This window comes from Micromonospora sp. NPDC047738, assembly GCF_040642675.1.
Taxonomy (GTDB): domain Bacteria; phylum Actinomycetota; class Actinomycetes; order Mycobacteriales; family Micromonosporaceae; genus Micromonospora.
On record NZ_JBEYSO010000003.1, the window covers coordinates 114,057 to 225,424 of the forward strand.

The window sequence follows — 111,368 nt, forward strand, 5'->3', positions numbered from 1 at the left end:
GTGGTCGCTTTCGGACGGTGGGCGGTGGGCGGCGGGACGGTGGGTGCCGACGGGCACCCCGGGCCGCCGGGTACGCAGCGGTACGGGACTCCGTACACACTGGAAGGCCTTCGCTCGGTGACGCTAGGGACCGGCGCGGCGGCTCGTCAATGCTGTGCAAGATCTTTCTTAATTTGCGGAAGAAAGTAATTCGCCGCCATGGGCGCTCTGGATCTTGCTCCACTCCGGGAAGTGTCGGCCGGTTCGTCGACATTTCCGCTGCTCATCACGGTCGCGTCGGACGGCCGAGACCCATTCGTTACTTGACTCAATAATTCGTTCGCCGTAGGAAGGAAGTGTGACTGACGTGGTGACGCCACCGACGAGCCCGGTGAGCCGGGAGCGGTCGAAGGAGATCAAGCGGCTCTCCGTGATCTCCGCCGCCCGCCAGGTGCGGGTGCTCTCCCGCGCCGAGCTGACCGAGCTCACCGGATTGAGCCCGGCCACGCTCACCCCGCTGGTCCGCGACCTGATCGCCGAGGGCTATCTGATCGAGCGCGGACCGGGCGCGTCCCGGGCCGGCCGGCCGCGGGCCATGCTGGAGTTCAACCCCCGCGCCGAGCTGGTCGCCGCCGTCTCGCTGGAGCCGTCCCGGATCAGCTGCGAGATCGCCGACAGCGACGGCGGCGTGGTGGCGCACCGGACCGTGCGGCTCATCGGCGACATCGTCGACCTGATCTGCACGGCGGTGCCCGACCTGGCCGGCGACGGCCTGCCCGCGCTGCGCGGGGTGGCCATCGCCGCTCCCGGCGTCTCCTCCGGCGGTGCGGTCCGGCTCGCTCCCTCGGTCGGCCTGGTGGAGGGGCGGCCGATAGGGGAGTCGGTGCGGCAGCGGCTCGGGGTGCCGGTGGTGGTCGACAACGACGTGAACCTGATGGCCGCCGGCGAGCACGCGGCCGGTGCCGGCACGGACGTGGCCGACCTGCTCCTGCTGCACGTCGCTGACGGCATCGGGGCCGGCCTGGTGCTGGACGGCCAGGTCCGCCGCGGCTCCGGCGGGGCGGCCGGCGAGGTGGGCTTCCTGCCCCTCGACCCGGCCGACCGTGGGCACGACGGGATCGGCCCGTTCGAGGCCCGCTGGTCGGAGAGCGCCATCGCCGAGAAGGTGGTGTCCCTGGCCCCGGGCCGCCGGCCCGAGTCGCCGGTCCGGGCCCTGGTGGACCTGGCCGCCGCCGACGACCTGGCCGCCGCGTACCTGGACGAGGTGCTGGCCGCCTGGTCCCGCCTCATCGTCTCCTGCGCCTGCGTCGTCGACCCCGGCCGGGTCCTGCTCAGCGGGGCCGCCGCCGAGCTGGACGACGCCGCGGTCGACCGGCTCCAGGCCCTGGTGTCGGCCGCCGCACCCAGCCCGACCGAGGTCCGCCGGGCGGTCCTCGGCGACCGGGCCGTGCTGCACGGCGCGGTCAGCTACGCCCTCTCCGCCGCCGCCGCGGGCCTGTCCACCCTGCTACCCGCCCCCTAGACCTTTCCCTTCAGAACAACGTAGTTCCCCCACATCCCTCGGAGGTACCCCATGAGACGCCGACTTCTTCTCGCCGGAGCGCTCGCCGCCGTCCTCGCCGCCGGCACCGCCTGCGGTGGCGGCTCGACCGACAAGGCCGCCGGCGAAACCGAGAAGCTGACGATCTACACGGCCCGCGACAAGAAGGTCGCCACCTTCGTCGTCGACAAGTTCACCGCCAAGTACCCCGAGTACAAGGGCAAGGTCGAGGTCCTCAACCTCGGCGCGCAGGAGATCCTGGAGCGGGTCCGGGCCGAGAAGGCCAACCCGCAGGCCGACGTCTGGTGGGGCGGCACCCAGCAGGGGCTGGCCGCCGGGGCCACCGAGGGCCTGCTCAACCCCTGGCAGCCGTCGTTCGCCGGCAAGATGGACGCCAAGTACAAGGACCCCGAGGGCCGCTGGTTCGGCGAGATCCTGCTGCCCGAGGTCATCATGTACAACAACAAGGCCCTCACCCCGGAGCAGGCCCCGAAGGACTGGGACGACCTGCTGAAGCCGGAGTGGAAGGACAAGATCATCATCCGGGACGTGGCCGCCTCCGGCACGATGCGGTCGATCTACGCCTCGATGATCCAGCGGCAGTCGCCGGACGGCAGCAACCCGCAGCCGGGCTACGACTGGCTGAAGAAGCTCGACGCCAACACCGGCACGTACGCGGCCAACCCGACCGACCTCTACCTGAAGATGTCCCGCCAGCAGGGCGTCCTCAGCGCCTGGAACCTGCAGGACATCCTGCTCCAGGCCAACCAGTCCAACATGCCCTTCGGGTACGTGATGCCGGCCTCCGGCGCCCCGGTCCTGGTCGACGGCCTGGCCGCGGTCAAGGGCGGCAACACCACCGGCGCGCAGAAGTTCATCGAGTTCCTCTTCGACGACTCGCTCCGCGCCGACCTGGCCAAGGACTACTTCCAGATCCCGGCCGTGGACATCGCCGAGAAGCCGGAGTGGCTGAACCAGCTCAACCTCAAGCCGCTGGACGTCGACTGGGACGTGATCGGCAAGAACGAGACCGAGTGGATCAACCACTGGAACAGCCAGATCAAGAACAAGGGCTGATCACCGGGGTGCCGGGTGCGACCTCGCGCCCGGCACCCCGCCCCCGTCACGCACGCCGCCAGACCGGGTCTGGCCCCACCCCACCACCGGTCAGACCCGGTAACCGGACGCAAGGAGAGACATCATGATCGATGTCACGCTGGAGTCGGTGAGCAAGCGATTCGCGCGCGCCGGCGACACTGCGGCCGTCGACGACGTCGACATCAGGATCGCCGCGGGTGAGTTCTTCACCCTGCTGGGCCCGAGCGGCTGCGGCAAGACCACCACCTTGCGCATGGTGGCCGGCTTCTACTTCCCCACCTCGGGCCGGATCCGCTTCGGCGAGGAGGACGTCACCCACCGGCCGCCGAACAAGCGCGACACCGGCATGGTCTTCCAGAACTACGCGCTCTTTCCGCACATGACCGTGGCGCAGAACGTCGCGTACGGCCTGAAGATCCGCAAGGTCGGCCGGGCCGAGTCGAAGCGACGGGTCGAGGAGGCGCTGGGCCAGGTGCACCTCGCCGGCTACGGCGGCCGCCGGATCGACCAGCTCTCCGGCGGCCAGCAGCAGCGGGTCGCGCTGGCCCGCGCCCTGGTGATCCGCCCCCGCACCCTGCTGCTCGACGAGCCGCTGTCCAACCTCGACGCCAAGCTGCGCGAGGAGACTCGGGTGGAGATCCGCCGGATCCAGCGGGAGGCCGGCACCACCTCCATCTACGTGACCCACGACCAGGCCGAGGCGATGGCGATGTCCGACCGGATCGCCGTCATGGAGTCCGGCCGGGTCCAGCAGATCGGTGCGCCGCAGGAGATCTACCACCGGCCGGCGAACGCGTTCGTGGCCCGGTTCATCGGCCGCAGCAACGTGCTCAGCCTGCCGGTGGCCACCGCCGGCCCGCAGACCGTCACCGTCGCGCTGCCCGGCGGCGACCAGGTGACCGTGGCCGCGCCGGCCGAGCACGGCCTGCGCGAGAACGCCACCGCGCTGGTCTCCGTCCGGCCCGAGCACATCGGGCTCGCCTCGGCCACCGAGGCCGGCGCGCTGTCCGGCCGGGTGACCGAGCTGGAGTTCACCGGCATGTCCACCAACCTCCTGGTCGACGTGGCCGGCGAGCCGGTGCAGGTCACCGCCATCGACGTACCCGCCGGCCTGGCGGTCGGCGACCAGGTCGGGCTGCGGCTGCCCCGGGAGCGGATGTGGGTGGTGCGACCGTGAGCGCGAGGAGTGAGCCGGTCCTGCGAGCCCCGCAGTCGCGAACTGAGGTGACGCCGTGAGCACCATCCCCGCCACCCCCGGCGCGGCCACTGTCCCGCCGGTCACCAAGGAGCCGACGCCGCCGCGGGCCCGCCGGTCCCGGCGGTTCGCCGGCGGCGCCAACTCACCCTGGTTCCCGTACGTCCTGGTCTTCCCGCTGGCGCTGATCCTCTTCGGGTACGTGGTCCAGCCGATGTTCGCCACCTTCGCGGAGAGCGTCGGGGTGGACGGCCTGGCGAACTACACCATCTTCCTCACCGGCGACGGGGTGGCCCGCTCCTCGCTGGTCACCTCGCTGGTGATCTCGGCGGCCAGCGTGGTGCTCTGCGGCATCGTCGGCGTGGCGATGGCGTTCCTGCTCAAGCGCTTCTCGTTCCCGGGGCGTCGGCTGATCGAGGCGATCATCCTGGTGCCGGCCGCGCTGCCGCCGCTGATCGGGGCGATCTCGTTCCAGCTGCTCTACAGCGAGACCGGCATCCTGCCGCGGGGCCTGCAGCACCTGTTCGGCACCGAGAGCCCGGTGCTGCCGTTCACCGGCATCGCCGGCGTGCTGGTGGTGCACACGTTCACCATGTACCCGTTCTTCTACCTGGCCACCTCGGCCGCGCTGGTCGGGATGGACCCGTCGGTGGAGGAGGCCGCGTACAACCTGGGTGCCGGCCGGCTCCGGGTCTGGCGCACCGTGCTGCTGCCGATGCTCACCCCGGCGCTGGTCTCCGCCTCGCTGCTGGTCTTCATGACCTCGCTGGCGTCGTACACCGCTCCACTGCTGTTCGGGGTGGACCAGACGATGACCATGCAGATCTACATCAACCGCACCAACGGCGACCTGCCGATGGCCTCCACGTACGCCTCGGTGCTCGGCGTGGTGTCGGTGCTGTTCCTGCTCGGCATGCGCTGGTACGAGGGGCGGCGCAGCTATCGCTCCCAGTCCAAGGGCGTCGCCGCGCACCGCCGTGAGCTCACCAACCCGTTCGGTCGGTGGCTGGCCCTGCTCGCCTCGCTGCTCGGCACCCTGGTGCTGCTCGCCCCGGTGGGCACGATCGCGCTGGTGGCGTTCTCGCAGGACGGCTCGTGGACGACCGAGGTGATCCCCTCGGCGTACACGATGCAGAACTTCGTCACGATCTTCACGGACGCCGGGGCGTACCGGCCGATCGTCAACTCGCTGCAGATGAGCCTGATCGCCACGGTCGCCTGCGTGGTGGTCGGCGTGCTCATCGCGTACGCGGTGCGCCGGCTGGACTTCCGCGGCCGCGGCCTGCTCGACGTGGCGGTCATGCTGGCCTGGGCGCTGCCCGGCACGGTGGTGGCGATCAACCTGATCTCGGCGTTCAGCACCGGCAACGCGTTCAGCTTCGGCCAGGTCCTCATCGGAACCTTCTGGATCATGCCGCTGGCGTACTTCGTGCGGTTCCTGCCGCTGGTGTTCCGTTCCAGCTCGGCGACGCTGGCCCAGCTCGACCCGTCGCTGGAGGAGGCCGCCCGCAACCTCGGCGCGTCCTGGTGGCGGGCGTTCGGCACGGTCACCCTGCGGCTGATGCTGCCGGGCGTGCTGGCCGGCGCGCTGCTCGCCTTCGTGCACGGGGTCGGCGAGTTCGTCGCCTCGGTGCTCATCTACACCTCCGAGACCGCGCCGATCTCCGTCGAGATCAACAACCGGATGTACTCGTTCGAGGTGGGCACCGCCGCCGCGTACGGCATGCTCCAGGTCGTGCTGATCTTCGTGGTGATGGTGGTCTCCGGCCGGCTGGAGAGCGGCCCGAAGGCCAGCCGGGAGGCGACGCAGTGGACGGCGTGACGGACCGCTGGCCGGCGGGCGGCGGACTGCTTCCCGCCGCCCGGGTCCCCGGCGGGGAACTCGCCGCGGTCGCCGCGGCGGCGGACTTCGCGGTGCTCCCGGTCGGCGCGGTCGAGTGGCACGGTCCGCACCTGCCGCTCGGCACCGACCTGATCCTCGCCGAGGGCTTCGCCGGCGAGTCCGCCCGCGACGAGCCGGGGCCACGCGGCGTGCTCTTCCCCGCCGTCGCCTACGCCGCCTGCCCGGGGCAGACCCGGCCCTGGCCGGGGACGGTGGCGATCCGGCCGGAGATCGCGGTCGGCTACCTCGCCGACGTGATCGAGGGCATCGTCGCCGCCGGCTTCCCCCGGCTGCTGGTGGTCAACGGCCACGACGCGAACATGTCCACGGTCCGGGCCGCCATGGAATGGGTTTCCGGCCGGCGGACCGCCAGCCTGCTGCTGGTCAACTGGTTCCAGCTGGTCAACCCGGTGGAGACCACGGAGATCTACGGCGCGCCGCCGGCCCGGGGGCACGGCGGGGCGTACGAGACCTCCGGGGTGCTCGGCTTCGACCCCGGCGCGGTACGCCTCGACGCCGCCACCGACCTGCCGCCGCGGCCGAAACTGCCGGTGCCCCACCCGTACGTGCTCGTGGAATCCCGCCCCGAGCCCTGGCAGGGCTGGTCCGGGCACGTCTCACTGGCCAGCGAGGAGGCCGGCCGGCAGGTCCGCGCGCTGGCCGGGGAGCGACTGCGGGAGGTCGTCGCCGCCTGGGTGGCCGCCCCACCGCCGGCGCCGCCCACCGCCGACCCACTGCCGACCGAGGGGACGTCATGACCGTCGATCGAGGACTGGACGTCGTCGACTTCCACCTGCACTTCCGGATCGGCGCGGACGAGACGATCCACGCCTGCGAGCAGGCGGCCGGCATGCACCCCGGCGGGGAGCACGAGCGGGCGGTCCGGGCCGCCGGCTCCGCGCCGTACGCCCGGCAGTGGCGGCAGGCGTGGGGCTTCCCCGACCCGGAGCCGCCCGCCGAGCGCTGGCAGGACGAGGCCGACCGCTGGGCCGACGAACTGCGCGCGGCCAACATCCGCAAGGCCGTCTTCGTGACCGGCGGCGGCAACGACACCCTCGCCGACGTGGTCGACCGCCACCCGGACCTGCTGCTCGGCTTCGCCCACCACGACCCGTACGGCCCGGACGCCGCGCGGGAACTGGAACGCACGGTGACCGAGCGCGGCCTGCGCGGGCTGAAGCTGTTCGCCCCGCTGCTGCGCGGCCCGCTCGACCACGAGGACCTGGACCCGCTCTGGGGCACCGCCCAGCGACTCGGCGTGTCCGTCCTGATCCACATCGGGCACTACGGCAGCGCCGGCGGCCTCAGCTTCGGCCGGTACGGCGGCCCGGACGAGCTGGCCCGGATGGCCCGGCGCTTCCCGGAACTGGCCGTGGTGGTGCCGCACTTCGGCGTCCAGCACGTGCAGGAGCTCCTCTTCGCCGCCTGGGGCTGCCCCAACATCCACGTCGACACGTCCGGCTCCAACCAGTGGGTGCGGTGGATGCCGTACAAGCTGACCCTGGAGGACCTGTTCCGCCGCTGCTACGAGACGATCGGCCCGCACCGGATCGTCTTCGGCAGCGACTCGTCCTGGTTCCCGCGCGGCTACGTCACCCGCTACCTCGACGACCAGCTCCGGGTCTGCCGGGAGCTGGGCCTGCCCGACGACCACCTACGCGCGATCTTCGCCGGCAACGCCGAACGGCTGCTCGGCCTGACCGACTGACCGGCCGAACCCGCACCGGGGCGGCCCACCGCCCGCCCGCGGACTGGAAGGAACCGTCATGAGCACATCCCCGCTGACCACCTACCAGCGGCACCACCTGGCGCCCACCTACGACCACCATGTGGGCCACCTGTATCCGGCGATGGTCCGGGCCAGCCAGGCGCACGTGGTGATGCTGACCGAGCAGGGGCTGATCCCCGCCGAGCGGGGTGCCCGGCTGCTGCGCGGGCTGGCCGTCCTGCGCGCCGACACCACCCCGCCGCCGGCGTACGACGGCAGCTTCGAGGACACCTACTACCTGCTGGAGAAGCGGCTCGCCGAGGCGTGCGGCATCCCCACCGCCGAACTCGACGTGCAGCTGGCCCGGAGCCGGAACGACCTGGACGCCGGGGTGTTCCGGATGCTGCTGCGGGACCAGCTCCTCGGGGTGCTGGACCGGGTGCTGGCCACCGGCCGGACCGCCCTGGACCGCGCCGACCGGTACGCGGACGTGGTCATCACCGGCTACACCCATCGCCGGCCGGCCCAGCCCACCACCATCGGCCATGCGCTCGCCGGGTACGCCGAGGCGCTCGCCGGCGAGGCGGCCGCCTACGCCGACGTGATCGACCAGCTCAACGTCTCACCGCTGGGCTCCTGCGCGTTCGCCGGCACCGACCTGGACATCGCCCCGGCCCGGGTGGCGGAGCTGCTCGGGTTCGCCGGCCTGGTGACCAACTCGTACGAGGCCGTGGCCGGCGCCGACCACCTGGTCCGCGTCGGCACCCTCAACGCGCAGGCGCTGGCCACCGGGGCCCGGCTGGCCCGCACCCTGATGGACTGGCTGAGCTGGCAGTGGGTCGCCACGCCGGGCGACTTCACCCAGGGCAGCAGCATCATGCCGCAGAAGCGCAACCCGGTGGTGCTGGAGCACCTGGTCTCGTACGCCGGCGCGGCCGCGGCGGACGCCGCCTCGGTGCTGAACAACGTCGGCGCCGCCTGGTGGGAGGACTCCAACAACGCCACCACCGACGTGCAGGTCCGGCTCTGGGAGAGCAACGACCGGGCGGAGCGCTTCTTCGCCCTGGTCGGCGGCTTCCTGGCCGAGGTGGAGCCGCTGTCGCCGCCGAGCCGGGAGGAGATCGTCGCCTCCGGCGCCACCACCACCGCCGCGGCCGATGCGCTGACCCGGCACGGGGTGCCGTTCCGGGCCGCCCACTCGGTGGTCGGCCGGCTGGTCCGGGCCGGTGGCCCGGACACCTGGACCGCCGAGGGCGTCCGGGCCGCGGCCGAGGGGCTGACCGGCCCGCTCGACGACGCCGCGGTCGCCGACCTGATCGCCGCCGCCGTCCGTCCCGACCTGGTGCTGAACCGGGCTCAGGTGGACGGGCCGGGCGCCGCCGCGGTCCGCGCCCAGGTGGGTACGCTGCGCGTCGCGTTTGAGGGGGTCGCTGACCGCCTGGCGGCGGTGCGCGACCGGCTCCGCCGGGCGGACGACGCGCTGGACGCCGTCGCCGCCGAGCTGGTGGCCCGGTGAGCGTGGGGCTGGCGGGGTCCACCCGGACCGGTGGACTGCTGCTCGGCATCGACTTCGGTGGCACCAAGATGGCCGTCGGGGTGGCCGACGCCGAGGGGCAACTGCTGGCCCACCGCCGGGTCCCCACCCATGCCGAGCAGGGCGCGCCGCAGGCGCTGGAGCGCGCCCTGCACCTCGCCGCGGAGCTGGTCGCCGAGGTTGGTGGGCCGCTCGTCGCGGCCGGGGTGGCCTCGCCCGGGGTGGTCCGTCCGGACGGCATCGACCTGGCCCCCAACGTGCCCGGGTGGGAGCGGCTGCGGCTGGCCGACGCGGTCCGGGACGCGCTCGGCGTGGCCCGGGTGGCGGTGGACAACGACCTGAACGCCGCCGCCCTGGCCGAGCTGCGGCTGGGCGCGCTGCGGGACGCCGACCCCGGCCTGGTGGTGGGCATCGGCACCGGCGTGGCGGCCGCCGTGACGGTCGGGGGGACCGTCCTGGCCGGACACCGCGGGGCGGCCGGCGAGATCGGGTACGCCGTGGCCGGCGGCCCGTGGCCGGGCACCATGCTGGAGCTGGACTTCTCCGGCCGGGCGCTGGACCGGCTCGCCGAGGACCTCGGCGTGCCGGGCGGGGCGGCCGGGCTCGCCGACGCGGCGGAGCGGCCCGGGGCGGCGCGCGACGCGCTGACCGCCCGGGTCGACGAGGTGGCCCGGCACCTGGTCACCTGCTGCCTGCTGCTCGACCCGCAACGGGTGGTGCTGGTGGGCGGGGTGGCCCGCAGCGCGCTGATCCGCGGGCTGCTGGTCGACCGGCTCAACGAGGTGCTGCCGCACCGGCCCGACGTGGTGCTCTCCCGGTTCGCCGACGACGCCGCGCTGCTCGGCGCGCTCACCCTGGCCCGCGAGGCGGTGCCCGCGCCCCGCTGACCCGGTGCTCCGGGCGGTCAGGCCGGGCGGTGGGCGCGCAGCATCAGCGAGACGCCGGGCAGCGACCGCACCGGCAGGTACCGCTCGGCGGTGATGATCGCGCGCAGTCCGAGGTTGACCGCGGGGCGCAGGTGGTCCAGGTCGCTGCCGGTGGATCGGCGTCGCCGCCAGGCCGCGACCGGCCGGAGCAGCACGTTCCAGCTCCACAACTCGTCCACCGCCAGCCCGGCCTTCGCCACCACCGCCCGCAGCCCGGCCCGGTCGTAGCGGCGGACGTGCCCGACGGCCACGTCGTGCGCCGACCAGAGCCGCATGTCGGCCGGCACCGCGATCAGCGCGGTCCCGCCCGGCCGTAGCGCCCGGCGGATCTCGGCGGCGGCCAGGTGGTCCTCGTCGAAGTGCTCCAGGATGTCGAAGGCGACCACCAGACCCAGGCTGGCCGAGGGGACCGGCAGGTGCCGGGCGTCGGCCCGGATCACGGCCAGGCCCCGCTCGCGGGCCAGCCCGGCGCCCGCCGCGCTGTATTCCAGGGCGAGCGGCCGCCAGCCGTACGCCCGCAGCACCCGGGTGTTGCCGCCGCCGGCCGCGCCGATGTCCAGCGCCCGCTCCGGGCGCACCCCGGCCGCCGCCAGCCGCCGCAGCGCCCGACCCAGCAGGGCCCGCCGCTCCCGGTACCACCAGTGGGTGTCCTCGAGCGCGGCGAGCTTGCGGATCTCGGTTGCGTCCACGGCGTGCTCCTCGACACGTCTCGGCCGCCCTCACCCTAGTCGCCCTGCCGGCCGGGGCGGTCGCAAAACCGGGTGCGGCGCCGCGCTGGGCGCTGGCAGGCTGGGTGGCCATGGGACAGCAGGCGCAGGGTTTCCGCTACCTCGAGCGGGCCGACGGCTCCGTCGTGGTCACGCACCACGGCCGGGTGGCCGCCACGCTGCGCGGCGGCCGCGCGGCGGAGTTCCTGGCCGAGGTCGAGGACGACCCGCAGCTGGTGATGGCCCGGTGGACCGGCAACTACCGCCGGGGCAACGAGCGGACCGCCCGCCAGCACCCCCGCAACCGGACCTGAGAAACGTCAGGGCCCGCGCCCGGGTTAAGCGCGGACCCTGACGGTACGACCGGTGGTTACAGCGGAATGTTGCCGTGCGCGCCCCGGGCGGCCGGCGCCGCGGCGAGGGCCTCCGCGATCCGCCGCCGGGTCTCCGCCGGCTTGATCACCTCGTCCACCACGCCGATCTCCAGCGCCCGGTTGACGCCACCGGCGACCCGGATCTGCTCCTCGATCAGCTGGGCGCGCAGCGCCTCCCGCTCCTCGACCGGAGCGGCGGCCAGCTTCTTGCGGTGCAGGACGTTCACCGCCGCGCTCGCGCCCATCACCGCGACCTCCGCGTTCGGCCAGGCGAACACCGCGGTCGCCCCCAGCGAGCGGGAGTTCATCGCGATGTACGCCCCGCCGTACGCCTTGCGGGTCACCAGCGTCACCCGCGGCACCACCGCCTCGGCGAAGGCGTGCAGCAGCTTCGCCCCGCGCCGGACCACGCCGTCCCACTCCTGGCCCAGGCCGGGCAGGTAGCCGGGGACGTCGACCAGCACGATCAGCGGCACCCCGAGCGAGTCGCACATCCGCACGAAGCGGGCGGCCTTCTCGGCGCTGGACGCGTCGAGGCAGCCACCCAGCCGCAGCGGGTTGTTGGCGATCACGCCGACCGTGCGACCGGCGAAGCGGCCGAGCGTGGTGACGATGTTCGGCGCCCACTTGGCGTGCAGCTCCACGCCCGGAGCGTCGAGCAGCGCCTTGACCACCGGCCGCACGTCGTACGCCCGGCTGGCCTCGGCCGGCATCTTCGCGGCGAGGTCGTGCCCCTCGTCGCCGGTGGCCACGTCGTCCGGCGAGAGCCGCCCCTGGCGGCCGAGGAGCGCGGCGAGCCGGCGCGACTCGGCCAGCGCCTCCTCGTCGTCCTGGCAGGTCACGTGCACCACACCGGAGCGCCGGCCGTGCGGCTCGGGACCGCCCAGCCGCGCCATGTCGACCTGCTCACCGGTGACGCTGCGGACCACCTCGGGGCCGGTGACGAAGATCCGGCCGGCCCCGCTCATCACCACGACGTCGGTCAGCGCCGGACCGTACGCGGCGCCACCCGCGGCCGGCCCGAGCACCACGGAGATCTGCGGCACCCGGCCGGACGCCCGGACCATGGCCGCGAAGACCTGGCCGACGGCGTCGAGGGCGACCACACCCTCGGCCAGCCGGGCTCCGCCGGAGTGCCAGAGGCCGAGCACCGGCACCCGTTCCCGGACGGCGGTGTCGATGGCGTCCACGATGTGCCGGCACCCGTCGGCACCCATCGCGCCGCCCATCTTCGTGGCGTCGGTGGCGTACGCGATGGCCGGCGTACCGTCGATCTCGCCCCGCGCGTAGCGCACGCCGGAGCTGTCCCGCGGCGCCAGCAGGCGCAGCGAGCCGGCGTCGAACAGCGCCCGAAGGCGGACCTCCGGATCCCGGTGGTCCACCGTCGAGCTGTCCGCGCTGACGGCGGTCGTGGTCACTGGTGCCTCCCAGGCAGAGGGGTCAGGCCCGCGTGAAGACGAGAGCCACGTTGTGCCCGCCGAAACCGAACGCGTTGTTCAGCGCGGCGGGGATCTCCATGTGCCGTGCCTTGTGGGCGGCCACCTCCAGGGTGAGGCCGTCGTCCGGGTCGTCGAGGTTGATCGTCGGCGGCACGACCCCGTCGCGGATGGCCAGGATGGTGGCGATGGACTCCAGCGCCCCGGCCGCGCCGAGCAGGTGCCCGGTCATCGACTTGGTGGCTGACAGCACGGGATGGTCGCCCAGCGCCGTGCGCAGCGCGCCGATCTCCAGCATGTCGCCCACCGGCGTGGAGGTGGCGTGCGCGTTGACGTGCACGATATCCATCTTGGCGACATCCGAGTCCGCGATCGCCTTCCCGATTGCGCGGATCGCGCCCTCGCCCTCGGCGTGCGGCTGCACGATGTCGTACGCGTCCGAGGTGATGCCGGCGCCGGCGAGCCGGGCGTACACCCGGGCGCCGCGGGCGGCGGCGTGGTCGGCGCGCTCCAGGACCACCACGCCCGCGCCCTCGCCGAGCACGAAGCCGTCGCGGCCCTTGTCCCACGGCCGGGAGGCCTTCTCCGGCTCGTCGTTGCGGGTCGACATGGCCCGCATCGAGGCGAAACCGGCGATCGGCAGCGGGTGGATGACCGCCTCGGTGCCGCCGGCCACCACCACGTCGGCCCGGCCGGAGCGGATGATGTCCAGGCCGAGCGCGATCGCCTCCGCGCCGGTCGCGCACGCGCTGGCCACCGAGTGCACCCCGGCCTTGGCGCCCAGCTCCAGCCCCACCCAGGCGGCCGGGCCGTTCGGCATCAGCATCGGCACGGTGTGCGGGGAGACCCGCCGCGGGCCGGACGCCTCCAGGATGTCGTCCTGGGCGAGCAGGGTGGTGGCCCCGCCGATGCCGGAGCCGACGCTGACCGCCAGCCGCTCCGGGTCGAGCCCGGAATCGGCCAGCCCGGCGTCGGCCCAGGCCTGCTGGGCCGCGATGAGCGCGATCGCCTCGGACCGGTCCAGCCGGCGCAGCTTGACCCGGTCGAGCACCTCGGTGGGCTCCACGGCGAGTTGCGCCGCGATCCGGACCGTCAGTTGCGCCGCCCACTCCTGGGTGAGCGCACTCACCCCGGAGCGGCCGGCGAGCATGGCGTCCCAGGTCGACGCGACGTCCCCGCCGAGCGGGGTCGTCGCGCCGAGCCCGGTGACGACGACGTCGGGGCGACTCATGATCAGGACTGCGCCTCGATGTAGCTGACGGCGTCCCCGACGGTCTTGAGGTTCTGCACCTCGTTGTCCGGGATCTTGACGCCGAACTTCTCCTCGGCCGCCACCACGACCTCCACCATGGAGAGCGAGTCGACGTCGAGGTCGTCGGTGAAGGACTTCCCCTCGGCCACGTCGTCCGGGTTCACCCCGGCAACCTCTTCGAGGATCTCGGCGAGGCCGGCGGTGATCTCGTCACGGGTCATTGCGGTTGGTTCCTCTCATCGGGGGTTCACTCGACGGCCGGCGACGCCGGTCGTCACTCCTCGCGGCGCGCTCGCGCCGGAGGGGGTCTTCAGGGGCAGCGGACGACCTGACCGGCGTAGGTCAGACCGCCGCCGAAGCCGAACAGCAGCACCGGCGCACCCGCCGGCACCTCACGCCGCTCGACCAGCTTGGACAGGGCCAGCGGGACGCTCGCCGCCGAGGTGTTGCCGGACTCGACGATGTCCTTGGCGATGACCGCGTCGGGGATGTTCAGCCGCTTGGCGATGCCGTCGATGATCCGGGCGTTGGCCTGGTGCGGCACGAACGCGGCCAGCTCGGACGGGGCCACCCCGGCCTTCTCGCAGGCCTCCAGCGCGAGCGGGGCCAGCGCGGTGGTGGCCCAGCGGAACACCGCCTGCCCCTCCTGCGCGATGTACGGCCGCCAGCCCTCGATCCGGACCGCGTCGCTCTTCTCCGGCACCGAGCCCCAGACCACCGGCCCGACCCCGGCCGGCTCGCCCTCGGCGGTCGCGGTGACCACCGCGGCCCCGGCGCCGTCGCCGAAGATGATGCAGGTCGAGCGGTCGGTCCAGTCGGTGAAGTCGGAGAGCTTCTCCGCGCCGATGACGAGGGCGTTGCGCGCCGCCCCGGCCCGGATCGCGTGGTCCGCGGTGCCCAGCGCGTACCCGAAGCCCGAGCAGGCGGTGTTGACGTCGAACGCGGCCGGGGCGGCGATGCCCAGCTTCGCGGCGACCCGGCAGGCCACGTTCGGGCTGCGGTCGATCGAGGTGCAGGTGGCGACCACGACGAGGTCGATGTCGGCGGCGCTGAGGCCGGAGTTGGCCAGTGCCTTGCCGGCCGCGGCCGTGGCCATGTCGGCCACCGTCTCGTCACCGGCGATCCGCCGGGTGACGATGCCGACGCGGTCCCGGATCCACTCGTCGTTGGTGTCGACCAACTGCGCGATGTCGTCGTTGGTCACCACGCGGGCGGGCTGGTAGTGCCCCATCGCGACGATCCTGCTGCCGGTCATGCCTGTCCTCCGATGCGGGCGAGGGGCTGGCCCGGGGCGACCGGGTCGTCGTGGTGGGCGAGCCACTCGGTGAGCAGCCCGCTGTGGTGCGCGGTCACCTCGACCGGCCCCTGCCGGGTGGCGACGTGGCCGATGACCTGGCCGGCGCGCAGGTCGGTGCCCTCGGCCAGGCCGGTCAGCGGCTCGAAGGTCCCGGCGGCGGGGGCGACCACCACCCGGAACTGGATCGCCGGCTCGTGGCCGCTCAGGCCGCTGTGCCGGGCGATCAGGTCCCGCGCGGCGGGCAGGTCGGCGGGGGTGTTCAGGGTGACGATCTCGGGCGCCCCCTCGCCCTTGAGCTCGCGCTTGACCAGGCCGGCCAGGGTGCCGGCCGGCGGCAGCTCGATCACGCCGGTGACCCCGAGGTCGGCCAGGGTCCGCATGCACAGGTCCCAGCGGACCGGGGCGGTGACCTGCCGGACCAGCCGCTGCACCATCTCCCGGCCGTGGTTGACGGCGGCGCCGTCCCGGTTGGAGAGCAGGATCCGGGCCGGGTCGCCCGGCACGATGCCGCCGGCCACGGTGGCCAGGGCGGCCTCGGCCGGGGCCATGTACGGGGTGTGGAAGGCGCCGGCGACCTGGAGCCGGATGACCCGGGCCTTCGCCGGCGGCTCGGCGGCCAGCTTCTCCAGGCCGGCCACCGCGCCCGCGGCGACAACCTGGCCGGTGCCGTTGCGGTTGGCCGGGTGCAGCCCGTGCGCCTCGATGGCGGCGAGCACCTCGTCCGGGTCGCCGCCGAGCACGGCGGCCATCCCGGTGGGCTCCAGCGCGCAGGCGGCGGCCATCTCCCGGCCGCGTACGCCGGCGAGGGTGACGGCCGCCTCGGCGGGCAGCACCCCGGCCAGGGCGGCGGCACTCAGCTCGCCCACGCTGTGGCCGGCGACCAGCGCGACGTCGTACATCGGCAGGTGCTCCGCGGCGAGCAGCGCGGCCGCGACGAGCAGCGGCTGCGTGCGGGCGGTGTCCTTGATCTCGTCCGCGTCCGCCTGGGTGCCGAGGTGCACCAGATCGACTCCCGCCAGCGCGGACCACCAGCGCAGGCGCGCCTCGGCGCCGGGCAGGTCGAGCCAGGGAGTCAGGAAGCCGGGTTTCTGGGAACCCTGTCCGGGTGAGAGAACGGCGAGCACGTCTACGACTCTGACGGATACTCGCGGGTCGCGCTGTAACGCACGGCACCAAACCGCACTAGGAGCGTTGGAGGAACCCTACAAAAATCGGCGACGATCATCACCTGTCTGTGCTGCTTTCCGGGCACCTGGGGCCAATGCCTGGTTCGGGACCGGAGCGACGGCCGGGACGACCGGGTCGAGCCGCCCCACGGTCAGCGCCACCTGCAGGGCGAACGCGTCCCGCGGCGCGAACGGCGAGAAGCCGGTCACCTCGGCGACCCGCTTGAGTCGGTAACGCACCGTGTTGGGGTGCACGAAGAGCGCCCGGGCGGCGCTCTCCAACGTGCCGCCGGCGGCGAAGAAGGCGTCCAGGGTCTCCAGCAGTTCACCCCCGGCGCGGACCAGCGCCGCGTACACGTCGTGGCGCAGCCGGCGGCGGGCCTCGGCGTCACCCGCCAGGGCCCGCTCGGGCAGCAGGTCGGCGGCGGCCACCGGGCAGGGGGCGGTCGGCCAGGCCGGCGCCGCGCGGAACCCGGCCAGCGCGGCCCGCGCCGAGTCCGTCGCCTCGTCCAGGCTGGGTACGGCCGGACCCACCACCACCGGCCCCTCCCCGAACGCGGTCAGCAGCTTCTCCGTCGCCGTCACCGGGTCCGCCGCCCCGCCGAGCACGATGACCAGCCGGTCGCCGTGCACGCCGCCGATCACCTCGACCCCGATCCGGCGGGCCTGCCGGTAGACGGTGTGCAGCACGGCGGCCACCTCGCCGCCGGGGGAGCGCCCGACCGCCACCGCCACCGGGGGCGCGTCCGTCCAGCCCAGCGCCGCCGCCCGGCTGGCCAGCACGTCCGGCGAGTCGCCGCGCAGCAGCGCGTCCACCAGCAACGCCTGCAGCCGGGCGTCCCACGAGCCGCGCGACTCGGCGGCGCGGGCGTACACCCGGGCGGCGGCGAAGGCGATCTCGCGGGAGAAGCGCAGCACCGCCTCCCGCAGCGGCTGCTCCTCGCCCTCGGCGGCCAGGTGCGCCACCTGCTCCTCGACCACCTCGATGGTCACCTTGATCAGCGCGACGGTCTGTTGGAGGCTGATCGAGCGGGCCAGGGCCTGGGGTGCGGCGGCGAAGACCTCGTCCGACACCTCCTGGGTGCTGTCGGTCGCGCCGCCGCCCTGGCGCAGCCACTGCACCAGCGACCGGACGCCGGCCTGGGCGACCAGCATGACCCAGGACCGCTGGTCCGCCGGCAGTTCCCGGAACCAGGGCAGCGCCTCGTCCATCCGGGCCACGCTGGCGGTGGCCAGGGCCCCCGCCGCCCGTTCGATCCGGCGCAGCGTGGCCGGCAGTTCGGTGCCGCCCGGTTCGCTCACCGGTCCAGCCTGACATGCCCTGACCAGGGCCGGCACATCGAGGGTGGGCGGCGGCCGGGCTGGCCCGGCCGGTCCCGCCCGGCACCGAGGTGCTGGCCGGCCTGGAACTGGGCGGCATCCGGTGGCCGCCACGCCGACCGCCGGCCCGATCCCGGGTCGCAGCGGATCTCCACGGGTACGCGCTGTTCAGTCCGTCGGGCCCGGCCAGTACGGTGTCAGGGCACGCCCGGGGTGACCGCCGGGCGGGCGATGGCGAACGTGAGGAGACCGGGATGGCGCACGGGGAGGCCGAGAACGGCTGCGCCCAGGGTGAGCCCTGCCGGCCGGGGCCCCACGACCAGCCGGTGTCCGCCAAGCACCCGCGCCGGGCCGGCCTGACCCATCCGGCGGAGACGCCCGCCGGCTGGGGGCCGGAGCGCGGGGACGACGACCCGCCCGCGCCACGGCAGCGGGCCGCCGAGCAGGTGTTGCCGGCCCTGCCCGAGCCGGTGCCGAGCCAGGGCTGCTGCAGCGACCTGCCCGGCTGGGCTGGGGCGCACCAGCACGGCGCGGTGCGGCCCCGCAACCGTATGGTCCGTCGGGAGCGGCCACCGCGCCGCTGGTGCTGATCACTCGCCGACTCGCCTTGCTACGACAATTTGGCCGCCCGGCAAGCCCGGCCATTGTTCGGCGCTAGCGTGGGCAGCGTGAAGGCGATCGCGATCGACGCGTACGGCTCGGCGGACCAGCTCACCCTGCGCGAGCTGCCCACCCCGCCGGTCGGGCCGGACACGGTCCTGGTCCGGGTGCGCGTCGCCGGGGTGAACCCGGTCGACTGGAAGGTCCGCGAGGGCCACCTGGCCGGCGGCATGCCGGCGCACTTCCCGCTGGTGCCCGGCTGGGACGCGGCTGGGGTGGTCGAGGCGGTCGGCCCGGCGGTGACCGGCTTCGCGGTGGGCGACGAGGTGATCGGGTACGTCCGACGCGACGACGTCCAGCACGGCACGTACGCGGAGCTGGTGCCCGCCCCGGAGCGCTGTCTCGCCGACAAGCCGGTCCAGGCGTCCTGGCCGGAGGCGGGTGGCCTGCCGCTGGCCGGGCTGACGGCGTACCAGGCGTTGCAGCTGGCCCGGACGGGCGCCAACGACACGGTCCTGGTGCACGGCGCGTCCGGCGGGGTGGGGCACCTGGCGGTGCAGTTGGCCCGGGCGCTCGGCGCCGGCAAGGTGATCGGCACGACCAGCGAGGCCAACCACGACTTCGTCCGGTCGTTGGGTGCCGAACCGGTCAGCTACGGCGCCGGCCTGCTGGACCGGATCCGCGCGGTCGCGCCCGACGGGGTGGACGTGGCGCTGGACCTCTTCGGCGGCGAGGCGCTGGACGTCTCGGCCGAGCTGCTCGCCCGGCCGGCCCGGCTGGTCTCCACCGCCGACCCGGAGCATGTCACCCGGCTCGGCGGCAGCTACCTCTTCGTGAAGCCGTCCACCGCCGACCTGAGTGTGCTGGCCGGGCTGGTCGACGCCGACCGGCTCACCGTGCACGTGGCCCGGACCTTCCCGCTGGCCGAGGCCGCCGAGGCGCAGCGCCTGGTGGCGGCGGGGCACGTCCGGGGCAAGGTGGTGCTGGAGGTCTGAGCCGGGCGCCGGGGCGACCGGCTCAGCGGGTGCGGCGGCGGACCAGCAGCGCGATCCCGGCGAGCCCGGCGGTGATGACCACCACCACCCCGACGTTGAGCAGCAGCAGTCGCTGGAGTTCGGTCATCGCCGCGTCGATGTCCTGCACCGGGTTCAGCGTGTCCTCCGGGAGGACCCGCTCGCCGCCGCCGAGACCGCCGCTGAGCGTGTCGAACTGCCGCTCCAGCGGCACACCGACGGAGCGCAGCGTCTCGGACATGTTCAGCCGGCCGAAGAACCAGCCGGCCCGGGCCTTGCTCAGGTCGGGCTGCTTGGCCGGCCGGTAGATCCGGGGCCCACCCTTGGCGAGCGGGTAGAGGTCGTAGGTCTTCACCGGCACTCCGGCGGTCAGCACCACGACGGTGTACTTCGGACCGAGGTCCTGCGCGGCCGGGCCGCGCTGCTGCCCGGTCCGGGCCAGCCAGCTCACCTGGTCGATGACCGCGTTCACCTGGGCGGGTTGGGTGTCGGCGCGCAGCTGCAGCGGCTGGTCCAGTTGGTCGCCGGTGATGTCCACCCCGGCCGGTGCGAGCTTGGGCCCGGGCCCGGCCGCCCGGGCCGCCGGCGGGCCGCTCAGGAGCAGCGTGCACGTGGTCGCGAGCACCACGCCCGTCACGGCCACCAGCAGTCGCGACACCCTTCGGATCATCGCCGCCTCCTCGCCCCGTTCGATGGCTGGCTTCCGCTGCAGGTCACGCTGTATCGGCTGACGGTGGTGGCTGCCCGGCGAGAACCGGGTGCCCACCTCAAAGACTCCGCAGAACGTCATTCGGTTGCAGCTGCTGGAAGAGTATTTGGAACTATCTGTGATCTGTGGCCGACTAATGTGAGCGGCCGTTGATCAGCGGCCGGATCGTACCCGGACGGAGGGGCTCATGGGGGGCACGATGGCCCGTGCGGCGCGTACCTGGCTGGTGGTTCTCGGGGTGGCGGTGGGGGCCGTGCTGCTGCCGGCCAGCCCCGCCGCCGCGCACAACTCGTTGACCGGCAGCGATCCGAAAAACGGGGCCCGGGTGGCGACCGCGCCGAAGCGGATCGAGCTCCGCTTCCTGGCCACCCTGTCGCCCGGTACGACGAAGATCACAGTGACCGGGCCGGATGACGCCCCCGCCTCCGGCGGCGATCCGACCTTCTCCGGCAAGCGGGTGAGCGTGCCGTTCACCCCCGGGCCGGCCGGCGTCTACACCGTCGCCTACCAGGTCGGCTCGACCGACGGGCACCCGATCAAGGGACAGGTCAGCTTCACCCTGACCACCGGTGTGGCCCCGGCCACCCCCTCGGCCAGTGCGTCGCCGACCACCCCGGCGCCCTCGACCCCGGTGGCCGAGGCGACCTCGGCGAACCCCGCCCCGGTTTCGTCGCGCTCCGACGACGGCGGCGGCACCGGCCTGTGGTGGGCGCTCGCGGCGGTGGTGGCGCTCGTCGCGCTGGGCGGCGGGCTGCTGCTGCGCCGGCGCTCCGCCCGCCGCTGAACCGCCCGGCAGCTCTCCACCGCCGTACGACGAAGGGGCCCGCCGGACGACCGGCGGGCCCCTTCGCGATGCGAGGTCAGACCAGGCGCACCCGGGCGGCGCGCAGCCGGGTCAGGGCGCGCTCGCGGCCCAGCACCTCGAGGGACTCGAAGAGCGGCAGGCCGACCGTACGGCCGGTGACCGCCACCCGGACCGGTGCCTGCGCCTTGCCCAGCTTCAGGCCCCGCTCCGCGCCGACCGCCTCCAGCGTGGACTTCAGCGACTCGGCGTCCCAGGACTCCAGCGCCTCGAACGCGGCGATCGCCGCCTCCAGCAGCTCGGCCGCGCCCTCCTTCATCGCCTTCGCCCAGGCCGCCTCGTCGATCAGCGGGTCGGCCAGGAAGAGAAAGTCGACGTTCGGCACGATCTCGCTGAGCACCGCGATCCGGGTCTGCGCCAGCGGCGCCACCGCGGCGAACGCGGCCGGGTCGAACTCCTCCGGCTGCCACGGGGGCGGGGCGATGGTCCCGGTCCCGGTCAGCCACGGCTGGCAGGCGCCGATGAAGTCCTCCACCGGCAGCGCGCGGATGTATTCGCCGTTGAACGCGCGCAGCTTCTTCTCGTCGAAGAACGCCGGGGAGGGGTTCACCTCATCCAGCCGGAACTCCTCCTCGATCACCGACCAGGGCACGATCTCCCGGTCGCCGGAGGGAGCCCAGCCGAGCAGCATCAGGTAGTTGCGCATCGCCTCGGCGAGGTAGCCCTCGTCCCGGTACGCCTCCAGGGCGACCTTGTCCCGCCGCTTGGACAGCTTCTGCCGCTTCTCGTTCACCACCACGGGCACGTGCGCCCAGACCGGCGGCTTGACCCCGAGGGCGTCCCAGAGCAGCTGCTGCTTCGGGGTGTTGGGCAGGTGCTCCTCGGCCCGGATCACGTGGGTGATCCCCATGGTCATGTCGTCGACCACGTTGGCGAGCAGGAACACCGGCGAGCCGTCACCGCGGGCGATGACGAAGTCCTCGATCAGCTTGTTCTCGAAGGTCGGCTCGCCGCGGATCAGGTCGACCACCACGGTCTCGCCCTCGTCGGGGGTACGGAAGCGCAGGGCCCGCCCCGCGCCGGGCCCGAGCCCGCGGTCCCGGCAGAAGCCGTCGTACCCGGCGTACTGGGAGCCGGTACGCGCCTGCACGTCCTCACGGGTGCAGTCGCAGTAGTACGCCCGGCCGCTCTCGTACAGCCGCTGGGCCGCGGCGCGGTGCTCACCGGCGTACGACGACTGGAAGTACGGGCCCTCGTAGCTGCCCCGCTCGATGCCGATCCAGTCGAGCGCCGACAGGATGCCCTCGGTCCACTCCGGCTTGTTGCGGGCCGCGTCGGTGTCCTCGATGCGGAGCACGAACACCCCGCCCTGCTGCTTGGCGTAGATCCAGTTCTGCAGGGCCGAGCGGGCGCCGCCGACGTGGAACATACCGGTCGGGGAAGGGGCGAAGCGTACACGTACCGTCACGTCCCCAGCCTACGGCGGGCGGCGAGCCGATTTGAGCGAGGGGGCGGTCAGGGTACCGATCTGATCTTCAGCACCAGGGCGCTGCCGAGCAGGGTGACCGCCGCGGTGACCGCGTACAGGGTGGGGTAGCCGCCCAGGTGGACGACGATCGGGGCGGAGAGGGCCGGGCCGAGCACCTGCGGCGCGGAGTTGGCGATGTTGATCACTCCGAGGTCCTTGGCCCGGTCGGTGGCGGCCGGCAGCACCTGGGTGATCAGCGCCGCGTCCACCGCCAGGTAGACGCCGTAGCCGGCGCCGAGCAGCAGCGCGGCGGTGACCGCCATCGGCCAGACCGGTGCCACGGCCAGCAGCAGGGCCGCCACTGCCATGATCAGCCCGGAGACGATCACGAAGACCTTGCGCCGGCCGGACCGGTCCGACAGGCGCCCGGCCACCACGGCGGTCAGCATCATGCCGAGCGTGTAGAGCAGGATCAGCACCAGCAGCGCGCCCTCGGGGTCGGGCACGCGCACCCCGTCGGCGAGGAAGTAGAGCAGGTAGAGCGTGCCCAGCGCGTTGCCGGTCTGGACCAGGAACCGGGTGAACCAGGCCCAGGCGAAGTCGGGGTGCCGGCGCGGGCTGATCCACATCGAGGCGAGCAGCCCGCGCAACCGCAGCGCCGGGCGGTGCTCCCGGGGCAGCGGGTCGTCCTCGGTGAGCAGCGCGAACGGCAGCGACAGCAGCAGCACGGCGAGGGCGACGGCGGCGTACCCGGCGGCGTTGCCGGTGACCACGGCGGTGACCAGCACCGCCCCGAGCACCAGGCCGAGCGCCTGCGGGATGCCCACCCAGCCGGAGACGCCACCGCGCTGGGCGACCGGCACCCGGTCCGGGATGGCGGCGGTGAGGCTGGCCAGCATCGCGTTGAAGCACACCTGCGCGGCCACCCAGCCGATCGCCACCCCGGCGATGCTGTCCTGCCGGGCCAGCAGCACCAGGGCGAGCGCGCCGAGCACCGCGCCGGACGCGGTCCACACGTGCCGCCGGCCGAGGTGCCGGCCCGCCAGCCGGAGCACGGTCCGGTCGGACAGCGCGCCGGCGAGCGGATTGGCCAGCACCGCGGCGAGCGCGCCGAGTCCGGTGACGACCGCGAGCATGGCCTCCTTGTCGCCCGGCGCGATCCGCTCCACCTGCTGCGGCAGCAGCACCTGGATCGGGGTGAAGAACGCCATCCAGACGCCGAGGTTGGCCGCGAAGATCAGCGCGATCCAGCTCCGCCGCACCGGCACGGTCGGCTCGGCGAGCGCCGCCGGCAGTGCGGCCGGCGTCGGGTCGACCGTGGTCATCGTCGCACCAGATCGCGGAACCAGACGTACGAGGACTTCGGGGTACGCCGTTGGGTGGCGTAGTCGACGTGCACCAGGCCGAACCGCTTGGTGAAGCCCTCCGCCCACTCCCAGTTGTCGAGCAGGGACCAGACGAAGTACCCGGTCACCTCGACCCCGGCGTCGATCGCCTCGCGGACCGCCCGCACGTGCCCGGCCAGGTACGCGATCCGCTCCGGGTCGTGCACCCGGCCGTCGGCGTCCGGCCCATCGTCGTACGCGCAGCCGCTCTCGGTGACCTGGATCGGCGGCAGCCGGTCCCCGTACCGGTCGCGGAGCTGGAGCAGCAGGTCGCGGAGCCCGTCCGGGGCCACCGGCCAGTCGAACGCGGTCCGGGGGTAGCCGGTCAGCGGCACGATCTCGAACGGCAGCGGCGAGTCCTCCTCGGCGGCCCGGATGCCGGTCGGGTTGTAGTAGTTCACCCCGAGCACGTCGACCGGGGCGGCGATCACGTCGAGGTCCCCGGCGCGGACCAGCGCGGGGTCGAGGCCTGGCACCTCCGGATAACCCTGGGCGAGCAGCGGGTCGGTGAAGAGCCGGTTGTGCAGCGCGTCGTACGCCACCCCGGCGGCCCGGTCGGCGTCGGTGTGCCCGGCCAGCCGCACCGGGGAGTAGTTGTTCGCGATGGCGACCGGGCTGGTGCTGCGGGCGCGCAGCGCGGCGACCGCGAGGCCGTGCCCGAGGAGCTGGTGGTGGGCCACCGGAAAGGCGTCGAAGAGCAGCATCCGGCCGGGTGCGTGCACGCCCATGCCGTGCCCGAGGCTCATGTGGATGAACGGTTCGTTGAGGGTGATCCAGAGCTTCACCCGGTCGCCGAGGCGGGCGGCGACCAGGTCGGCGTACTCGGCGAAGCGGTGGGCGGTGTCGCGGTTGAGCCAGCCGCCGGCGTCCTCCAGGGCCTGCGGCAGGTCCCAGTGGAAGAGGGTGGCCACCGGGTCCACGCCCCGGTCGAGCAGCCCGTCCACCAGCCGCTCGTAGAAGTCCAGCCCGGCCGGGTTGGCCGCGCCCGTGCCGGTGGGCCGCACCCGGGGCCAGGCGATGGAGAACCGGTAGGCGGACACCCCGAGCCCGGCGAGCAGCGTGAGGTCCTCAGCGTACCGGTGGTAGTGGTCGCACGCCTCGTCGCCGGTGCTGCCGTCGACGATCCGGCCCGGGGAGTGGGCGAAGGTGTCCCAGATGGACGGTCCCCGGCTGTCGGCGCCGGCCGCGCCCTCGATCTGGTAGGCGGAGGTGGACACTCCCCATCGGAAACCGCTGGGGAACTCGGGCATCGGCGCGGTCGTCATTCGCCCTCCCGGAAACACGAATCGTGTTCGGGACTCTAGGACGCGGACCGGTGATGCGCCATAGGCCGGGGAGGCCGGCTAGTGCAAGGGTTTTCGGCGTGTCTTTTCCGAACCCGTCCGGGTAAGTCCGTTTTTGCGCATACAGTGCGTAATATCGCGGATGTCCTTAGTGGGGGAAGACGACATGATCCTCGTGGAACGCAGTGCGCACGTGATGGCGCCGGTGGAAGCGGTCTGGGGCGTCGTGCAGCGGGCCGAGCAGTTGCCGGCATGGCTGGCGGGGGTTCGCGCGGCCGAGGTCCTCTCGGGGGAGGGCTTCGGCCGGCGACAACTGGTCCAGGCCGGGCGCGGCGCGGCGCACGAGGCCGAGGTGATCGCCTACCAGGAGCCGACCCTGATCGGGTGGCGCGAACGGGCCAGGGGCGCCGGCGCCCGGGCCGAGGCGCGCACCGAGATCTACGTGCAGCTGACCCCGGACGAGGAGGAGGGCGGGACGGTCGTGCGGCTCATCGTCGTACGGTGGCCCGCCGGGCCGGTCAAGGCCGCCCTGCTCCGGCTCGGCCTGCGTCGGGTCGGCGCCGACCTGGAGGACTCGCTGGCCCGGCTGACCGACCTGGCCGCCGTCGGTTGACCCAGCCGGTCCCGGCGTCGCCCGCGATGGTGATGGTCCGGCGTCCCCGCCAGGGACGCCGGACCATCGTCCACTGTGCCGCCAGTCGGTCGGCGCTCGGTTCCGGCGCCGAGGCGGGCGACCGCCTCCGGGCCGCCCAAGGTCGTGCTGCTTCCTGGATCCAGTGGCATCCAAGCCACGCCGAGGCCACTACATCCTGGATCGTGCACGATCACCGACGGCCGAGGAGCACCGCCAGAGACGACGAAAGGCCCGGCGCGGGTGCGCCGGGCCCTTCGTACCGGATGGGTCAGCTGTCGCCGCCGGTCTCGCCGACCGGGGCGGCGTTGACGTCCTCCAGCGCGTACTTCCGGGCGGCCTCGGCCGGCACGTGGGCCGGCACCGCGCCGCGGAGGGCGAGCTGGCGCAGCGTCGCGACGGTCACCGACTCGGCGTCCACGTGGAAGTGCCGGCGCAGCGCGTGCCGGGTGTCCGACATGCCGAAGCCGTCGGTGCCGAGCGAGGTGTAGTCGCCGGGTACCCAGCGGGCGATCAGGTCCGGTACCGCGCGCATCCAGTCGCTGACCGCGACCTTCGGCCCCTCGGCGTCGGCCAGTTTCCGCTGGATGTACGGCACTCGCTGCTCGGCGCCCGGGTTGAGAAGGTTGTGCTCCTCGCACTCCACCGCGTCCCGGCGCAGCTCGGTCCAGGAGGTCACCGACCAGACGTCGGCGGCCACGCCCCAGTCCTCGGCGAGCAGTTGCTGCGCCTTGAGCGCCCACTGCATGCCGGTGCCGGAGGCGAGGATGTTCGCCTTCGGCGCGTCCCCGCCGACCTGCGGCGCGGGGGAGTAGCGGTAGATGCCCTTGACGATGCCCTCGACGTCCACGCCCTGCGGCTCGGCCGGCTGGAAGATCGGCTCGTTGTAGACGGTGAGGTAGTAGAAGATGTTCTCCTGCGCCTCGCCGTACATCCGGTGCAGGCCGTTCTCCATGATGTGCGCGATCTCGTACGCGAACGCCGGGTCGTAGGCGACCACCGCCGGGTTGGTGGCGGCGATCAGCAGCGAGTGACCGTCCTCGTGCTGGAGGCCCTCACCGTTGAGCGTGGTCCGGCCGGCGGTCGCGCCGAGCAGGAAGCCCCGCGCCATCTGGTCGGCCGCGGCCCACAGCCCGTCGGCGGTCCGCTGGAACCCGAACATCGAGTAGAAGATGTACATCGGGATCATCGGCTCGCCGTGGGTGGCGTACGAGGTGCCGGCCGCGGTGAACGAGGCGACCGAGCCGGCCTCGTTGATCCCCTCGTGCAGGATCTGGCCGCCGGTGGCCTCCTTGTAGGACAGGAACAGGTCCCGGTCCACCGAGGTGTACCGCTGGCCGTGCGGCGAGTAGATCTTCGCGGTCGGGAAGAGCGAGTCCATGCCGAAGGTGCGCGCCTCGTCCGGGATGATCGGCACCCACCGCTTGCCGAACTCCTTGTCCTTCATCACGTCCTTGAGCAGGCGGACGAAGGCCATGGTGGTGGCCACCTTCTGCTTGCCCGAGCCCCGCTTGACGTCGGAGAAGCGCTCGCTGCCCGGGATCTGGAGGACCTTGCCGGTGGTCCGCCGGGTCGGCAGGTAGCCGCCGAGCTGCTTCCGCCGCTCGTGCAGGTACTCGATCTCCTCGGACTTCTCACCCGGGTGGTAGTACGGCGGGAGGTAAGGGTTCTCCTCCAGCTGCTTGTCCGGGATGTCCAGGTAGAGCCGGTCGCGGAAGAGCTTCAAGTCCTCCAGCGTCAGCTTCTTCATCTGGTGGGTGGCGTTGCGGGCCTCGAAGTGCGAACCGAGCGTCCAGCCCTTGATGGTCTTGGCCAGGATCACCGTCGGCTGGCCGGTGTGCTCCATCGCCGCCTTGTAGGCCGCGTAGAGCTTGCGGTAGTCGTGGCCACCCCGCTTGAGGTTCCAGATCTCGTCGTCGCTGAGGTGCTCGACCATCTTGCGAGTGCGCGGGTCGCGGCCGAAGAAGTGCTCCCGGACGTACGCCCCGGACTCCGCCTTGTAGGTCTGGTAGTCGCCGTCGGGCGTGGTGTTCATCAGGTTGACCAGGGCACCGTCGGTGTCCGCCGCGAGCAGCGGGTCCCACTCGCGGCCCCAGACCACCTTGATCACGTTCCAGCCGGCGCCCCGGAAGAACGCCTCCAGCTCCTGCATGACCTTGCCGTTGCCCCGGACCGGGCCGTCCAGCCGCTGCAGGTTGCAGTTGATCACGAAGGTGAGGTTGTCCAGCTCCTCGCGGGCGGCCACGCCGATCGCGCCGAGCGACTCCACCTCGTCCATCTCGCCGTCGCCGAGGAAGGCCCAGACGTGCTGCTGCGAGGTGTCCTTGATGCCCCGGTGGTGCAGGTACCGGTTGAACCGGGCCTGGTAGACCGCGTTGATCGGCCCGAGGCCCATCGAGACGGTGGGGAACTCCCAGAAGTCCGGCATCAGCCGCGGGTGCGGGTACGACGGCAGCCCACCGCCCGGGTGCGACAGCTCCTGGCGGAAGCCGTCGAGCTGGTCCTCGCTGAGCCGCCCCTCCATGAAGGCCCGCGCGTACATGCCGGGGGAGGCGTGGCCCTGGTAGAAGATGTGGTCGCCGCCGCCCGGATGGTCCTTGCCCCGGAAGAAGTGGTTGAAGCCGACCTCGTAGAGCGACGCCGAGCTGGCGAAGGTGGAGATGTGGCCGCCCACGCCGATCTCGGGACGCTGCGCCCGGTGCACCAGCATGGCGGCGTTCCACCGGATGTAGGCCCGGATCCGCCGCTCGATGTGCTCGTCGCCCGGGAACCACGGCTCGCGCTCCGGCGGGATGGTGTTGATGTAGTCGGTGGTGGTCAGGGACGGCACCCCGACCTGGCGCTCGCGGGCCCGCTCCAGCAGGCGCAGCATGACGTAGCGGGCGCGCTTTGTCCCGCGCTCGTCGATGACACCGTCGAGCGACTCGACCCATTCGCTGGTCTCTTCAGGGTCGATGTCCGGAAGCTGGCTCGGCAGACCAGCGGTGATCACCGGGCGCTTGCGTTCCGTAGCCACAGGCGTTCCCTCGGTTCTGTGTGGGATAGGTCTCTAGCGCCATCCTGCCCCCTCGTGGCGCATGCCGTCACGTCTCCCTGCCCCAGACGCGACGCTGAACACAGGTACCCGCCGGTAACTTAGGGCGTTCCAGGGATGCGCTAGCAGCGTGCCCGCCGCCGCGCCCGGTTCGCGGCGCGCTCCGGCCGGCTGCGGCAGAATGCGCCCTATGCGTAGTGAGGAGATCAGCGTCCAGACCGGGTCCCGGCCGGCCGTCCGGGACATCACCGCCGAGGCCGAGCGGTTCGTCTCCGGGCAGGGCGACGGCCTGCTGCACGTGTTCGTGCCGCACGCCACCGCCGGGCTGGCCCTCATCGAGACGGGCTCCGGCTCCGACGACGACCTGCTGCGCGCGCTCGACGACCTGCTGCCCACCGACGACCGTTGGCGGCACCGGCACGGCTCGCGCGGGCACGGCCGGGACCACGTGCTGCCCGCCTTCGTCCCCCCGTACGCGACGCTGCCGGTGCTGGGTGGGCGGCTGGCGCTGGGCACCTGGCAGTCCCTCTGCCTGGTCGACACCAACGGAGACAACCCCACCCGCAAGGTCCGCTTCTCCTTCCTCCCCGCCTGACCGCGTCCCGCCCGCCCGCGCCCCCGGATGGGCGCGCATTCGCGGAAAGAGTGGCCATCCCGCGTCACGCGTCGGATGACCACTCTTTCCGGGGATCTGCACGCCCGGCGGCGGCTCGCGGTCAGGCGGCGGTGGCGGCCAGGTGGGTGACGCGGATCTTGGTGGCCAGGGCGTCGAGGAGGGTGCGGAGGAGGGTCTCCGTCGTCTCGTCCTTGACCGTGCCGTCCTGGCCGAGCTTCTCGTGGGCGTTGGTCACGATGATCTCCGGCTTGGTGACCACGGCGGAGTCGGTCCAGAGGAAGAGCTGGCGGAGCTGGAGCTGGGCCCGGACGGTGCCCATCCCGGTCGGGGCGGCGCCGACGATGGCGATCGGCTTGTGGGCGAGCGGGGAGACCCACGAGGTGATCGGGAAGCTCGGCCGGGAGGCCCAGTCGAGGGCGTTCTTGAGTACGCCGGGAACGCCGTAGTTGTACTCCGGAGTGGCGATGAGCAGGGCGTCCGCGGCGGCGATCCGCTCCCGCAGGTCCATCACAGCGGCCGGCGGCGCCGGCTCGACGTCCTCGTTGAAGGGCGGGACGGCGCCGAGGTCGCGGTACCGCTCGATGGTCATGCCTGCCGGCGCGAGCCGCTGCGCCGCCCGGATGAGGGCGGAGTTGAACGACGCCTCGCGCAGGCTGCCGGAGAGGGCCAGGACGGAGAATTCGGACATGGTGCGCCTCCAGTGACGATGCTCGACGCACTTGCGTGAGCCCATCAACAGTTGAGCAGTTCAACCATTGGTTGGCAAGTACGATGTGAGGTATGGCGCAACCCTTCGTCTCCACCGCCGGCCCGGTCGCGGCCGACCGCTCCGGCCTGGCCGGGGACACCGTGCGCCGGATCTTGCACATCGCCTCGGCGATCCGGCACTACCAGGACGAGGAGATCGCCGCGCTGGGGCTCACCCCGGCCGCCGCCCGGGCCCTGCACGAGCTCGACCCCGACCGGCCGCTGCCCGGCCGGGACCTGGCCGAGCAGTTGCGCTGCGACCGGTCCAACGTCACCGCCCTGGTCGACAAGCTGGAGCAGGCCGGGCTGGTGGAGCGCCGGGTCGACCCGGCCGACCGGCGGCAGAAGACGCTGGTGGTGACCGAGGCCGGCCGGCGCGTCCGAGACCAGGTGCGCCAGGTGATGTCGGACTCCCGACTCCTCGGCGGGCTCAGCACCGAGGAGTTGGCCACCCTGCGTGAGCTGGTCTGGAAGGTCTCCGACGGCGGCTGCCCGGAGCAGTGCGGCGAGGCCTGATCCCCGGTAGGCGGAACGTGTCCGGGTGGGCGAGCTGACCCTTCGTCGGTAATGCTGTCCGACGTGACCACCCCGCAAGATCTCGACGACCGGTTCCGGGCGGCCCTGGCCGCGTTCGAGGCGCCCGCCCAGCGGCGTGACCTGGGTGAACCGCTGCCCGACGGCGCGTCGTTGACCGGAGCGCAGGCGCTGGCCCTCTTCGACGCCCAGCTGACCAGCCGCCTGCTGGACCTCGCCGGGCGGTGGCTGCGCAGCTTCGGCGAGGGCTACTACACCATCGGCTCGGCGGGCCACGAGGGCAACGCCGCGGTGGCCGCCGCCCTGCGGCCGACCGATCCCGCCCTGCTGCACTACCGGTCCGGGGCCTTCTACTGCCTGCGCGCCGCCCAGGCGGCGGGCGGCTTCCCGGTCGCCCCCACCGACGCCGAGCCGGCCGGCGACGACGACCCCGCGGACGCCGAACCCGGTGCGCGGGCCACCGCCACGGCGCGGATACCCGATCCCCGGCGCGCCGTCGAGAGCTTCCCGGCCGGGCCGTCGGATGCCGGGTCCGCCCTCGGCGCGCCCATCGACCGGCCGCAGGGCGACCGCGAAGGCGGCCGGGCGGCGGCCGACCCCCGACCCGACCCCGGGCCGCGCGGCCTGGACCGCTCGCCGGACGAGGCGCCCGGCGTTGACGCCGCGGCCGACTCGGCGGTGTCGGGCGGCGACTCCGCCGAGCCCACGGCCGGCGGCGCCGAGACGACCGCGGATGGCGTGCCGGCCGAGCGGCCGGCGACCCCGCCCGTCGCCGTCCGGCCGGAGCCGGCCACCAGCCCACCCACCCGATCGGGCGACCACCCGGACCATCACCCTGCGCTGGCCGAGGCCGGGGTGGCCGTGGCCGCCGCCCGGCCGGCGCTGCCCGCGCCGGACCCCGCGGACGCGTACGCGGAGGCGGCTCGGGACGTGCTGCGCGGGATGGTCGCCTCGGCGCAGGAACCGATCGCCGGGGGCCGGCACAAGGTGTTCGGCCGGGCGGACCTCGCGGTCATCCCGACCACCTCGACGATCGCGTCCCACCTCCCGCGGGCGGTCGGCATGGGGCTCGCCCTCGAGCGGCTGCGCCGGGTCGGCAGCCGGCGGGTGCCGGGGAGGACGGCCGAGGCCGGCGGGGACCCCGCCACCGGCTCGCCGTGGCCGCCGGACGCGATCGTGGTCTGCTCGTTCGGCGACGCCTCGGTCAACCACGCCACCGCGACGGCCGCGTTCAACACCGCCGGTTGGTACGACCACACCGGACTGCGCATCCCGGTGCTCTTCGTCTGCGAGGACAACGGGCTGGGCATCAGCGTCCGCTCCCCGACGGGCTGGGTGGCCGCCACGCTGCGCGCCAAGCCGGGGATCCGCTACTTCGCCGCCGACGGTAGCGATCCGGCCGAGGCGTACCGGGTGGCGGGGGAGGCGGCGGCCTGGGTGCGCCGGCACCGGCGGCCGGCGGTGCTGCACCTGATTACCGTACGGCTGATGGGGCACGCCGGGGCCGACGCGGAGACCGCGTACCGGAGCCCGGCCGAGATCGCCGCGGACGTCGCGCGGGACCCGCTGCTGGCCACCGCCCGGCTGCTGGTGGCGGCGGGCTACGCCACCAGCGAGGAACTGCTGGCCCGGTACGACGAGCGCGGCTGGCAGATCCGCCGGATCGCCGAGGAGGTGCTCGACGAGCCGAAGCTGGCGTCCCCGGCCGAGGTGGTGGCGGAGCTGGCCCCGCGCCGGCCGGTACGGATCTTCCGCGCGGTGGCTGACGCGGCGGACCGGGCGGCCGGGCCGAACGCGGGCGCCCGGGCCGAGGCATTCGGCGGCAAGCCGCCGGAGCTGGCCGGTCCGCTCACCCTCGCGCAGAGCATCAACGCGGCGCTCGCCGACGGGATGCTGGACCACCCGGGGATGGCCGTCTTCGGCGAGGACGTCGCCGCCAAGGGCGGGGTGTACGGGGTGACCAAGGGACTGCGGGACCGGTTCGGTGGGGCCCGGGTTTTCGACACGCTGCTCGACGAGACCTCGATCCTCGGGCTCGGGCTGGGCGCCGGCGTCGCCGGGATGCTGCCGGTGCCGGAGATCCAGTACCTGGCGTACCTGCACAACGCCGAGGACCAGCTGCGGGGCGAGGCGGCCACCATGCGGTTCTTCTCCCGGGGGGCGTTCCGCAACCCGATGGTGGTCCGGGTGGCCGGGCTGGCCTACCAGGAGGGGTTCGGCGGGCACTTCCACAACGACAACTCGGTGGCCGTACTCCGGGACGTGCCGGGGCTGGTGGTCGCGGTGCCGGCGCGGCCGGACGACGCCGCGCCCATGCTCCGGACCTGCCTGGCCGCGGCGGCGGTGGACGGCAGCGTCTGCGCCTTCCTGGAGCCGATCGCGCTCTACCACACCCGCGACCTCTACGCCGACGGCGACGGCGAATGGCTGGCCGAGTACGCCCCGCCGGGCGCCTGGGCCGCCGGGCACGTGCCGATCGGCCGGGCCCGGGTGTACGGGGTCGGCTCCGCCGAGGACATCACGATCATCACTTTCGGCAACGGCGTACGGATGTCGCTGCGGGCGGCGGCCGTTCTGGCCGACGAGGGGGTCGGGATCCGGGTGGTGGACCTGCGGTGGCTCGCCCCGCTGCCGGTGGCGGACATCGTCCGGGAAGCGTCGGCTACCGGCCGGGTGCTGGTGGTCGACGAGACGCGCCGGTCGGGCGGGGTGGGCGAGGGCGTGCTCGCCGCCCTGGTGGACGGCGGATACGTGGGTGCGGCGCGACGAGTTGCCGGACTTGACTCGTTTGTACCATTGGGTCCGGCAGCGCGTCAGGTTCTGGTCTCAGCGGAAGCCATTACCCAGGGTGCCCGTACGCTGCTGGCACGGTAAATTCCGTTCCACCCGGTGCGCCACTTGCGCGGCGAGCCACAACTGTGTGGACTGGGCGGAACGGCGTCGGACGACGCCGCGAGCAGGGATGAGATGAGGAGGCACGCGACAGTGAGCGCGACCGCTGGTCAGGCCGCCGACGGGGTACGCAGCCTGGCGGACCGGTTCGGGATCGAGCCGGGGATGGTCGTCATGGAGATCGGCTACGACGACGACGTCGACCAGGATCTCCGAGACGCCCTGACCGACCGCTGTGGGGAGCTGGTCGACGAGGACACCGACGAGGTGGTCGACTCGGTTCTCGTCTGGTACCGCGACGGCGACGGTGACCTCTTCGAGCTCCTCGTCGACGCCCTCGGACCGCTGGCCGACAACGGCGTGGTCTGGCTCCTGACGCCCAAGGCCGGCCGGGACGGTCACGTCGAGCCGAGCGAGGTGGCCGAGAGCGCCCAGACCGCCGGCCTCCAGCAGACCTCCACGATCAACGCGGGTCGGGACTGGAGCGGGGCCCGCCTCGTGCTCCGACGCGGGTCCAAGGGCAAGAAGTAGGCGACCGTACGCACCCGGCGGCCGGTGCCGCCGGGTGTGGCAGGCTGACCACCTCCAGACTCGACCCAAGGAGCTCGCATGCCCATCGAGGTTGGCGCCGAGGCGCCGGACTTCGTACTCAAGGACCAGAACAACCAGGAGGTCCGGCTCGCCGACTTCCGTGGCAGGCGCACCGTGCTGCTGGTCTTCTACCCGCTCGCCTTCACCGGCATCTGCCAGGGTGAGCTCTGCGAGGTGCGGGACAACCTCGACGAGTACGTCAACGACGACGTCCAGGTGCTGACCGTCAGCGTCGACTCCGTCTACAGCCACAAGATCTGGGCCGACCGGGAGGGCTACCAGTTCCCGATGCTGGCCGACTTCTGGCCGCACGGCGCGGTGGCTCAGGCGTACGGCGTCTTCAACGACGTGGCGGGCATCGCCAACCGCGGCACGTTCGTGATCGACAAGGCCGGCGTGGTCCGGTTCGCCGAGATGAACATGCCCGGGGAGGCCCGTGACCAGCAGGGCTGGCGCAAGGCCCTGGCTGAGGCCGTCGCCGCCTGATCCCACCCCAGGTACGCCGTTCGACCGGGTCGGAGGCCGGCAGGTAAGCTTGCCGAACTCCGGCCCGCCGTACGGGCGTTCCGGGCGCGTAGCTCAGTGGGAGAGCACTCGCCTTACAAGCGAGGGGTCGCAGGTTCGAAACCTGCCGCGCCCACCACGTACGACCAGCGCCGGCGCTGCCTCACGCCGGCAGCGGCAGCGGTTCGCTGATCGCCAGGCCCGCGTCGAGTGCCGCGAGGAACTGATCAGCCTGCTGCGGCGCGACCTCGTTGGCCCAGATGCGCGTCACGTCGAGGAAGCCGACCAGGTCGCGCTGTGCCGACCGCAGCAGGTCGGACAAGGCCGCCCGGTCGACATCGACACAGGCGCGGTCCGCCGGGGGTGTTGCCTCGTCCCCGCCCTCGGCCCACACGCGCACCACCTCGCCGTGATACTCCACCTCGGGAGCCGGGCTGTGCCCGAGGTCGACCAGCAGTCCGTTCAGAGTGCCCAGCCAGTCGCGCCATTCGAAGAGATCGCAGCAGCAACCGGGTTCCACCAGTACGCCGGTAGTCGAATCCGTGAGCAGCAGTCCGCCCGGAGCGTAGACGGTGTCGAGCCCGGCCAGCAGGCGGAGCGCTTCGGCGGGCGTGTCCGGAACTGCGAGTGCGTCGCCGATCGGGCCGCTGTGGAACAGGAGCGACCAGACCGCCATACCGACCTCGGCGGGCCGCATCGCCCCGTGCAGCCGTAGCCATCCGGCGTCATCGGCGGTGACCGGCCAGAGGCCGAACGGCACAACGTCCGCACCTACTCGACTCACCACCGGTTCCAGGGTTGGCACTACGCCACGATAGCGGCGATGTAGGCATCGCGATTGATCGTTTTGCCACACGGCGGTCCCGAGCGGAGTGCCTCGCCGCGCTCGCCGATTGGCGCCTGCCGACGGAGTTCCTGGTCCGGGAGGTGCTGTTCATCGAGGTCACCGCCGGTGCTTAAACGGTGCTGCGCCGATTGCCGCTGGCCGCACCCGACGCGGGACGTGACGCGACGAGTGGCCGGGCCTGAGCGGACCAGGTCAGGCGAACGGGCCGTCCGGGAACAGTAACCGGTAGATCACGAGCGGCCCCATGCACACCAGGAAGAGCAGGGCGAGCAGCGCCACGATGCCGGCCAGCACGGAGATCAGGACCGTCACGTGGGCGCGGACGGGTCCGGGAGGAGCGGGTGCCCGGCGGCCGGTCTCGCGGACCAACCAGTCTGCCGCCGACGCGGCGGCGGGGACCGGCTCGACGTGATCGAGCCGCAGCCCGTGACGGGAAGCCGAGTCGAGCAGGGCGTCCGGCGTAGCCTCGCTCTCCCAGGCCGGCGAGACGGCGCTCCACCCGCCGCGGAGCCGCCGTCCGTCGTACGTCAGCACGGGGTGGGTCCCGGCCCGGTCGCCGTCGCCAGGAAGGTACGAGACCGTAACCCGGGGAGCCCAGTCAGCATCCTGCCCGAACCAGAGTTCGAACCCGTCGACCCGCTGGCACAGCTCATCGACGAAGAGGCGCTCGGCGGCGGTCGGCTCCCGGTCGGTCACGGCGTGATCATGCCAGTGGCGATCAGGCGGGCCGCAGACCGGCGAGCGGAGCAGCCGGCCACCGGTCGGGAGTGACCTTGCCCACCCCGCTGCGCGGCGCCGCGTAGGGGCAGGTCACCTGCCGTTACCCGGCGGTTAAGCTGGGGGTGCGAAGTCGCTCCCCGACCGGGGTGCGGCTTCGTAGTGCTTCACGGGGATCCGTGGAGCCCAGCCGTCCCGACGTTCTCCGGGCCAACCGAATCGGGACGACTGCACCCCCACCGCCCGACCGGCGCGTCCGGCGGGCCAACCCGGAACGGAGTAAGGCCACGCCATGAGCGTGACTACGCAGGATCCTGCTGCCCCGGTCGAGTCGGCGGAACCCGCCGAGCGCGGCCGCCTCGACCGCTTCTTCGAGATCACCCGCCGTGGCTCGACCGTCAAGCGCGAGGTGCTCGCCGGGATCACCACCTTCGCGACGATGGCCTACATCGTCGTGCTCAACCCGCTGATCATCGGTACCGCCCCGGACAAGGACGGCAACCTGCTCGGCATCGCGCCGGTCGCCGGGGTCACCTGCCTCGTCGCGGCGGTCATGACGATCATGATGGGCATCGTCGGCCGGGTGCCGTTCGCCGTGGCGACCGGCCTGGGCTTGAACGCGTTCGTCGCGTACGCCGTCGCCTCCCAGATGACCTGGGCCGAGGCGATGGGCCTGGTGGTGATCGAGGGTCTGATCATCACCGTGCTGGTGCTGACCGGCTTCCGGAAGGCCGTCTTCCGGGCCATCCCGGCCTCGCTGAAGGCGGCCATCGCCGCCGGTATCGGTCTGTTCATCGCCATGATCGGCTTCGTCGACGGCGGTCTGGTCCGGCGGGTGCCGGACGCGGCCGGCACCACCGTCCCGGTGCAGCTCGGCGGCGACGGCACGCTGCGCGGCTGGACCACGGTCGTCTTCCTGGTCGGCCTGCTGGTCACCGGCATCCTGGTGGCCCGCAAGGTGAAGGCCGGCGTCCTGATCGGCATCGTGGCGACCACCGTCGTCGCGGTGATCGTCAACGCCCTCGCCAAGCCTGGGGCGGCGTTCGTCGACGGCAAGCCCAACCCGGCGGGCTGGCGGCTCAACGTGCCGACCCTGCCCGATCCGCTGATCAAGGCGCCCGACCTGCACCTGGTGGGCAACGTGTCGTTCAGCTCGTTCGCCCACGTCGGCGTGATGACCGCGCTGCTGCTGGTGTTCACCCTGGTGCTCGCCGACTTCTTCGACGTGATGGGCACGACCGTGGGCCTGGCCAAGCAGGCCGGCCTGACGACCAAGGACGGCACCGACATGCCCCGACTGGGCAAGGTGCTCTTCGTCGACGGCGTCGCCGCGGTCGCCGGTGGCGCGGGCAGCGCCTCCTCGGCCACCACGTACGTCGAGTCCTCCTCGGGCATCGCGGATGGTGGGCGTACCGGCCTGACCAGCGTGGTCACCGGCGTGCTCTTCCTCGGCGCGCTGCTGCTCACCCCGCTGGTGTCGCTGGTGCCGAGCGAGGCCGCCGGCCCGGCGCTGGTGATCGTCGGCGCGCTGATGATCCGCCAGGTCAAGGAGATCGACTTCACGGACGTGGGCGTCGCGGTTCCGGCCTTCCTCACCATGACCCTGATGCCGTTCACCTACTCGATCACCAACGGCATCGGCGCCGGCTTCGTGAGCTGGGTGGCGATTCGGGTGGCCCAGGGCAAGGCGCGCCAGATCCACCCGCTGATGTGGGCGGTCTCCGCCGCGTTCGTGGTCTATTTCGGCATCAACCTGGTCAAGGCCGTCACCGGCGTCAGCTGACCGGTCCACGCCGCGCCCCCGTCGCCCCCGGCCCGAGGCGGCGGGGGCGCGGCGTATCCGGATCATGGGTTAGAGTGCCGTCGCGCGGAACACGCGACCGTCGTGGGCGCAGGGAGATGAGGCCATGGATCGCCATGAGCTTCCTTCCTCGTACCCTCTTCCGGGTCGCGTGCGCTGACCGACCGCGACCCGGGTCGCTCCACGACCTTGGAGAATCGCGTTGTCCTTTTCCGACCTGACCACCGACCGACTCGTGCTGCGCCCGTGGCCCGCCGAGGAGGCCGCCGTCGCCGCCGCCGGTGAGCGCTGCCCGCACTGGGCGGCGGACTTTCCCAGCGAGGCCGACCGCATGATCGCCGGCCGGCTCACCCGCGAGCCGGAACGGCCGCACGGGCACTATCTGATGATCGAACGGGAAACCGGCCTGACCGTCGGCGCCATCGGCCTGTTCTGGCCGCCCACCGACGGTGCCGTCGAGTTCGGCTACGGCGTCGCCCCGTCCCGGCGCCGCCGCGGCTACACCACGGAGGCGGCCCGAGCCCTCGTCGCGTTCGCCCTCGCCCTGCCCGGGGTGTCCCAGGTGTACGCCAACGTGGACCCGGCCAACGTGGCCTCGGTCCGGGTGCTGGTGAAGGCCGGCCTGCGCCCTGTCGGCACCGTGGCCACCGACGAGGGGCCGTTGCACCGGTACGTCGCCGAGTAGCGCGGGACCGACCCGGCTTGAGACTTTGGGTGCGTCTGTTGTCGCTCCGGCGACAACAGACGCACCCAAAGGAGTGCATCGTCGCGCGGGCGCGGCCGGGGGACGACTGCCCGTCCCGACGCCGGGACGCGACGCTCGTTGTACCGGTACAGGGACGGGGGAGCACGGTCATGAGCTACGCGGACGTCAACGGGGTTCGGCTCTGGTACGAGGTGCACGGGACCGGCCAGCCGCTGGTGCTGCTGCACGGCGGCTACGGCGCGGTGGAGATGTTCCAGCCGATCCTGCCCGCCCTCGCCGCTCGCCGCCGGGTGATCGCCGTCGACCTGCAGGGGCACGGCCGCACCGCCGACGTGGACCGGCCGCTGCGGTACGAGTCGATGGCCGACGACATCGCCGCGCTGCTGCGGCACCTCGACCTGCCGCAGGCCGACCTGATGGGCTACTCGCTCGGCGGCGGGGTGGCCCTGCGTACCGCGATCCAGCACCCGGACCTGGTCCGCCGCCTGGTGCTGGTCTCCACGCCGTGCCGGCGGCGCGGCTGGTACCCGGAGGTGCTGGCCGCGATGGCGGCCCAGGACGAGCGGGTCGCCGAGCAGATGCGCGGCACCCCGCCGCACGAGCTCTACCTGCGTCTGGCACCGCGCCCGCAGGACTGGCCGACGCTCTGGGCCAAGACCGGTGAGCTGCTGCGCCGCGACTACGACTGGTCCGCCGAGGTGGCCGCGCTCGCCCTGCCGGTGCTCCTGGTCTTCGCCGACGCCGACTCGGTCCCGGTCAGCCACATGGCGGAGTTCTTCGGGCTGCTCGGCGGCGGGCACCGGGACGCCGGCTGGGACGGCACCGACCGCCCGGCGTCCCGGCTGGCCGTGCTGCCCGGCCTGACCCACTACGACATCGTCGGGTCACCGGCGCTGCCGGAGGCCGCCCTGCCGTTCCTCACCCACGAGGTACGCCCGCCCGCCTGACCGGCCAACGGGTCAGGGGAGGCGGCGGGTGAGCCAGCGCAGCAGGGCGTCGCCCTGGGCACGCTGGAACGCCCTGACCGTGGGGATGCCGGGCGGCGGCGGCAGCCGGGCCCCGTCGAGGAAGAACCCGGTGAACCCGGCCAGTACGCCGGTCAGGTCGGCCGGATCCACTCCGGCGGCGAGCGGCAGGTCGCGCAGCAACGCCTCGGGGTCGTGCCCGCCGTAGACCTGTACGTTGACCAGGATCATCAGGCTGTCCAGCCACACCGGCCCCCGGCAGGCCCATGGCCAGTCCACCACGCTGACCCTGCCGTCGGGGCCGATCAGCAGGTTGTCGGCGCGGATGTCGAGGTGGCACAGCGTCTCGCCGGTCAGCGCCGCCAGCCCCCGGTCGGCGGCGGCGCACAGTTCGGGCAGCCGGGCCCGGGCCCACGGGTCCAGGTCGGTCGGCGGGTCCGCGGCGATCCGCCGCCAGCCGGCGAAGTCCGGCGCGAGCTGGGCGGCGGCGGTGGGTGCCACGGCGACCGACGCCGGCGTGAGCGCCGCGGCCATGGCCTCCAGGGTGGACAGCACCGCGCTCAGCTCGCCGGCCGCCCAGGGCGTCACCGGGTGCCGCCCCGCCACGTCGGCGAAGACCAGCGCCACCCAGTCGCCGTCGTCGTAGCTGCCGAGCAGCCGGGGCGCGGGCGCGGCCGGTGGCAGTGCGGCGGCGATCAGCGCCTCCGCCCGGTGCAGCCCGGGACTGCGGTCGTTCTGGGTCGGGCTGACCGCCTTGACGAAGGCGCGCCGGCCGCGGGCGGTACGCACCCGGTCGGCGGTGCCGGGGGAGAAGCCGCCCGACTGGGAGACGGCCTCCACCACCCGGTCACCGAGGATCTCCTCGACCGCGGCCCGGACCCGGTCGGGCAGGTCCGCCCAGTGGATCCGGCGGTTCGTCGCGCGCGTCACCGGTCCACCGTGCCGCCAGGCACCGGCCGGGGCAATCCGATTACCGCGCCGGGGCGGCGTATCGGAGGATGACCACTCCACTGTCGAACGGGCGTGCCTCGACCAGGGTGAACCGGTGCGGCTCGAAGCCCCGGTCGGCCAGCGGGATCCCGCTGCCGGCCACGATCGGGTTCAGCTTGACCACCAGCTCGTCCACCTCGCCGAGGAGTTGGCCGGCGAGGTGCCCGCCGCCGCAGAGCCAGATGTCCCGGCCGGGCTGCCGCTTCAGCTCGCGGACGAAGGTCACCGGATCACCGGCGACGATCTCCACCTGCGGGTCGTCCGACGGGGGCAGCGAGCGGGAGAAGACGTACTGCTTCAGGTGGGCGTACGGGCTGGTGACGCCCATCTTCAGCCCGGGGTCGTAGGTGCCCCGCCCCATCACCAGTGCGTCGAAGCGGCCCGTGGGCGGCGACTCGATGCCGAGCTGGGCATGGGCGAACGTGGGGAAGGTCTGGGGCCATTCGGCGGCCAGGTGGGCCAGCAAGTCCGGCTCCGGCATCAGGGGAAAAAAGTCGAACGACCCGTCGGGTGCGGCGATGAAGCCGTCGAGGGTGCTGGCGACGTAGTACACGAGCTTGCGCAAACCTGCTCCGATGTTTCGGCTCAACCACGACGGCTGTCGTGGTTGACGGAGAATCTACTACACCTGTCGTGGTTGTTGCTAGGGTGTCGCCGTGGCCAGAAATCCGGAACGCCGTACCCTCCTCGCCGACGCCGGGCTGCGCGTGCTCGCCGCGGCCGGCGCGCGCGGGCTGACCCACCGCGCGGTCGACGGCGAGGCCGGTGTCCCGACCGGCACTGCCTCCAACTACTTCCCGTCCCGGGGCGCGCTGCTCGCCGGGCTCGCCGAGCGGATCTTCGAACGGATGGCGCCCGACCCGGCCGTGCTGGCCGACCTCGGCCGGCGCGAGCCGTCCCTCGCCCTGGTGGCCGACTACCTGCGGTACATCGTCGAGCGCACCACCCGCGAGCCGGACCTCACCCGGGCCCTGTTCGAGTTGCGGCTGGAGGCGTCCCGCCGCCCCGAGTTGCGGCGCGCGCTCGGCAACGTGCTCCGCCGGGGGTACGCCGACGACGTGGCCTTCCACGTCGCGGCCGGGCTGCCCGGCGGGGCCTTTGAGGTGGCGCTGCTGCACTACGCGGTGGACGGGCTCCTGCTCGACCTGCTCACCACGTCGATCGACGCCGGATTCGACGTCGACCAGGTGGTGTCCGCCCTGGTCTCCCGCCTGGTCGGCGCCGCCGGCTGACCGCCGTCCCAGGTGTGTCCACCGGCCCAGGGGGAAACCCCGGCAGGACGCCCCTGGGGAGGAGCGACGGATGACGGATGCCCCGGCACTGACCATCGGTGTGCTCGGCTCGTACGGCGGTCGCAACCTCGGCGACGAGGCGATTCTGACCGGCCTCCTGTCCGATCTGCGGCAGCTTGAGCCGAACGCCCGGATCATCGTGTTCTCCCGGAACCCGGCGCACACCGCGCTGGCCCATCCCGATGTGGAGGCGGTGCCCTGGGAGGGGGTCAGCCGGGCCGACTCGTCCCTGCTGCTGGCCGAACTCGACCTGCTCATCCTCGGCGGCGGCGGGATCCTCTACAACCGCGAGGCCCGCCGCTACCTGCGGGTGGTCCGGGTGGCCCAGGAGCGGGGCCTGCCGCTGCTCACCTACGCGGTGGGGGTCGGGCCGCTCAGCGACGGCATCGACACCGGGATGGTGCGCGAGACCCTGGCCGGGGCCGCCGAGGTGACCGTGCGGGACCAGGAGTCCCGGATGGTGCTGGAAGAGGCCGGGCTGCTGAACCCGATCACCGTCACCGCCGACCCGGCGTTCCTGCTGGAGCCGGAGGACTTCCCGGAGAGCTGGCTGCGCGAGGAGGGCGTCCCGGGCGGCAAACGGCTGGTCGGGTTGAGCGTTCGCGAGCCGGGCCGGGCCGCCGAACGCCTCGACGTCGACGGCTACCACCGGCTGCTCGCCCAGATCGCCGACTTCCTGGTGCACCGGATCGACGCGTACGTGCTCTTCGTGCCGATGGAACGCGACGACATCCGGCACTCGCACGGGGTGATGTCGCACATGACCGCGTCGGAGCGGGGCCGGATCCTGCACGGTGACTACTCGCCGAGGCAGATCCTGGGCATGATGCGCCACCTCGACCTCGCGGTCGGCATGCGGCTGCACTTCCTGATCTTCGCCGCCATGATCGGCACGCCGTTCCTGCCCCTGCCGTACGCCGGAAAGGTCTTCGACCTGGCCCAGCGGCTCGGGGTGCCGGCGCTGCGCGGCGTGGAACGCGAGGTGGAGGGCCCGCTGCTGGCGGAGGTGGACCAGTTGTGGGACGAGCGGGAGGCGCGGGCCGACGAGACCGCCCGCCGGGTGGCCGAGGTGTGCGAGCAGGCCCGCGGCACCTCCCAGGTCACCCGGGGGGTGCTGGAGAGCATCCGGTCGCGCACCCTGACCCGGACCGGCGCCAGCTGAGCCGGCTCGTCGGGCCGGCGGGCCTCGTCCACCCCGGTGCCGGCCGTCGAGGGATCGACCCGAGCGGGGTCAGAGCGCCGGGCCGCGCCAGGTGTAGACCCACGGTCGGCCGCGGTGGTCGTCCGACTCCAGCTCGTAGATCTCCGCCTCGGCCAGCCCCTCCGGGCCGAGGCGATGGTGCGTCAGCGGCGGCCGGCCGTTGTCGTCCAGCTCGACGGTGACGGTCTCGCCGTCGGCCACGCCACCCACCAGGGGGATCTGCACCGTTCCTGCCATGCGCCCATCCTGCCCCGGAGGCCGCCGCGCCGCAGCGATAGCGGGGCAGCGGGCCGGGCCACTCCGGGACTAGGGTCCGAGGATGGCGGACACGACGATCGACCCCACGCTCGGTCCGGTCCTCGCCCGTACGGGCGACGAGCGAGCCGTGCTCGAATCGTTCCTCGACTTCCACCGGGCCATCGTGCTGCGCAAGGCGCGGGGCCTCGCCGACGCCGACGCGAGCCGACGCCTGGTGCCGTCCCTCACCACCCTCGCCGGCCTGCTCAAACACCTGGCCCTGGTGGAGCGGAACTGGCTCCCCTGCCTGTTCGCGCCTGAGCCGGGGGACGTCTACCTCACCACCGAGGAGGAAGCGGCGGCGAGCTTCACCCTCGAGCCCGGCGAGACCGTCGAGACCCTCGCGGCGGGGTACGAGGCGGCCTGCGCCCGCTCCCGGGCGATCGCCGCCCGGTTCGACCTGGACCACGTGGTGCCGCACCCGCAGCTCGGTGAGGTGTCGCTGCGCTGGGTGCTGGTGCACCTGATCGAGGAGACCGCCCGGCACGCCGGGCACGCGGACATCCTGCGCGAGCTGACCGACGGCGCGACCGGGGCGATCTAGCGACGGTTCAGTCCCAGGGCAGCAGGCCGGGCGGATATTCCATCCCGTCGTGGGTGCAGGCGGCGGCGGCCACCCGGGCGGCGTACCGGGCCGCGTCGAGCGGGGACGCGCCGCCCAGCCGGGCGGTGATCAGGCCGGCCGCGAAGGCGTCTCCCGCGCCGTTGGTGTCCACCACCGGGGCGGGCGGGGTCGCCGCGGGCACCCGTACCGGTGGCGTGTCCGGGCCGTGCAGGGTGGCGCCGGCTGCCCCGCCGGTCACCAGCACGGTCCGGGGCGCCAGCCCCGCCGCCACCTTTCCGGCCCGCTCGCCCAGCCGCACGTCGCTCAGGAAGACCAGGTCGGCGACCTCGGCGAAGGGGCGGTGGTAGTCGTTCTCGCCGTCCCAGTCGTGCAGGTCGGTGGAGAGCGTCACGCCGGCCCCCAGGCTCGCGCGCAACCCCGGCAACGCGTCCCGCGCCCAGTCCATGATCGACACGTGCACGTGCCGCGCGTCGCCGGCCAGCGCGGCGAGCTCCGCCGGGGCGAACGGCGCCGGGCCGGACCACGGGCGCGGGTCGTAGAGGGACATCCGGCGGCCGGCCGGGTCGACCAGGTTGACCGATCGGCGGGTGCCGGCGGGCGCCTCGGCCAGCACGGCCCGTACCGAGGTGCGGGCCAGCGCGGCCCGGACCACGTCGCCGGCCGGGTCGGCGCCCAGCACGTCCACCAGCGCCACCCGCAGGCCCAGGGCGTGCGCGGCGAGCGCCACCCCGGCCCCGGTGTTGCCGATGCGCAGCTCGATCGGGGGTACCGTCAGCGAGTCGGCGGCCGGCAGCGGGAGCGCGGGCACCTGGGCACGGATGTCGACTCCCAGGCCACCGATCACGAGCAGATCGACCATGGCGGCGAGAGTAGTCGGTCCCGGCCGCCTATCCTGGCCTCGGGCGTCGTCGAGGGGGAGTGCGTGCTGGTCATCCACGGGCTGTGGCTGTCCGGTGTCGGGCTCGCCGTCTGGGCCGAGGACAGCACCCGCCCGGCCCGGGCCCCGCGCCGACCCGGCCGGGCGCCGCGGGAGCGTCCGCACCCCTTCGCCGCCGACCACGCCACCCTCGCCGCCGCGCTCGGCGACCCGCCGGCCGAACCGGCGTCGGTGCTGCTCACCCTGCCCACCCGGGCCGGCTCGCCGATGGACTCCCCGGAGCTGGTCCGGACCACCGCCGGGGAACCGGTCCGTGGTCCGGTCACCCTCGCCGGGTGGCGGGTCCCCGCCCTGGCGTACGCCCCGGACGCCGCGCTCGCCCTGCTCCGCGCCCTCGAGGTGGGGGACGTGGTGCCGGGGGCGACCCTGCGTCACCTGGCCGAACTGGCCGACTTCGCCGCCGACCTCGTCAGCCGCGGCCGGCTGCTGCCCGGTGTGGCCGACGTCGTCGCCGTGCCATCCGCCGACTCCGCGGCGCGGACCCGGACCGGGCGGGGCGCGGTGGACGGCGCGCGACCCCGGCGGCACCTGCGTCCGGTGGACCACTCCGACGTGGTCACCGCCCGGGCGGTCTGGCGGCCGCTGCTCACCGGCACGGACGCGGCCTGGGCGCGCTCGCTGGCCCTCGCCCTGCCCCCGGCCGCCCGCGCCGCCGTCGAATGGGAGGTCACGCCGCCCGGCGCCGCGGCCGGCGCCGTCGGACCAGGGGAGCTGGTCGCCGAGGCGCTGGACGCGTTGACCGACGCCGCCGCCCGGGCCGCCCTGGCCGACACCCTGCTGCACCGGGGCATGCGCCCGGTCGGGCCGGTGCCCCGCTGGCTGGCCGCGCTCACCGGGCCGGAGCGCGTGTTCCGCGCCGAGCCGGCCGCCCTGGACACCCTGCGGGCCGAGCTGGACGCCTGGCAGCGCGACGCCGCCGGCGGCCGGGTACGGGCCGCCTTCCGGCTGGTTGAGCCGCCCGTCGACCCGGTGGCCGAGCTGGTCGAAGGGGGATCCTGGCGACTCGAGTTCGGCCTGCACCCCACCGACGAGCCGGGCCTGGTGGTGGACGCGGCGCAGATCTGGCGCGGGTCCGCGCCCGCCCTGGTCGACCACCGGATCGAGCCGCAGGAAACCCTCCTCGCCGAGCTCGGCCGGGCCAGCCGGCTCTGGCCGGACCTGGACGACGCGCTGCGGACCGCCGCGCCGGAGGGGATGGAGCTGGATGCGGACGGCGCGCACCGGTTCCTCCGGGAGGGTGCGCCGGTGCTGCACGCGGCCGGCTTCGGGGTGCTGCTGCCGTCCTGGTGGCGGCGGCCCTCGTCCCGCCTCGGCGCCCGACTGCGGGCGCGCAGCCGGAGCGCCCCCGCCACGGTCGCCGCCGCCGCGGCGGGCCTCGGGCTGGACGCCCTGGTCGACTATCGCTGGGAGGTGGCCCTCGGCGACCAGCCGCTGACCGCCGAGGAACTGGCCGCCCTGGCCGAGCTGAAGTCCCCGCTGGTCCGGCTGCGGGGCCGCTGGGTCGAGCTGGACCCGGACCGGCTCGCCGCCGGGCTGCGGCTGCTCCGCTCGGCCGGCGAGCTGACCGTGGCCGACCTGCTGCGGATGGGTCTGGCCGGCGCCGACCGCCCCGACGCGCTGCCGGTGCTGGAGGTGACCGCCGACGGGCCGTTGGGTGAGCTGCTGGCCGGGGAGGCGGAGCGGCGGCTCACCCCGGCCGACCCGCCACCGGGGTTCGCCGGGACGCTGCGGCCGTACCAGCGGCGCGGGCTGGCCTGGCTGGCGTTCCTCCAGTCGCTCGGGTTGGGCGGGATCCTCGCCGACGACATGGGGCTGGGCAAGACCGTGCAGCTGCTCGCGCTGCTCGCCGGGGACCCGCCGGAGGTCGGACCCACGCTGCTGGTCTGTCCGATGTCGCTGGTCGGCAACTGGCAGCGGGAGGCGGCCCGGTTCACGCCCGGGTTGCGGGTCCACGTGCACCACGGGGCCGAGCGCGCCCGGGGTGAGGCGTTCGTTGCGGCGGTGCACGCCGCGGACCTGGTCCTCACCACCTACTCGGTGGCCGCCCGCGACGCGTACGACCTGGCCGGGATCGACTGGCACCGGGTGGTGGTGGACGAGGCGCAGGCGATCAAGAACGCCGCCACCCGGCAGGCCGAGGCGGTCCGGTCGCTGCCCGCGCGGCACCGGGTCGCGGTCACCGGTACGCCGGTGGAGAACCGGCTCGCCGATCTCTGGTCGATCATGCAGTTCGCCAACCCCGGCCTGCTCGGCCCGGCCGCCACCTTCCGGAAGAAGTTCGCCGAGCCGATCGAGCGGCACGGCGACGCCGAGGTGGCCGGGCGGCTGCGCCGGATCACCGGACCGTTCGTGCTGCGCCGGCTCAAGACCGATGCGTCGATCATCTCCGACCTGCCCGAGAAGCTGGAGATGGAGGTGCTCTGCAACCTCACCGCCGAGCAGGCCGCCCTCTACCGGGCGGTGGTCGACGACATGATGGCGAAGATCGAGTCCAGCGACGGGATGGAACGCCGCGGCCTGGTGCTGGCCACCATGACCCGGCTCAAGCAGGTCTGCAACCACCCCGCCCAGCTGCTGCACGACGGCTCGGCCCTGCCCGGCCGCTCCGGCAAGCTGGAACGGCTCGAGGAGATCGTCGACGAGGTGCTCGCGGCCGGGGAGAAGGCCCTGCTCTTCACCCAGTACGCCGAGTTCGGCGGGATGCTGCGCGGGCACCTGTCCGCCCGTACCGGCCGGGAGGTGCTCTACCTGCACGGCGGCGTCGGCAAGGCCGAGCGGGACGCCATGGTGACCCGGTTCCAGTCCCCGGACGGTCCGCCGCTGTTCGTCCTGTCGCTCAAGGCCGGCGGCACCGGGCTGACCCTCACCGCGGCGAACCACGTGGTGCACGTGGACCGCTGGTGGAACCCGGCCGTCGAGGACCAGGCCACCGACCGGGCGTTCCGCATCGGCCAACGCCGCCGGGTGCAGGTACGCAAGTTCGTGTGCGCCGGCACGGTCGAGGAGAAGGTGGCCGCGATGATCGCGGACAAGCGCAGCCTGGCCCAGCGGGTGGTGGGCAGCGGCGAGCAGTGGGTCACCGAGCTGTCCACCGACACCCTGCGTGAGCTGTTCGCGCTGGACGCCGGGGCGGTGGTGGAGTGACCACTCCGGACCGAGGGGCGCGGTTCGCCGAGTTCGGGCCGCCGCGCCGGGTCGAGGGCGGCCTGAAGGCGCGCAGCACCCGAGGCGCGATCGGCCGCTCCTGGTGGTCCCGGCGCTTCCTGGAGGTGCTGGAGTCCTTCGCGCTCGGCACCCGGCTCACCCGGGGCCGGGCGTACGCGCGCCGGGGCCAGGTGCTCCGGCTCGACGTCGCCCCCGGGCTGGTGACCGCCAGCGTGCAGGGGTCACGGCCCAAGCCGTACCCGGTGCGGATCGGGTTGGCGGCGTACCCGGACGAGGTCTGGGACCGGCTCGAGGCGGACCTGGCCGGGCAGGCGTTCTTCAGCGCCCGGCTGCTCGCCGGCGACCTGCCGTCCGAGTTGGAGGAGCTGTTCGCCGAGGCGGAGGCGCCCCTCTTCCCGGCCGACGTGGCCGAGCTGGAGCAGCACTGCGGCTGCCCTGACTTCGCCGTCCCGTGCAAGCACCTGGCGGCCACCTTCTACCTGCTGGCCGAGGCGTTCGACGCCGACCCGTTCCGGCTCCTGCACTGGCGTGGTCGGAGCCGGGCCGAGCTGCTCGACCGGCTGCGTACCCTGCGGGGCGTCGCCGCGAGCGCGGACGGCGTACCGGCCGAGCAGGCGGCGGTGCCGGGCGTACCGGCCGGCCCGGCGGACGCCGGTGACAGGCCCGCGGCGGCGGCGGAACGAGCCGTGGCCGGCGCGGGGCGGGTGCTCGGCGGCCTGCCGGCGGCCGAGCTGGCCGACGAGCTGGACCGGTTCTGGCTGCCTCCGGCGCCGTTGCCCGACCGGCCACCCACCCTGGCGACCGGACCGGAGCTGCTGCTGCGCCAGCTCGCCCCGCCGGGGGCCGCGATCGGCGGCCCCGGCCTGGTCGAGCGGCTACGGCGGGCCTACCGGGAGTTCGGCCGGCCGCGACCGGCGACGGACCCGGACACCTCGGCGCGCTGATCCCCGGCGTCCGGTCTCCCGGCCCGCAGGGTGCGATCGGCGCGGTCATAGCCAGCGTCGCCGGAAGTGCCACATGAGCCCGGCGTTGGCCAGCAGCACCACGGCGCAGATCGCGCCGGCCAGCCGGCCGGCCAGTACGGTCATCGCCGGCAGCGAGGCCCACAGCACGATCGTCAACAGCATCAGATAGCGGCCTCGGCGGCCCCGGGCCCGGTGATCGAGCCGGGCGAAGAACTGCGGGTCGCTCTCCCGCAGCTGGCGGGTGATCTGTTCGAACCTGCGCTGATCCTCTTTGCTGAGCATGGCGGTGCCTTCCCCTCACGGCTTCAGCGGTCCCGCGGCATACCCGCAACGGAGGCGGGTCACGCGCTGCTCCTGCCGCCACTTCGATGAAAGTCGGGCGGGTAGGCATCTTCCGGCCGGACGACCTCAGCGCAGGCCTGCCCGGGGGTTACCTTCCGCGGTGCCTTCGAACGGCCCCAACAGCGCCGCCGCGGGCGAAAACGTGAGGTCCCGGCCGCCGCGGCGACAATATTTGTGCGCAACGGGCGGCGGGGCACGGTGGCGGCCGGGTCGGCCGGGCGGGGGTAGGTCAGCGGAGGGGGCGGTGGGTGGTGTTGGGGCGGGAGCCGGTGGGGCGGGGTCGGCCGGGGCGCGAGCCCCAGGGCCGGGTGCCGGCCCAGCGGCGCGGGCGGCGGCGGTGCGGTGCTGGTTCGGTGCCGCCGGTGTGGCGGGCCGCGTCATCACTGGACATGGTCAACCCCCGCTCTGGCGCGAGCGCGCCGTCACCCGGGTCCAACGAGTCCGGCACCGGGGAGGACGCTGCCCGCGGTCAGCAGCCGCGGCGGGGTAGGGGGAGCTGGCCCGGGAGCAGATCGGAGGTGAGCGTGACGCCAGCCGCCCGTAACGCCTCGATCAGCGCGTTCTGCACCAGATAGGAGTCGGGAAGCTGCCAGCGCGCCTGCTCGGGGGCGACCGCCCAGCGCACCGTCCCCTCGGGCAGCCGGGTCGGCGGTGCCGGGATCCAGGAGCCGCCACCGTGCCGGATCACGTGGAAGCAGTGCTCAAGTTCCGGCCGGAGCGGGTCGCCGCGGCGGACCAGGAACATCCAGCGGCCGGTGGGGGTGACCAGGACCGGCCCGCGTACGCCGAAGCCGGCCGGGTGGGTCGCGAGCGTGTCCAGGACCCGTCGCCCGAGGTGGGCCGCGACCTCCAGTACGTCGAACGCGCGCCCGGTGGGCAGCAGCACCCCGTGCGGGCGGCTGCGCCACCAGGTGGCCACCCGCGCCGGGTCGGCGCTCGCCGCGTGCTCCCAGTTCTCCAGGGCCGGGTGGCAGCCGCTGGTGGGACAGCCGGCCCGGCCGCAGACGAAGCGGCTGTTGGCCAGGCAGGCGCCGGGCGTCACCTCCCAGCCGTGGACGGCGTAGCGGACGGCGACCCGGCGCAGCCGGACCCGTTCCAGGGGCGACAGGTGAGCCACGCGTGGTCCGACATTCCCCCACATGTGTGCCACATCCCCTCTCGTCCGCACTGGATGGTCCACATCGCACGTCGAACGCCGTCACTGCCGTAACCCGCGGTCGTTGAGCTGACGAACGGCTGATGCAACTTGCACGGAAACTACGAGAACTGGCCGTACGGCTGACGTACAGAGTGTGCGACCAGGGAAAACCTGAGAACCGACCGGTCGCCGCGACCGTCGACCGGGTTGGCTCAGCCGGACGTGCGCAGGGGGAGGGATGGCGAGATGGACGAACTACCCATAGGCCGCCGGGTGGCGTACTGGCGGGGGCGGCGCAAGATGTCCCAACAGGTCTTCGCCGACCGGCTCGGCAAGTCCAAGAGCTGGGTGGACAAGGTGGAGCGCGGAGTCCGGCGGCTGGACAAGTTCTCCGTCCTCTACGAGATCGCCGACATTCTCCAGGTCGACGTCCAACTGCTCCTCGGCAAGGACCCGGAGCGGCGCACGGACACCCTCAACTGCATCGACCAGGTCGAGGTCGAGGAGATCCGGGCCGCGCTGGAGCGGTACGACTCGATGACCGCCTACTTCGACGCGGCGCCGTACCCGCCCCCGCTGGCGGACATGCGCAAGGCGGTCAACCACGCCTGGCTCACCTACCAGTACGGCCGCTACGGGATGCTCACCCGCGCCCTGCCGAAGCTGCTGCGCGACGCCCAGGCCGCCGACGCCGGCTACGCCGACGAGCAGGCCCGGGACGCCGCCCACCTGCTCGGGCAGGTCTACCAGATCGCCTCCTCGGTGCTCCGCAAGCTCGGCGAGTGCGACCTGGCCTGGCTGGCCGCCGACCGCTCGATGGCGGTCGCCCAGCGGGCCGACGACCAGTTGCTGGCCGGTGTCGCCACCACCCGGGTCTGCAACGCGCTGGCGGCCATGGGCCGGTCCCGGCCGGCGCTGGAACTCAACGTCAACATCGCCAACCGGCTGGCCCCCGGCAACGGCGACGCCAGCCCGGAGCAGCTCTCCGTCTACGGCATGCTGCTGCTCCAGGGCGCGATGGCCGCCGCCCGCATCGGCGACTCCGCGACGGTGGACGATCTGCTCAACGGGGCCCAGGAGGCGGCCACCCTGCTGGGCAGCGACCAGAACCACTACTGGACCTCGTTCGGCCCGACCAACCTCGAGCTGCACCGGGCCGCCGCCGCCGTCGAACTCGGCGACGGGGGCCGGGCGGTGGAGATCCACCAGCGGATCCCCGAGCCGGCGTTCAACGCGCTGCTGCCCGAGCGGCGCGCGCACCACCTGCTCGACATCGCCCGCGGCTACGCCCAGATCGGCGACGTCGCCAACGCGGGTGAGATGCTGCTGCTCGGTGACCGGCTCGCCCCGTCCGAGATCCGCTGCCGGCCGATCGCCCACGAGGTGATGTCCGACGTGCTCCGTCGCACACGGGGTACGCCGCCTCCGCCGATCGGGGAGTTGGCTGAGCACATGGGAGTCGGAGTATGAGCGGATGAACAGTCCGCATCTCAGCCACCGGCGCCGTCGGGTGCTCTACGTGATCGCCTGCGGCTCGCCGCTGGCCCGCAACGTCGGCCGGTTGGTCGACCTCGCCCAGCAGGACGGCTGGGACGTCTGCGTGGTCACCACCCCGGACGGTGCCAAGTTCGTCGACCGCGCGTCGCTCGCCCGGCAGACCGGGCATCCGGTACGCACCCACTACAAGAACCCGGGCGACCCGGACGTGCTCCCCCCGGCGGACGCGATGCTGGTCTGCCCGGCGACGGTCAACACCGTCAACAAGTGGGCGGCCGGCATCGCCGACACGCTCGCCCTGGGGCTGCTGATCGAGGCGCAGGGGCTCGGGGTGCCGATCGCGGCCGTCCCGTACACCAACTCGGCGATGGCCGCGCACCCGGCGTTCCGGGCCAGCCTGGACCGGCTGCGTGAGTGGGGGGTGCGGGTGGTCTTCGGCGAGCATGTCGTACCGCTGCACCCGCCGGGTACCGGTGAGCGGCACGCGGACGTGTTCCCCTGGGAGGTCGGCCTCGCGGCGCTGCGCGGCACGCCACGTCCGGCCGCCCCGGTCGGCTGAGCCGGCCCCCGACGTGCCGAGGGGTCAGCTCGCGCCGGCCCGTCCGGCCGCACCGACACCGGGTCGCGCCCGGCCACCGGCGAGCGGATGATGGGCGACCCGTGGGCCGCAGGTTCCGTCTGCCGCCGGACCGGGCCCGGACGCCGGTAAGCTGGCCGGCCGTGAGCACAACCGGATCCCCGCCCACCGTCGCCGACGTGGTGGCCGTGCTGGACCGCCGCTACCCGCCCGGGTGGGCCGAGGAGTGGGACCGGGTCGGCCTGGTGCTCGGCGAGCCCAGCACGCCGGTACGCCGGATCGCCTGCGTGGTCGACGTGGTCCCGGAGACGGTGGACGAGGCGCTCGCCGCCGGGGCCGACCTGATCGTCGCGCACCACCCGCTGCTACTGCGCGGGGTCTCCTCGGTCGCCGCCACCACGTACAAGGGGCGCATCGTCCACCGGATGATCAAGGCGGACGTGGCGCTGTACGTGGCGCACACCAACGCCGACGTGGCCGACCCGGGCGTCTCCGACGCGCTCGCCGCCCGGTTCGGGCTGACCGGGCTGCGCCCGCTGCACCGGCCCCGGCCGGGGTCACCCGCCGACGGCCCGGGGCGGGGCATCGGCCGGATCGGCGAGCTGCCCGCCCCGATGACCCTGGCCGAGCTGACCCGGCACGCGGCGGCCGTGCTCCCGGCCACCGCCTGGGGAGTTCGCGCCGCCGGGGATCCCGGGCGTATGGTTCGTACCCTTGCCGTCAGCGGAGGCTCGGGGGACAGCTTCCTCGCCGAGGCGACCGTCGCCGGGGTGGACGCGTTCCTCACCGCGGACCTGCGCCACCACCCCGCCGGTGAGCACCTCGCCGCCGGCGGCCCGGCCCTGCTGGACGCCGCCCACTGGGCGACCGAACGACCCTGGCTGGACGACCTGGCCGCCCACCTGCGGGACGAGCTGGGCGTCGAGACCGTGGTGTCCGACCTGGACACCGACCCGTGGACCGTGCACGCCGCCGCACCCGACCGGACGACAAGGAGTCCCGACCGTGAAGGCTGATCCGAAGGTGCAGCGCCGGCTGCTCGACCTGCAGGCGATCGACACCGCCCTCGCCCAGCTCGCCCACCGCCGCCGGTCGCTGCCCGAGCGGGCCGAGCTGGAGGCCCTCGCCCGGGAGCTCTCCGCGCTGGAGGACGAGCGGGTCCGGGCGCAGGTGGCCGTCGACGACCTGGACCGGGACATCGCCCGGCTGGAGAAGGACGTCGACCAGGTACGCGCCCGCAAGAGCAAGGACGAGGCGCGGCTCGCGTCCGGCAGCGGGCCGGCCCGAGAGTTGGAGGCGATCCAGCACGAACTGGCCTCGCTGAACCGCCGGCAGAGCGACCTGGAGGACGCCGAGCTGGAGCTGATGGAGCAGCGGGAGACCGCGCAGGGGGTGCTCGACGGCGTCGAGCGGCGGATCGCCGAGGCCCGGGACCGGCGGGCCGCCGCCGAGCAGCGGCGCGACGAGAGCCTGGCCGAGATCGCCAAGGAGGAGGAGTTCAAGCGCGGCGCCCGCCAGCCGCTCGCCGGCGACCTCCCGGCCGACCTGGTCACCCTCTACGACCGGATCCGCGAGGACACCGGGCTCGGAGCCGCGTTGCTCACCGCCGGCCGCTGCGGCGGCTGCCGGCTGGAGCTCTCCGGCGCCGACCTGGCCCGGATCCGCAAGGCCGACCCGGACGAGGTGGTGCGCTGCGAGGAGTGCCGGCGGATCATGGTCCGGACCGCCGAGTCGGGTCTCTGACCGCCGTGGCGGTGCGTGCGGTCGTCGTCGAGGCCGACGGCGGGTCCCGGGGCAACCCGGGACCGGCCGGCTACGGCGCGGTGGTCCGGGACCCGGCGACCGGCGAGGTGCTGGCCGAGCGGTCCGAGGCGATCGGCACCGCCACCAACAACGTCGCCGAGTACCGGGGCCTGATCGCCGGGCTGGAGGCCGCCGCCGAACTGGGCGCGGCCGAGGTCGAGGCCCGGATGGACTCGAAGCTCGTGGTCGAGCAGATGTGCGGCCGCTGGCAGATCAAGAACCCGGGGTTGCGGCCGCTCGCCGCGCAGGCCGCCGGCTTGGTCGCCCGGTTCGCCGCCGTCCGGTTCACCTGGGTGCCCCGGGAGCGTAACCAGCACGCGGACGCGCTGGCCAACGCGGCGATGGACGCCGCCGCCGGGATGGCGCCGGCCCGGCCGGTCGTCGCCACGCCCCGCATCGTGGAGCCGCCGCGCGAGGTCGCCGGCCCCGGCGCGGCCGCCCGGGCCGCAGCCCGCGAGGTCGCCGCCCGCGCCGCCACCAACCGGGCCACCGGCACCGACCCGGCCACCACGCCGGCCTCCTGGGAACCGCGCCCGACCGAGAGCGCCACCCGACTGATCCTGGTCAGGCACGGCGAGACCGAGCGCACCGTGCAGAAGCAGTACTCCGGTCGCGGTGACGTCCCGCTGACCGATCGGGGCCGGGCCCAGGCCCGGGCCACCGCCGCCCGGGTGGCCGCCCTCGCGCCGTCCGTCGCGGCCGTGGTCAGCTCGCCCCTGTCCCGCTGTACGGCCACCGCCGAGGCGATCGCCGCCGTGGCCGGGAACCCACCGGTACGTACCGACGACGACCTCGTCGAGTGCGACTTCGGGGTCTGGGAGGGGCGGACCTTCGCCGAGGTGCGCGCTGACTGGTCGGGGGAGCTGGACGCCTGGCTCGCCTCCACCCGGGTCGCCCCGCCCGAGGGCGAGTCGTTCGCCGCGGTCGCCGAGCGGACCGGCCGGGCGGTCGAGCGGCTGCGTACGGCGTACCCCGGGGAGACCGTCGTGGTGGTCTCCCACGTCTCGCCGATCAAGCTGGTGCTGCGCGACGCCCTCGCGGCCGGCGACGCCTTCCTGCACCGGCTCTACCTGGACACCGCGGGCGTCTCGGTGCTCGACCTGTACCCGGACGGCGGCGTCGCGGTCCGGTCGGTCAACGACACCGCCCACCTGACCGCCCACTGACCACGGCGGCTCCGGTTCGGCGCGTCGGGCGCGGTGGCTGGAGCCGCCGCCGGCCGTCCGTCCGATCGGCTCCGCCGTTCGGCGCATCCGGGTGTCCGCTCGGCGCATCGCCCGTGTCCGGCTGAACGTGACCGGGCTCACATGGTCGTAGCCTCCGGCCGTCACATGGCGAGTTACGACTTCCCGGAGGTGTGTCACATGGCTGCACCCGAGCCGGCGGCGCCGACGACGGCGCGATCCAGGGCGAAGGACCACAGTCCCTGGAACTGGTTGCTGTTCATACCGATCGTGGTGCCGCTCATCCCGGCCTTCTTCAACGCCGACTCACCCCGGATCTTCGGGTTCCCGCGCTTCTACTGGCTGCAGCTGGCCTGGATCCTGCTCGGCGTCGGCACCACCACGCTCGTCTACCAGATGACGAAGAAGCGGGGAGGTGAACGGTGATGTGGCGGGACCACCTGACCGAGATCATCGTCTTCACCGTCCTCTTCCTGCTGGTCAGCGCGATGGGCTTCGTGGCGGCCCGGTGGCGGGCGCCGCGCGACATGGCGCACCTGGACGAGTGGGGACTGGGCGGGCGCAGCTTCGGCGGCTGGATCACCTGGTTCCTGGTCGGCGGTGACCTCTACACCGCGTACACCTTCGTGGCGGTGCCGGCGCTGATCTTCGGGGCCGGCGCGGCCGGGTTCTTCGCGGTGCCGTACACGATCGTCATCTACCCGATGGTGTTCCTGGTGCTCTGCCGGCTCTGGTCGGTGTCGCACCGGCACGGCTTCGTCACCCCGGCCGACTTCGTGCGCAGCCGGTTCGACTCGCCGGTCCTGGCGCTGCTGGTCGCGATCACCGGCATCGTGGCGACCATGCCGTACATCGCGCTGCAGTTGGTCGGCATCGAGGCGGTGCTGAAGACGATGGGGGTCACGGGGGAGAGCGCACTGGCCCGGCACCTGCCGATCATCATCGCGTTCGCCATCCTGGCGGCCTACACCTACCAGTCGGGGCTGCGCGCGCCGGCGCTGATCGCCTTCGTCAAGGACTCGCTGATCTACATCGTGATCCTGGTGGCGGTCCTCTACCTGCCGTACAAGCTCGGCGGCTGGGGCAGCATCTTCGACGCGGCGGACGCGAAGTTCCAGGCCTCCCCGGCACCGGGTGACGGCATCCTGCTCAACGCCAACAACCAGCTCCAGTACGTCACTCTGGCGTTCGGCTCGGCGCTGGCGCTCTTCCTCTATCCACACAGCATCACCGGCGTGCTGGCCAGCCGGAACCGGGACGTGATCAAGCGGAACATGTCCGCGCTGCCGGCGTACAGCCTGCTGCTCGGGCTGATCGCGCTGCTCGGCTACATGGCCATCGCGGCGAAGGTGACGCCGCTGGCGGGGACCAAGGAGGGCAGCTTCGACACCAACACCATCGTGCCGCGGCTCTTCGACGCGCAGTTCCCGGACTGGTTCGCCGGGATCGCGTACGCGGCCATCGGCATCGGCGCGCTGGTGCCGGCGGCGATCATGTCGATCGCGGCGGCGAACCTGTTCACCCGCAACATCTACAAGGAGTACTTCAAGCGGGACGCGACCCCGGCGCAGGAGGCGAACGTCTCGAAGATCACCTCGCTGGTGGTGAAGGTCGGCGCGGTCGCCTGCATCGTCTTCCTCGACCCGCAGTTCTCCATCGACCTGCAGCTCATCGGCGGCGTGATCATCCTCCAGACGCTGCCGGCGGTGGCGCTGGGCCTCTACACCCGCTGGTTCCACCGAGGGGCGCTGATCGCCGGCTGGGCGGCCGGCATGGCGCTCGGCATGTGGATGCTCTACCAGATCGCGAACCCGGCGACCGGGAAGAAGCACTTCGCCGGTTCGGCCTTCCCGCTCTCCGAGTTCGGCTTCGACACCAAGAAGACGATCTACGTGGGGATCGTCGCGGTGCTGGTCAACCTGGTCGTCGCCGCGCTGCTCACGCTGGTGCTGCGGGCCGGCAAGGTGGCCGACGGGGCGGACGGCACCACCCCGGACGACTACTTCGCCGACGAGGGCGACGCCCGGGTCACCCCCGGCGCCACCCGCGACGCCGACTCCGCCCCGGAGCCGGTCGCCTGAGGTCCCCGACGCCCCCGGTCGCCCCCGCAGGCGGCCGGGGGCCTCGCCGTGCCGTCAGCGGCGTCGATTGCGCGACTCCAACGCCTCGTTGAGGCGGTGCAGCAGCTCCGCGAGGGTGTCCCGGTCGCCGGCGGTCCAGCCGGCGAGGATGTCGCCGTAGAGCCGGGTGCGGGCCGTCTGGACGGCGGCCATCCGCTGCAGCCCGGCCTGGGTGGGGGAGATCACCGTGCCCCGCCCGTCGGCCGGGTCCGGCGTACGGACGATCAGGCCGTCCCGCTGCATGGCGGAAACCTGCCGGGTGACCGTGGAGCCGTCCAGGTTCAGCCGCGCGGCCAGCGCCGAGACGTTCTGCGGGCCGGCGCTGTCCAGGTGCCGCAGGATCACGTACGCCGCCCGGTCCAGCACCCGGTGCTCGGCCGTGCCGGTGGCCCGGCGGGTCGCCTCGCCCAGCCGCATCAGCAGCGCGATCTCGGTCTCGATTCGGCCGAGGGTGGCCTCGTCCTGAGCCGGTCCGGTCGTGTGGTCGTCCCTCATAGCTGTATGATACAACCGAATTACCTGTACGATACAGCTATCTGGGAGGCGGAGTGGATCGGCGATCCGAGCCCAACCGCAGTGCCATCTACGCCACCACGCTGGTGGCCTTCCTCGCCATCGCCGGCATCGCCGTGGTGGACCCGATCCTGCCGGCCATCGGCGAGGCGATCGGGGTCACCGCCTGGCAGGTCGAACTGCTGTTCACCGCGTACATCGCGGTGATGGCCGTCGGCATGATCCCGGCGACCCTGGCCAGCGGGAAGTTCGGTTTCAAACCGGTGCTCATCACCGGTGTCTCGGTGGTCGGCCTGGCCGCGATCCTCGCGTCGTTCAGCAACGACATCGTGCAGCTCTCCGCGCTGCGCGGCGTGTGGGGCCTGGGCAACGCCATGTTCTTCGCCACCGCGATGGTGGTGCTGGTCAACCTCGCCAACGACCGGGAATGGGTGGTCGGCCTCTTCGAGACCGCGCTCGGCCTCGGCTTCGCCGTCGGCCCGCTGATCGGCGGCTTGCTCGGCGAGGTGAGCTGGCGGCTGCCGTTCTTCGTCTGCGGCGTGTTCATGGTGCTCGCGCTGGGCGTGGCGGCGCGCAAGCTCCGCGAGCCGGCCCGCCGGCAGGCCCCGGTACGCCTCGGCCAGATCTTCTCGACGTACCGCAAGCCGGCGTTCATCACCCTCTGCGTGGTCACCGCCGCGTACAACTTCGTCTTCTTCGTGGTGCTCGGCTACACGCCGCTCTTCCTGCACCTCGACGTCATCCCGCTGGGGCTGGCCTTCACCGGCTGGGGCCTCGGCCTGGCCGCCGGCATCCTGCTGATCGGCCACCGGCTGGCGCACCGGATCGGCGCGGTGCAGACCGTCGGCGTGGCCATCGCCGGCCTGCTGGTCTGCATGGTCCTCTTCGCCACCTCGTCCGGCACCACCGAGTCGCTGGTCGTGCTGGTGCTGTCCGGCCTGTTCATGGGCCTGGCCAACGCCAACCTCACCGACCTGGCGCTCGGCCTCGGCTCCGCCGACCGGCGGGTCGCGACCGGCGCGTTCAACCTGGTCCGCTGGGGCGCCGCCGCGCCGGCCCCGATCATCTCCGGCAAGCTCGCCGAGCACGGGCTGGCCCTGCCGTTCTGGGTCGGCTTCGGGGTGCTCGCCGTCGGCGTGCTGGTCTACCTCGCCTTCGCGCACGTGATGGCCGCCGGCTACGGCGAGCGCGTGCTCTGGTCCCGGTGGAACCGGGCCGCCCGCGGCGCCGAGCACGCGCCGGAGGAGCCGGTCGGCGAGGCGTACTGAGCCACTGCCCCTCCTGGTCGAACCGCCCCGGCGCAGCCTCACGCCGGGGCGGTTCGGTGTCCAGGGGGTCAGCGCAGCGCGCGCCAGAGCAGGTCGAGGCCGATCACCGTGCCGAACACCACGATGACGGTCTTCAGCACCACCGGCGGGAGCCGGCGGACCAACCGGGCGCCCACGTACCCGCCGACCACGGTGGCCGGCGCGACCACCGCGACCGCCGCCCAGTTGACCGGGCCGAAGAGCGCGAACACCACCAGCGTGGTCAGCCCCACCACGGCCGAGAGCAGGTTCTTGACGGCGGTGACCCGGGCCAGGGTGGCGTCCAGCACCAGGGCCAGGCCGGCCACCAGCATCACCCCGAGCGCCGCGCCGAAGTAGCCGCCGTACACCGAGCCGAGCGCGACCATGGCCTGCACGGTGACGGTACGGCGGCGCGGGCTGAGGTCGGCCGGATGGCCGACCAGCCGGCGCAGCGGGTCCTGGAAGGCCAGGACGGCGGTCGCGCCCAGCACCAGGAACGGCACCACCAGCTCGAACGCCCGCGCCGGGGTGGCCAGCAGGAGCAGGCAGCCGACGCCCGTGCCGAGCACGGTGGTGGGCAGCAGGCGCCACAGCTGCGGCCCGCGCGGCAGGTCCATCCGGCTGCCGGCGACGCTGGCCACGTACCCGGGGAAGACCGACACCGAGTTGGTGACGTTCGCCGGCACCGGCGGCAGGCCGGTCGCGATCAGGGCCGGGAAGGTGATCAGCGAGCCGCCCCCGGCCGCCGCGTTCACCGTGCCCGCGGCGAGACCGGCGGCGAGCAGGAGCGCGGCGTCGGAGAGGTCCATGGTTACCGGAGGCTAGTACGGCCGGGACGGATCTCAACTTTCCGCTGCCCTGCCGCGTCGCTCCCAGCCGGAGTGGTATACCGCTCGTATACTTCGCCGGTGGACACGACCATCAAGGTGGCTGCTGAGGTACGGGACCGGTTGGCCGTCCTGGCCCAGGAGCGGGGCGTCAGCATGCGCGACCTGTTGGCCGAGTTCGCCCGGACGACGCCGACCCGCGAGGAACTGCGTGAACGGGCGACCAGAGCCGAGGCGTACATCCGGGCGCGAATCGCGCCCGACCTGAGCGATGAGGATCTTGCCCGAGGCGAGAGTGTGTGGTCGGCGATCGAAGCCGGCGAGGCTCCCGAGAGCCTGGCCGAGCCTCGACCACGAGCCGCGTGACCATGAACGGAGTGGTTTTCGACCACACCGCGCTGCTCGCCTTCGGCGCGGGACACCATTTGCTCTCCGGTCTCGTTGTCCAGGCGCACCGGGAGCACGGAAGGCAACTGTTCGTACCGGCGCTCTGCCTGGCTGGCGCCGCCGCCCAGCGGCCGGCCCTTGGCGAGCACGTCGGAGCCCTACCGGTGCTGGACGTCGTGGAGCTGCGCTACTCCGGGGCTCTCGCCGTGGGTCGGCTGGTGAAGCAGGGCGTGGACTGGGAACTGGCGCACGCGGTGGTGCTGGGGCGACCCGACCCGGAGTGGCCCCAGGGCCGCCCCGTGCTGACGGAGACGCCCAAGGCGTACGCCGGGTTGGGTGTTCTGACGATCGACGTGGGGTGACCGCACGGCCGGGAAATGGCGGCGGCGCGGGCGTCGTTAGGATGATGGACGCGACGGACGAGTCGACCGGGCGGTCGCGTCGACGGGCTTTGCGGCCCGTCGCCGAGGAACGTCCGGACTCCACAGGGCAGGGTGGTTGCTAACGGCAACCCGGGGTGACCCGCGGGACAGTGCCACAGAAAACAGACCGCCGGCCCCGAAACGGGACGGTAAGGGTGAAACGGTGGGGTAAGAGCCCACCAGCATCCCGGGTGACCGGGATGGCTCGGTAAACCCCACCCGGAGCAAGGCCAAGAAAGGATCCTCGCCGCGAGGCGATGGTCCGCGCAGACGCTTGAGGGCTGCCCGTCCGATGTCTGCGGGTAGGCCGCTGGAGCCTGCCGGCGACGGTAGGCCGAGATGGATGGCCGCCGCCGACGCGCCTTCGGGCCGCGTCGGTCACAGAATCCGGCGTACAGGTCGACTCGTCCGTCGCCCACCAGCTGGCCGGCGCGGCCCTGGGGCTGCTCAATCATGCTCCGGGAGGCCGCTGACCCGGTGCGCCGCGGCGTGCAGCACCTCCGCCACCAGTCGGCGCACATGGCCGCCCCGGGCCCGGTAGAGCGCCCGGCGGCCCTCCCGCCGCACGCTGACCAGCCCCGCCAACCGGAGCTTTCCGAGGTGCTGCGACACCGCCGGCCGGGCCAGCCCCACCGCCGCCACCAGCGCGGTCACGTCGTGCTCGCCCTCGCTGAGCAGGTGCATCAGCCGCAGCCTGGTGCCGTCGGCCAGCATCCGCAGCATCTCCGTCGCCGCCGCCACGTCCGGCCCGCCAGGTAGGCGCTGTTGCAGATCACTGGCAGCTGCAACATTGTCGCGTGCGTACATGAGCACATATTATCGCTGGCGTCAGGGGTACGGACCGTCCGTGCGACCGGGCGAACTGGGGGAGTGGTGACGGACCACGACCACGGCCATGACCACTCACGCGACCACGGCCGGCACGAGCGCGACCATGATCACCACCACGACGGGCGCAGCGCCTGGTGGCACCGGCTGACCCACGCCGCCGTCCCCCACTCCCACGACTCCCGGGCGAAGGTCGACCCCGCCCTGGAGTCCTCCCGGCAGGGCCTACGCGCCCTGTGGCTCTCGCTGGTCGGACTCGGGATCACGGCGCTCGCCCAGGCGGTCATCGTGGTGCTGTCCGGCTCGGTGGCGCTGCTCGGCGACACCCTGCACAACGTCGCCGACGCCCTGACCGCCGTGCCGCTGGGGATCGCCTTCCTCGTGGGCCGGCGTGCCGCCACCCGCGCCTACACCTACGGGTACGGCCGGGCCGAGGACCTCGCCGGCATCATCATCGTCGCGGTCATCGCCGCCTCCGCCGTCGCCGCGGCCGGGACCGCCGTCGTCCGGCTGCTGCACCCCGCCGAGGTGACCCACCTGCCCTGGGTCGCCGCCGCCGGTCTCGTCGGCTTCCTCGGCAACGAGCTGGTCGCCCAGTACCGCATCCGGGTCGGCCGGCGCATCGGCTCCGCTGCCCTCGTCGCCGACGGGCTGCACGCCCGCACCGACGGGTACACCTCGCTGGCAGTGCTCGCTGCGGCCGGCGGTGCCGCCCTCGGCTGGCGCTGGGCCGATCCCGTCGTCGGCGTGGTCATCGCCGTCGCCATCACCTTCGTCCTCAGGGACGCCGCCCGCGAGGTCTACCGGCGCCTGATGGACGCCGTCGATCCCGACCTCGTCGACCAGGCCGAGTCCGCGCTCCGGGCGGTCGACGGCGTGCAGGACGTGGCCGCCGTGCGACTGCGCTGGATCGGCCACCGGCTGCACGCCGAGGCGGAGCTGGTGGTCGACGCGAAGCTCAGCCTCCTCGCCGCGCACGAGATCGCGGCCGACGCCGAACACCAGCTCACCCACGCCGTGCCCCGGCTGGCCACCGCCACCGTCCATACCGACCCGGACAGTCATCCCGGGGGGCACCATCACACCGCACTGTCGCACCGCCGGCGTGCGCCCTCCCGATGAGTGCCCGGTAGCTGCCCCGATCGCCGTGCCCGGCCCTGTCTGGGCAGCTCGCGCCCCTGAGTATGCCGACGTCGGGGCGGGCGCGGACGGGCGGAAGTTGCCGGAATGCAACTACGATCCTGAGGTGGTTCGCGCCGAGCACCTGAGGGACGAGCAGCGGTTGCACCGCATCGAGGCGGTGACCGATGCCACGCTCTCTCGTCTCGACGTCGCCGACCTCTTCGACGAACTGCTCGACCGGGTCCGCGATCTGCTGCAGGTCGACACGGCGGCCATCCTCCTGCTCGACGTACGCGCCCAGCAGTTGGTCGCCACCGCGGCCAAGGGGCTGGAGGAGGAGGTACGACAAAGGTTCCGGGTCTCGATCGGGCGTGGCTTCGCCGGCCGGATCGCCTACACCCGGCAGCCGGTGATCATCGAGCAGGTCACCCCGGACAAGGTGGTCAACCCGATCTTGCTGGACACCGGTGTCCGGTCCCTGCTGGGCGTACCGATCATCGCGCGGGGTGACCTCGTCGGCGTCCTGCACGTCGGCACCCTCACGCCGCGGCGGTTCACCCCCGACGACGTCCGCCTGCTGGAACTCGTGGCCGACCGGCTCAGCCTGGCCAGCCGGGCCCGCGCGAACACCCTGGACCAGGCCGCCGCGCTGGCGCTGCAGCGCAGCCTGATCCCCACCGAACTGCCCGAGGTGCCCGGTATCGAGATGGCCGCCCGGTACGTGCCGGGACACGCCTCCGGCGTCGGCGGCGACTGGTACGACGTCTTCACCCTCCCGTCCGGCTGGACGGGTGTGGTGGTCGGCGACGTGTCGGGTCACGGGCTGCAGTCGGCCGTGGTGATGGGCCGGGTCCGCAGTGCCCTGCGCGCGTACGCGCTGGTCTGCGACGATCCGGCCGAGGCGCTGACGCTGCTCGACCGGAAGGTGGTCCACTTCGAGGCCGGCAGCCTGACCACCGCGCTGTACGCGATGATCTCCCCGGACGGCACCACCGTGCGCGTCGCCCTAGCCGGGCACCCCCGCCCGGTGCTGGCCGTCCCCGGCCAACCGAACGACGTGCTCCCCGCCCGCGTCGACCCACCGCTCGGCACCGGCCGCCGGCCGCCCGAGCGGCACACCACCGCGGTCGACTTTCCGCCCGGCGCGGTCCTGGTCTCCTACACCGACGGCCTCGTCGAACGCCGCGGCGAACTGCTCGACGTCGGCATCGCCCGGCTGCTGGCCGCCGTGCCGCTGGCGCCCGTCGAGACGGTCTGCGCCACCGTCATGGCGATGCTCGACACCGAGCACCCGGTTGACGACATCGCCCTGCTGGCCATCCGCCGCCTGCCCTAGGGGCGGCCGCCGCGCGATGGGGAGGGCGGCCGTGCCGGGTTGGTGGACCGCTCGGCGAGGTCGCGGATCCGGTGCGGGCCGGGCCCACGCCCGGCCGGGCCGCCGTCCATCCACTTTGGCGTCCGTGCTGCCCTCGCACCCTATGTAGAAATCCGATACAGTGCCGACCATGCGGATGACGATTCCGGTGGCGAAGGTGCTCGCCGCACTCCTCGCCGACCCGGAGGCCCCCCGCTACGGCCTCGACCTGATGAAGCTCACCGGCCTGCCCAGCGGCACCCTCTATCCCGTCCTGCACCGGCTCCAGGCGGCCGGCTGGCTCGCCGCCGACTGGGAGGAGGTCGATCCGGTCGCGGCCGGTCGGCCCGCGCGCCGCTACTACCTGCTCACCCCCGAGGGCGTACGCGCCGCCCGGCAGGCGCTCGCCGAGCTGCGGGCCCTCGCCCCGGACGGCCGGGCGTGGGGTGGCGCCGAGCCGACGGGAGCCCCGGCGTGGTGAGCCGGCGGCTGGCCGAGTTCCTGCTGCGGTCGGCGGTGCGCCGCTGGCCGGCGGAACTCCACGACGAACTGTCCCGGGAATGGCAGGCCGAGCTGCACGTGCTGGCCGAGCGCGGCCAGCGGTGGCGGATGCTGCGCTTCGCCGCCAGCCTGGCCGCCAGCCGGGCCGGCACGCCGGTGGTCGACCGGACCCGGTTCGACTCCCAGGCCCGCCGGACGGCCGCCACCCTGCTGCTGGCCCCGCCGGCCTGCCTGGCGATCCTGATGATCGCGGTGGTCGGGTCCGGGGCGCTGGTCGGCTCGCTCTTCGGGGTGGTGGACGCGAACCTGTCGCAGGTGCCCGTGCTGAGCGCCCTCACCGCCGGGCTCGCGGTGCTGCTGGCCCGTCGGGTCGGCCGGGGCGCCGCGCGTACCGCCCTGCGTGGACCGCTGCGTCGGGCGCTCGGCGTGATGCTGCCCCTGGGCCTCACCGTCGTCGCCGTCGAGTACGCGCTGAACACCACCACCGACGACCTGATCCGTACCGCACCCGGTCTGGTGGTGTGGCTGGCCGGCCTGGCGCTGGTGCTCTGGGCCGCCGGGACGCTCGCCAGGCGGGGACGGGTCCGGGCCGCCTGGTGGTTGGGGGTGCTGGCCGCGCTGGCCGTCGCCGACGCGGCGGTGGTGCTCACCGTGGTCAACCACATCCCCGGCGGTCCGGGGACGGTCGTCGACGGGGTGGCGCAGTACGACAGCGTCAACCGGGTCTCCGCGCCGCTGTGGCTCTTCACCTGCTGGACCGACTGGTCATTCGGGCTGCCCCGCCCGACGCAGTGGGAGATCTTCCTGATCGGTGACCTGGTCGAGCTGCAACCCTTCCTCTACCTGGCCTGCACCCCGTACGCGCTGGCGTACGTCATCGGCGCGGCCCGGCCGGCCGACCCGGTGGCCGTGCCGGCGCCGGTGTCTTCGCCCGCCTGAGCGGACCCGGCCAGGTCGCTCCCTGCGCCTGGCGGACCACGAGCGTGACCGAATCCTGGCTGAGCGGGAGTGGAATCGTGTGCGACTTCGCCCGTTTGGTCCCGCGGCGGCCGGAGCACGTCTACTGTGGAGGTCATCAGGACTATTTGCGGCGTTCCGGTGGCGGCCGGGCACTTCGCGGTGCACAGTGATCGCATGAGCGACGACGGAAGTGGTGGGCACTACTACTGGTGCACGCGACACCACCGGGTCGAGACCGATGCCGACGTGTGCCCCGCGAAGCACGTTCTCGGACCGTACGCCTCAGCCGCCGACGCGGAGAACGCCCTGCAGACGGTGCGGGAGCGGAACGAAGCGTGGGACGCCGAGGACGCCCGTTGGGCCGGGGAGGGCAGCTAGACGGCGCGGGACGGCCCGCGTCGAGGTGATCCGTGCTCCGCGAGGGCGAGAGCACGTCCCCAAGGAGGGAACCGAGATGGCCGAAGCACAGCAGGCCACCACCCGCCCGGCCGCCAGACGTACGAGCGCGAAGAAGACCACCGCAGCCAGGCGTACCGTGGGCACGGCCACGGCCAGGACGGCGACGGTCACCAAGGCGTCCGCCAACGCCTCGGGTGCGGGCGCCGGCCGGGTGCCGGCGAAGAAGGCGGTCGCGAAGAAGGCGGCCGCCAGGAAGGCCGTGTCGGCGGCGCGGAAGGCACCCGCGAAGAAGGCGCCGGCCACCAGGACCACCGCCAAGAAGGCGCCCGCGAAGAAGGCCACCACGGCGAAGAAGACGGTGGCCGCGAAGAAGGCCACCGCGGCGAAGCGGGCTCCGGCGAAGAAGGCGCCCGCGAAGAAGGCCGTGGCGGCGAAGCGGGCGCCGGCGAAGAAGACCACGGCCGCGAAGAAGACCACCGCCCGCAAGGTCACCGCGACCACGGCCCGGAAGGCCGGCGCCGCGCCGAAGAAGACGGCGGCCGCCAAGAAGGTCACCGCGGCGAAGAAGGCTCCGGCGAAGAAGACCACGGCCACCCGTCCCGCCGCAGGCAAGACCGCGGTGAAGAAGGCGCCCGCGAAGAAGGCCACCACGGCGAAGAAGACCGTGGCGGCGAAGAAGGCGCCGGCCAAGAAGACCACGGCCGCCCGGAAGACCACCGCCCGCAAGGCGCCCGCGCGGAAGGCCACCGCCTGACGTCGCGGCGCCGTCGGTCTCCGGCAACGCCAGTTCGGCTGGCGGCCACAATTCGGCCTCCGCGCCGCCGGGCGGCGGCGCTCCGGACCGGATGAGGGCCGGTCTGACGCCGCGCCGGGACCAGAAGCCATTGCTGGCGCCTCGGTCGGTGGGCGGATCACCCGCCGCACTGTCAGGATTGACCGCGTGGTGATCCGACGCGTACTCGCGCCCCGCATCGACTTCGGCGCGCTGCGCCGTGAGCTGGGACTGCCCGAGGGCTTCCCGGCCGCGGCGCAGCGCGAGGCCGACGAGGCGGCCGCTGCGCCGCTGCCGGCCGTCGCCGACCGGACCGACATCCCGTTCGTGACGGTCGACCCGGCGACCTCGCGCGACCTCGACCAGGCGATGCACCTCGCCCGCCGCCCCGGTGGCGGTTTCCGGGTCCGGTACGCCATCGCCGACGTGGCCACCCACGTACGCCCCGGTGGCGCGCTGGAGGCGGAGACCTGGCGCCGCGGGCAGACCGTCTACCTGCCCGACGGCAACGTGCCGCTGCACCCGCACACCCTCAGCGAGGGGGCGGCCAGCCTGCTGCCCGACGCCGACCGGGCGGCGGTGCTCTGGACCATCGACCTCGACGCTGACGGCGGCATGGTCGGCGTGGTGGTGGAACGCGCCCGGGTCCGCAGCCGGGCCAAGCTCGACTACGTCGGCGTGCAGCTCGCCGCCGACGCCGGCCGGCTGCCCGAGCCGATCGCCCTGCTGCCCGAGATCGGTGCCCTGCTCACCGCCCGTGGGCTGCGCCGGGGCGCGGTCAACCTGCCCCTGCCCGAGCAGGACGTCGAGCCGGACGGCGACGGCTGGCGGCTGGTGCTGCGCGGGCCCGGCCCGATGGAGGACCACAACGCGCAGATCTCGCTGCTGACCGGGATGGCCGCCGCCGACATCATGCTCGCCGGCCGGATCGGACTGCTGCGGACGATGCCCGCGCCGAAGCCGGAGGCGGTCGACCGGCTGCGGCTGGCCGCCGGCCCGCTGGGCGTCCGCTGGCCGGCGGGGATGTCGGTGGGCGAGGTGCTCGCCGGACTGGACGCCTCCCAACCCCGGGCGGCCGCCTTCATCGACCAGGCGGCCGAGCTGATGCGCGGGGCCGCGTACACCGCCTTCGCCGGGGAGTTGCCCGAGCAGCCGGCGCACGGCGGGGTGGCCGCCGCGTACGCCCACGTCACGGCGCCGCTGCGCCGGCTCGCCGACCGGTACGCGACCGAGGTCTGCCTGGCCCTGCACGAGGGCCGGGAGGTGCCCGACTGGGCCCGCGCCGCGCTGCCGAAGCTGCCCGAGGTGATGGCGACCACCGACCGGGTGGCATCGGCGGCCACCCGGGGCGCGATCGAGCTGGCCGAGGCGGTGCTGCTGGAGCACCGGGTGGGGGAGACCTTCGAGGCGGCGGTGCTGGACGTGGACGAGCCCCGGCCGGCCACCGACCCGCCCCGGCAGGCCGGCAACGGCCGGCCCGGTCGACCGCCCGGCGGCACGGTGGCGCTGGACGAGCCGCCGGTCCGCGCCCGCTGCGTCGGCCAACTGCCGCTCGGCGAGCGCGTCCCGGTCCGCCTGGTCAGCGCCGACCCCACCCACCGCAAGGTCCTCTTCGAACGCGCCTGACCCACCGACTCGGCCGGGCCAGCGGGGATTGTCACAGCCGTGTACGGTGCTGCCCGCTGGCACGGTTTGCGAGGATGATCGCATGGCATACGACGCGAGCACGCTGCCCGATGTCTCCGGGCTGACCGTCGGCATCATCGGTGGCACCGGCGACCAGGGGCGGGGTCTCGCCTACCGGTTCGCGCGGGCCGGGCAGACCGTCCTGATCGGGTCCCGCTCCGCCGACCGGGCGGCGCAGGCCGCCGCCGAGATCGCCGCCCTGCCCGGCGTACCGGCCGACGGCGTGGTGTCCGGCGCGGACAACGACGAGGTGGCCCGCCGCAGCGACGTGGTGATCATCGCGGTGCCGTGGGACGGGCACGCCGCCATCGTCGCCGCTCTGGCTGGTGCCCTCGTCGACAAGATCGTGATCGACTGTGTCAACCCGCTCGGCTTCGACAAGCAGGGCCCGTACGCCCTCGCCGTCGAGGAGGGCAGCGCCGTGCAGCAGGCCGCCCGGCTGCTGCCCGAGTCCCGAGTCTGCGCCGCGTTCAACCATGTCAGCGCGCCGCTGCTGGCCGACCCGGAGATCGACCGGATCGACCTGGACGTGCTGATCTGCACCGAGGACCGCGAGCTGGTCGGGGTCGTCGCCGCGCTCGCCGCCCGGATCCCCGGCATGCGGGGCATCTACGCCGGCCGGCTGCGCAACGCCCACCAGATCGAGGCGTTCACCGCGAACCTGATCGCGATCAACAAGCGCTACAAGGCGCACGCCGGCATCCGGGTCACCGACCTCTGAACCGCGGCCGCCGTACCGGGCAGTGCGGGCGGTGCGGCCCGGAAGCCGCACCGCCCGACCTGCTCAGAAGGTGTGCTCGGCGGCGGGGAACTGCCCGTCGCGTACCTCATCGGCGTACCGCCGGGTGGCGTCGGTCAGCGCACCGGCCAGGTCGGCGTAGCGCTTGACGAAACGCGGCGCCTTGCCGGTACGCAGCCCGGCCATGTCCTGCCAGACCAGCACCTGTGCGTCGGTGTCCGGGCCGGCACCGATGCCCACGGTCGGGATCCGCAGCTCGGCGGTGATCCGCTTGGCCACCTCACCCGGCACCATCTCCAGCACCACCGCGAACGCGCCCGCCTCGGCGACCGCCCGGGCGTCGGCGATCACCTCCTCGGCGGTGTCGCCGCGGCCCTGCACCCGGTAGCCGCCCAGCGTGTGCTCGCTCTGCGGGGTGAAGCCGATGTGCGCCATCACCGGGATGCCGGCGCCGACGATCGCCTCGATCTGCGCGGCGCAGCGCCGACCGCCCTCCAGCTTCACCGCGTGGCAGCCGCCCTCCTTCATGAACCGCACCGCGGTCCGCAGCGCCTGCGTCGGCCCCTCCTCGTACGAGCCGAAGGGCAGGTCGCCGACGATGAGCGAGTGCTTCGTCGCCCGGACCACCGCCCGGACCAGGGGCAGCAGCTCCTCTGCGGTCACCGGCAGGGTGGTCTCGTAGCCGAAGACGTTGTTCGCCGCCGAGTCGCCGACCAGCAGCACCGGAATCCCCGCCTGGTCGAAGATCGAGGCGGTGTACTGGTCGTACGAGGTGAGCATCGCCCACCGCTCGCCGCGCTCCTTGGCGGCGATCAGGTCGCGGGTACGGACCCGCCGGGTGGCCGGCCCGCCGTACAGGGCGGTCACCTCGGCCGGGGTGGACTCCACCATGACTCTCTCCTTCCTCGAGGCCGCGTTCGCGGTCCCCGGGCTCTGCCGCGATCGTCGCACCGGACGACCGGGCGGCGGCAGGGCGGAGTGGAGGATGTCACTTCCCGGCCCGACGTACCGGGCAGGCTCAGCCCCCTCGGGAGGGAAGTCGGCAGCCCGGCGGGCGGGCCCGCTCAGCCGTGCTCGCGCCAGCGGTTCGTGATCGGCAGCCGGCGGTCCCGCCCGAACGCCTTGTGCGAGATCTTCGTGCCGGGCGCGGACTGCCGGCGCTTGTACTCGGCGGTATCCACCATCCGCAGCACCTTGTCCACCACCGCGGGATTGTGGCCCGACGCGATCAGCCCGTCCCGGCCCAGGTCGCCGTCGACATAGCCGATCAGGATCGGGTCGAGCACGTCGTAGTCGGGCAGGGTGTCGCTGTCCAGCTGGCCGGGGCTCAGCTCGGCCGACGGGGGCTTGCCGATCGAGCTCTCCGGGATCGGCGGGGTCTCGCCCCGGCGCTCGGCGTCCGCGTTGCGCCACCTCGCCAGCCGCCAGATCAGCGTCTTCCAGACGTCCTTGACCGGGTTGTAGCCGCCCACCGAGTCGCCGTAGAGGGTGGAGTAGCCGACCGCCAGCTCGCTCTTGTTGCCGGTGGTGAGGACCAGATGGCCCTCCTGGTTCGACAGCGCCATGAGGACCACCCCGCGGACCCGGGCCTGGAGGTTCTCCACGGCCACCCCGGAGAGCGACATGTTGGCCAGGAAAGCGTCCACCATGGGCTGGATCGGCTCGATCCGGTAGTCCAGGCCGGTCCGCTTGGCCAGGTCCTCCGCGTCGGCCCGGGAGTGCTCGGAGGAGTGCTGGCTGGGCAGCGAGACGCCGACCACCCGGTCCGGCCCGAGCGCGTCCACCGCGATGGCGGCCGACACCGCCGAGTCGATCCCGCCGGAGAGGCCCAGCACCACCGACGGGAACCGGTTCTTGTTGACGTAGTCGCGCAGGCCCAGCACCAGCGCCTGCCACACCTCGGCCTCGTCGGCGACCGGCTCGATGATCCCGCCGACCGCGGCCTCGCCGCTGGCGGCCGGCGGGAGGCTGTCGCTGACCCTGGTGTGGACCACCCGCATCCCGCCGAGTTGCTGGTCGCCGCCGACCGGCTCCTGCGCCGCCGCCAGATCCACGTCGTGCACCAGCAGGTGCTCGACGAACTGCGGCGCCCGGGCGAGCAGCGTGCCGTCCGCGCCGACGATCATCGAGTCGCCGTCGTAGACCAGCTCGTCCTGGCCGCCGACCATGTTCACGTACGCGACGGTGGCGCCGGCCTCGGCGGCCCGGCGGCGGACCAGCGGCAGCCGGACGTCGTCCTTGTTCAGCTCGTACGGCGAGCCGTTGATGTTGACCACCAGCCCGACGCCGGCCTGCCGGGCCACCGCGAACGGGCCACCGGCCTGCCAGAGGTCCTCGCAGATGGTCAGCCCGACGTCCACCCCGCCGATCCGGACCACCTCGAGCGTGTTGCCCGGGACGAAGTACCGGTCCTCGTCGAAGACGCCGTAGTTGGGCAGGTGGTGCTTGAAGTACGTGGCCACGATCGCGCCCCGGTGCAGCAGCGCGGAGGCGTTGCGGGCGCCCCGGCCCGGCTGGGCGTCGCCGCTGACCTGGGGCGGGCCGTCCGCGTCCAGGTAGCCGACCACGACCGGCAGGTCGCCGAGCCCGTCGGCGGCCAGGTCGGCGGAGAGCTGCCGCAGTGCGGCCTGGGAAGCGGCGACGAAGGAGCGGCGGAAGACGAGGTCCTCGACCGGGTAGCCGGTCAGCATCAGCTCCGGGAAGAGCGTGAGCTGGGCGCCGGCGTCGGCGGCCTTGCGGGTCCAGGCGCGGATCAGGTCGGCGTTGCCGGCGAGGTCGCCGACGGTCGGATTGACCTGACACAGGGCGAGACGCAAGGTGGGCATGTCCCTCATCTTGCCCCAGCGGGGCGGGCCCAACCCGGCCGGACGCGGGAGACGCCGGCCACGCTCCCACCCCCGCCGACGGCGACGGGACACGGCGGGACAGCCCCGGGGTGGTCGCGTAACGTCGGCGTAACCAGGCCGGTGGAGACTGGGCGGTCAGGGTCGGGCCGGCCGGACCGGCGCCGGACGTACGTGTCACGAGGGGTGGAAGTGGACCGTCAGCAGGAGTTCGTCCTCCGTACGCTGGAAGAGCGGGACATCCGGTTCGTCCGGCTGTGGTTCACCGACGTGCTCGGCACGCTCAAGAGCGTGTCAGTGGCCCCGGCGGAGCTGGAGGCGGCCTTCGACGAAGGCATCGGATTCGACGGCTCGGCCATCGAGGGCTTCGCCCGGGTCTTCGAGTCCGACATGGTCGCCATGCCCGACCCGACCACCTTCCAGGTCTTCCCCTTCGAGGGCGGGGTGAGCGGCGAGAGCGCCCGGATGTTCTGCGACATCCTGCTCCCCGACGGCAGCCCGTCCTGGGCCGACCCGCGGCACGTGCTGCGCCGGGCGCTCTCCCGGGCCGCCGAGAAGGGCTTCACCTTCTACACCCACCCGGAGATCGAGTTCTTCCTGCTGGAGGACGGCGCCAACGACGGCTCGGTGCCGACCCCGGTGGACACCGGCGGCTACTTCGAGCACACCACCCACGCGGTGGCCCGGGACTTCCGCCGGCAGGCCGTGCTGGCGCTGGAGCGGATCGGCATCTCGGTGGAGTTCAGCCACCATGAGGTGGCCCCCGGCCAGCAGGAGATCGACCTGCGCTACGCCGACGCGCTGACCACCGCCGACAACATCATGACCTTCCGGCACGTGGTGAAGGAGGTGGCGCTCTCCACCGGCGTGCAGGCCAGCTTCATGCCGAAGCCGTTCACCGACCAGCCGGGCAGCGGCATGCACACCCACCTGTCGCTGTTCGAGGGGGAGCGCAACGCGTTCCACGACGCCGGCGACCCGATGAAGCTCTCCAAGGTGGCCAAGTCGTTCATCGCCGGGCTGCTCACCCACGCCCGGGAATACACCGCGGTGACCAACCAGTGGGTCAACTCCTACAAGCGGCTCTTCCCGCAGGCGCTGCCGGACCGGATCACCGAGAGCCCGGCGTACGTCTGCTGGGGTCACCTGAACCGGTCCGCGCTGGTCCGGGTGCCCGCGTACGGCAAGCCGAACTCGGCCCGGGTGGAGGTGCGCTCGCTGGACTCGGCGGCCAACCCGTACCTGGCGTTCGCGGTGATGCTCGGCGCCGGTCTCAAGGGGATCGAGGAGGGCTACGAGCTGCCCCCGGGCGCGGAGGACGACGTCTGGTCGCTGAGCAGCGCCGAGCGCCGCGCCATGGGCTACGAGGCGCTGCCGGAGAACCTCGCCGAGGCGATCGACGTGATGGCCGGTTCGGAGCTGGTCGCCGAGGTGCTCGGCGAGCACGTCTTCGACTTCTTCCTGCGCAACAAGCGGGCCGAGTGGGAGCAGTACCGCCGCGAGGTCACCCCGTACGAGCGGCAGCGCTACCTGTCGCTCTGACGGTGTCGTACCCCGGGCATAGCTTCGCGGGGTGAACCGGACCGACCGTCTCTACGCGTTGGTGGAGGAGTTGCGGGCGGTGTCGCCGCGCCCGCGCAGCGCCAGCTGGCTGGCCCGGCGCTTCGAGGTCAGCGCCCGGACCATCGAGCGGGACATCGCCGCGCTGCAGGGCGCCGGGGTGCCGATCTGGGCCGAGCCCGGCCGCACCGGCGGCTACGTGGTGGACCGGGCGCGCACCCTGCCGCCGGTCAACCTGACCCCGGGCGAGGCGGTCGCGATGGCCGTCGCGCTGCACCGGCTGGCCGGCACGCCGTTCGCCCCGGCCGCCGGCGCGGCGCTGCGCAAGCTGGTCGCGGTGATGCCGCCCGCCGACGCCGCCGAGGCGCACCGGCTGGCCGGCCGGGTGCATCTGATCGGCGACGGGCCGGCCACCCCCGTCCCGGCCTCCGTCGCCGACGCGGTCACCGCCCGCCGCGTGCTCCGCCTCCGGTACGCGGACCGCGCCGGTGCGGACTCGGTGCGCGACGTGGAGCCGCTGGGCTACCTCGGCAGCCCCCGGCACTGGTACCTGGTCGCCTGGTGCCGGCTGCGCGACGGGTTGCGCTGCTTCCGCACCGACCGGATCGTCTCGGTGCACCCGCTGGCGGAGCCGGTGACCCGGGAGTTGCACCCCGGCGACCTCGACATCCCGCACGAGCGGGTCCGCCCGCTCAGTCTGGTGTGAGACCGGAAAACACCGACAGGACGCTGTCGCGGACGGGGGTGAGGCTGCTTCCTGACGACGCCGGCCGACGGGCCGGCACGACGACGGGAGGCAGCATGTCCAGCACGCCCATCACCTGGTTCGAGATCGGTTCCGACCGCCCCGACGAGGTCCAGCGCTTCTACACGGACCTGTTCGGCTGGACCTTCGACGAGCAGGGGGCGCCGGGCGCGTCGTACCGGGTGACGACGGCCGGCGGGGAGCAGGGAATCGGCGGCGCGATCCGGGGCACGGGCGGCGACTCGCCGAACTACGCGATCTTCTACGCCGAGGTGGCGGACGTGGCGGAGACCTGCCGCCGGGCCGAGGCGGCCGGCGGGAAGGTGGTGGTGCCGCTGCGGACCGCGCCGAGCGGGCTGACCCTCGCGCACCTGCTCGACCCCTCCGGGAACCACCTCGGCGTGTTCACCCCACCTGCCGGGTGATCGGGCCGGGGTGGCGCGGGATCGGCGATGTGGCGGCATCCCCGGACCGGGATGCCGCCACATCGGCGAGGTGCAGTCGGTCAGCGTGACGGGCCTTAGCGGCCGTTACCCCAGCCGCCGCGGTGGCCGCCGCCGCCCGGGCCCGGGAAGACACCGGCCTCGACCGCCTTCAGCACCGCGTCGGCCTGCTCCTGGGTGAGCTTGCCGTCCTTGACGGCCTGGTCCAGCCGCTCCTTCAGCTGCGCCTGTCGCTCCTGCTGCCACGCCTGTCGGTCCTCGGTCGACGGCCGCTCCGGGCGGTCGCCCTGGTGCTGCTCGCGGATCTTCTCCAGCGCCGCGGTGACCTTGTCGGTCGACACGCCCAGTTCCTTGGCGAGGGCGTCGGCGAACTCGGCCTGCCGGTCGGCCCGCTGCTGCTTGCGGTCGGTGCCCTGATCGGCGTTGGCGCTGGCGCTCGGGCTCGGGCTCTTGTCGTCGGCGAGCGCCACCGTGGGGGCGGCGATCCCGACGCCGAGCACCCCGGCGGCGGCCAGGCCGGCCAGTACGTGCTTCCTCGACATCTTGCGGATCATGCGGTTCTCCAGTTCGGTGGTGGTGCGTTGACGTGACCGAGAGTGACGGGCGGAGCTGGGGGGAACCCATGGTGAGCCTGTCAACGCGCTGAAAATCCGGTTTCGAAGTGCGGGCAAACCGGTTGCGAGGGGCACGGTGAGGCCGGAAGGGTAGGCCGGTCCGCGACGAGAGGTGACCCGCATGACCAGCCCCGCAATCCGCGAAATCGCCCTCACCGGCCCGGGCTCCGGGCCGTACGCGATCACGACCGGCCCGGATGGCGCGCTCTGGCTGACGCTGGCCGGGACGGGCGGGGTGGCTCGGCTCGGGCGGGACGGCTCGGTCCGTACCTACCGCACCGACCCGGCGGAGAGCCGGCCGCTGATCATCACCACCGGGCCCGACGGCGCCCTCTGGTATACCCGCTCCGGCGATCATCGGCTCGGCCGGATCACCGTCGAGGGCGACGTCAGCTCTGTGGCGCTGCCGCCGGGGACCGGCCCCTGCGGCCTCGCCGTCGGCCCCGATGACGCCCTCTGGTACGCGGGCATGGGCAACGACACGATCGGCCGGGTCACCGCCGACGGGTCGGTGACGACGTTTCCGCTGCCGGTGACCGGCGGCTTTCCGTCGATGCTGGCCGTCGGCCCCGACGACGCCCTCTGGTTCACCCTCAACCAGGCGAACGCGATCGGCCGGATCGACCTCGACGGCGAGGTGACCCTGCACGGGCTGCCCACCGAGGCGGCGGGGCCGGTGGGCATCACCCTCGGCGGCGACGGGGCGCTCTGGTTCGTCGAGATCGCCGCCGGTCAGCTCGGCCGGATCACCCCCGACGGCCGGGTCGAGGAACACCCGCTGCCGGACCGGGCCGCCCGGCCCCACGCGATCGTCGCCGACCCGGCCGGCGGCTGCTGGTTCACCGAGTGGGGCGCGAACCGGATCGGCCACGTCGACGCCGCCGGCCGGATCACCGCCCACGACCTACCCACCCCGGGATCGGAACCTCACGGCCTCACGGTCACCCGCGACGGGACGGTCTGGGTCGCGCTGGAGATCGGCGCGGTAGCCCACCTGACCCCCTGACCCGGGGCTGGGGTGGGGATCAGTGGACGGCGGGGGAGGCCGTGAGGGTGCCGGCGGTGGCGTCGAGGATGGCGGGGGTGCCGACGGGGACGGTGAGCTGGCCGACGCCGTGACCGATCGGGAGGCCGCCGAGGACGGGCACGCCGAGGTCGCCCAGGCGTTCGGCGAGCACGTCGACGATCGTGGTGTCCCAGCCGTCCGCGCACTCGGTGAACTGGCCGACCGCGACCCCGGCGATCCCGGCCAGGGCGCCGCAGCGGCGCAGGTGGGTGAGCATCCGGTCGACCTTGTACGGCGGCTCCTGCACCTCCTCGATCAGCAGCACCGCCCCGGTCAGGTCCGGCATGTCCGGGGTGCCGATCGACGCGGTGATCAGGCAGAGGTTGCCGCCGAGCAGGCGCCCCTCCGCCCGGCCGGGCACCCGGACCGGGTACGTCTCCTCCTCCCGCACCGCCTCGACGGTCACCGGCCCGGTGGTCATCAGCGCGGCGTGCAGCGACTCCGCCGAGCGAAGCGGGGTGCGGTCGTCCAGCCACGCCGCCCCCGGGCCGTGCACGCCGGCCAGCCGGGCGCCCCGCCAGAGCGCGAACTGCAGCGCGGTGATGTCGGAGAAGCCGGCCACCACCTTCGGGTCCCGGCGCACCGCGGCCATGTCGATCAGGTCGACCACCCGCTGCGCGCCGTAGCCGCCCCGGGTGCAGATCACCCCGCGTACCTCCGGGTCGGCGAAGGCGGCGTTCAGGTCGGCGGCCCGCAGTTCGTCGCCGCCGGCCAGGTAGCCCTGCCGGGCGTACGCGTTGGGTGCCAGTACCGGGCGCAGCCCCCAGCCGGTGAGCAGTTCGATGCCGCGGGCCACCCGTTCCGGGCGGGTCGGGCCGGAGGGCGACACCAGCATCACGGTGTCGCCGGCACGCAGGACCGGCGGGCGCAGGCAGTGTTCGTCGGTGGGCACGACGGCAGCCTAGTGAGCGCCCCGCCGAGCCGTGCCGGCCCTGGTCGGTAGCACCGGCTAGCCTCGACGTCGTGGCGACCGCGCTGGTGATCGAGAACGACCCGACCGACGACCTCCGCCGACTGGGGGAGTGGCTCCTTGAGGGGGGCCTCGACCTGCGGGTGCTGCGCCCGCACGCGGGCGACGAGCTCCCCGCCGACCTCGACGGGTACGCCGCGCTGGTGGTGCTCGGTGGGGAGCAGCAGGCGTACCCGCTGCCCGACGGCAGCCCCGGCGCGCCCTGGTTCCCGGCGCTGGAGGGGCTGCTGCGCAAGGCGGTCCGGCACCGCGTACCCACCCTCGGTGTCTGCCTCGGCGCGCAACTGCTGGCCGCCGCGCACGCCGGGCAGGTCGAGCGGAGCCCGTCCGGGCCGGAGGTCGGGCCGGCCGTGGTCGGCAAGCGGGACGCCGCCGACACCGACCCGCTCTTCCGGTACGTGCCGCTGATGCCGGACGTGTTCCAGTGGCACTCTGACGAGATCACCGAGCTGCCGCACGGGGCCACCCTGCTCGCCGCCTCCACCCGCTACCCGCACCAGGCGTTCCGGCTCGGCGACCGGGCCTGGGGGCTGCAGTTCCACATCGAGTGCGACACCGCGATGATCGCCGACTGGGCCCGCGACTCGACGCTCCTGGCGGAGCTGGGCTACGACCCGGAGCTGGTGGTGGCCGCCTGCGACCGGGTGATGGCCGACGTCGAGGAGGTCTGGCAGCCGTTCGCCGTCCGGTTCGCCGCCCTCGCCCTCGGCGAGCTGGACGACAGCGCGCCGCGCCGCAGCCTGCCGCTGCTCGGGCACTGACATGACCCGACCGACCAGGGGGCGCCTCGCCCGGTACGGCTTCGCCGAGGGCGACGGCCGGGCGCGGGCGGCCGACCTGCTCGGCCCGGACGGCCTGGGACTGTGGCGGCCGGACACCCAGGAGCCCACCGACGAGCGGGCCGCCGAGCTGCTGGCCGGCCTCTCCCGGGCGGCCGACCCGGACCTGGCCCTGCGCCAGCTGCACCGCCTCGTCGAGGCGGAGTGGCGGGCCAGCGGCAAGCCGGCTGTGCTCGACGCCCTGTACGCCGACCCGGGGCTGCGCCGCCGGCTGACCGCCGTGCTGGGGGCCTCGTCGGCGCTCGGCGACCACCTGGTGGCCAATCCGGAGCAGTGGACCGTGCTGGCCACCGAGCCGGACGGGCTCGCACCCACCGCCGAGGGCCGGCTCGACCTGGCCACCGCCGCCCGGCTGACCGCCGCCACCGGCCCGGTGCCGGTGCTGCGGCAGGCGTACCGGCTGGCGCTGCTGCGGATCGCGGCCGCCGACCTGACCGGCGGACGCGGCCTGGAGCAGACGATGGCGGCGCTCTCCGCGCTCGCCGACGCCACCCTCGCGGCTGCCTACCAGATCGCCGTCGACGAGCTGCCGGGCGGGACGCCCCGGCCCCGGCTGGCCGTGGTGGCGATGGGCAAGGCCGGCGGCGACGAGCTGAACTACGTCTCGGATGTGGACGTCATCTTCGTGGCGGCCGAGGACGACGACCTGACCGCCGCCACCCAGGTCGCCACCCGGCTGATCCAGGTCTGCGGGCTGGTCGCCTGGCCGGTTGACGCCGCGCTGCGCCCAGAGGGCAACCGGGGCCCGCTGGTGCGTACCCTCGCCAGCCACCTGGCCTACTACCGGCGCTGGGCCCGGACCTGGGAATTCCAGGCCCTGCTCAAGGCCCGGCCGGCGGCCGGCGACCTGGCGCTCGCCGGGGAGTGGATCGACCAGCTCGCGCCGCTGGTGTGGACCGCGGCGGAACGCCCCGAGGCGGTCGAGGACGTCCGCGCGATGCGTCGCCGGATCATCGAGAACGTCCCGCCGAAGGAGTTGGAACGCGAGATCAAGCGGGGGCCGGGCGGGCTGCGCGACATCGAGTTCGCGGTCCAGCTGCTCCAGCTCGTGCACGGCCGGGGCGACGAGTCGCTGCGGGTGCCGGGCACCATCCCGGCGTTGCGCGCCCTGGTCGCCGGCGGCTACGTCGGCCGGGCCGACGGGGAGGCGCTGCTGCGCGGCTACCGCTTCCTGCGCGGCGTCGAGCACCGGCTCCAGCTCCAGCACCTGCGCCGCACCCACACCGTGCCTACCGAGCCCGCCGCGCTGCGCTGGCTGGCCGCCGCCCTCGGCCACCAGGCCACGCCGGGCCGCAGCGCCGTCGAGGAGTTCCGCGCCGAGTGGGTCACCCACGCCACCGAGGTACGCCGGCTGCACGCGAAGCTGCTGTACCGACCGCTGCTGGAGTCGGTGGCCCGGGTGCCGGCCGACGGGCTACGGCTGACCCCGGAGGCGGCCCGGCACCGACTGGAGATCCTCGGGTTCGCCGACCCGGCCGGGGCGCTGCGCCACCTCCAGGCCCTCACCGGTGGGGTCAGCCGCACCGCCGCCATCCAGCGCACCCTGCTGCCGGTGCTGCTCAGCGAGTTCGCCGACGCGCCGGAGCCGGACCGGGGGCTGCTCAACTACCGGCAGGTCTCCGACAAGCTCGGCAGCACGCCCTGGTACCTGCGGCTGCTGCGCGACGAGGGGCCGGTGGCCCGCCGCCTGGCCCGGGTCCTCGCGCTGTCCCGGTACGCCGCCGACCTGCTGGCCCGCGAGCCGGAGGCGCTGCGGCTGCTGGCCGAGGACAGCGAGCTGACGCCACGGCCCCGGGAGGTGCTCTGCGAGGGCTTCGCCGCGGCGGCGGGGCGGCACGACGACCCGGTCGAGGCCGCGCGGGCGGTCCGTGCGCTGCGCCGCCGGGAGCTGCTCCGACTCGCCTGCGCCGACCTGCTCAGCCGGGCGGGCACGCTCACCCCGCGCCCGCCGCGGGCCGCCGAGGCCGGGGTACGCCCCGCGTCCAGCCTCGCCGATGTCCGCGCGGTCGGCACCGCGCTCGCCGACGTCACCGACGCCACCCTGGCCGCCGCGCTGCGGGCCGCCCGGGCCGCCCAGCCGGCGCCGCCCGGGCTGCGTTTCGCCGTGGTCGGCATGGGCCGGCTCGGCGGGTACGAGTCGAACTACCTCTCCGACGCCGACGTCCTCTTCGTCTACGACCCGCCGCCCGGCGTGGACGAGGGCGCGGCCAGCGCCGCCGCCCACGCCATCGCCGAGGAGCTGCGCCGGCTGCTCTCCGCGCCGGCTCCCGACCCGCCGCTCGGCGTCGACGCCGACCTGCGCCCGGAGGGCCGGCAGGGACCGCTGGTCCGCAGCCTCGCCGCGTACGCCCAGTACTACGCCCGCTGGTCGAAGGTGTGGGAGGCGCAGGCGCTGCTGCGGGCCCGGTTCGTCTGCGGCGACGCCGACCTCGGCGCCGAGTTCGAGGCGATGATCGATCCGGTGCGGTACCCGGCCGACGGGCTGACCCGCGAGCAGGTGGTGGAGATCCGCCGGATCAAGGCCCGGGTGGAGACCGAGCGGCTGCCCCGGGGCGCCGACCCGGCCACCCACACCAAGCTGGGCCGGGGCGGGCTCGCCGACGTCGAGTGGGCGGTGCAGTTGCTTCAGCTCCGGCACGCCGGCCGGCTGCCCGCGCTGCGCGGCACCCGTACCCTCGACGCCCTGGCCGCGGCCCGGGCCGCCGGGCTAGTCGACCCGGACGACGCGGCGGAGCTGGCCGCCGGCTGGACGCTCGCGGCGCAGGTCCGCAACGCGCTGATGCTGGTCCGCGGGCGGGCCGGGGACCAGCTCCCGCGGCACGGGTTGGAGCTGGCCGGGGTGGTGCGCCTGCTCGGCCGGGACGACCCCGGCGAGTTCCTCGACGAGTACCTGCGCGTCGGCCGCCGCTCGCGCGCCGCCATGCAGCGGGTGCTGGACACCCCGGCCTGACGCCATGGACTGCGGGCCGTCGGTGGCGCGGGTCGCCGAGGGAGACGGCCGTGCCGCCGTGCCGTAGGCGAGGCGATGGTCAGGTGCGGCACGCTTTCGAGCCAAAGGCGTCGCTACGTTACTCGGGGCAGACCGACCCTCCACGCGCCTACGAACTTGATGACGTGGATGGATCGCGGCGGCCGTCGCGGGGGCGGTGCGAGCGAGGTGAGTCGTTCACGTCATCAAGTTCGTAGCGGCTGGGGAGCCACCTGCCGGCACGCGGGCCGGCGGGCATCGCCAGGCGCAGCCGGCGGCGCGCGAGGCCGGGGTCAGCCGCCGAGGGTGTAGGTGCCGGCGTGGGGCACGGTCACCGCCGTCCACTCGCCGTCGGCGGTGAGCGTGGCGCCTCCGCTGACGGTCAGCCAACGGTCGTGCCGGACCCGGACCGGCACCCGGCCGGGGCCCGGGACGCGGAAGGTGATCGTGGCGGCGTCCTGCCGGACCAGCTCGCCGGGGGCGCCCACCAGCGGGGTGGGGTCGGCCACGGCGTACAGGTGCCAGTGCTGGTCCGACCAGACCTGGGTGAGGTACGGCAGACCGGCCTCGACCATCTCGGCCTCCGGGCGGCCCACCCAGGACAGTTCGGCGTCGGCGATGGCGACGTACTGCACCGCGTTGTCGGCCAGCCAGGCCTGGTAGCTCGCCGGGGTGAGCGGGACGCCGGTGCCGGCGGCGCCCGGGACGATGGTGAAGAAGAGCGGGTTGCGGTCGATGTCGGCCTGGCGCAGCCAGCCCCGGGCCAGCGGCACCTCGCCGAGGTGGGCCGCCTCCCAGTAGTCGCGGGTCGGCGGCACCTCGACCCGGCCGGTCAGCCCGCGCCGCGCCAGCTCCGCCCGCAGCGGCGCGAAGTACGCCGGATCGGCGCTCGGGTCGCCCGCGCCCCGCAGGTCGGCGGTGACCACGGGCGGCTGCCACCAGCAGGCGGCCGCGAGCAGCGCGGCCAGCGTCACCCCGCCGGCCACCCGCCGCCGAGCCACCCGCCCCGGCAGGCGGTCGGCCAGCCACCGGGGGAGCCCGGCGGTGGCCGCCAGCACGGGCAGGGCGAACATCACCACGAGGCGGGTGGCGTTCAACCCGACCGGGGTGTGCAGCACCGCCGCGGCCAGCACCCCGGCCGCCGACAGCAGGGCGCCCACCCGGACCGGCCGGTACGCCACCAGCGCGGCCACCAGCAGGCTGGTCAACACCGCGTGCAGGGTGTCGCTGCGACTGATGTTCATCCAGCCGCCCTCGCCGAAGAGCAGCCCGGTCACCGCCAGCGGCACGGCGGCCGGGACGGCCAGCAGCAGGCCGTCGGCGTACCGGCGGGTGAGCAGCAGCGCGACGCCGGCCAGGCCGACGAAGAGCCCGGCGACCGGGCTGGCCGCCGAGGCGAGCAGGGCCGCCAGGCCGGCCAGCACGCCGCGCGCCCACCGGGGGTGCCGCGCGGCCGGCCGGGTGAGGGCGAGCAGCGCGGCCAGGCCGAAGGCGACCCCGAGGGCGTACGTCACCCGGCCGGAGACCAGGTTGCCGGCGATGGTGAGCACCCCGACCAGGCTGCCCAGCAGGGGCCGGGGCACCCCGGTCCGGACCAGCAGCGCGGCGAACGCGGCCGCCGAGGCGAGCAGCGCGAGCGCGCCGGTGGGGCGGACCCCGAGCAGGGCCATCAGCGGCGGCGAGACGAGGCTGTAGCCCCACGGGTGGACGCCGCCGTACCAGCGCAGGTCGACCAGCTCCGGCCCGTGGGCGGCGAAGAAGCCGGCGCGGGCCACCTGGGCCGACAGGTCCGAGCCCAGCGGGGGGAGGGTGACATACAACACGCCCAGGACGAGCGCGGACGCGGCGGACACCGCCACCACCCGACCGCCCCGCATGCCCACCTCCTGATCGCGACCCACCGTACTGGCAGCATGTCCGATGTGCCTCACCACCTCTCGCGCTGGATCGGGCTGGTCGGCTCCGTGCTGCTCGCCGTGGCCGCCTTCTTCGGCGGCGCGCTGCCGTACGGCGACCTGCGCCCCACCCCCGTCAGCATCTGGCAGGGCCCGCACGGGCCGTTGATCATCAGCAGCTGGTTGGCCGGCACGGCGCTGCTGGGCTGGGCCTGGTGGTCGCTGCGCGACCGGGTGCCGTCGACTCGCTGGGTGCTCGTCACGATCGGGCTCTGGCTGCTGCCGATGCTGGTCACGCCGCCGCTCGGCAGCCGGGACGCGTACGCGTACGCCTGCCAGGGCGCCAGCTACGCCGCCGGGATCAACCCGTACGAACAGGGCGTCTCCGCCCTGCCCTGCCCGTGGCTGGACACCATCTCGTACATCTGGCGGGATACCCCCGCCCCGTACGGACCGCTGTTCGTGATGATCTCCGGGGCGGTGGTGACCGCCGCCGGCTCGCTGGCCGCCAGCGTCGCGCTGTTCCGGGTGCTTGCCGTGGCCGGGGTGGCGCTGGCCGCCGTGTCCCTGCCGGTGCTGGCCCGCCGCTGCGGGGTGCCGCCGCAGCGGGCGCTCTGGCTGGCGCTGGCCGGCCCGCTGGTGCCCGTGCACCTGATCTCCGGCGCGCACAACGACGCGATCATGGTGGGCCTGCTCATCGCCGGGCTGGCGGTGGTGGCCGCCCGGCCCGGCCGCCCGCTGCCGCTGCTGGCCGGTGGGGTGCTGCTCGGGCTGGCCGGCGCGATCAAGGTCACCGCGCTGGTCGTGGTGCCGTTCGCGGCGCTGGCCGCGATCGTCGGGCCGTACCGGATCCGCGCGCTGGTCCGCCAGGGCGGGTGGGTGGCCGGCGGGGCGCTGGCCGCGGTGGTCGCCGCGACCCTCGCCGCCGGTTTGGGCCTCGGCTTCATCAGCGGCCTGGAGCAGGGCGGGCTGGTGGTCGCCTGGACCTCTCCGCCGACCGCGGTGGGGCAGACGATCGGCTACCTGGCGGTGCCGTTCGGCGCGCACGTCGACGCGCTACCGGTCACCCGGGGCCTGGCCGTGGTGGTGCTCGGTGCGGTGCTGCTCTGGCTCTGGTTCCGCGCGTTCCGCCGCCAAGATCCGTTCTGGCACGCCGCCCTGGCGCTGGTCGCGACCGTGGCGCTCTCCCCGCTGTTTCACCCCTGGTACTGGACCTGGCCGCTGGCCGTGCTCGCCGCGACCGCCCGCCGGACCGGCTGGTTCGTGATCGTCGCCCTGGTGTCGTCTTTCCTGGTGCTGGCCGACGGCACCGGTTTACCTCGGTACACCAAGATGCCGGGTGCCCCCCTGATGACGCTGTTCGTGATCGTGGTGGCCGTCCGGTTGGTACGGTCGGCTCGGGCGGAACGTCAACCGGTTCCTGCAGACTGAGGAGAAGTGCCGGTGAGCGAGCCCGGCTCGGTGCCCGGCGGGCCGGCCCACCCGGTCGCCGCCGGGATCGCCCGGTACGCCGGGCTCGCCGGCGCGGTGCTGCTGACCGTCGCCGCCTGGCTGGGCGGCGCGCTGCCCGACGCCCCGCTGCGCACCACCCTCTCCGGCCTCTGGCACGCCACCTACGGGCCGTCGACCCTCGGCTGCTGGCTGGTCGGCACGGCGCTGCTGGTGGGCGCCTGGTGGTCGCTGCGCTGGGGCGCCCCGTCGACCCGGTGGGCGTACGTGACCGCCGGCCTGTGGGCGCTGCCGCTGCTGGCCGCGCCGCCGATGGGCAGCCGGGACGTCTACTCGTACGTCTGCCAGGGCTGGTCGTGGACGCACGGCGCCGATCCGTACCGGGTCGGGGTGGCGGCGGCCGGATGCCCCTGGACCGACACCGTGACGCCGATCTGGCGGGCCACCCCGGCGCCGTACGGGCCGTTCTTCGTCCTGCTGGCCGGCCTCGCGGTGCTGCTCGGGGGCGGCCTGGTCGGGGCGATCGTGCTGCTGCGGGTGATCGCGGTGGCCGGGGTGCTGCTGGCCGCGCTCTGCCTGCCCGGCCTGGCCCGCGCGGCCGGCGTGCCGACCCGGCGCGCGGCCTGGCTGGCGCTGGCCTGCCCGCTGGTCGGGGTGCACCTGGTCGCCGGCGCGCACAACGACGCGCTCGGGCTGGGGCTGCTCCTGTTCGGCCTGCTGGTGCTGGTCCGCCGGCCGGGCAAGCCCCGGGCGCTGGTGGTGGCCGGGGTGTTGCTGGGGCTGGCCGTGTCGGTGAAGGCGGTTGCCGTGGTGGTGCTCCCGTTCGCCGCGCTCGCCGCGGTGCTGGGCCGCTACACGCTGCGCGTGCTGCTGCGCGACGCGGGCTGGCTGGCCGCGGGCGTGCTGGCGGCGCTGCTGGTCACCTCCCTGGCCACCGGGCTAGGCCTGGGCTGGGTGGGCGGCCTCGCGCACAGCGGCGACTCGAAGCAGTGGACCTCGCCGCCGACGGCGGTGGGGTTCGTGGCCGACTACGTGGGCGGCCTGTTCGGGCAGGAGCCGCACGCCGTGCCGGTGGTCCGGCTCGTCGCGCTGGCGCTGCTCGCGGTGCTGCTGGTGGCGCTCTGGTGGCGGGCCTGGACCGGGCTGCGCCGGCTCAACGACGTCCGACAGCGGGCCGTCCGGCTGGCCGTCGCCCGGCCCCGGGTGGCGCTCCTCGGGGCCGGCCTGGCGCTGGCCGCCACCGTGCTGCTCGCCCCGGTCTTCCACCCCTGGTACGCGACCTGGCCGCTGGCGCTGCTCGCGGTGGCGACGGTGCCGTTGGCCCGGACCGTCTGGTTCGTGGCGCCCTGCGCGGTGGCCTCCTGCCTCACCCTGCCGGACGGCACCAACCTGGCCCGGTTCACCAAGGCCCCGGGGGCGCTCCTGATGACCGCCCTGGTCGTGCTGCTGGCGGTCCGGGCGGTGCGGGTGGCGTTGGCCCGACGAGCCGGCTGACCACGTACGCGGACGGCCGGGCCGGCCCCGCGGTCGCGGAGCCGGCCCGGCCGGTGCTGATGGAGTGCCCGGTCAGCAGTCGAAGTACATGGCGAACTTCCTCCGCGCGTTGGTGCGCGTTGACTGCCGTTGGATACCCCGTCTGACCTGGGCAAACAGTCCGCCCGTCCGTTGGCCAGCGTTGGCCGTTTGCGGACTTCCTGCGGACTGGTTGCGGACCCGCCCAAGTAGGCGGGCCCGGACTCGGTGATCGCAACACCGGCCGGGCCCTTGATCGCCCCCAGGAGGCGACCCAATGGAACACCGTACCGACCCTGCCCAGGTCGAGCACCCGCGCTGGTGCCTGAAGGGCAACATTTGCCGCGTTGACGGCATCCATCACAGCAAGCCCCTGGCCGCCACCACCGGCGACGCCCACGACGCGGTACGGGTGTGGCTGGAGCAGGCGTGGCAGCTCCCCGACCCGTCCGTGGTGCTGGAGAGCACCGTCGACGGGGAGGTCGGCTACGTGTACCTGCCGATCTCGCAGGCGCGGGTGTTGCGGCACCAGCTCGGCCGCCTGCTCGACGCGGCGAAGGGTGGTGCCCGATGAGCGAGCGCAACTACCCGCTGCCCCGCCCGGCCACTGACCCGCGGTTCACGTTCGGTCTGGTCATCGACGTCACCGACGCCCTGACCACACGGGGTTACCCGCCGCCGACCGGTGCCGACCTGGTCGAGTTGCAGCAGGCCCTGTTCGGGTTCCTGTACGCCGACGGGGGCGACCGGTGAGCCGGGCGGAACGGTGGTGGCGGCCGTCGACGACCCGGCGGCCGGCCCAGCGGGCCAGGGCTCGGCGGATGTACACCGGCGAGCAGCTGGACGCCACGTTCGAGACCGGCTACCGGTGCGGGGAGCTCAACGGGCGGAAGAACTCTTCCGATCTCGACCGGAACCATGGTTCCGACCACGGTGACGGCGGCGAGGTGGTCGACGTCGACCTCGAGCTGATGCGCCGGGCGCAGGCCGCGGACCCGGAACGGTTCCGGCAGCTCGCCGAGGCGTGCGGGGAGGGCATCGACGCGGTGCAGCGGCTGGCCCGCGAGTGGGGCGTCGACGACCTGCTCGACGTCGCCGACGCGGCCGGCGTCACCCCGCTCGGCGACGTCGACCCGGGGCAGGTCGTCGTCGAGATAGAGGCGTGGCTACGGGAACGGGGCCGCGGCGAGTGACCGTGCGCCGCGGGGACCGGCTGGTCTGGTCACACCCCGACTGGCCGGTCCCGCTCCACATCGCAGTGGTGCGGGTGGCCCGTGACGGCACCTGGTGCGACATCGACGTGCGCATGTTGGGTGCGCAGTGGTCGCGGCGCACACCGCTTCCGCTGCCGAGCCGATGCCGCCCCGACAACTCGACTGGCGAGTACCAGACTCAGGAGGTCTGACCATGTTCGTTCACCGACCGATGCGGGCCGTCAAGCTGCTGGCCGCGGTCGCCCTGGTGTCCGCGATGATGGGTGCCGAAGGCGGATGCAAGGAAGGCAGCAACCGGCCACCGACAGACAAGCTGCCGCCCAAGAAGCCGTGCGCGGTCACGGCAACGGTGACCGACGCCAGCGGGCCGTACAGCGTGCGGATGCGCGCCAGCCGAGTCGGCACGGGCCTTGGCGACTGGAGGACTGACAAGAGCATCGCCAAGGGCTGGAGCAAGAAGATCGTCTACGAGTGCGGTTCCAAGATCGAGGTCATGATGCACGTCTCCGGACACCCGGAGGACAGGTTCGGCTGCCTCATCGACGACGGCGTCCGGAACCGCGACAGGCGCTACGGCAGGAAGGAAGTGCTCTGCACGCTGGTCACCGCGCAGTAGCGCCGTGGTACCGCCTCCAGTGGACCACCCTCGTCCAGCCGTAGTAACGGATGAAGGCGAGTAGCTGCCGCCACCACGGCGGGCGCTGCGTCGGAAGCCAGTAGAACGTGGGCTCGTCGTCCATGTGGCCAGTATGCGCTGGCAGACGGCGGTTCGGGGGTACGCAGGTGGCGCGTACCCCCGGTGCTGGCGGGATCATGCGCCTCGCTCGCGACGCGCCATGAACTGGTCCACCCCGCTGCGGCGGACCCGCAGCCGCGGGCGCTTCTTGCCGCTACCGATGTCGATCACCGGCAGCTCCCCTGCCCAGATGAGCCGATACACGGTCTGCTTGTGGACGCGTATCAGCGCCGCCACCTCGACGACCGTCAGGTAGTCGTCCACCGTCTGGCCTCTGCCTCGCGTGCGGCTTCGCGCCGCCAGATGGCAACCTGAATCTCGGCGAGCCCCTGGCTGATGGCCTCGGCGGCGGCGCGGCCAGCGGGAGAATCCGGGTCGAGAGGTTCGATGTGCTTACCGGTCATGTGAAGGGTGGTTCCCCAGCAAGCATGCCGGGGAACCACCCCGCATCACTTCCCTCTGCGAAGCGACTCGGGCATCGACTTGTTGCTGGCGAGCCATGCCTTGATGTCATCCGGATCGAACCGGGCGTACCGGCCAACCCAGGTGATAGGCAGAGTCCGCGCTGTAATCGCCTTAGTCACCCAGCTGACCGGGACGCCTAGCATCTCGGCGAGTTGGGCCTTGTCCATCATCTTGTTCATCGCCACGGATGATTCCTGGATCTACCCATCCGGGAATCATCCATGCGACCTCACTTCGGTCGCGGCCCGCTGGGTCCGACCGGTCCCGGTGGCCCGCCCGGGCGCGGCTGGCCCGGGCTCACGCCGCCGGCCGGTTTGGCACGGCGTACACAGCGCCCAGGGTGGCGAGGGTGACGCTGGCGACGCCCACCCACTCTGCCGGGGTCACGGTGTTGTCGACCAGGGCGGTGCCGAGCGCGCCGAGCCCGGCGAGCAGCCCGGCGACAACCGCCTTCGCGTACGGCTTCCAGTTCATGGGGGGCTCCTCAGGAGTAGAGGCGGTCGAGGAAGGGGCTGACGGCGGCGATGACCGCCGTGGCGCCGACGACAGCGGTGAGCATCTTCGCCGGGGTGACCGTGGGGCGGATCTCCAACTGACGCACCCGGTCATCGACCTCATCAACCCGGCGGCCATGGTCGTCGAGGCGGCGGGCGTGCTCGTCGAGCTTGGCGCTGTGCTGGGCGGCGATCACGTCGAGCTTGCCTTCCACCCGGGCGAGCATGATCAGGACGGTGGTGCCGTCGTTACCGCCCGGTGGTGGCTCTGCGAAGGGGCTGGTGGTCACGACGCTGGAGGGGTCAGCACCCGCCGGACGATCGCGTCGGCCAGCTGGTCGTAATCGACGGCGACGGCCGGCCGGGCGGCGAGGCCCTTCACCGCCTCGTCGACCTTGCCGAGCTGCCCGCGCATGTCGGCGAACAGCACGTCGTGGGTCGACTTGCCGGATCGGCCCACCTCCTGATTCCAGGGCGCCGACCGGAAGAACGCGAGCACGCGCGGGTCCGCGAGCAGCTTCAGGAACTCGTCGACGGTCATGGCCTTCTTCACTCCCCAGGGTCGAGTGTTCTGTTCCGCCTCGCGTGTCTGATCGATGCTGAGGTGGAAGTGCTTGTCGTGCGGGTTCGGGCCGGTGTAGGGCTCGGGCTTCCAGCCGCGCAGCCGGTGGTAGAGCTTCCGCTCGTAGATGACGTAGCGGGCGGACGGGTGCCGCTTGATGGCGGCGAACACCACGGCGAAGTCGAGGCCGTCCTCGTCGACGTCGATCGCGTCGACCGACCCGCGGGCGTTGGGGTTGTGGTCGCTGCGGGAGCCCTGCGCCTGGTGGGCGGTGTCGCCGATCCACCCGTCCGACGTGCGGTCGCGGTTCGGCCACCGCTGGTTGATCTCGGCGCGGAGCACCGCCAGCGACGGAGCCAGGTAGGGGGCGGTCATCGTCTGCTCCTAGATCTCGTTGGCGGTCCAGTGGACGGTGCCCGAGGTTGTCGCGCTGGCATTGAGGTCCACCGTCAGCTGCGCCTGAGAGGCGGTAACCGAGATCACCCGGATGGTGGCCCGGATCGCGGCGCCCGCAGGGCTGACGACCTGGCACGTGAACGAGGGCATCGCCGCGAACGCGGGGCTGAAGTTGACGGTGATCGTTCCCGACGAGGTAGACGAGCTGGTCGACCACGACACAACGTTCGCCTGGAAACCCCGGGACCGCTGCGGGGTGATCTTCATGCCGGGCTGAAGGTTCGCCATCTCATCTCCTCACAGGGCCGCATACGCCGGGAACCACACGTCCGCCTCAGTGCCCGCCGGCCAGACCCTCGCGACGCCGTTGAGGGCGCGGGACTGGATCGTGGCCGTCTGCGGACTGATCACCGCGAAGTTGTCGACGAACACCGTCACCGGCAGGGTGTTCGTGTTGCCGGTCTCCAGCCGGGACAGGATGCCGACCTGGGTGCCCGCCGCGATCGACGAATCGTCGGCGATCGCCTGCCATCCCGGCTCTGGCGCCGGCGGGATCCACGCCTTCGCCAGCAGCGAGGTGCCGTACGCTGCCGCGCTGATCCGCCACCACGTGCCCGACGCGTTGGTGCCCACATTGACGGCGGACCCCAGCCCCGACAGGGAACCGCCAACCCGTTTGAACCAGTTCAGCGTGGTCGCCCCGCTCGGCAGCACATTCAGCTGTGCCGCGTAGTAGTCGCTGGTGCCCTCGTCCCGCACCACCGCCCACACGGTGATCCCCGCACCAGCCGGCATGACCGGGATCATCACGTCGGTCACCATGGTGAAGTTCCGCGACCCGCCCGGGGCTACGAACGAGTGATGCAGCACGCCGACGCCGTTGTGGACCTGGCGGGCGGTGCCGCCGGACACGCTGTAGTCGGCAGCCGCCCCGCCCGTTGTGATCCACACCTGGCCGGAGTCGGCGGTACCCCACCCGCTGGCGGTGGACCGGCCGAACGCGTCGACCACGGACGGGGCGATCGCCGAGATGCGGATCTGTTCCCCGCCGACCCTCATCTCGAGCGGCATGTCCGACGCATCGGTGGTCCACGGCCCGTTGGCCGGCGCCGAGCTCAGCAGCAACGTCGGGGCGTTGGTCGCCAGCGACGTGACGAGCGCCGATCCGTCGGCGGCGACCCGCTGCGGGCCGTCCACCACCGCCACGTCATACGGCCTGGCCGGCGCGCAGTTGAACGTGATCGTGCGCGTGTGGGAGCCGGTCGTCTCGGTGTAGCCGAGCACGATCAGGTCAGCCCGGTTGGACCCCATGTCCGCGGGCAGCCCGACCACCGCGATGCGGTCCCCGACGTCCACGGCCGCCGCGGCGGCCGCCAGCGCGGGCTGGGCGAGCAGATCCACGGTCACCCGCGAAACCCGCATCTCGTCGACGGTGCCCTTGCCGACCGCCCACCAGGCCAGATCGGCCAAACGGCTGTCATCGGCCAGGTTGAAGTCAAGCGACGTGTCGTACACGCCGACCCCGGCCGGCGGCGGCAACGCGGCGAGCGGGCCGCTGGTCTGCACCGCCCGCGCCGATGACCCCTCGGCGCGCTTGGCCGTGACGTCGTTACGGACGGCCAGGTCGTCAACCACCGGGTCGAACGGTGGGGCGACCTGACCGGCAGCCCAGTCGATGGTCAGCTTCGGCGTCTGGTTGTAAAGGCTGTCCAACGGCCGGTAGGCGAGCGTCAGCCCGTCCCGCGGCTCGTACAGGATCCCGCCGTCCACGTCGACGCACTGCCCGACCAGATCCTCAAGCGTCGCGGTCGGCTGCCACCCCATCCGCCGCACTCCGTCGGCCGGCACCGGCGGCATCTCCACCGTGACACCCGCCTCGGCGGCAACCCGCACCAGCCGGTTGGTGGCCGCCTCGTTGTGCCAGCTCGCCCACGGCCCGTACACCAGCACGCCGTACGCGTCGACGGTGGAGGCGAGTACCGCCGGCGGCGCGCCGGCCGCCCACACCGCCACGTGGCCGACCGGCATCGGTGCGGTGGAGGTAGCGCCGGACGCGTTCACGGCGATGCTGGTGATGGCCGCATTCGTCGCCGCGGTCGTGAACGTCTGGTCGGGGGTGGCGCCGGCCGTGTCGTACAGGTCGATGGTCAGCGTCGACCCGATCTGCCGGCCCGACACGTACCGGGGCCCGAAGCCGATGTTCACGCCGATGCGCTCGATGAACAGGAACTCCGCGCCGTCGGCGGTGTAGCCGAGCACCTGCGCGCGGGTGGCCGCCTTCAGGAAGCGCAGCCGCCACCTCACGTACGTGCCGCCCGGGGTTTCCCACTCCAGCAGGTCGACGTCCTTGGAGATGTTCGCCGGGTCGAGCCCGCCAGCGGCGACGCCCACGGTCCACGTCGACGACGTCCCCGTAGTGCCAGCTGTGAAGGCACGCAGCCGTGCGCCGTTGGCCAGGTCGGCGAGCGCCGACGTGCCGTAGCGGATCGTATCGAACGGGTCCTGGAAGTCGTCCACCGCCTTGAACTCAGGCAGCGGTCCGGACACGGACAGCGGCGGCTGGCCCGGCAGCACGGACGCCGCTTGCCCGGCCGCGAACCCGTCCTCCATCGGCCAGTAGGCGGCCGGCCCGGTGGCCTCGGTGGTGCGGCGCAGCGCCGACTTGCTCGGCGCCGCGCCCTGCGCGAGTCGGCGCAGGATCCCGCCCGCCTCGATCCCGGTCCACGCGTCACCCTTCGTCCCGGTGACCGGGTCGAAGCTGACCGTGCGGCCGGGCTTCCACGAGGCGACCTCGCCCACGAACCGGCGGTCGACGGCCCGGTAGTTGTCGAAGCGGACCTCAGTGGTGTTCGAGTTCCCGCCCACCACCCACGACGCGAGCCCGTACCGGCCCGCGGCGGTGATGGCGCTGCTGCCGGTGTCGAACGCGGTCAGGGTCCACGCGGACGGTTCCGGGGTGCCGGTCGGCCACACCCGGATCGCGAGGCGGGAACCGGTGACGCTGGACCGGATCGTGTACGACTGGCCGGCGGTGTAGGTGAGGCCGGGTATGCCGGAGCGGGCGGCCAGCTCGGTGAACGTGCGGGAGATCTTCGCGCTGATCGTGCCGCCGACGTCGAACTCCAACCTGAACCAGTAGTAGTCCGACCCGTTGTGGCGGGCGACGTGCCCGACCACCGCCGACGCCCCCACCGCCACGGCCGGAATGCTGACCTCGGTCACCTGCTCGACGTCGCGCCGGTCCTCGGCGAGCCGCGCCACCCGCACGATGTTCTTCAACGGCTGCGCGTGCCGGCCCAGCCCGCCGCTGATCGTGAAGTCGGCCGCCGCCGACCCGGACACCGTCCAGCCCGGCCACCCCGACACCGACGGTGCGCCGAACGACTCGACCGCCAGGTCCAGCCCGGACCGGATCGGCGTGTTCCGGCCGACGAGGCCGTACAGCGGCGACGACGCGTTGCGTGGGTTGTAGGCACCCGTCCGGTTGTCGAGGGTGCCGCTAAGCGTGGACGGGGTGACGCCGCCGGACTCTTCACCGCGGCCCCGGGTCGTGGTGGCCGGGTCACGCACGTAGGCGGGTGCCGGCTGCCACGCCCCGCCGTAGTACAGCTCGACGGCCAGGTCCTGCCTACCCATTGGCGACCGCCACCCGGTTGCCGTGCACGGTCAGCTTGAGCTTGCCGGTACGGATCGCGAACAGCAGCCACTCGATGAGCAGCTGCTCCAGGGTGCTGCTGCTGCCGCCGCTCGCCTCGACCCGCGTCACACCGCCGCCGGCCGCCGAGCTCACGGTCTCGCCGGCCTGCAGCAGCGCCAGGACCTCCTGGCCGGGGGCACCCGGCACCCGACCACCGGCGTGGAACGTCGGCAGCTGCGGGGCGCCGATGGAGTTACCGCCGATGCCCGGGATCCACGACGGGACTGTCCACGACAGGCGGCCGATCGTGGCGTTCCACGCGCGGGCCACAGCGTTGAAGCCGGCCTTGAACGGTGCCGAGATGTAGCCGCCGATCTTCTTGAAGGCGTTCCAAATCTTGCCGGGCAAGCTGATGTACCAATCGAACGCCTTCGTCGTGAAGGACTTGATCCAGTCCCACGCCTTCTTCACCGGGTCGCCGATCTTGCCCCACACCCATTTCCACAGGTCCTGGAACCATGTGGTCTTGGTGGCGATTAGCACCACGATGGCGACGAGGGCGGCGATCGCGATGACCACCAGGCCGATGGGGTTGGCCGACAGGGCAGCGTTCAGCAGCCACTGGGCACCGGCCCAGATCTTCGATCCGAGCGCCGCAGCTTTCTGCGCCACCTCCGTGGCGATCGTGCCGACCTTCGTCGTCTTCAGCCAGGCGACGCTGCTCTTCAGCGACGGGATCAGGAAGTTGTAGAACGCCGACCCGAGGTCACCGACACCGGCGCCGAGGGTCAGCAGCGACTCGAACCCGATGTCACCCGAGGTGACCGCCTTCAACCCGAGGAACGAGTCCTGGATACCGGTGAGGGTGTCCCGGAAGCCCATCGCCCGGGTGTCGACGGTGTCCGCGGTCTCACCGACCCGGTCGAACGACGACCCGGCAGCATCGACCTCGCGGCCCATGTCGCGGGCGGCGCCGCCGACCCGGCCGAACGAGTCAACGAGCGGCTTGTCCTCGCCGGCGAAGGTCATCGTGATCTGGTTGGCCATGTCAGGACACCTCCAGCCCCGCGTCACGGGCCAGCTGGGCCAGAGCGTTGGACATGATCTCGGTGACCCGGTCTCGGCGCACCTCAAGGCCCTTGTAGACGTACCGGCCCGACTTGATGAACTCGCGCTTGGCCGGGCGGCCCTTGATGCGGCCTTCCCCGCCGAAGTCCAACCACGGGTAGTACGGGGCGCGGCGTCCGCCGGCGGCGATGCGGGCCTCCCGCTGGCTGGACCGGGCCTTCAGCGACGCCGCAGCTGCGCCGGTCTTTCGGGGGACACGCGGCTGCGCGTAGTCGATGACCTCGTTGGCGGCCTCGTTGAGCGCCAGGCGTAGCTGCTTGGGCAGGCCAGCGTCCATGTCACGCAGGGCGCGCTGGAAATCACGCAGCCCGGTCACCCGGATCTTCGCGACCTCGCTCATCACACCCCCGCCTTCGCCCGTTCCAGCTCTTCCCGCTGCGCCTTCAGCGCGTAGTACCGCGTCCAGTAGAGGAATTCCTGCTGGGTCATCTCGGCCCGCAACCGGGCCACCGTCATGCCGAGCTTCTGCGCCAGGAAGAACTCGAAGTGCAGGTCATCGTCCTCAAGCAGGGCTTTTGGTCGACTCCTTGCCGGCGCCCGGCTTCAGTCCGGACAGCACGGCGATCCCGTCCGACACGGACGTCAGGTCACCCGCGTCGGCTTCCGCCGCCCACGCCGCGACCTCCTCCTCCGTCAGCTTCGGGTCGGTCATGCCCCGACTGATGATGAAGTTGTCCCGGTCGGCCAGGCTGCGGCCGCTCTCCTGGGCCTCGAGGACTTCGTCGCGGGTCAGCGCCCGGATCGCCACGGTGGAGCCGTCGGGGAGCGTGGCCGTGCCCTTGCCGATCTTGCGGGCCAGGATCTGGTCACGGGTCAGGTGCGCCATCGTTCTTCCCTTACGCCTGGGTGGTGGTGGTGACGACGTCGGAGATCTCGAACTCGGCCGACCACGACACCATGTCGTCCACCGGCGCGGTCTCCACGTACTTGGACAGGACGGCGCTGAAGGCGTCCTGCGGCTTGCCGGTGCCCGTGCCCTCCGGCATCCGGATCACCGCCACGGTGGTCCCGAGCAGCGGCTTCAGCGCGGCCCGCGGCCCGGTCGACGCGGTGTTGTCGTAGGTGCCGCCGCAGGTGAACTTGCCGTCGATCAGCCCGCCGGCCTTGACCTTGGCGTCCTTGCCGTAGCCGGTGATGTCGTGCACGTCCGCGCTGCCCTCGTACGACGACGTCTTGCAGTACGGCGAGATGTCCTTGGTGGCGACCTTGATGACGGTCTTCTTGCCGTGAACCTCAGCCATCGCCTATGCGCCCTTTCCGCTGATGACCAGATGGAAGATCGCCGCCAGGTAGTCCGTGCCGGCGTACTTGGCGTCGGCGAACTCCGCCCACGCCACATGCACCACGTCGCAGCTGGTGTACTCGTGCGCCTCGATCGCGGCCTTCACGCTCTGCGGCCCGGACCCGTCGGCGTACTTGGCGACCGCGCGGCGGGCGGCCGGCTGCGCCGGGTTGGCGACCAGGACGACGACTTCCACGTCCGGGTACTTGTCGGTGCCCCGCTGGTAGGTGCCGTCGTACTCGATGCGCTCGGGCAGCAGGATCAGCGCCGCAGGCGGGCTGATCTTCTCGACGCCCCACGGCGGCACCCGCAGCCCGTCGATGGTCTTCAGCGCGGTCGAGATCTCGTCGGCGACGTCTTCGAGGTTCATGCGAACACCCACCCCCGCCGCACGTACGGGCCGAGGATCACGGCCACGTCCGGGTCGACCCGGGCCAGCAACCGCACCTCCGAGCCGGCATCCGGGGAGCCGGCGATCCCGTACGGCGAGTCCCGGCGGGCGAGGAACCGGGACGCCTGCAGCAGCGTCGCCTGCTTCACCGCCTCCGGCACCGCCGTCCAACCCCACGCTGCGGTGACGGTCACCTCGTTCGCCGCGCCGGTGGGCAGCCTGGATCCGCTGATGACCAGCCGCGTCCAAGGCCGACCGTCAGCGGCGGCGTTAACCGGCTCCGGGTCGTACCCGGTGACGGTTCCGCCGGGCACAGTCACAGCCAGGCCAGTGGTGGACATCAGGTCGTCGATGTCCACCACCCACCGGCCGCACTCAAGCTGCGCCGTGTACCGGCGGGCCGCCGGAGCGTCAACCTTCCCGAACTGCCGCCTGCACTGGCTGTCGACGGCCCGCGAGGCGGCCTCGACTGCCAAGGCCACCTGCGGGTCGTCGACGGCGTCAGCGACGCGCACGAAGGACTTCAGATCCTCCGCGCTCACGTACGCCGGCGCCCATGCCATCGGTCAGTCCGCCGATCAGGCCGCGGTGATCGCGACGCGCTTCGAGGACGAACCGGCGTAGCGGACCAGCACCGCGGTGTACGCCCACACGCCCAGCTCGACGCTCTCCGGCCCGGACTTCTCCTCGTAGCGGAACCGCATCATGTTCGACTCGAACAGCAGCGTGTCCGAGCCGCGCAGCACCAGGAAGTTGTCCGGGTAGGAGCCGATGGCGGTGCTCTCGGTGACCACGGCCGCCAGGCCCTCGATGACACCGGCGGCCTTCACGTCGCCGACGCCAGCCACGTTGACCGGGCCCGCGGACTCGGTGGGGATCAGCGGACGGCCGGTGGTGTCCCGCAGCTTCTTGAACTTGCCCCACCGGTTGATCGACATCGCGAGGACGTCGGCGGGCGCCTTGCGGGCGTTCCACACGGCGATGGCCGCGTCGATCACCGCGTCCTGTGCGGGCACGGCCGGCGCGGTGCCGGTGAACGCGGCCTCGGTGGCGAACGTCTGGAGCGCGGCACCGGACGCGGTGACCAGCGCCGCGCCGACCGCGGCCTCCACCTGCCGGTTGTACTCGGCGAGCAGGTCGCCGTAGATCAGCAGGTCGATGGCCGGGCTGGCCATGTCCAGCATCTGCCGGGAGACGACCTGCTTGCCGCGGGTCGGCTTCGGCACCACCGTGTCGACGTTGGAGCCCCACTTGTCTGCCGACGGGGTGGGGTCGTTCTCGTTGGCCTGCTGGGCAGGGTTCGCCGAGTCGGCGCCGGTGGACTGCTTCGGCAGGGTCAGCGGGCGCGGGTCACTGCCGAGCGGGATGTTGCGGACCGCGTTCGCCAGCGCACGCCCCTGCCGGGCCAGCGCGGCGTACTCGTCGGTCAGCCACCGCGGTGGCACCACGCCAGCACCGGCCGCGCCGGTCGCCAGGGCCCGGTTGTGCTCCAGCAGCCGGCGGGCGGCGTCCTCGTCGCCGGTCGCCTTGCTGCGGTACATGTCGCCGAAGAACGAGAACTCGCCGCCCTGGGTGTAGTGGCCCGGGTCGCGGTCACGGGTGGTCGCCCCGCCGACGGCGCGGTTCTGCTCGCCCGACGTGGCGGTGGTGATCTTCCCGGCCATCGCGGCGACCTGCGCGTTGCGGGTCTCGATCTCGGTCAGGTCTTCGATCTGCTTGGCGAGCGTCTTCGCCTGGTCGCCCTGCTCCTTGACCGAGCGCAGCTCCTCCTCGGTCAGGTCACGGTTCTCCTCGGCGGCGCGGGTCTGCAGGCCCTCGATGCCGGAGCGCAGCCCCTCGTACTGGTCACGCAGACGGGCAAGGTACGGGTTCACGGGTGGTTCCCCTCGGTCAATGCGAACGGTTTCTTCGCGAGTGACCGGGGTGCCGCCCTACCGTGCCGTGCCGGGTGTCCGCTTCAGTGAGAGGCGGAGGTGCGGCCAGCCGTAGCCGGGGTGCCGGTGTCGTCCGTAGTCAACTGTAGCGCATACCCCTGCCGGGTAGGCGTAGTCACGCGGCGGGTGGGAGCACCGGCAGCCCGGCGAGCACCTGGGCGGCGACGTCAAGCCGCCGCGCAGCGTTGCACGAGCAGCCGCCGGTGTCGGCCGAGCGGACGCCGGCCGCGGTGGCCAGTTCCCCGTACGCGCCCGCCATGACCACGGCCACCTCGAACAGGTCGGCGGAGACCCGCTCCAGGATGCCGCCGGACAGGCGCCGGTTCTGCCGCTCCCGGAAGCCGATCGACAGGTCCCGCAGCGCCCCGTCGCGCACCAGCTCCAGCGTCTCGTCACCGACCGGGGTGCGGCTGACACGCAGCTCGACGTACAGGCCGGCCGCGTCGTCGCGCATGGTCTGCATGGCGCCGATCAGGGTGCCGCCGAGGGTGACGTGCTCCCGGGCGACCCGCACCCGGTTCGCGGCGCGCAGCTGGTGGTTGAACGCCCCCCGGGCGAACTGCTCGGTGAGCTTGTCGTCGATGCGCTGCGGGGCTTCCCAGGGCACGGCGATGCCGTAGATGGTGCGACCGTCACCGCCGGAGCGGACCTCAAGGTCCGGGGTGAACGACCGGTGCAGCAGCTCGCTCATCAGTTCTCCTCGGGGGTGGCCAGGCCGCGGTGGGTGTCGTAGTGCGGGGTGCACAGGCCCCGCTTGGTCGGTTCGCTCTTGCAGTCGGCGACGGCGCACTCGGCCGGCTTGGCGGTGGTCTTCGTGGTCCTGGTCTTGACGGTCACGGCTGCGGCTCCTCATCGGGGTTCGGGTCGGCGGCTGGCGGTGGCGGCGGGGTGGTCGGCTTCTCGGGCTCAGGCAGCGGCGCCCGGTTCTCCAGTGCCCGCACCTCGTCGTTGGTCAGGAAGCCCTTGTCGAGGCCGATGGCGTGCGCCTGGTAGCGGGTGAGGGTGTCGGCGCGCAGGATCGCGTCCAGGTTCGCCTTGACGGTGGTGCCGCGCGGGAACGCCAGCGACAGGGTCTGCTCGAACCGGGCCAGGTGTCCGCCGAGGGTGAACTTCAGCAGGTTCACCGCGTCCTGCTCGATGTTGGAGTACTGGCGGGCGGAGTTCATGCCGCCGAGCCAGCCGACCGGCAGCCCGAACATGAGCTCAAAGTCGGTGAGGCTGAACCGGCGCGCCTCGACCAGTTGCAGCTCATCCGGGTTCCACGACAGCGGCTCAAACGAGGTGGTGGAGTTCAGCACGGCGATGGTGCGGTCGCGCTGCGACGCCAGCCACTTCTCCTTGAGCTGCTTCGCCTCCGTCTCGGTGAGATCCGGGTTGTCGGACTTCAGGAAGCCGGTGGGCACGCCGTGCCGGGACAGAGCCCGGGCCTGCCGGTTCTGCTCATGCGAGAGGTTCAGCGTGCTGAGGTGGGCCTCGAGGACGCCCATGCCGCGCAGGGCGCCCGGCTGGCAGGGGCCCTTGATGTGGATGACGTCGTACGCGGACAGCCGCATGGTGCCAACCGAGTACTCCAGTTCGCCGACGGGGATATGCGACATGCCCGGCTCGGTGATCCGCCGAATCCCGACCGTTGACGCCGACACCGGGATCGCCGCAGTCGGCCAGCCCTGCGCGTTGCGGGCGGCGACCACACCGATCGCATTGCCTTCCCAGATCAGGTCCAGCGCCCACGACGAGAACGTGGTCATGCGGGTGTCCGGCGGGTTTGGCTGCTCCAGCAGCGGCGGCGTCGGGTCGAGCAGCTCCAGCGGGTTACCGCCGTACTGCCGGTAGGCGTGCCACGGCACCGACCCGAGCAGGTCGGAGATGAGCACCGCGGCCCGCCAACCGCCGGGAATGGACATGCCGCCCCGGTAGCCGGACGTCGACCAGTCGGGGGCGATGTTGTCGAGGATGGTGAACGTCTGCGACTCGCCGGTCACCGTGTCCGTCGCCGTGTACTGCGTCGACCGGTTCAGCAGCTTCCCGAGCCACGCCATCGGGTTTCTCATGGTCCTCATCTCAGAACACCGCCGATCGCGGCTTGGGCTTCTCCACCGGCAGGGTCAGCGCGGTGTGGACGGCACCGGCGCCCGCGTACGCGGCGTCAACGTGGCCGGCGCCGCGGCGCACGAACCGCCACCCGTCGCCCTGCCGCAGCTTCTGCGCCCCGGCCACGTGCGCGTCGTACAGCGGGTCGCCGGGTTGCACGATGCGGCGGGACGCGACCAGGTCGGCGAACGTCTGGCACGCCTCCGCCACGGCGCCGCCCTTGATCTCGATCGCGTTCATGCCGCGCAGCGTGGGGGCGAGCGCGGCGGCCGGCCCGGACGGATACCAGGCGACCGCGGCGGCGTTCACCCGCTCCAGCATCGGGCCGAGCTTGAACCGGGCCTCGTCAGTCGACGACCAGGCGGCCACCACCTCGGTACGCACCCGGCCGTCGGGGAGGACCGCGGCGGCGGCGAGGGTGACGTGCTGGCCGTCCGGGGCGACGTCGACACAAGCCACCACTCGGTCGCGCACCGACTCCAGGCTGCCGGCGGCGTCTTTGCACGCCTTCCACGCCTGCAGGTCCACCGCCGAGTCGAGCGCGTCGACGCGCTGGCAGAGCACCTCGGTGCGGAACACCGCCGGCGGGTCCGTGTTGAGCGCCGAGCGGATCGCCTGCTCGCTGACCGTGTGCCCCAGCCCCGGGTTGGCCTGTGCCCACGCCTCCGGGTCGTCGAGGTCGCAGCCGTCCGGCGCCGACCACTCGAAGATGCCGACCGACGGGTCGCTGCCAGCCAGCGCCGCCTCCCGCAGGTGGTTGAGCACCACGGACTCGTCGTCGCCCGCGTTGCTGATGGCCCAGATCTGGGCGAACGGGCGCGCGTTCGTCGTCTTCGACAGCGCCGACCAGGCATCCCAGGAACGCTGCTCGCGGATCTCGTCCATGTTCAGGTGATCCACCGACAGGCCACGGCCGGCGGACCGGTTCGCCGCCGCAATCTTGTACCGGGCGCCGTTGGTCAGCCGGAACCACTCGTCACCGTTGACCCGGCGCACCGTGTCCAGCTCGGCGGCCAACTCCGGCACGGTCTTGATGGTGTCGATGCACGCCGACCACACCTCGCGGGCCAGCGACACGTCCTGGCCGACGCCGAGCACCAGCCGGGCACCGTCGACGTACAGCTTCCACAGCGCGATGACCCGGGAGACGTGGGTCTTGCCGGACTGCCGGGCGACCAGCGACAGGATCACCCGGAACCGGTAGGTGCCGTCGCGGTTCAGCTCCAGGGCGCGGATGACCAGCTCTTCCTGCCACGGCAGCAGCGGTTCGCCGAGCACGTCGCGGGCGAAGTCGATGACCTCGTACCCGTGCGACGTCGACCGGGTCAGCCGGCGCAGCGGTTCCGTCGACAGCCGCGGCTCACGCCGGCCGACGAGCGGCGCGGAGGGCTTGGAGTTTGCCTTGGCGCGGGGCACTGGATGCACCTCCCTTGCGGGCGGCGCGGGCTTTCGGGGTGGCGCCGAGGGCATCTAGGGCTTGGAGCAGCTTCGGCCCGATGGTTTCGAGGACCCGCTGCGCCTCGACCTTCGCGGCCAACGCAGCGACCTGCTTCACAAGATCCTCGTCGTACGGAATCTCATCGAGCGCGGCGGCGAGCAGCGCGGCGTTGTCGATCGCGGCGGCGTACTGCCGTGCCAGCTTCACCGCGGCGGCGTCCGTGTCGGTGAGATCGGTCAGGTTCGCGAGCGTCTCGGCAACATCCGGGGAGATCAGGGCATCTGCGGACCGAAGTCGCGCGTTCCCGACCGCCATAGCTCACCTCCGACCATCAGGATACCGGTACGGGGTACCCGCACCAGCGACGTCGCGCCGGGCCGGGTGCCGCGGGGGGAGAAAGACAGGGCGCGGGTGTCCGTGGGGGCCGGGTCGCCCGGAAAAAATCGGACGACTCGGCCCGTCACCAGCGGGTTCGCGGCTCCGGCGCGGGATCGTGTCCGCTGACGTCGCCGGTCGAGAGGTTGCAGTGCTCGCAGCTGGCCACGAGGTACGCCTCGTCGTCGCCGTGCTGCTTGCCTCGCACGTGGTGCACGTGGGTGGCCACCGTGGTGCAGCCGGGGAGCTTGAGCTGGCAGCGATGCCCGTCACGCGCGAGCACCTGGGCGCGGGTTCTACGCCATGCCCGGGTGCTGCCCTTGGCCCACGACTTGCTCACCTTGCGTCAGCCCTCAGAGCGGAGTCGGCCTGCCTCGGCCAGCAGGGTCTTGGCATGCCGCTCCCGGGCGTCGGTGTCCTCCCACCACGCGCCCTCCGCCTTGCCCTTCGTGGCCGACCACTCCCGGACGGGCTGCATCGTCGGGTCGTACGCCGGGTTGGGGACGGCTTCGATCTGGCGCTGGTGGTGGCGGTGCTCCCGCTCCCACGCGACGGCCCGCGGCATCAGCGCCTCACGGTCGCCATCAGGGATGATGGTGCGAACTTGGCCGACGAACGCCTGGATCTCGGCGGACCGGTCACGCAGCGGACCGGCGTTGGCGGCGTACGCCTCGATCTCCTTGCGCTCCTCCGCCTCCCGGGCGATGCGGCGCCGCTCCCGGGACAGATCGGCGGCACGCTGGCGGATCTCGGCGACCTTCGGCAGGAACGTGGACGACTGGATGAGCTGGACGGCGGCGAGGCGCGCCAGGTCGAACGGCACGTCCGTCATGGCCGCGTACCAGATGTCGTCGATGCCGTCCGGCTTGGGCCGGTCGTAGGCGGTGAACAGGATGGTGGTGAGCGCCTGGGTCTCGTTGTGGTTCATGCGGGCCTCGTCAGTGCGTCGCGGATGAGGGCTGCGGTGGAGCTGGTACCGGTGCGGGCCATGGACGCCTCGGTGCGGGAGGCGCGTTGGGGTGGCAGCTCGGGGCCTTGCTGGGCGCGGATCAGGTAGTTGTCGAGCAGGGCAGGCCGGGAGGCCACCCGGTCGGTGAGCATCTGCGCAAGCGCGGTCTTGATGAGCGCGGGCGGGAACTTCTCGTCGAGAGCCCGTTTGATGCCGGCGCCGTACCGCTTGATGACCTGGCCGGTGAGCTTCACGTCGTTGGCGGTGCAGTGGTCGATCCATTGCCTGGTGATCTGGCCGGCGTTGGCGGGTTCCCCGTCGGGGAGGTCGGGAACGGCGGCGAGGTGGGTCTGGGTGTCGACGATCTCGCCGTCGATGACGTCGTCGGGCTCGCCGGTGCCGTCGAGCGGAGCGAGCGGCGGCGGGTGGTCCCCTGTTCCCTGTTCCCTGTTCCCTGATCCCTGATCCAGGCACGGGGGTTCCGCGACGGCTTCGCGAGGGTCTCGCGAGGGTTCCGCCACAGGCCGGGGAGGATTCGTGTTTGCGCTGGTCGCAGGTTCGACGTGCACGGCGCGGGGGTCGTCGGGCTCCGGGTAGCGGGGCCTTCCGGGCTTGTCGATCTTCTGGTGCTCCTGCCAGTTGACGATGGCCAGGTATGCCTTGCCGTCGACGGTGTAGCGACGGATTCGGCCGGCCTCGTGAAGCCTCGCGAGATCCTCGCGAACGTTCGCGAGGGCCTCGCGAGGGTCGTCCTCCAAGGCGAATAGCTCAGCGGCGACGAGCTTCGGGTTGTCGATGCCGACGCCGTTGTCGTCGACGTACGTCCATAGCCCGATGAAGGTGAGCCGGGCCCGGAAGGTGTGCGCGGCGATCGCCTCGCTCTTCCAGAACTCGGGCTTGATGGAGCGGATCCGGGCCACGTCGTGCCTTCCTGGTCTACTGGTGGTGCTGTAGGAGGGTTGGCGGCTGGACCACGGCCCGGACTGCCCTCCGGGGCCGTGGCCCGCCGGTCAGGCGGCCTTGCTGGTGGGCTGATCCCACTCGTCGGCCATCGACTTGCGCAGCTCGAAGAGGTCGGCAAGATCGGGTTCGTCGCGCATGATGAGCCGGGCGTAGAACGCCCGATGGTTGTTATTGATCTTGAATTCGGGATCGTTCGTCGCGAGCGCGATCTCCCACCGGCACCGCTCGGTCAGCGCCCCGATGCCGATCTTCCGGCGGCCCGTACGGTCAACCCACTCCCGGGCGAGCCGGCAGAGGGTGGCGTAGACGGCCGGGTTGTCTGCATGGAACTGCTCGAACTTCTCCGCAGGGGTCAGCACGGACTCCCGCTCGTCCCTCACCGCCGCGGCAGGGTCGAACAGGTCACCCTGGACGTGGGCGCCTGCGGCGCTCACTCGACGCTCACCACCCCGGACAACCCGCGCGCCCTTGCCACCCACTGAGTGACCATCACGCCGGCGGCGCCGAGCAGCTCGACCCGGTCCTCTGGCGAGGCGTACGCAATCGCCGAGTCCAGGTCCTCGACGGCCTCGACCAGCATCGCCAGCGCCTCACCACGCCGACCGACCGACTCAATGCAGTCCTTGCAGAGCTTGCTAACCCCGTCGATGATCACGCCGAAGACCAGACCGACGGGTTCGTCCCGCTCGCAGCGACCACAGACCGGGTTGCCGTGCTCGTCGTACGTGGACGCGCCGCCCATCGCCAGCTTCAGCGCGTTCGGGTCGATCGGCGCCAGGGTGGCCCGGTAGTCGCGGGCGGCCTGCTCTGCGGCCTTGATCCGCGCGTACCGCTCCTCGCGGCCCTCCGGCGCGCTCACCGGCGTGCCTGCCGGATCTGGTTCCGGCAGTCGCCGATCCCGATGACCATGCCGAAGCAGCCGAACATCGCCTCCGCGGCGAACACGGCGACCAGGACAACCGCCAGGGCGCCGTGCTGCTGCCCGGTGGCGACGGTGGCGGTCCACCAGACCGCGGCGGCGATCAACGCGGTGCCGACGACGGCGAGCACGCCGATCTCGAACCGGAGACGTCGGATCAGGCGCCTGTCGGGTATCTTCTCCATGAGTCCTCCTAGGGGACCTGTTGTGATGACCCGGCCGCCGCCCACCGGCGGCCGGTCGTCGTTTCTGCGCAGGGCCAGGGGCTGATTGCTGCTGGTCACGTCAGGCGCTCGCCTTGACCTGCTCGTCCTCGCCGGATAGCCAGGCAGCCACGGCACTCTCCGGGTAGAGCACGCGCTTGCCTCGCTTGACGCCCTGCGGGCCTCGGCCGATGTGCCGCCAGTACCTGATGGTGCTGGGTGCCGTCCGGGCGGCCTCGGCGAACTCTTCCGTGGTGAGGTACTTCTCCACTTGGGACTCTCCAGGCGTAGAGCGCAACATGATCGGTTGCGTGATACGCAAAGACTAAGCACACCTGTACGCTTGACGCAAGCGCCCAACGCAACTAGCGTTATTGCGCGTGACGCAAGAGCAGACGGCAGAGGAACGATTCGGCGCTCAGGTCCGCGCAGCGCGGGAGGCGCAGGGGTGGACTCAGGAGCGACTCCGCGCCGCGCTGCGCGCAGCGTCGGGCATCGAACTGAGCTCGACTGCCATGGCGCGACTGGAGCAGGGCAAGCGCCCGATTCGTCTCAACGAGGTGTCGGCACTCGCCCAGGTCCTCGGACTCAGCGTCCATCAGTACGGGGGTGGGGCCGGCGGTGGCCTGACTCGAGAGAAGTACGAGCAGGCTCGGGAGCGGCTCGTCAACGTGAGGGCGCAGGCGGCCGAGCAGTACGAGCGTCTCCTCATTGCTCGTCGGCGCGCGGATCAAGCGGTGGAGGATTTGGCGCAAGCCGAGCGCCGCTTCTTTGACATGCAGGCCCAGCTTGAAGAGCTGCAAGTCCTGGTGACGGCGTACGAGGACGCCGACAAGGCCACCAATCAGCGCGTCGACCCTGAGGTCGAGGAATCGAGGATCCGCGCGTTCGAGCGCGAGCAGGCGCGACTGAAACTTGAGGCAGCGAAGATCAATGCGGACAGGGAGCGCGGCTTCGGTCCGGCCCAGCCCCGCCACGGCTCCCGCAGGGAGTCCTGATGGCCAGCATCCAGAAGCGCCCCGACGGAAAGTACCGGGCCCGGTACCGCGACGAGGCCGGCAAGGAGCACGCGAAGCACTTCGTCCGGAAGGTCGACGCCCAGAAGTGGCTCGACGAGGCAACTGCGGCGCTCGTGACCGGCACGCACGTCGACCCGAAGACGGCCAAGACGACGGTCGCCGAGTGGTGCCAGGTTTGGCTCGACGGGTACGGCACCCGGCGCGCGTCGACCGTCCGGCAGGGCAGGGTGCACGTGGCGCAGATCGTGGCGGCGTTCGGCCCGATGCGCCTGGGCGCGGTCCGGCCGTCCCACGTCAAGGCGTGGACTACCAAGCTGCGCGACTCCGGGCTGTCGGCGTCGTACGTCTACGCGCTGCACAACCGCCTGGCGCAGATCTTCTCCGACGCCGTCCATGACGGAATCGTGCCGCGGTCGCCGTGCTCGCGGCGCACCTCGCCTGGCCGGGCGAAGCAGCGGGCGTACGTGGCCACCACCGAGCAGATATGGGGCCTGTACGACGCGATGCCGGAGCGGTACCGGGCGGCGATCCTGCTGGGCGCGTTCGCCGGCCTGCGGACCGCCGAGGCGTGCGGGCTGCGGGTGGCCGACGTCGACTTCATGCGTGGCGTCATCGCGCCGGCGGTGCAGTACCCGGCGCTGCCGCTCAAGACGGAGACCTCCAAGACGCCGATCCCGATCTCGCGGACGCTCGCGGTCGAGCTGTCGGCGCACGTGGCGCAGTGGCGGGCCGACACCATCCTGACCGGCGACGACGGCACCCAGCTCGGCCCGTGGGCCCTGGAGCGGGCCGTACGCGACGCCCGGACGCGGGTGCCCGGCCTGCCGGACGGGTTCCGGTTCCACGACTGCCGGCACTTCTTCGCCAGCCTGTTGATCGAGTCGGGCGCCAGCGTCAAGGTCGTGCAGGCGCGGCTACGGCACGGGTCGGCGACGACGACGCTCGACACGTACGGCCACCTGTTCCCCGACACCGACGAAGCCACCAGGTCCGCGGTGGACGCGGTCCTGGTGGCTCGTGCGGACTCCCTGCGGACTAGGGAGGTGATCGCCTAGCCCTACCGCAGGTCAGCGGCATGATCAGGCTCAGCAGTCGAAGTACATGGCGAACTCGTGCGGGGTCGGGCGCAGCCGCACCGGGTCGACCTCGTTGGCCCGCTTCCACGACACCCAGGTGGAGATCAGGTCCGGCGTGAAGACGCCGCCGTCGAGCAGGTAGTCGTGGTCGGCCTCGAGCGCGTCGAGCACCTCCGGCAGCGAGCCCGGCACCTGCTTGACGTCGCCCCACTCCTCCGGCGGCAGGTCGTACAGGTCCTTGTCGATCGGCGCCGGGGGCTCGATCTTGTTCTTGACGCCGTCCAGACCGGCCATCATCATCGCCGAGAAGGCGAGGTAGGGGTTGCTGGACGGGTCCGGCACCCGGAACTCGACCCGCTTGGCCTTCGGGTTGCTGCCGGTGACCGGGATACGGGTGCAGGCGGAGCGGTTGCGCTGCGAGTAGACCAGGTTGACCGGTGCCTCGAAGCCCGGCACCAGCCGGCGGTACGAGTTGACCGTCGGGTTGGTGAACGCCAGCAGCGACGGCGCGTGGTGCAGCAGGCCGCCGATGTACCAGCGAGCGGTGTCGGACAGGCCCGCGTAGCCGGTCTCGTCGTAGAACAGCGGCTCGCCGTTCAGCCACAGGCTCTGGTGGGTGTGCATGCCGGAGCCGTTGTCACCGAAGAGCGGCTTCGGCATGAAGGTGGCGGTCTTGCCGTTCGCCCAGACCTCGTTCTTCACGATGTACTTGAAGAGCTGGAGCTGGTCGGCCGCGTGCAGCAGGGTGGAGAACTTGTAGTTGATCTCCGACTGGCCGGCGGTGCCCACCTCGTGGTGCGACCGCTCGACCGTGAAGCCGTTGTCGACCAGGCGGCGGACGATCTTGTCGCGCAGGTCGGCGAAGTGGTCGACCGGCGGCACCGGGAAGTAGCCGCCCTTGTAGGCGGTCTTGTAGCCGCGGTTGCCACCCTCCTCCTCGCGGCCCGTGTTCCAGGCGCCCTCGATGGAGTCGATGTAGTAGAACGACCGGTGCGCGGAGGTCTCGTGGCGGATCGAGTCGAAGATGTAGAACTCCGCCTCGGCGCCGAAGTACGCGGTGTCGGCGATCCCGCTGGCCGCCAGGTACGCCTCGGCCTTCTTCGCCACGTTCCGCGGGTCCCGGGAGTACGCCTCCCGGGTGAACGGGTCGTGGATGAAGAAGTTCAGCGCGAGGGTCTTCTGCGCGCGGAACGGGTCGATGAAGGCGGTCGCGACGTCGGGGAGCAGGAGCATGTCCGACTCGTGGATCGCCTGGAAGCCACGGATCGACGAACCGTCGAACGCGAGGCCGTCGGTGAAGAGCGCGTCGTCGACGGACTCGACCGGCAGGTTGAAGTGCTGCATCACGCCGGGCAGGTCACAGAAACGTACGTCGACGAACTTCACGTCCTCGTTCTTGAGGTATCGCAGGAGTTCCTCGGGATTGGCGAACACACGTCCTCCTGGCAGGTCCACTCCGGTGGCTGGCTCCTGGCGACGGTATGACCGTGGAGTTGCCCGGCCGTGTCTCCCCTGTTTCCGCCGTGTTACGTCCCTCGCGGAGCGTCATCTCGGCCACTCAGGTGCCGGTCAGTCTCCGTTCGGACGATACTCGCTGTAGTGGTGTGGTGCCAATTGACGGCTTTGGTCCGATTCCCCGCTCCGCGCCGAACCGGCGTACCCGGGCAGTGACCTACACCCCTGGTCACCGCGCCCGTCCCGGCCCCGGCGGGGCGCCTGGCTACCCTTGACCGCTGTGACCGATACCGCCGCCGTGCCGGTGCCGCCCGCCGCGGACCCGACCTTCACACCCCCGAGCCTCGGCCGCCGCTTCGGCGCGCTGGTCATCGACTGGGTGCTCTGCCTGCTGATCTCCAACCTCTTCGCCGACCCGGCGCGGGACGGCTGGGCCCCGGTCCTGGTGCTGGTCCTGGAATACGCCCTCTTCCTCGGCCTCTTCGCCCAGACCCCCGGCATGTACGTCACGAGGATCCGGTGCCTGGCCTGGGCCGACGGCGGACGGATCGGGCTGGTCCGGGCCCTGCTTCGCGGCGTGCTGCTCGCCCTCGTGGTGCCCGCCGTGATCATGGACGAGCACCGCCGCGGGCTGCACGACCGCCTCACCGGCTCGGTGATCGTCGCCGCCCCCCGCTGACCCGGTCGCCCCGACGACGAAGGAGCCGGGCCCGTGCGGGTCCGGCTCCTTCACGCGTACGGCAGGGGTCAGCGACCCCGGGTCTGGCGGAACGCGCCGCGCGGCGGCCGCATGTTCTTGGGGATCGCGCCCTTGGGCATCTGCGGGCGGGCGGTGAGCGCCTTGAGCCGCTTGTCGAGGGCGTTGACGTCCTTGGGGGAGAGGGAGCGGGGCAGCCGCATCAGGGTGGTGCGCAGCTTGCGGATCGGCAGCTCGTCCTCGCCCTGGCCGATCACGTAGTCGTGCAGGGGGGCGGTGCCGATCACCTTGGCCAGCCGGCGCTTCTCCTGGCCCAGCAGGCCGCGGACGCGCTGCGGGTTGCCCTCGGCCAGCAGGATCACGCCGGGACGGCCGAGCACCAGGTGGACCATGTCCATCTGGGTGGTGGAGCTGACGGCCGGGGTGACCCGCCAGTCGCCCCGCATGCTCTCCATGATCTGCGCCGCCGCGCCGGGCTGCCCCTCGGCGGCGCTCATCATCGCCGTGTTGGACCTCAGGTTGAGCACGATCAGCACGGCGAGCAGCGCGAGCAGGATGCCGATCGGCAGCCAGAGCCAGCCATAGAGAATGACCGCGACCACGGTGAGCGCGAGCGGGATCAGCACCGCCGCGGCGACCAGCGGCGCGAACCACCGGTCCTGCTTGGCGGTGAACCGGAACACCATCCCGATCTGCTTCAGCCGCTGGCCGAACGAGACCTTCTCCTGGGGCTTTGCCATGCCTGAGAGTCTAGTGGGCGCCCCGCCACCCGTTGATTCCCGGCCGGCCCTCCGCGGCTGAGTACCTTACGCCGCCGTCCGCCCCCTGAGCCGTCCCGGTAAGGAGGGGGCGACGCCGAAGATCAGGCAGGGGACTCATGCCCCGGGGGCACCTTCGCGCGGAAAGTCAGTGTCGACCGCGAAACGACACCGCACGACAGGGGAAACCGAGATGTTCGGTAACGACGCAGAGCTCCTGCTCGCCATCCACCGCAGCCACGCCGCCGAGCTCCAGGCCGACGCGGCCCGCGACCGGCTCGCCCGGTCGCTGCCCCGCCGCCACCCGCGCAGCTGGCTCGGCCGCCGGCACCAGGCCGCCCGTACCGTCGACGGCCGCCGGTGACCACCCTCGCCGCGCCGGCCGTCGCGGCGACCGCCCCGGCCGACCGGGACGGGACCGCGATGCCCGGTCCGGCGGCGTCCCCGGCCGGCCCGGTGCCGACCGCACCCGGGCCGGCCGCCACCCGACGGGACGGGGGACCTCCGGACGGCACCGGTCCGGCCGCCACGGGGGCGGCCGGACCGGCGGCCGGCGGCCGGGCAGTCCGACCGGTCGGCCGGGACGGTGCCGGCGCCCGTCGTGGCATGCTCGATGCCGTGACCGCACGCGCCACCAGCACCGTCCTCGTCGGCCGCCAGCCGGAGCTGACCGGGCTGCGCGACGCGTTCGGCCGGGCCCGGGCCGGGGAGCCCGCCACCGTCCTGGTCGGCGGCGAGGCCGGCGTCGGCAAGACCCGGCTGCTGGAGGAGTTCGGCACCCAGGCCGGCGCCGCCGGGGCGCGGGTGCTGGTCGGCCAGTGCCTGGAGCTGGGCGAGGCCGGCCTGCCCTTCGCACCGTTCGCCGCCGCGCTGCGCGAGGTGCTGCGCCGTGACGGCCCGGCCGCCTTCGCCGGGTACGAGGCGGAGTTCGCCCGGCTGCTGCCCGAGCTGGCCCGGGTGCCGGCCGGCGTCGCCGCGCCCACCGGCCTGCCCGTCTCGGACACCCCGCGCGGCTACCTGTTCGACCTGGTCGCCGACCTGTTCCGGCGGATCGCCGAGGAACGGCCGCTGGTGCTGGTCATCGAGGACCTGCACTGGGCCGACCGGTCCACCCGCGACCTGATCGGCTTCCTGGTGCGGGCCGCCCGCGC

The 111,368-nt window shown here is 73.1% G+C and carries 119 protein-coding genes, 1 tRNA gene and 1 other RNA gene (1 of these 121 only partly in view); 64 read left to right on the plus strand and 57 right to left on the minus strand.

Going from position 1 to position 111,368, the window contains the following annotated elements; translation table 11 throughout:
* Positions 1–337: 337 nt before the first annotated feature.
* The 8 genes from ABZ783_RS06610 (at position 338) to ABZ783_RS06645 (ending at position 9,823) form a co-directional block, all read left to right on the plus strand.
* A complete protein-coding gene (locus ABZ783_RS06610) occupies positions 338–1,501 on the plus strand; it encodes an ROK family protein (RefSeq protein WP_357434875.1) in 1,164 nt (387 codons plus the stop codon).
* Between the two features lie 51 nt (positions 1,502–1,552).
* The gene (locus ABZ783_RS06615; RefSeq protein WP_357434876.1) at positions 1,553–2,596 is read left to right on the plus strand and encodes an extracellular solute-binding protein; all 1,044 of its coding nucleotides are present in this window, start codon (positions 1,553–1,555) and stop codon (positions 2,594–2,596) included.
* Between the two features lie 124 nt (positions 2,597–2,720).
* The gene (locus tag ABZ783_RS06620) at positions 2,721–3,794 is read left to right on the plus strand and encodes an ABC transporter ATP-binding protein (RefSeq protein WP_357434877.1); all 1,074 of its coding nucleotides are present in this window, start codon (positions 2,721–2,723) and stop codon (positions 3,792–3,794) included.
* A gap of 55 nt (positions 3,795–3,849) precedes the next feature.
* Positions 3,850–5,634, plus strand: coding sequence for an iron ABC transporter permease (locus tag ABZ783_RS06625; RefSeq protein WP_357434878.1), 1,785 nt, complete (start codon positions 3,850–3,852; stop codon positions 5,632–5,634).
* Positions 5,622–6,452 (plus strand): creatininase family protein, encoded by an 831-nt coding sequence (locus ABZ783_RS06630; RefSeq protein WP_357434879.1) that lies wholly within the window; start codon positions 5,622–5,624, stop codon positions 6,450–6,452. Before ABZ783_RS06625 ends, ABZ783_RS06630 begins: the two co-directional genes overlap by 13 nt.
* The gene (locus tag ABZ783_RS06635) at positions 6,449–7,402 is read left to right on the plus strand and encodes an amidohydrolase family protein (RefSeq protein WP_357434880.1); all 954 of its coding nucleotides are present in this window, start codon (positions 6,449–6,451) and stop codon (positions 7,400–7,402) included. Before ABZ783_RS06630 ends, ABZ783_RS06635 begins: the two co-directional genes overlap by 4 nt.
* 58 nt (positions 7,403–7,460) lie before the next feature.
* A complete protein-coding gene (locus ABZ783_RS06640) occupies positions 7,461–8,918 on the plus strand; it encodes a lyase family protein (RefSeq protein ID WP_357434881.1) in 1,458 nt (485 codons plus the stop codon).
* On the plus strand, positions 8,915–9,823 hold the full coding sequence (locus tag ABZ783_RS06645; RefSeq protein WP_357434882.1) for an ROK family protein: 909 nt from the start codon (positions 8,915–8,917) through the stop codon (positions 9,821–9,823). The genes ABZ783_RS06640 and ABZ783_RS06645 overlap by 4 nt, the downstream gene beginning before the upstream one ends.
* Before the next feature lie 17 nt (positions 9,824–9,840).
* Here ABZ783_RS06645 and ABZ783_RS06650 read toward each other — a convergent pair whose 3' ends face one another.
* The gene (locus ABZ783_RS06650) at positions 9,841–10,551 is read right to left on the minus strand and encodes a class I SAM-dependent methyltransferase (RefSeq protein WP_357434883.1); all 711 of its coding nucleotides are present in this window, start codon (positions 10,549–10,551) and stop codon (positions 9,841–9,843) included.
* Positions 10,552–10,661: 110 nt separating this feature from the next.
* Between ABZ783_RS06650 and ABZ783_RS06655 the strand changes: the two genes are divergently transcribed.
* Positions 10,662–10,883 (plus strand): hypothetical protein, encoded by a 222-nt coding sequence (locus tag ABZ783_RS06655; protein WP_357434884.1) that lies wholly within the window; start codon positions 10,662–10,664, stop codon positions 10,881–10,883.
* A gap of 56 nt (positions 10,884–10,939) precedes the next feature.
* Here the strand turns inward: ABZ783_RS06655 and ABZ783_RS06660 are convergent, their stop codons facing one another.
* The 6 genes from ABZ783_RS06660 to ABZ783_RS06685 all read right to left on the minus strand — a co-directional run bounded on the left by ABZ783_RS06660 (position 10,940) and on the right by ABZ783_RS06685 (position 17,432).
* The gene (locus ABZ783_RS06660) at positions 10,940–12,361 is read right to left on the minus strand and encodes a carboxyl transferase domain-containing protein (protein ID WP_357434885.1); all 1,422 of its coding nucleotides are present in this window, start codon (positions 12,359–12,361) and stop codon (positions 10,940–10,942) included.
* 22 nt (positions 12,362–12,383) lie between these two features.
* On the minus strand, positions 12,384–13,610 hold the full coding sequence (fabF, locus tag ABZ783_RS06665) for a beta-ketoacyl-ACP synthase II (RefSeq protein ID WP_357434886.1): 1,227 nt from the start codon (positions 13,608–13,610) through the stop codon (positions 12,384–12,386).
* A gap of 2 nt (positions 13,611–13,612) precedes the next feature.
* Complete coding sequence (locus ABZ783_RS06670) at positions 13,613–13,852, minus strand: acyl carrier protein (protein ID WP_007072348.1); 240 nt, start codon at positions 13,850–13,852, stop codon at positions 13,613–13,615.
* An 89-nt stretch (positions 13,853–13,941) separates the two neighbouring features.
* A complete protein-coding gene (locus ABZ783_RS06675) occupies positions 13,942–14,886 on the minus strand; it encodes a beta-ketoacyl-ACP synthase III (protein WP_357434887.1) in 945 nt (314 codons plus the stop codon).
* Entirely contained in the window at positions 14,883–16,052 is a 1,170-nt protein-coding gene (locus ABZ783_RS06680) for an acyltransferase domain-containing protein (RefSeq protein WP_357434888.1), read from the minus strand. Before ABZ783_RS06680 ends, ABZ783_RS06675 begins: the two co-directional genes overlap by 4 nt.
* Before the next feature lie 78 nt (positions 16,053–16,130).
* Positions 16,131–17,432 (minus strand): helix-turn-helix domain-containing protein, encoded by a 1,302-nt coding sequence (locus tag ABZ783_RS06685; RefSeq protein WP_357434889.1) that lies wholly within the window; start codon positions 17,430–17,432, stop codon positions 16,131–16,133.
* A 236-nt stretch (positions 17,433–17,668) separates the two neighbouring features.
* On the opposite strand from ABZ783_RS06685, the gene ABZ783_RS06690 reads away from it, so the two are divergent.
* Together ABZ783_RS06690 and ABZ783_RS06695 are read left to right on the plus strand one after the other, a co-directional pair.
* Positions 17,669–18,004: a hypothetical protein gene (locus ABZ783_RS06690; RefSeq protein WP_357434890.1), complete on the plus strand. Its 336-nt coding sequence runs from the start codon at positions 17,669–17,671 to the stop codon at positions 18,002–18,004.
* A 78-nt stretch (positions 18,005–18,082) separates the two neighbouring features.
* The gene (locus ABZ783_RS06695) at positions 18,083–19,009 is read left to right on the plus strand and encodes an NADP-dependent oxidoreductase (RefSeq protein ID WP_073833777.1); all 927 of its coding nucleotides are present in this window, start codon (positions 18,083–18,085) and stop codon (positions 19,007–19,009) included.
* Between the two features lie 22 nt (positions 19,010–19,031).
* On the opposite strand, the gene ABZ783_RS06700 is transcribed toward ABZ783_RS06695, so the two are convergent.
* Positions 19,032–19,697, minus strand: coding sequence for a hypothetical protein (locus tag ABZ783_RS06700; RefSeq protein WP_357434891.1), 666 nt, complete (start codon positions 19,695–19,697; stop codon positions 19,032–19,034).
* A gap of 226 nt (positions 19,698–19,923) precedes the next feature.
* Between ABZ783_RS06700 and ABZ783_RS06705 the strand changes: the two genes are divergently transcribed.
* The gene (locus ABZ783_RS06705) at positions 19,924–20,520 is read left to right on the plus strand and encodes a copper resistance protein CopC (RefSeq protein ID WP_357434892.1); all 597 of its coding nucleotides are present in this window, start codon (positions 19,924–19,926) and stop codon (positions 20,518–20,520) included.
* A 76-nt stretch (positions 20,521–20,596) separates the two neighbouring features.
* Here the strand turns inward: ABZ783_RS06705 and gltX are convergent, their stop codons facing one another.
* From gltX to ABZ783_RS06720, 3 genes are read right to left on the minus strand one after another with little or no spacing between them, the layout of a single operon-like run.
* Entirely contained in the window at positions 20,597–22,006 is a 1,410-nt protein-coding gene (gene gltX / locus ABZ783_RS06710) for a glutamate--tRNA ligase (RefSeq protein WP_357434893.1), read from the minus strand.
* Positions 22,007–22,053: 47 nt separating this feature from the next.
* The gene (locus ABZ783_RS06715; RefSeq protein WP_357434894.1) at positions 22,054–23,331 is read right to left on the minus strand and encodes an MFS transporter; all 1,278 of its coding nucleotides are present in this window, start codon (positions 23,329–23,331) and stop codon (positions 22,054–22,056) included.
* Positions 23,328–24,656: a GH1 family beta-glucosidase gene (locus ABZ783_RS06720; protein WP_357434895.1), complete on the minus strand. Its 1,329-nt coding sequence runs from the start codon at positions 24,654–24,656 to the stop codon at positions 23,328–23,330. Before ABZ783_RS06720 ends, ABZ783_RS06715 begins: the two co-directional genes overlap by 4 nt.
* 184 nt (positions 24,657–24,840) lie before the next feature.
* On the opposite strand from ABZ783_RS06720, the gene ABZ783_RS06725 reads away from it, so the two are divergent.
* Complete coding sequence (locus ABZ783_RS06725; protein WP_073833776.1) at positions 24,841–25,287, plus strand: SRPBCC family protein; 447 nt, start codon at positions 24,841–24,843, stop codon at positions 25,285–25,287.
* A gap of 289 nt (positions 25,288–25,576) precedes the next feature.
* On the opposite strand, the gene aceE is transcribed toward ABZ783_RS06725, so the two are convergent.
* Positions 25,577–28,321, minus strand: a complete 2,745-nt coding sequence (gene aceE, locus ABZ783_RS06730; RefSeq protein WP_357434896.1) for a pyruvate dehydrogenase (acetyl-transferring), homodimeric type — start codon at positions 28,319–28,321, stop codon at positions 25,577–25,579.
* Positions 28,322–28,529: 208 nt separating this feature from the next.
* Between aceE and ABZ783_RS06735 the strand changes: the two genes are divergently transcribed.
* Positions 28,530–28,934: a YjbQ family protein gene (locus ABZ783_RS06735; RefSeq protein WP_357434897.1), complete on the plus strand. Its 405-nt coding sequence runs from the start codon at positions 28,530–28,532 to the stop codon at positions 28,932–28,934.
* 121 nt (positions 28,935–29,055) lie between these two features.
* Here the strand turns inward: ABZ783_RS06735 and ABZ783_RS06740 are convergent, their stop codons facing one another.
* Positions 29,056–29,643: an NADPH-dependent FMN reductase gene (locus tag ABZ783_RS06740; protein ID WP_357434898.1), complete on the minus strand. Its 588-nt coding sequence runs from the start codon at positions 29,641–29,643 to the stop codon at positions 29,056–29,058.
* A 92-nt stretch (positions 29,644–29,735) separates the two neighbouring features.
* Here ABZ783_RS06740 and ABZ783_RS06745 point away from each other — a divergent pair, with 92 nt between their 5' ends.
* The 5 genes from ABZ783_RS06745 to ABZ783_RS06765 all read left to right on the plus strand — a co-directional run bounded on the left by ABZ783_RS06745 (position 29,736) and on the right by ABZ783_RS06765 (position 34,362).
* On the plus strand, positions 29,736–30,218 hold the full coding sequence (locus ABZ783_RS06745; RefSeq protein ID WP_357434899.1) for a MarR family winged helix-turn-helix transcriptional regulator: 483 nt from the start codon (positions 29,736–29,738) through the stop codon (positions 30,216–30,218).
* 171 nt (positions 30,219–30,389) lie between these two features.
* Complete coding sequence (locus ABZ783_RS06750) at positions 30,390–33,110, plus strand: thiamine pyrophosphate-dependent enzyme (RefSeq protein WP_357435298.1); 2,721 nt, start codon at positions 30,390–30,392, stop codon at positions 33,108–33,110.
* Positions 33,111–33,221: 111 nt separating this feature from the next.
* Positions 33,222–33,659, plus strand: coding sequence for a DUF3052 domain-containing protein (locus tag ABZ783_RS06755; RefSeq protein WP_357434900.1), 438 nt, complete (start codon positions 33,222–33,224; stop codon positions 33,657–33,659).
* A gap of 78 nt (positions 33,660–33,737) precedes the next feature.
* Entirely contained in the window at positions 33,738–34,205 is a 468-nt protein-coding gene (locus ABZ783_RS06760; RefSeq protein ID WP_357434901.1) for a peroxiredoxin, read from the plus strand.
* A gap of 82 nt (positions 34,206–34,287) precedes the next feature.
* Positions 34,288–34,362, plus strand: a tRNA-Val gene (locus tag ABZ783_RS06765).
* 24 nt (positions 34,363–34,386) lie between these two features.
* Here ABZ783_RS06765 and ABZ783_RS06770 read toward each other — a convergent pair.
* Together ABZ783_RS06770 and ABZ783_RS06775 are read right to left on the minus strand one after the other, a co-directional pair.
* The gene (locus ABZ783_RS06770) at positions 34,387–34,983 is read right to left on the minus strand and encodes a hypothetical protein (protein ID WP_357434902.1); all 597 of its coding nucleotides are present in this window, start codon (positions 34,981–34,983) and stop codon (positions 34,387–34,389) included.
* 279 nt (positions 34,984–35,262) lie between these two features.
* Entirely contained in the window at positions 35,263–35,766 is a 504-nt protein-coding gene (locus ABZ783_RS06775; RefSeq protein ID WP_357434903.1) for a hypothetical protein, read from the minus strand.
* Between the two features lie 313 nt (positions 35,767–36,079).
* Here ABZ783_RS06775 and ABZ783_RS06780 point away from each other — a divergent pair, with 313 nt between their 5' ends.
* The 3 genes from ABZ783_RS06780 (at position 36,080) to ABZ783_RS06790 (ending at position 39,241) form a co-directional block, all read left to right on the plus strand.
* The gene (locus ABZ783_RS06780; RefSeq protein ID WP_357434904.1) at positions 36,080–37,570 is read left to right on the plus strand and encodes an NCS2 family permease; all 1,491 of its coding nucleotides are present in this window, start codon (positions 36,080–36,082) and stop codon (positions 37,568–37,570) included.
* 220 nt (positions 37,571–37,790) lie between these two features.
* Entirely contained in the window at positions 37,791–38,273 is a 483-nt protein-coding gene (locus tag ABZ783_RS06785; protein WP_357434905.1) for a GNAT family N-acetyltransferase, read from the plus strand.
* A 170-nt stretch (positions 38,274–38,443) separates the two neighbouring features.
* Positions 38,444–39,241, plus strand: coding sequence for an alpha/beta fold hydrolase (locus ABZ783_RS06790; protein ID WP_357434906.1), 798 nt, complete (start codon positions 38,444–38,446; stop codon positions 39,239–39,241).
* A 12-nt stretch (positions 39,242–39,253) separates the two neighbouring features.
* Here ABZ783_RS06790 and ABZ783_RS06795 read toward each other — a convergent pair whose 3' ends face one another.
* Positions 39,254–40,189 (minus strand): phosphotransferase, encoded by a 936-nt coding sequence (locus ABZ783_RS06795; protein WP_357434907.1) that lies wholly within the window; start codon positions 40,187–40,189, stop codon positions 39,254–39,256.
* Positions 40,190–40,229: 40 nt separating this feature from the next.
* The gene (locus ABZ783_RS06800) at positions 40,230–40,814 is read right to left on the minus strand and encodes a dihydrofolate reductase family protein (protein WP_357434908.1); all 585 of its coding nucleotides are present in this window, start codon (positions 40,812–40,814) and stop codon (positions 40,230–40,232) included.
* 91 nt (positions 40,815–40,905) lie between these two features.
* On the opposite strand from ABZ783_RS06800, the gene ABZ783_RS06805 reads away from it, so the two are divergent.
* Entirely contained in the window at positions 40,906–41,481 is a 576-nt protein-coding gene (locus tag ABZ783_RS06805; RefSeq protein ID WP_357434909.1) for a TetR/AcrR family transcriptional regulator, read from the plus strand.
* A gap of 70 nt (positions 41,482–41,551) precedes the next feature.
* Positions 41,552–42,703: a polysaccharide pyruvyl transferase family protein gene (locus ABZ783_RS06810; RefSeq protein WP_357434910.1), complete on the plus strand. Its 1,152-nt coding sequence runs from the start codon at positions 41,552–41,554 to the stop codon at positions 42,701–42,703.
* Between the two features lie 69 nt (positions 42,704–42,772).
* Here ABZ783_RS06810 and ABZ783_RS06815 read toward each other — a convergent pair whose 3' ends face one another.
* Positions 42,773–42,979, minus strand: a complete 207-nt coding sequence (locus tag ABZ783_RS06815) for a hypothetical protein (protein ID WP_357434911.1) — start codon at positions 42,977–42,979, stop codon at positions 42,773–42,775.
* 82 nt (positions 42,980–43,061) lie between these two features.
* Between ABZ783_RS06815 and ABZ783_RS06820 the strand changes: the two genes are divergently transcribed.
* A complete protein-coding gene (locus ABZ783_RS06820) occupies positions 43,062–43,583 on the plus strand; it encodes a DinB family protein (protein WP_357434912.1) in 522 nt (173 codons plus the stop codon).
* 7 nt (positions 43,584–43,590) lie between these two features.
* Here the strand turns inward: ABZ783_RS06820 and ABZ783_RS06825 are convergent, their stop codons facing one another.
* Entirely contained in the window at positions 43,591–44,463 is an 873-nt protein-coding gene (locus ABZ783_RS06825; RefSeq protein ID WP_357434913.1) for a carbohydrate kinase family protein, read from the minus strand.
* A 63-nt stretch (positions 44,464–44,526) separates the two neighbouring features.
* Here ABZ783_RS06825 and ABZ783_RS06830 point away from each other — a divergent pair, with 63 nt between their 5' ends.
* Both ABZ783_RS06830 and ABZ783_RS06835 read left to right on the plus strand, forming a co-directional pair.
* Positions 44,527–47,685, plus strand: a complete 3,159-nt coding sequence (locus tag ABZ783_RS06830) for a DEAD/DEAH box helicase (protein ID WP_357434914.1) — start codon at positions 44,527–44,529, stop codon at positions 47,683–47,685.
* Positions 47,682–48,650, plus strand: a complete 969-nt coding sequence (locus ABZ783_RS06835; RefSeq protein ID WP_357434915.1) for an SWIM zinc finger family protein — start codon at positions 47,682–47,684, stop codon at positions 48,648–48,650. The genes ABZ783_RS06830 and ABZ783_RS06835 overlap by 4 nt, the downstream gene beginning before the upstream one ends.
* 45 nt (positions 48,651–48,695) lie before the next feature.
* On the opposite strand, the gene ABZ783_RS06840 is transcribed toward ABZ783_RS06835, so the two are convergent.
* Positions 48,696–48,953, minus strand: a complete 258-nt coding sequence (locus tag ABZ783_RS06840) for a DUF3040 domain-containing protein (RefSeq protein WP_073833711.1) — start codon at positions 48,951–48,953, stop codon at positions 48,696–48,698.
* Positions 48,954–49,482: 529 nt separating this feature from the next.
* The gene (locus ABZ783_RS06845; protein WP_357434916.1) at positions 49,483–50,154 is read right to left on the minus strand and encodes a bifunctional DNA primase/polymerase; all 672 of its coding nucleotides are present in this window, start codon (positions 50,152–50,154) and stop codon (positions 49,483–49,485) included.
* Between the two features lie 243 nt (positions 50,155–50,397).
* On the opposite strand from ABZ783_RS06845, the gene ABZ783_RS06850 reads away from it, so the two are divergent.
* The 7 genes from ABZ783_RS06850 (at position 50,398) to mctP (ending at position 57,293) form a co-directional block, all read left to right on the plus strand.
* Entirely contained in the window at positions 50,398–51,621 is a 1,224-nt protein-coding gene (locus ABZ783_RS06850; protein WP_357434917.1) for a helix-turn-helix domain-containing protein, read from the plus strand.
* A gap of 4 nt (positions 51,622–51,625) precedes the next feature.
* The gene (locus tag ABZ783_RS06855) at positions 51,626–52,207 is read left to right on the plus strand and encodes a flavoprotein (protein ID WP_357434918.1); all 582 of its coding nucleotides are present in this window, start codon (positions 51,626–51,628) and stop codon (positions 52,205–52,207) included.
* A gap of 161 nt (positions 52,208–52,368) precedes the next feature.
* Positions 52,369–53,241, plus strand: coding sequence for a Nif3-like dinuclear metal center hexameric protein (locus ABZ783_RS06860; RefSeq protein WP_357434919.1), 873 nt, complete (start codon positions 52,369–52,371; stop codon positions 53,239–53,241).
* Positions 53,231–53,968: a C4-type zinc ribbon domain-containing protein gene (locus tag ABZ783_RS06865; RefSeq protein WP_357434920.1), complete on the plus strand. Its 738-nt coding sequence runs from the start codon at positions 53,231–53,233 to the stop codon at positions 53,966–53,968. The genes ABZ783_RS06860 and ABZ783_RS06865 overlap by 11 nt, the downstream gene beginning before the upstream one ends.
* Before the next feature lie 5 nt (positions 53,969–53,973).
* Positions 53,974–55,194 (plus strand): bifunctional RNase H/acid phosphatase, encoded by a 1,221-nt coding sequence (locus tag ABZ783_RS06870; protein WP_357434921.1) that lies wholly within the window; start codon positions 53,974–53,976, stop codon positions 55,192–55,194.
* A gap of 198 nt (positions 55,195–55,392) precedes the next feature.
* Entirely contained in the window at positions 55,393–55,638 is a 246-nt protein-coding gene (locus ABZ783_RS06875) for a DUF3311 domain-containing protein (RefSeq protein ID WP_357434922.1), read from the plus strand.
* On the plus strand, positions 55,638–57,293 hold the full coding sequence (gene mctP / locus ABZ783_RS06880) for a monocarboxylate uptake permease MctP (RefSeq protein ID WP_357434923.1): 1,656 nt from the start codon (positions 55,638–55,640) through the stop codon (positions 57,291–57,293). Before ABZ783_RS06875 ends, mctP begins: the two co-directional genes overlap by 1 nt.
* Before the next feature lie 54 nt (positions 57,294–57,347).
* Here mctP and ABZ783_RS06885 read toward each other — a convergent pair whose 3' ends face one another.
* The gene (locus tag ABZ783_RS06885; protein WP_357434924.1) at positions 57,348–57,827 is read right to left on the minus strand and encodes a MarR family transcriptional regulator; all 480 of its coding nucleotides are present in this window, start codon (positions 57,825–57,827) and stop codon (positions 57,348–57,350) included.
* Between the two features lie 53 nt (positions 57,828–57,880).
* On the opposite strand from ABZ783_RS06885, the gene ABZ783_RS06890 reads away from it, so the two are divergent.
* The gene (locus ABZ783_RS06890; RefSeq protein WP_357434925.1) at positions 57,881–59,113 is read left to right on the plus strand and encodes an MFS transporter; all 1,233 of its coding nucleotides are present in this window, start codon (positions 57,881–57,883) and stop codon (positions 59,111–59,113) included.
* Positions 59,114–59,181: 68 nt separating this feature from the next.
* On the opposite strand, the gene ABZ783_RS06895 is transcribed toward ABZ783_RS06890, so the two are convergent.
* On the minus strand, positions 59,182–59,943 hold the full coding sequence (locus tag ABZ783_RS06895; protein ID WP_357434926.1) for a sulfite exporter TauE/SafE family protein: 762 nt from the start codon (positions 59,941–59,943) through the stop codon (positions 59,182–59,184).
* 99 nt (positions 59,944–60,042) lie between these two features.
* Here ABZ783_RS06895 and ABZ783_RS06900 point away from each other — a divergent pair, with 99 nt between their 5' ends.
* From ABZ783_RS06900 to rnpB, 3 genes are all read left to right on the plus strand, one after another.
* Positions 60,043–60,327: a hypothetical protein gene (locus ABZ783_RS06900; RefSeq protein WP_357434927.1), complete on the plus strand. Its 285-nt coding sequence runs from the start codon at positions 60,043–60,045 to the stop codon at positions 60,325–60,327.
* Complete coding sequence (locus tag ABZ783_RS06905) at positions 60,324–60,710, plus strand: hypothetical protein (protein WP_357434928.1); 387 nt, start codon at positions 60,324–60,326, stop codon at positions 60,708–60,710. Before ABZ783_RS06900 ends, ABZ783_RS06905 begins: the two co-directional genes overlap by 4 nt.
* Before the next feature lie 58 nt (positions 60,711–60,768).
* Positions 60,769–61,181: RNase P RNA component class A (rnpB, locus tag ABZ783_RS06910), an RNA gene on the plus strand.
* Between the two features lie 36 nt (positions 61,182–61,217).
* Here rnpB and ABZ783_RS06915 read toward each other — a convergent pair.
* Positions 61,218–61,577, minus strand: coding sequence for a metalloregulator ArsR/SmtB family transcription factor (locus ABZ783_RS06915; protein WP_357434929.1), 360 nt, complete (start codon positions 61,575–61,577; stop codon positions 61,218–61,220).
* Positions 61,578–61,643: 66 nt separating this feature from the next.
* Here ABZ783_RS06915 and ABZ783_RS06920 point away from each other — a divergent pair, with 66 nt between their 5' ends.
* From ABZ783_RS06920 to npdG, 8 genes are all read left to right on the plus strand, one after another.
* Positions 61,644–62,720 (plus strand): cation diffusion facilitator family transporter, encoded by a 1,077-nt coding sequence (locus tag ABZ783_RS06920; RefSeq protein ID WP_357434930.1) that lies wholly within the window; start codon positions 61,644–61,646, stop codon positions 62,718–62,720.
* Between the two features lie 124 nt (positions 62,721–62,844).
* A complete protein-coding gene (locus ABZ783_RS06925; protein ID WP_357434931.1) occupies positions 62,845–64,056 on the plus strand; it encodes a GAF domain-containing SpoIIE family protein phosphatase in 1,212 nt (403 codons plus the stop codon).
* A 169-nt stretch (positions 64,057–64,225) separates the two neighbouring features.
* Positions 64,226–64,555: a PadR family transcriptional regulator gene (locus tag ABZ783_RS06930; protein ID WP_073833702.1), complete on the plus strand. Its 330-nt coding sequence runs from the start codon at positions 64,226–64,228 to the stop codon at positions 64,553–64,555.
* On the plus strand, positions 64,549–65,514 hold the full coding sequence (locus ABZ783_RS06935) for a hypothetical protein (RefSeq protein ID WP_357434932.1): 966 nt from the start codon (positions 64,549–64,551) through the stop codon (positions 65,512–65,514). The genes ABZ783_RS06930 and ABZ783_RS06935 overlap by 7 nt, the downstream gene beginning before the upstream one ends.
* 195 nt (positions 65,515–65,709) lie before the next feature.
* Complete coding sequence (locus ABZ783_RS06940) at positions 65,710–65,913, plus strand: hypothetical protein (protein ID WP_073833768.1); 204 nt, start codon at positions 65,710–65,712, stop codon at positions 65,911–65,913.
* 76 nt (positions 65,914–65,989) lie between these two features.
* Complete coding sequence (locus ABZ783_RS06945; protein ID WP_357434933.1) at positions 65,990–66,688, plus strand: histone; 699 nt, start codon at positions 65,990–65,992, stop codon at positions 66,686–66,688.
* A 186-nt stretch (positions 66,689–66,874) separates the two neighbouring features.
* A complete protein-coding gene (locus ABZ783_RS06950) occupies positions 66,875–68,332 on the plus strand; it encodes an RNB domain-containing ribonuclease (RefSeq protein ID WP_357434934.1) in 1,458 nt (485 codons plus the stop codon).
* An 82-nt stretch (positions 68,333–68,414) separates the two neighbouring features.
* A complete protein-coding gene (npdG, locus tag ABZ783_RS06955) occupies positions 68,415–69,113 on the plus strand; it encodes an NADPH-dependent F420 reductase (RefSeq protein WP_357434935.1) in 699 nt (232 codons plus the stop codon).
* A 63-nt stretch (positions 69,114–69,176) separates the two neighbouring features.
* On the opposite strand, the gene panB is transcribed toward npdG, so the two are convergent.
* A complete protein-coding gene (panB, locus tag ABZ783_RS06960) occupies positions 69,177–70,022 on the minus strand; it encodes a 3-methyl-2-oxobutanoate hydroxymethyltransferase (RefSeq protein WP_073833697.1) in 846 nt (281 codons plus the stop codon).
* Positions 70,023–70,195: 173 nt separating this feature from the next.
* Positions 70,196–71,956 (minus strand): NAD+ synthase, encoded by a 1,761-nt coding sequence (locus ABZ783_RS06965; RefSeq protein WP_357434936.1) that lies wholly within the window; start codon positions 71,954–71,956, stop codon positions 70,196–70,198.
* Positions 71,957–72,166: 210 nt separating this feature from the next.
* Between ABZ783_RS06965 and glnA (ABZ783_RS06970) the strand changes: the two genes are divergently transcribed.
* From glnA (ABZ783_RS06970) to ABZ783_RS06980, 3 genes are all read left to right on the plus strand, one after another.
* Positions 72,167–73,516: a type I glutamate--ammonia ligase gene (gene glnA, locus ABZ783_RS06970; RefSeq protein ID WP_357434937.1), complete on the plus strand. Its 1,350-nt coding sequence runs from the start codon at positions 72,167–72,169 to the stop codon at positions 73,514–73,516.
* 31 nt (positions 73,517–73,547) lie between these two features.
* Positions 73,548–74,240, plus strand: a complete 693-nt coding sequence (locus ABZ783_RS06975) for a YafY family protein (protein WP_357434938.1) — start codon at positions 73,548–73,550, stop codon at positions 74,238–74,240.
* 95 nt (positions 74,241–74,335) lie between these two features.
* Complete coding sequence (locus ABZ783_RS06980) at positions 74,336–74,704, plus strand: VOC family protein (protein WP_357434939.1); 369 nt, start codon at positions 74,336–74,338, stop codon at positions 74,702–74,704.
* A gap of 95 nt (positions 74,705–74,799) precedes the next feature.
* On the opposite strand, the gene ABZ783_RS06985 is transcribed toward ABZ783_RS06980, so the two are convergent.
* Positions 74,800–75,276, minus strand: coding sequence for a hypothetical protein (locus tag ABZ783_RS06985; RefSeq protein ID WP_357434940.1), 477 nt, complete (start codon positions 75,274–75,276; stop codon positions 74,800–74,802).
* Positions 75,277–75,457: 181 nt separating this feature from the next.
* Here ABZ783_RS06985 and ABZ783_RS06990 point away from each other — a divergent pair, with 181 nt between their 5' ends.
* Positions 75,458–76,342 (plus strand): virginiamycin B lyase, encoded by an 885-nt coding sequence (locus tag ABZ783_RS06990; RefSeq protein WP_357434941.1) that lies wholly within the window; start codon positions 75,458–75,460, stop codon positions 76,340–76,342.
* Positions 76,343–76,361: 19 nt separating this feature from the next.
* On the opposite strand, the gene ABZ783_RS06995 is transcribed toward ABZ783_RS06990, so the two are convergent.
* Entirely contained in the window at positions 76,362–77,294 is a 933-nt protein-coding gene (locus ABZ783_RS06995; protein WP_357434942.1) for an LD-carboxypeptidase, read from the minus strand.
* Between the two features lie 71 nt (positions 77,295–77,365).
* Here ABZ783_RS06995 and ABZ783_RS07000 point away from each other — a divergent pair, with 71 nt between their 5' ends.
* Both ABZ783_RS07000 and ABZ783_RS07005 read left to right on the plus strand, forming a co-directional pair.
* A complete protein-coding gene (locus ABZ783_RS07000) occupies positions 77,366–78,133 on the plus strand; it encodes a type 1 glutamine amidotransferase (protein ID WP_357434943.1) in 768 nt (255 codons plus the stop codon).
* A 1-nt stretch (position 78,134) separates the two neighbouring features.
* Positions 78,135–81,161 (plus strand): bifunctional [glutamine synthetase] adenylyltransferase/[glutamine synthetase]-adenylyl-L-tyrosine phosphorylase, encoded by a 3,027-nt coding sequence (locus ABZ783_RS07005; RefSeq protein WP_357434944.1) that lies wholly within the window; start codon positions 78,135–78,137, stop codon positions 81,159–81,161.
* A 311-nt stretch (positions 81,162–81,472) separates the two neighbouring features.
* Here ABZ783_RS07005 and ABZ783_RS07010 read toward each other — a convergent pair whose 3' ends face one another.
* Entirely contained in the window at positions 81,473–83,056 is a 1,584-nt protein-coding gene (locus ABZ783_RS07010; RefSeq protein WP_357434945.1) for a hypothetical protein, read from the minus strand.
* A gap of 45 nt (positions 83,057–83,101) precedes the next feature.
* Between ABZ783_RS07010 and mptB (ABZ783_RS07015) the strand changes: the two genes are divergently transcribed.
* The 6 genes from mptB (ABZ783_RS07015) (at position 83,102) to ABZ783_RS07040 (ending at position 87,865) form a co-directional block, all read left to right on the plus strand.
* A complete protein-coding gene (gene mptB / locus ABZ783_RS07015; protein ID WP_357435300.1) occupies positions 83,102–84,505 on the plus strand; it encodes a polyprenol phosphomannose-dependent alpha 1,6 mannosyltransferase MptB in 1,404 nt (467 codons plus the stop codon).
* A 12-nt stretch (positions 84,506–84,517) separates the two neighbouring features.
* On the plus strand, positions 84,518–86,017 hold the full coding sequence (gene mptB / locus ABZ783_RS07020; RefSeq protein ID WP_357434946.1) for a polyprenol phosphomannose-dependent alpha 1,6 mannosyltransferase MptB: 1,500 nt from the start codon (positions 84,518–84,520) through the stop codon (positions 86,015–86,017).
* Between the two features lie 295 nt (positions 86,018–86,312).
* The gene (locus ABZ783_RS07025; RefSeq protein ID WP_357434947.1) at positions 86,313–86,609 is read left to right on the plus strand and encodes a hypothetical protein; all 297 of its coding nucleotides are present in this window, start codon (positions 86,313–86,315) and stop codon (positions 86,607–86,609) included.
* Positions 86,606–86,788 carry a hypothetical protein gene (locus ABZ783_RS07030; protein WP_357434948.1) on the plus strand — a complete coding sequence of 61 codons (183 nt, stop codon included), beginning with the start codon at positions 86,606–86,608 and terminating at the stop codon, positions 86,786–86,788. The genes ABZ783_RS07025 and ABZ783_RS07030 overlap by 4 nt, the downstream gene beginning before the upstream one ends.
* Before the next feature lie 68 nt (positions 86,789–86,856).
* A complete protein-coding gene (locus ABZ783_RS07035; RefSeq protein ID WP_357434949.1) occupies positions 86,857–87,228 on the plus strand; it encodes a hypothetical protein in 372 nt (123 codons plus the stop codon).
* 232 nt (positions 87,229–87,460) lie between these two features.
* On the plus strand, positions 87,461–87,865 hold the full coding sequence (locus ABZ783_RS07040) for a hypothetical protein (protein ID WP_357434950.1): 405 nt from the start codon (positions 87,461–87,463) through the stop codon (positions 87,863–87,865).
* A gap of 195 nt (positions 87,866–88,060) precedes the next feature.
* Here the strand turns inward: ABZ783_RS07040 and ABZ783_RS07045 are convergent, their stop codons facing one another.
* The 18 genes from ABZ783_RS07045 to ABZ783_RS07130 form a co-directional block, all read right to left on the minus strand.
* Entirely contained in the window at positions 88,061–88,249 is a 189-nt protein-coding gene (locus ABZ783_RS07045; RefSeq protein WP_357434951.1) for a helix-turn-helix domain-containing protein, read from the minus strand.
* Positions 88,234–88,389, minus strand: coding sequence for a hypothetical protein (locus ABZ783_RS07050; protein WP_357434952.1), 156 nt, complete (start codon positions 88,387–88,389; stop codon positions 88,234–88,236). The genes ABZ783_RS07045 and ABZ783_RS07050 overlap by 16 nt, the downstream gene beginning before the upstream one ends.
* Positions 88,390–88,434: 45 nt before the next feature.
* Positions 88,435–88,629, minus strand: a complete 195-nt coding sequence (locus tag ABZ783_RS07055) for a helix-turn-helix domain-containing protein (protein ID WP_357435301.1) — start codon at positions 88,627–88,629, stop codon at positions 88,435–88,437.
* A gap of 118 nt (positions 88,630–88,747) precedes the next feature.
* Positions 88,748–88,924 (minus strand): hypothetical protein, encoded by a 177-nt coding sequence (locus ABZ783_RS07060; RefSeq protein WP_357434953.1) that lies wholly within the window; start codon positions 88,922–88,924, stop codon positions 88,748–88,750.
* Between the two features lie 10 nt (positions 88,925–88,934).
* Positions 88,935–89,234: a hypothetical protein gene (locus ABZ783_RS07065; RefSeq protein ID WP_357434954.1), complete on the minus strand. Its 300-nt coding sequence runs from the start codon at positions 89,232–89,234 to the stop codon at positions 88,935–88,937.
* A complete protein-coding gene (locus tag ABZ783_RS07070) occupies positions 89,231–89,881 on the minus strand; it encodes a hypothetical protein (RefSeq protein ID WP_357434955.1) in 651 nt (216 codons plus the stop codon). Before ABZ783_RS07070 ends, ABZ783_RS07065 begins: the two co-directional genes overlap by 4 nt.
* A 9-nt stretch (positions 89,882–89,890) precedes the next feature.
* On the minus strand, positions 89,891–90,169 hold the full coding sequence (locus tag ABZ783_RS07075) for a hypothetical protein (protein ID WP_357434956.1): 279 nt from the start codon (positions 90,167–90,169) through the stop codon (positions 89,891–89,893).
* Positions 90,170–90,199: 30 nt separating this feature from the next.
* Positions 90,200–93,538 carry a hypothetical protein gene (locus ABZ783_RS07080; RefSeq protein WP_357434957.1) on the minus strand — a complete coding sequence of 1,113 codons (3,339 nt, stop codon included), beginning with the start codon at positions 93,536–93,538 and terminating at the stop codon, positions 90,200–90,202.
* Positions 93,531–94,586, minus strand: coding sequence for a hypothetical protein (locus ABZ783_RS07085; RefSeq protein WP_357434958.1), 1,056 nt, complete (start codon positions 94,584–94,586; stop codon positions 93,531–93,533). The genes ABZ783_RS07080 and ABZ783_RS07085 overlap by 8 nt, the downstream gene beginning before the upstream one ends.
* Position 94,587: 1 nt before the next feature.
* Positions 94,588–95,007: an HK97 gp10 family phage protein gene (locus ABZ783_RS07090; protein WP_357434959.1), complete on the minus strand. Its 420-nt coding sequence runs from the start codon at positions 95,005–95,007 to the stop codon at positions 94,588–94,590.
* Between the two features lie 162 nt (positions 95,008–95,169).
* Positions 95,170–95,493, minus strand: a complete 324-nt coding sequence (locus ABZ783_RS07095; RefSeq protein ID WP_357434960.1) for a hypothetical protein — start codon at positions 95,491–95,493, stop codon at positions 95,170–95,172.
* 10 nt (positions 95,494–95,503) lie between these two features.
* Complete coding sequence (locus ABZ783_RS07100; protein ID WP_357434961.1) at positions 95,504–95,908, minus strand: hypothetical protein; 405 nt, start codon at positions 95,906–95,908, stop codon at positions 95,504–95,506.
* A gap of 3 nt (positions 95,909–95,911) precedes the next feature.
* Complete coding sequence (locus tag ABZ783_RS07105) at positions 95,912–96,319, minus strand: hypothetical protein (protein WP_357434962.1); 408 nt, start codon at positions 96,317–96,319, stop codon at positions 95,912–95,914.
* On the minus strand, positions 96,316–96,903 hold the full coding sequence (locus tag ABZ783_RS07110; protein WP_357434963.1) for a hypothetical protein: 588 nt from the start codon (positions 96,901–96,903) through the stop codon (positions 96,316–96,318). The genes ABZ783_RS07105 and ABZ783_RS07110 overlap by 4 nt, the downstream gene beginning before the upstream one ends.
* 15 nt (positions 96,904–96,918) lie before the next feature.
* Positions 96,919–98,214, minus strand: coding sequence for a phage major capsid protein (locus tag ABZ783_RS07115; protein WP_357434964.1), 1,296 nt, complete (start codon positions 98,212–98,214; stop codon positions 96,919–96,921).
* Positions 98,215–98,389: 175 nt separating this feature from the next.
* Positions 98,390–98,965: an HK97 family phage prohead protease gene (locus ABZ783_RS07120; RefSeq protein WP_357434965.1), complete on the minus strand. Its 576-nt coding sequence runs from the start codon at positions 98,963–98,965 to the stop codon at positions 98,390–98,392.
* The gene (locus tag ABZ783_RS07125; protein ID WP_357434966.1) at positions 98,965–99,111 is read right to left on the minus strand and encodes a hypothetical protein; all 147 of its coding nucleotides are present in this window, start codon (positions 99,109–99,111) and stop codon (positions 98,965–98,967) included. Before ABZ783_RS07125 ends, ABZ783_RS07120 begins: the two co-directional genes overlap by 1 nt.
* Positions 99,108–100,334: a phage portal protein gene (locus tag ABZ783_RS07130; RefSeq protein WP_357434967.1), complete on the minus strand. Its 1,227-nt coding sequence runs from the start codon at positions 100,332–100,334 to the stop codon at positions 99,108–99,110. Before ABZ783_RS07130 ends, ABZ783_RS07125 begins: the two co-directional genes overlap by 4 nt.
* A gap of 684 nt (positions 100,335–101,018) precedes the next feature.
* Here ABZ783_RS07130 and ABZ783_RS07135 point away from each other — a divergent pair.
* Positions 101,019–101,126 (plus strand): hypothetical protein, encoded by a 108-nt coding sequence (locus ABZ783_RS07135; RefSeq protein ID WP_357435303.1) that lies wholly within the window; start codon positions 101,019–101,021, stop codon positions 101,124–101,126.
* Positions 101,127–101,725: 599 nt separating this feature from the next.
* Here ABZ783_RS07135 and ABZ783_RS07140 read toward each other — a convergent pair.
* The 8 genes from ABZ783_RS07140 to ABZ783_RS07175 all read right to left on the minus strand — a co-directional run bounded on the left by ABZ783_RS07140 (position 101,726) and on the right by ABZ783_RS07175 (position 105,483).
* Positions 101,726–102,118: a hypothetical protein gene (locus tag ABZ783_RS07140; RefSeq protein ID WP_357434968.1), complete on the minus strand. Its 393-nt coding sequence runs from the start codon at positions 102,116–102,118 to the stop codon at positions 101,726–101,728.
* 145 nt (positions 102,119–102,263) lie between these two features.
* Positions 102,264–102,518, minus strand: coding sequence for a hypothetical protein (locus tag ABZ783_RS07145; protein WP_357434970.1), 255 nt, complete (start codon positions 102,516–102,518; stop codon positions 102,264–102,266).
* 6 nt (positions 102,519–102,524) lie between these two features.
* Positions 102,525–103,106, minus strand: a complete 582-nt coding sequence (locus ABZ783_RS07150) for a hypothetical protein (protein ID WP_357434972.1) — start codon at positions 103,104–103,106, stop codon at positions 102,525–102,527.
* The gene (locus ABZ783_RS07155; protein ID WP_357434974.1) at positions 103,103–104,047 is read right to left on the minus strand and encodes a hypothetical protein; all 945 of its coding nucleotides are present in this window, start codon (positions 104,045–104,047) and stop codon (positions 103,103–103,105) included. The genes ABZ783_RS07150 and ABZ783_RS07155 overlap by 4 nt, the downstream gene beginning before the upstream one ends.
* Before the next feature lie 90 nt (positions 104,048–104,137).
* Complete coding sequence (locus tag ABZ783_RS07160; protein WP_357434976.1) at positions 104,138–104,524, minus strand: hypothetical protein; 387 nt, start codon at positions 104,522–104,524, stop codon at positions 104,138–104,140.
* On the minus strand, positions 104,521–104,949 hold the full coding sequence (locus tag ABZ783_RS07165) for a hypothetical protein (RefSeq protein WP_357434977.1): 429 nt from the start codon (positions 104,947–104,949) through the stop codon (positions 104,521–104,523). Before ABZ783_RS07165 ends, ABZ783_RS07160 begins: the two co-directional genes overlap by 4 nt.
* Positions 104,946–105,194 (minus strand): hypothetical protein, encoded by a 249-nt coding sequence (locus tag ABZ783_RS07170; protein WP_357434979.1) that lies wholly within the window; start codon positions 105,192–105,194, stop codon positions 104,946–104,948. Before ABZ783_RS07170 ends, ABZ783_RS07165 begins: the two co-directional genes overlap by 4 nt.
* 100 nt (positions 105,195–105,294) lie before the next feature.
* Entirely contained in the window at positions 105,295–105,483 is a 189-nt protein-coding gene (locus ABZ783_RS07175) for a helix-turn-helix domain-containing protein (RefSeq protein ID WP_357434981.1), read from the minus strand.
* A 109-nt stretch (positions 105,484–105,592) separates the two neighbouring features.
* Between ABZ783_RS07175 and ABZ783_RS07180 the strand changes: the two genes are divergently transcribed.
* Positions 105,593–106,210 carry a helix-turn-helix domain-containing protein gene (locus ABZ783_RS07180; protein WP_357434982.1) on the plus strand — a complete coding sequence of 206 codons (618 nt, stop codon included), beginning with the start codon at positions 105,593–105,595 and terminating at the stop codon, positions 106,208–106,210.
* Positions 106,210–107,286 (plus strand): site-specific integrase, encoded by a 1,077-nt coding sequence (locus tag ABZ783_RS07185; RefSeq protein ID WP_357434984.1) that lies wholly within the window; start codon positions 106,210–106,212, stop codon positions 107,284–107,286. The genes ABZ783_RS07180 and ABZ783_RS07185 overlap by 1 nt, the downstream gene beginning before the upstream one ends.
* Before the next feature lie 30 nt (positions 107,287–107,316).
* Here the strand turns inward: ABZ783_RS07185 and glnA (ABZ783_RS07190) are convergent, their stop codons facing one another.
* Positions 107,317–108,741 carry a type I glutamate--ammonia ligase gene (gene glnA, locus ABZ783_RS07190; protein ID WP_357434986.1) on the minus strand — a complete coding sequence of 475 codons (1,425 nt, stop codon included), beginning with the start codon at positions 108,739–108,741 and terminating at the stop codon, positions 107,317–107,319.
* Positions 108,742–109,060: 319 nt separating this feature from the next.
* On the opposite strand from glnA (ABZ783_RS07190), the gene ABZ783_RS07195 reads away from it, so the two are divergent.
* Positions 109,061–109,441: an RDD family protein gene (locus ABZ783_RS07195; RefSeq protein WP_357435305.1), complete on the plus strand. Its 381-nt coding sequence runs from the start codon at positions 109,061–109,063 to the stop codon at positions 109,439–109,441.
* A gap of 68 nt (positions 109,442–109,509) precedes the next feature.
* Here ABZ783_RS07195 and ABZ783_RS07200 read toward each other — a convergent pair whose 3' ends face one another.
* Positions 109,510–110,199, minus strand: a complete 690-nt coding sequence (locus tag ABZ783_RS07200) for a DUF4191 domain-containing protein (protein ID WP_073833683.1) — start codon at positions 110,197–110,199, stop codon at positions 109,510–109,512.
* Positions 110,200–110,410: 211 nt separating this feature from the next.
* Between ABZ783_RS07200 and ABZ783_RS07205 the strand changes: the two genes are divergently transcribed.
* On the plus strand, positions 110,411–110,581 hold the full coding sequence (locus ABZ783_RS07205) for a hypothetical protein (protein ID WP_357434989.1): 171 nt from the start codon (positions 110,411–110,413) through the stop codon (positions 110,579–110,581).
* Positions 110,578–111,368: the start of an AAA family ATPase gene (locus tag ABZ783_RS07210; protein WP_357434991.1), read on the plus strand. It continues 2,374 nt past the right edge of the window; only the first 791 of its 3,165 coding nucleotides appear in the window; the start codon lies at positions 110,578–110,580; its stop codon lies beyond the right edge, outside the window. Before ABZ783_RS07205 ends, ABZ783_RS07210 begins: the two co-directional genes overlap by 4 nt.

Bases quoted from the DNA above. Each gene is read 5' to 3' on its own strand.
- ABZ783_RS06615 (WP_357434876.1), top strand. From the start codon at position 1,553: ATGAGACGCCGACTTCTTCTCGCCGGAGCGCTCGCCGCCGTCCTCGCC.
- ABZ783_RS06620 (WP_357434877.1), top strand. From the start codon at position 2,721: ATGATCGATGTCACGCTGGAGTCGGTGAGCAAGCGATTCGCGCGCGCC.
- ABZ783_RS06635 (WP_357434880.1), top strand. From the start codon at position 6,449: ATGACCGTCGATCGAGGACTGGACGTCGTCGACTTCCACCTGCACTTC.
- ABZ783_RS06640 (WP_357434881.1), top strand. From the start codon at position 7,461: ATGAGCACATCCCCGCTGACCACCTACCAGCGGCACCACCTGGCGCCC.
- ABZ783_RS06655 (WP_357434884.1), top strand. From the start codon at position 10,662: ATGGGACAGCAGGCGCAGGGTTTCCGCTACCTCGAGCGGGCCGACGGC.
- fabF (WP_357434886.1), bottom strand. From the start codon at position 13,610: ATGAGTCGCCCCGACGTCGTCGTCACCGGGCTCGGCGCGACGACCCCG.
- ABZ783_RS06670 (WP_007072348.1), bottom strand. From the start codon at position 13,852: ATGACCCGTGACGAGATCACCGCCGGCCTCGCCGAGATCCTCGAAGAG.
- ABZ783_RS06675 (WP_357434887.1), bottom strand. From the start codon at position 14,886: ATGACCGGCAGCAGGATCGTCGCGATGGGGCACTACCAGCCCGCCCGC.
- ABZ783_RS06690 (WP_357434890.1), top strand. From the start codon at position 17,669: ATGGCGCACGGGGAGGCCGAGAACGGCTGCGCCCAGGGTGAGCCCTGC.
- ABZ783_RS06700 (WP_357434891.1), bottom strand. From the start codon at position 19,697: ATGATCCGAAGGGTGTCGCGACTGCTGGTGGCCGTGACGGGCGTGGTG.
- ABZ783_RS06705 (WP_357434892.1), top strand. From the start codon at position 19,924: ATGGGGGGCACGATGGCCCGTGCGGCGCGTACCTGGCTGGTGGTTCTC.
- ABZ783_RS06715 (WP_357434894.1), bottom strand. From the start codon at position 23,331: ATGACCACGGTCGACCCGACGCCGGCCGCACTGCCGGCGGCGCTCGCC.
- ABZ783_RS06720 (WP_357434895.1), bottom strand. From the start codon at position 24,656: ATGACGACCGCGCCGATGCCCGAGTTCCCCAGCGGTTTCCGATGGGGA.
- ABZ783_RS06725 (WP_073833776.1), top strand. From the start codon at position 24,841: ATGATCCTCGTGGAACGCAGTGCGCACGTGATGGCGCCGGTGGAAGCG.
- ABZ783_RS06735 (WP_357434897.1), top strand. From the start codon at position 28,530: ATGCGTAGTGAGGAGATCAGCGTCCAGACCGGGTCCCGGCCGGCCGTC.
- ABZ783_RS06740 (WP_357434898.1), bottom strand. From the start codon at position 29,643: ATGTCCGAATTCTCCGTCCTGGCCCTCTCCGGCAGCCTGCGCGAGGCG.
- ABZ783_RS06745 (WP_357434899.1), top strand. From the start codon at position 29,736: ATGGCGCAACCCTTCGTCTCCACCGCCGGCCCGGTCGCGGCCGACCGC.
- ABZ783_RS06760 (WP_357434901.1), top strand. From the start codon at position 33,738: ATGCCCATCGAGGTTGGCGCCGAGGCGCCGGACTTCGTACTCAAGGAC.
- ABZ783_RS06780 (WP_357434904.1), top strand. From the start codon at position 36,080: ATGAGCGTGACTACGCAGGATCCTGCTGCCCCGGTCGAGTCGGCGGAA.
- ABZ783_RS06790 (WP_357434906.1), top strand. From the start codon at position 38,444: ATGAGCTACGCGGACGTCAACGGGGTTCGGCTCTGGTACGAGGTGCAC.
- ABZ783_RS06810 (WP_357434910.1), top strand. From the start codon at position 41,552: ATGACGGATGCCCCGGCACTGACCATCGGTGTGCTCGGCTCGTACGGC.
- ABZ783_RS06815 (WP_357434911.1), bottom strand. From the start codon at position 42,979: ATGGCAGGAACGGTGCAGATCCCCCTGGTGGGTGGCGTGGCCGACGGC.
- ABZ783_RS06820 (WP_357434912.1), top strand. From the start codon at position 43,062: ATGGCGGACACGACGATCGACCCCACGCTCGGTCCGGTCCTCGCCCGT.
- ABZ783_RS06825 (WP_357434913.1), bottom strand. From the start codon at position 44,463: ATGGTCGATCTGCTCGTGATCGGTGGCCTGGGAGTCGACATCCGTGCC.
- ABZ783_RS06840 (WP_073833711.1), bottom strand. From the start codon at position 48,953: ATGCTCAGCAAAGAGGATCAGCGCAGGTTCGAACAGATCACCCGCCAG.
- ABZ783_RS06845 (WP_357434916.1), bottom strand. From the start codon at position 50,154: ATGTGGGGGAATGTCGGACCACGCGTGGCTCACCTGTCGCCCCTGGAA.
- ABZ783_RS06850 (WP_357434917.1), top strand. From the start codon at position 50,398: ATGGACGAACTACCCATAGGCCGCCGGGTGGCGTACTGGCGGGGGCGG.
- ABZ783_RS06855 (WP_357434918.1), top strand. From the start codon at position 51,626: ATGAACAGTCCGCATCTCAGCCACCGGCGCCGTCGGGTGCTCTACGTG.
- ABZ783_RS06875 (WP_357434922.1), top strand. From the start codon at position 55,393: ATGGCTGCACCCGAGCCGGCGGCGCCGACGACGGCGCGATCCAGGGCG.
- mctP (WP_357434923.1), top strand. From the start codon at position 55,638: ATGTGGCGGGACCACCTGACCGAGATCATCGTCTTCACCGTCCTCTTC.
- ABZ783_RS06885 (WP_357434924.1), bottom strand. From the start codon at position 57,827: ATGAGGGACGACCACACGACCGGACCGGCTCAGGACGAGGCCACCCTC.
- ABZ783_RS06895 (WP_357434926.1), bottom strand. From the start codon at position 59,943: ATGGACCTCTCCGACGCCGCGCTCCTGCTCGCCGCCGGTCTCGCCGCG.
- ABZ783_RS06915 (WP_357434929.1), bottom strand. From the start codon at position 61,577: ATGTACGCACGCGACAATGTTGCAGCTGCCAGTGATCTGCAACAGCGC.
- ABZ783_RS06930 (WP_073833702.1), top strand. From the start codon at position 64,226: ATGCGGATGACGATTCCGGTGGCGAAGGTGCTCGCCGCACTCCTCGCC.
- ABZ783_RS06940 (WP_073833768.1), top strand. From the start codon at position 65,710: ATGAGCGACGACGGAAGTGGTGGGCACTACTACTGGTGCACGCGACAC.
- ABZ783_RS06945 (WP_357434933.1), top strand. From the start codon at position 65,990: ATGGCCGAAGCACAGCAGGCCACCACCCGCCCGGCCGCCAGACGTACG.
- npdG (WP_357434935.1), top strand. From the start codon at position 68,415: ATGGCATACGACGCGAGCACGCTGCCCGATGTCTCCGGGCTGACCGTC.
- panB (WP_073833697.1), bottom strand. From the start codon at position 70,022: ATGGTGGAGTCCACCCCGGCCGAGGTGACCGCCCTGTACGGCGGGCCG.
- ABZ783_RS06965 (WP_357434936.1), bottom strand. From the start codon at position 71,956: ATGCCCACCTTGCGTCTCGCCCTGTGTCAGGTCAATCCGACCGTCGGC.
- ABZ783_RS06980 (WP_357434939.1), top strand. From the start codon at position 74,336: ATGTCCAGCACGCCCATCACCTGGTTCGAGATCGGTTCCGACCGCCCC.
- ABZ783_RS06985 (WP_357434940.1), bottom strand. From the start codon at position 75,276: ATGATCCGCAAGATGTCGAGGAAGCACGTACTGGCCGGCCTGGCCGCC.
- ABZ783_RS06990 (WP_357434941.1), top strand. From the start codon at position 75,458: ATGACCAGCCCCGCAATCCGCGAAATCGCCCTCACCGGCCCGGGCTCC.
- ABZ783_RS07005 (WP_357434944.1), top strand. From the start codon at position 78,135: ATGACCCGACCGACCAGGGGGCGCCTCGCCCGGTACGGCTTCGCCGAG.
- ABZ783_RS07010 (WP_357434945.1), bottom strand. From the start codon at position 83,056: ATGCGGGGCGGTCGGGTGGTGGCGGTGTCCGCCGCGTCCGCGCTCGTC.
- ABZ783_RS07025 (WP_357434947.1), top strand. From the start codon at position 86,313: ATGGAACACCGTACCGACCCTGCCCAGGTCGAGCACCCGCGCTGGTGC.
- ABZ783_RS07030 (WP_357434948.1), top strand. From the start codon at position 86,606: ATGAGCGAGCGCAACTACCCGCTGCCCCGCCCGGCCACTGACCCGCGG.
- ABZ783_RS07035 (WP_357434949.1), top strand. From the start codon at position 86,857: ATGTACACCGGCGAGCAGCTGGACGCCACGTTCGAGACCGGCTACCGG.
- ABZ783_RS07040 (WP_357434950.1), top strand. From the start codon at position 87,461: ATGCGGGCCGTCAAGCTGCTGGCCGCGGTCGCCCTGGTGTCCGCGATG.
- ABZ783_RS07050 (WP_357434952.1), bottom strand. From the start codon at position 88,389: ATGACCGGTAAGCACATCGAACCTCTCGACCCGGATTCTCCCGCTGGC.
- ABZ783_RS07055 (WP_357435301.1), bottom strand. From the start codon at position 88,629: ATGAACAAGATGATGGACAAGGCCCAACTCGCCGAGATGCTAGGCGTC.
- ABZ783_RS07060 (WP_357434953.1), bottom strand. From the start codon at position 88,924: ATGAACTGGAAGCCGTACGCGAAGGCGGTTGTCGCCGGGCTGCTCGCC.
- ABZ783_RS07070 (WP_357434955.1), bottom strand. From the start codon at position 89,881: ATGACCGCCCCCTACCTGGCTCCGTCGCTGGCGGTGCTCCGCGCCGAG.
- ABZ783_RS07075 (WP_357434956.1), bottom strand. From the start codon at position 90,169: ATGAAGATCACCCCGCAGCGGTCCCGGGGTTTCCAGGCGAACGTTGTG.
- ABZ783_RS07080 (WP_357434957.1), bottom strand. From the start codon at position 93,538: ATGGGTAGGCAGGACCTGGCCGTCGAGCTGTACTACGGCGGGGCGTGG.
- ABZ783_RS07085 (WP_357434958.1), bottom strand. From the start codon at position 94,586: ATGGCCAACCAGATCACGATGACCTTCGCCGGCGAGGACAAGCCGCTC.
- ABZ783_RS07090 (WP_357434959.1), bottom strand. From the start codon at position 95,007: ATGAGCGAGGTCGCGAAGATCCGGGTGACCGGGCTGCGTGATTTCCAG.
- ABZ783_RS07095 (WP_357434960.1), bottom strand. From the start codon at position 95,493: ATGGCGCACCTGACCCGTGACCAGATCCTGGCCCGCAAGATCGGCAAG.
- ABZ783_RS07100 (WP_357434961.1), bottom strand. From the start codon at position 95,908: ATGGCTGAGGTTCACGGCAAGAAGACCGTCATCAAGGTCGCCACCAAG.
- ABZ783_RS07105 (WP_357434962.1), bottom strand. From the start codon at position 96,319: ATGAACCTCGAAGACGTCGCCGACGAGATCTCGACCGCGCTGAAGACC.
- ABZ783_RS07110 (WP_357434963.1), bottom strand. From the start codon at position 96,903: ATGGCATGGGCGCCGGCGTACGTGAGCGCGGAGGATCTGAAGTCCTTC.
- ABZ783_RS07120 (WP_357434965.1), bottom strand. From the start codon at position 98,965: ATGAGCGAGCTGCTGCACCGGTCGTTCACCCCGGACCTTGAGGTCCGC.
- ABZ783_RS07130 (WP_357434967.1), bottom strand. From the start codon at position 100,334: ATGAGGACCATGAGAAACCCGATGGCGTGGCTCGGGAAGCTGCTGAAC.
- ABZ783_RS07140 (WP_357434968.1), bottom strand. From the start codon at position 102,118: ATGGCGGTCGGGAACGCGCGACTTCGGTCCGCAGATGCCCTGATCTCC.
- ABZ783_RS07150 (WP_357434972.1), bottom strand. From the start codon at position 103,106: ATGAACCACAACGAGACCCAGGCGCTCACCACCATCCTGTTCACCGCC.
- ABZ783_RS07170 (WP_357434979.1), bottom strand. From the start codon at position 105,194: ATGGAGAAGATACCCGACAGGCGCCTGATCCGACGTCTCCGGTTCGAG.
- ABZ783_RS07185 (WP_357434984.1), top strand. From the start codon at position 106,210: ATGGCCAGCATCCAGAAGCGCCCCGACGGAAAGTACCGGGCCCGGTAC.
- ABZ783_RS07200 (WP_073833683.1), bottom strand. From the start codon at position 110,199: ATGGCAAAGCCCCAGGAGAAGGTCTCGTTCGGCCAGCGGCTGAAGCAG.
- ABZ783_RS07205 (WP_357434989.1), top strand. From the start codon at position 110,411: ATGTTCGGTAACGACGCAGAGCTCCTGCTCGCCATCCACCGCAGCCAC.